The 90,219-nt window shown below is 68.9% G+C and carries 94 protein-coding genes; 38 read left to right on the top strand and 56 right to left on the bottom strand.

Features of this window, described 5'->3' with window-relative positions:
• Nucleotides 1-148: 148 nt before the first annotated feature.
• A complete protein-coding gene (locus U3653_RS31960) occupies nt 149-1,486 on the bottom strand; it encodes a carboxylesterase family protein (RefSeq protein WP_195080653.1) in 1,338 nt (445 codons plus the stop codon).
• A 92-nt stretch (nt 1,487-1,578) separates the two neighbouring features.
• Here U3653_RS31960 and U3653_RS31955 point away from each other — a divergent pair, with 92 nt between their 5' ends.
• From U3653_RS31955 to U3653_RS31945, 3 genes are all read left to right on the top strand, one after another.
• Nucleotides 1,579-2,154: a TetR-like C-terminal domain-containing protein gene (locus tag U3653_RS31955; protein WP_195080654.1), complete on the top strand. Its 576-nt coding sequence runs from the start codon at nt 1,579-1,581 to the stop codon at nt 2,152-2,154.
• A 168-nt stretch (nt 2,155-2,322) separates the two neighbouring features.
• Nucleotides 2,323-3,090 (top strand): DsbA family protein, encoded by a 768-nt coding sequence (locus U3653_RS31950; RefSeq protein WP_195080655.1) that lies wholly within the window; start codon nt 2,323-2,325, stop codon nt 3,088-3,090.
• Nucleotides 3,087-3,653 carry a vitamin K epoxide reductase family protein gene (locus tag U3653_RS31945; protein WP_195080656.1) on the top strand — a complete coding sequence of 189 codons (567 nt, stop codon included), beginning with the start codon at nt 3,087-3,089 and terminating at the stop codon, nt 3,651-3,653. Before U3653_RS31950 ends, U3653_RS31945 begins: the two co-directional genes overlap by 4 nt.
• Nucleotides 3,654-3,659: 6 nt before the next feature.
• On the opposite strand, the gene U3653_RS31940 is transcribed toward U3653_RS31945, so the two are convergent.
• Nucleotides 3,660-4,784 (bottom strand): S1C family serine protease, encoded by a 1,125-nt coding sequence (locus U3653_RS31940; protein WP_195080657.1) that lies wholly within the window; start codon nt 4,782-4,784, stop codon nt 3,660-3,662.
• A gap of 157 nt (nt 4,785-4,941) precedes the next feature.
• Here U3653_RS31940 and U3653_RS31935 point away from each other — a divergent pair, with 157 nt between their 5' ends.
• Together U3653_RS31935 and U3653_RS31930 are read left to right on the top strand one after the other, a co-directional pair.
• On the top strand, nt 4,942-5,994 hold the full coding sequence (locus U3653_RS31935) for an NAD(P)-dependent alcohol dehydrogenase (RefSeq protein ID WP_195080658.1): 1,053 nt from the start codon (nt 4,942-4,944) through the stop codon (nt 5,992-5,994).
• 73 nt (nt 5,995-6,067) lie between these two features.
• Nucleotides 6,068-7,261, top strand: a complete 1,194-nt coding sequence (locus U3653_RS31930; protein ID WP_323124548.1) for an AI-2E family transporter — start codon at nt 6,068-6,070, stop codon at nt 7,259-7,261.
• Between the two features lie 119 nt (nt 7,262-7,380).
• Here the strand turns inward: U3653_RS31930 and U3653_RS31925 are convergent, their stop codons facing one another.
• Complete coding sequence (locus U3653_RS31925) at nt 7,381-8,673, bottom strand: phthiocerol/phthiodiolone dimycocerosyl transferase family protein (protein WP_195080659.1); 1,293 nt, start codon at nt 8,671-8,673, stop codon at nt 7,381-7,383.
• A gap of 119 nt (nt 8,674-8,792) precedes the next feature.
• Between U3653_RS31925 and U3653_RS31920 the strand changes: the two genes are divergently transcribed.
• The gene (locus tag U3653_RS31920; RefSeq protein ID WP_195080660.1) at nt 8,793-9,356 is read left to right on the top strand and encodes a TetR/AcrR family transcriptional regulator; all 564 of its coding nucleotides are present in this window, start codon (nt 8,793-8,795) and stop codon (nt 9,354-9,356) included.
• Between the two features lie 112 nt (nt 9,357-9,468).
• On the top strand, nt 9,469-10,794 hold the full coding sequence (locus U3653_RS31915; RefSeq protein WP_324722495.1) for a tetratricopeptide repeat protein: 1,326 nt from the start codon (nt 9,469-9,471) through the stop codon (nt 10,792-10,794).
• On the opposite strand, the gene U3653_RS31910 is transcribed toward U3653_RS31915, so the two are convergent.
• The 8 genes from U3653_RS31910 to U3653_RS31875 all read right to left on the bottom strand — a co-directional run bounded on the left by U3653_RS31910 (nt 10,784) and on the right by U3653_RS31875 (nt 18,953).
• Nucleotides 10,784-11,350, bottom strand: a complete 567-nt coding sequence (locus tag U3653_RS31910) for a TetR/AcrR family transcriptional regulator (protein WP_195080662.1) — start codon at nt 11,348-11,350, stop codon at nt 10,784-10,786. The genes U3653_RS31915 and U3653_RS31910 overlap by 11 nt on opposite strands.
• Nucleotides 11,350-11,772 carry a VOC family protein gene (locus tag U3653_RS31905; protein ID WP_195080663.1) on the bottom strand — a complete coding sequence of 141 codons (423 nt, stop codon included), beginning with the start codon at nt 11,770-11,772 and terminating at the stop codon, nt 11,350-11,352. Before U3653_RS31905 ends, U3653_RS31910 begins: the two co-directional genes overlap by 1 nt.
• Nucleotides 11,773-11,878: 106 nt before the next feature.
• Nucleotides 11,879-14,185 carry a 5-methyltetrahydropteroyltriglutamate--homocysteine S-methyltransferase gene (metE, locus tag U3653_RS31900; RefSeq protein ID WP_195080664.1) on the bottom strand — a complete coding sequence of 769 codons (2,307 nt, stop codon included), beginning with the start codon at nt 14,183-14,185 and terminating at the stop codon, nt 11,879-11,881.
• A gap of 394 nt (nt 14,186-14,579) precedes the next feature.
• Nucleotides 14,580-15,449, bottom strand: coding sequence for a 3-hydroxybutyryl-CoA dehydrogenase (locus U3653_RS31895; RefSeq protein ID WP_063017438.1), 870 nt, complete (start codon nt 15,447-15,449; stop codon nt 14,580-14,582).
• A 385-nt stretch (nt 15,450-15,834) separates the two neighbouring features.
• Entirely contained in the window at nt 15,835-17,124 is a 1,290-nt protein-coding gene (aceA, locus tag U3653_RS31890; protein ID WP_067797205.1) for an isocitrate lyase, read from the bottom strand.
• 731 nt (nt 17,125-17,855) lie between these two features.
• The gene (locus U3653_RS31885) at nt 17,856-17,987 is read right to left on the bottom strand and encodes a hypothetical protein (RefSeq protein WP_323124547.1); all 132 of its coding nucleotides are present in this window, start codon (nt 17,985-17,987) and stop codon (nt 17,856-17,858) included.
• 313 nt (nt 17,988-18,300) lie between these two features.
• Entirely contained in the window at nt 18,301-18,564 is a 264-nt protein-coding gene (locus U3653_RS31880) for a hypothetical protein (RefSeq protein WP_195080665.1), read from the bottom strand.
• Nucleotides 18,564-18,953, bottom strand: a complete 390-nt coding sequence (locus U3653_RS31875) for a hypothetical protein (RefSeq protein WP_195080666.1) — start codon at nt 18,951-18,953, stop codon at nt 18,564-18,566. Before U3653_RS31875 ends, U3653_RS31880 begins: the two co-directional genes overlap by 1 nt.
• Before the next feature lie 205 nt (nt 18,954-19,158).
• Here U3653_RS31875 and U3653_RS31870 point away from each other — a divergent pair, with 205 nt between their 5' ends.
• Complete coding sequence (locus tag U3653_RS31870; RefSeq protein ID WP_195080667.1) at nt 19,159-20,040, top strand: helix-turn-helix domain-containing protein; 882 nt, start codon at nt 19,159-19,161, stop codon at nt 20,038-20,040.
• Nucleotides 20,037-20,246, top strand: coding sequence for a DUF397 domain-containing protein (locus tag U3653_RS31865; RefSeq protein WP_195080668.1), 210 nt, complete (start codon nt 20,037-20,039; stop codon nt 20,244-20,246). The genes U3653_RS31870 and U3653_RS31865 overlap by 4 nt, the downstream gene beginning before the upstream one ends.
• A gap of 292 nt (nt 20,247-20,538) precedes the next feature.
• On the opposite strand, the gene U3653_RS31860 is transcribed toward U3653_RS31865, so the two are convergent.
• The gene (locus U3653_RS31860; protein WP_195080669.1) at nt 20,539-21,372 is read right to left on the bottom strand and encodes an alpha/beta hydrolase; all 834 of its coding nucleotides are present in this window, start codon (nt 21,370-21,372) and stop codon (nt 20,539-20,541) included.
• 71 nt (nt 21,373-21,443) lie between these two features.
• On the opposite strand from U3653_RS31860, the gene U3653_RS31855 reads away from it, so the two are divergent.
• On the top strand, nt 21,444-21,881 hold the full coding sequence (locus U3653_RS31855; protein ID WP_195080670.1) for a MarR family winged helix-turn-helix transcriptional regulator: 438 nt from the start codon (nt 21,444-21,446) through the stop codon (nt 21,879-21,881).
• Nucleotides 21,882-21,896: 15 nt separating this feature from the next.
• Here the strand turns inward: U3653_RS31855 and U3653_RS31850 are convergent, their stop codons facing one another.
• The 14 genes from U3653_RS31850 to uraD all read right to left on the bottom strand — a co-directional run bounded on the left by U3653_RS31850 (nt 21,897) and on the right by uraD (nt 34,949).
• The gene (locus U3653_RS31850; protein WP_195080671.1) at nt 21,897-22,283 is read right to left on the bottom strand and encodes a DUF6188 family protein; all 387 of its coding nucleotides are present in this window, start codon (nt 22,281-22,283) and stop codon (nt 21,897-21,899) included.
• Nucleotides 22,284-22,285: 2 nt separating this feature from the next.
• A complete protein-coding gene (locus U3653_RS31845) occupies nt 22,286-23,548 on the bottom strand; it encodes a hypothetical protein (protein WP_195080672.1) in 1,263 nt (420 codons plus the stop codon).
• A gap of 111 nt (nt 23,549-23,659) precedes the next feature.
• The gene (locus U3653_RS31840) at nt 23,660-23,839 is read right to left on the bottom strand and encodes a WXG100 family type VII secretion target (protein ID WP_195080673.1); all 180 of its coding nucleotides are present in this window, start codon (nt 23,837-23,839) and stop codon (nt 23,660-23,662) included.
• A gap of 26 nt (nt 23,840-23,865) precedes the next feature.
• The gene (locus tag U3653_RS31835; protein ID WP_323124546.1) at nt 23,866-24,168 is read right to left on the bottom strand and encodes a WXG100 family type VII secretion target; all 303 of its coding nucleotides are present in this window, start codon (nt 24,166-24,168) and stop codon (nt 23,866-23,868) included.
• Between the two features lie 226 nt (nt 24,169-24,394).
• Nucleotides 24,395-25,309, bottom strand: a complete 915-nt coding sequence (gene puuE / locus U3653_RS31830) for an allantoinase PuuE (RefSeq protein WP_195080675.1) — start codon at nt 25,307-25,309, stop codon at nt 24,395-24,397.
• Nucleotides 25,310-25,574: 265 nt separating this feature from the next.
• Complete coding sequence (gene alc / locus U3653_RS31825) at nt 25,575-26,549, bottom strand: allantoicase (protein ID WP_195080676.1); 975 nt, start codon at nt 26,547-26,549, stop codon at nt 25,575-25,577.
• 44 nt (nt 26,550-26,593) lie between these two features.
• Nucleotides 26,594-27,808: a DUF6986 family protein gene (locus U3653_RS31820; RefSeq protein WP_195080677.1), complete on the bottom strand. Its 1,215-nt coding sequence runs from the start codon at nt 27,806-27,808 to the stop codon at nt 26,594-26,596.
• A complete protein-coding gene (locus tag U3653_RS31815) occupies nt 27,805-30,555 on the bottom strand; it encodes a molybdopterin-dependent oxidoreductase (protein WP_195080678.1) in 2,751 nt (916 codons plus the stop codon). The genes U3653_RS31820 and U3653_RS31815 overlap by 4 nt, the downstream gene beginning before the upstream one ends.
• Nucleotides 30,555-31,397 carry an FAD binding domain-containing protein gene (locus tag U3653_RS31810; protein ID WP_195080679.1) on the bottom strand — a complete coding sequence of 281 codons (843 nt, stop codon included), beginning with the start codon at nt 31,395-31,397 and terminating at the stop codon, nt 30,555-30,557. The genes U3653_RS31815 and U3653_RS31810 overlap by 1 nt, the downstream gene beginning before the upstream one ends.
• A 206-nt stretch (nt 31,398-31,603) precedes the next feature.
• Nucleotides 31,604-31,756 (bottom strand): hypothetical protein, encoded by a 153-nt coding sequence (locus U3653_RS31805; protein WP_195080680.1) that lies wholly within the window; start codon nt 31,754-31,756, stop codon nt 31,604-31,606.
• Between the two features lie 121 nt (nt 31,757-31,877).
• Complete coding sequence (locus U3653_RS31800) at nt 31,878-33,239, bottom strand: 8-oxoguanine deaminase (protein WP_195080681.1); 1,362 nt, start codon at nt 33,237-33,239, stop codon at nt 31,878-31,880.
• Nucleotides 33,227-34,132, bottom strand: coding sequence for a factor-independent urate hydroxylase (gene pucL / locus U3653_RS31795; protein WP_195080682.1), 906 nt, complete (start codon nt 34,130-34,132; stop codon nt 33,227-33,229). Before pucL ends, U3653_RS31800 begins: the two co-directional genes overlap by 13 nt.
• Before the next feature lie 2 nt (nt 34,133-34,134).
• Entirely contained in the window at nt 34,135-34,452 is a 318-nt protein-coding gene (uraH, locus tag U3653_RS31790) for a hydroxyisourate hydrolase (RefSeq protein WP_195080683.1), read from the bottom strand.
• Entirely contained in the window at nt 34,449-34,949 is a 501-nt protein-coding gene (gene uraD / locus U3653_RS31785) for a 2-oxo-4-hydroxy-4-carboxy-5-ureidoimidazoline decarboxylase (RefSeq protein WP_195080684.1), read from the bottom strand. The genes uraH and uraD overlap by 4 nt, the downstream gene beginning before the upstream one ends.
• A gap of 136 nt (nt 34,950-35,085) precedes the next feature.
• On the opposite strand from uraD, the gene U3653_RS31780 reads away from it, so the two are divergent.
• Nucleotides 35,086-35,682 carry a nucleotidyltransferase family protein gene (locus tag U3653_RS31780; RefSeq protein WP_195080685.1) on the top strand — a complete coding sequence of 199 codons (597 nt, stop codon included), beginning with the start codon at nt 35,086-35,088 and terminating at the stop codon, nt 35,680-35,682.
• Between the two features lie 13 nt (nt 35,683-35,695).
• The gene (locus U3653_RS31775) at nt 35,696-36,715 is read left to right on the top strand and encodes an XdhC family protein (RefSeq protein ID WP_195080686.1); all 1,020 of its coding nucleotides are present in this window, start codon (nt 35,696-35,698) and stop codon (nt 36,713-36,715) included.
• On the opposite strand, the gene U3653_RS31770 is transcribed toward U3653_RS31775, so the two are convergent.
• The 4 genes from U3653_RS31770 to U3653_RS31755 form a co-directional block, all read right to left on the bottom strand.
• The gene (locus U3653_RS31770; protein WP_195080687.1) at nt 36,716-37,804 is read right to left on the bottom strand and encodes an ABC transporter substrate-binding protein; all 1,089 of its coding nucleotides are present in this window, start codon (nt 37,802-37,804) and stop codon (nt 36,716-36,718) included. It lies immediately after the preceding gene.
• Nucleotides 37,805-37,873: 69 nt separating this feature from the next.
• Complete coding sequence (locus tag U3653_RS31765) at nt 37,874-38,671, bottom strand: ABC transporter permease (RefSeq protein WP_195081023.1); 798 nt, start codon at nt 38,669-38,671, stop codon at nt 37,874-37,876.
• A gap of 34 nt (nt 38,672-38,705) precedes the next feature.
• A complete protein-coding gene (locus tag U3653_RS31760; RefSeq protein ID WP_195080688.1) occupies nt 38,706-39,452 on the bottom strand; it encodes an ABC transporter permease in 747 nt (248 codons plus the stop codon).
• A gap of 115 nt (nt 39,453-39,567) precedes the next feature.
• The gene (locus U3653_RS31755) at nt 39,568-40,371 is read right to left on the bottom strand and encodes an ABC transporter ATP-binding protein (protein WP_195080689.1); all 804 of its coding nucleotides are present in this window, start codon (nt 40,369-40,371) and stop codon (nt 39,568-39,570) included.
• A 110-nt stretch (nt 40,372-40,481) separates the two neighbouring features.
• On the opposite strand from U3653_RS31755, the gene pnuC reads away from it, so the two are divergent.
• Nucleotides 40,482-41,204 carry a nicotinamide riboside transporter PnuC gene (gene pnuC / locus U3653_RS31750; RefSeq protein ID WP_397069635.1) on the top strand — a complete coding sequence of 241 codons (723 nt, stop codon included), beginning with the start codon at nt 40,482-40,484 and terminating at the stop codon, nt 41,202-41,204.
• Between the two features lie 37 nt (nt 41,205-41,241).
• On the opposite strand, the gene U3653_RS31745 is transcribed toward pnuC, so the two are convergent.
• From U3653_RS31745 to U3653_RS31725, 5 genes are all read right to left on the bottom strand, one after another.
• Complete coding sequence (locus U3653_RS31745) at nt 41,242-42,033, bottom strand: DeoR/GlpR family DNA-binding transcription regulator (protein ID WP_195080691.1); 792 nt, start codon at nt 42,031-42,033, stop codon at nt 41,242-41,244.
• A gap of 111 nt (nt 42,034-42,144) precedes the next feature.
• A complete protein-coding gene (locus U3653_RS31740) occupies nt 42,145-42,855 on the bottom strand; it encodes a TetR/AcrR family transcriptional regulator (RefSeq protein ID WP_195080692.1) in 711 nt (236 codons plus the stop codon).
• An 82-nt stretch (nt 42,856-42,937) separates the two neighbouring features.
• Complete coding sequence (locus U3653_RS31735; RefSeq protein ID WP_195080693.1) at nt 42,938-43,822, bottom strand: carbohydrate ABC transporter permease; 885 nt, start codon at nt 43,820-43,822, stop codon at nt 42,938-42,940.
• Nucleotides 43,819-44,700 (bottom strand): carbohydrate ABC transporter permease, encoded by an 882-nt coding sequence (locus U3653_RS31730; protein WP_195080694.1) that lies wholly within the window; start codon nt 44,698-44,700, stop codon nt 43,819-43,821. The genes U3653_RS31735 and U3653_RS31730 overlap by 4 nt, the downstream gene beginning before the upstream one ends.
• A 1-nt stretch (nt 44,701) precedes the next feature.
• Nucleotides 44,702-45,952 carry an extracellular solute-binding protein gene (locus tag U3653_RS31725; protein ID WP_323124545.1) on the bottom strand — a complete coding sequence of 417 codons (1,251 nt, stop codon included), beginning with the start codon at nt 45,950-45,952 and terminating at the stop codon, nt 44,702-44,704.
• Between the two features lie 160 nt (nt 45,953-46,112).
• On the opposite strand from U3653_RS31725, the gene U3653_RS31720 reads away from it, so the two are divergent.
• From U3653_RS31720 to U3653_RS31695, 6 genes are all read left to right on the top strand, one after another.
• Complete coding sequence (locus U3653_RS31720; protein WP_323124544.1) at nt 46,113-47,018, top strand: SIS domain-containing protein; 906 nt, start codon at nt 46,113-46,115, stop codon at nt 47,016-47,018.
• A gap of 626 nt (nt 47,019-47,644) precedes the next feature.
• Nucleotides 47,645-48,595, top strand: a complete 951-nt coding sequence (locus U3653_RS31715) for an ROK family protein (protein ID WP_323124543.1) — start codon at nt 47,645-47,647, stop codon at nt 48,593-48,595.
• Nucleotides 48,596-49,067: 472 nt separating this feature from the next.
• Nucleotides 49,068-50,225 carry an N-acetylglucosamine-6-phosphate deacetylase gene (locus tag U3653_RS31710; RefSeq protein WP_195080696.1) on the top strand — a complete coding sequence of 386 codons (1,158 nt, stop codon included), beginning with the start codon at nt 49,068-49,070 and terminating at the stop codon, nt 50,223-50,225.
• Between the two features lie 8 nt (nt 50,226-50,233).
• Nucleotides 50,234-51,160 (top strand): hexose kinase, encoded by a 927-nt coding sequence (locus tag U3653_RS31705; protein WP_323124542.1) that lies wholly within the window; start codon nt 50,234-50,236, stop codon nt 51,158-51,160.
• Complete coding sequence (locus U3653_RS31700; protein ID WP_195080697.1) at nt 51,151-51,978, top strand: class II fructose-bisphosphate aldolase; 828 nt, start codon at nt 51,151-51,153, stop codon at nt 51,976-51,978. The genes U3653_RS31705 and U3653_RS31700 overlap by 10 nt, the downstream gene beginning before the upstream one ends.
• Nucleotides 51,979-52,328: 350 nt before the next feature.
• The gene (locus U3653_RS31695; protein WP_323124541.1) at nt 52,329-52,946 is read left to right on the top strand and encodes a type IV toxin-antitoxin system AbiEi family antitoxin; all 618 of its coding nucleotides are present in this window, start codon (nt 52,329-52,331) and stop codon (nt 52,944-52,946) included.
• A gap of 239 nt (nt 52,947-53,185) precedes the next feature.
• Here the strand turns inward: U3653_RS31695 and U3653_RS31690 are convergent, their stop codons facing one another.
• Nucleotides 53,186-53,386 (bottom strand): DUF397 domain-containing protein, encoded by a 201-nt coding sequence (locus tag U3653_RS31690; RefSeq protein ID WP_195080698.1) that lies wholly within the window; start codon nt 53,384-53,386, stop codon nt 53,186-53,188.
• 10 nt (nt 53,387-53,396) lie between these two features.
• On the bottom strand, nt 53,397-54,257 hold the full coding sequence (locus U3653_RS31685) for a DUF5753 domain-containing protein (protein ID WP_195080699.1): 861 nt from the start codon (nt 54,255-54,257) through the stop codon (nt 53,397-53,399).
• A gap of 185 nt (nt 54,258-54,442) precedes the next feature.
• Here U3653_RS31685 and U3653_RS31680 point away from each other — a divergent pair, with 185 nt between their 5' ends.
• Together U3653_RS31680 and U3653_RS31675 are read left to right on the top strand one after the other, a co-directional pair.
• Nucleotides 54,443-54,745: a hypothetical protein gene (locus U3653_RS31680; protein WP_195080700.1), complete on the top strand. Its 303-nt coding sequence runs from the start codon at nt 54,443-54,445 to the stop codon at nt 54,743-54,745.
• 43 nt (nt 54,746-54,788) lie between these two features.
• Entirely contained in the window at nt 54,789-55,223 is a 435-nt protein-coding gene (locus tag U3653_RS31675) for a DUF4254 domain-containing protein (RefSeq protein ID WP_195080701.1), read from the top strand.
• Here U3653_RS31675 and U3653_RS31670 read toward each other — a convergent pair whose 3' ends face one another.
• The 6 genes from U3653_RS31670 to U3653_RS31645 form a co-directional block, all read right to left on the bottom strand.
• A complete protein-coding gene (locus U3653_RS31670) occupies nt 55,224-55,508 on the bottom strand; it encodes a DUF3349 domain-containing protein (protein WP_067797124.1) in 285 nt (94 codons plus the stop codon).
• Nucleotides 55,509-55,522: 14 nt separating this feature from the next.
• Nucleotides 55,523-55,858: a DUF3349 domain-containing protein gene (locus U3653_RS31665; RefSeq protein ID WP_195080702.1), complete on the bottom strand. Its 336-nt coding sequence runs from the start codon at nt 55,856-55,858 to the stop codon at nt 55,523-55,525.
• Between the two features lie 12 nt (nt 55,859-55,870).
• Nucleotides 55,871-56,155 carry a hypothetical protein gene (locus U3653_RS31660; protein ID WP_195080703.1) on the bottom strand — a complete coding sequence of 95 codons (285 nt, stop codon included), beginning with the start codon at nt 56,153-56,155 and terminating at the stop codon, nt 55,871-55,873.
• Nucleotides 56,156-56,166: 11 nt separating this feature from the next.
• Complete coding sequence (locus tag U3653_RS31655) at nt 56,167-57,366, bottom strand: inorganic phosphate transporter (protein WP_195080704.1); 1,200 nt, start codon at nt 57,364-57,366, stop codon at nt 56,167-56,169.
• Between the two features lie 90 nt (nt 57,367-57,456).
• Nucleotides 57,457-58,674, bottom strand: coding sequence for a lipase family protein (locus U3653_RS31650; protein ID WP_323124540.1), 1,218 nt, complete (start codon nt 58,672-58,674; stop codon nt 57,457-57,459).
• Between the two features lie 194 nt (nt 58,675-58,868).
• Nucleotides 58,869-60,380, bottom strand: a complete 1,512-nt coding sequence (locus U3653_RS31645) for an ATP-dependent DNA ligase (RefSeq protein WP_195080706.1) — start codon at nt 60,378-60,380, stop codon at nt 58,869-58,871.
• A 93-nt stretch (nt 60,381-60,473) separates the two neighbouring features.
• Here U3653_RS31645 and ramB point away from each other — a divergent pair, with 93 nt between their 5' ends.
• On the top strand, nt 60,474-61,880 hold the full coding sequence (ramB, locus tag U3653_RS31640) for an acetate metabolism transcriptional regulator RamB (protein ID WP_195080707.1): 1,407 nt from the start codon (nt 60,474-60,476) through the stop codon (nt 61,878-61,880).
• A gap of 26 nt (nt 61,881-61,906) precedes the next feature.
• A complete protein-coding gene (locus U3653_RS31635; RefSeq protein WP_195080708.1) occupies nt 61,907-62,179 on the top strand; it encodes a hypothetical protein in 273 nt (90 codons plus the stop codon).
• Between the two features lie 49 nt (nt 62,180-62,228).
• Here the strand turns inward: U3653_RS31635 and U3653_RS31630 are convergent, their stop codons facing one another.
• Complete coding sequence (locus U3653_RS31630) at nt 62,229-63,455, bottom strand: MFS transporter (protein ID WP_195080709.1); 1,227 nt, start codon at nt 63,453-63,455, stop codon at nt 62,229-62,231.
• Nucleotides 63,456-63,529: 74 nt separating this feature from the next.
• On the opposite strand from U3653_RS31630, the gene U3653_RS31625 reads away from it, so the two are divergent.
• On the top strand, nt 63,530-64,381 hold the full coding sequence (locus tag U3653_RS31625; RefSeq protein WP_323124539.1) for a TetR/AcrR family transcriptional regulator: 852 nt from the start codon (nt 63,530-63,532) through the stop codon (nt 64,379-64,381).
• 158 nt (nt 64,382-64,539) lie between these two features.
• On the opposite strand, the gene U3653_RS31620 is transcribed toward U3653_RS31625, so the two are convergent.
• Nucleotides 64,540-66,369: an acyl-CoA dehydrogenase gene (locus U3653_RS31620; protein WP_195080710.1), complete on the bottom strand. Its 1,830-nt coding sequence runs from the start codon at nt 66,367-66,369 to the stop codon at nt 64,540-64,542.
• Nucleotides 66,370-66,791: 422 nt separating this feature from the next.
• On the opposite strand from U3653_RS31620, the gene urtA reads away from it, so the two are divergent.
• The 6 genes from urtA (at nt 66,792) to U3653_RS31590 (ending at nt 72,390) form a co-directional block, all read left to right on the top strand.
• Nucleotides 66,792-68,018 carry an urea ABC transporter substrate-binding protein gene (urtA, locus tag U3653_RS31615; RefSeq protein WP_323124538.1) on the top strand — a complete coding sequence of 409 codons (1,227 nt, stop codon included), beginning with the start codon at nt 66,792-66,794 and terminating at the stop codon, nt 68,016-68,018.
• Between the two features lie 108 nt (nt 68,019-68,126).
• Nucleotides 68,127-69,011 (top strand): urea ABC transporter permease subunit UrtB, encoded by an 885-nt coding sequence (gene urtB / locus U3653_RS31610; RefSeq protein WP_195080712.1) that lies wholly within the window; start codon nt 68,127-68,129, stop codon nt 69,009-69,011.
• Nucleotides 69,008-70,144 (top strand): urea ABC transporter permease subunit UrtC, encoded by a 1,137-nt coding sequence (gene urtC, locus U3653_RS31605; RefSeq protein ID WP_195080713.1) that lies wholly within the window; start codon nt 69,008-69,010, stop codon nt 70,142-70,144. The genes urtB and urtC overlap by 4 nt, the downstream gene beginning before the upstream one ends.
• Complete coding sequence (urtD, locus tag U3653_RS31600) at nt 70,141-70,995, top strand: urea ABC transporter ATP-binding protein UrtD (RefSeq protein ID WP_195045863.1); 855 nt, start codon at nt 70,141-70,143, stop codon at nt 70,993-70,995. Before urtC ends, urtD begins: the two co-directional genes overlap by 4 nt.
• Nucleotides 70,988-71,680 carry an urea ABC transporter ATP-binding subunit UrtE gene (gene urtE, locus U3653_RS31595; protein ID WP_195080714.1) on the top strand — a complete coding sequence of 231 codons (693 nt, stop codon included), beginning with the start codon at nt 70,988-70,990 and terminating at the stop codon, nt 71,678-71,680. Before urtD ends, urtE begins: the two co-directional genes overlap by 8 nt.
• 8 nt (nt 71,681-71,688) lie before the next feature.
• Nucleotides 71,689-72,390 (top strand): GntR family transcriptional regulator, encoded by a 702-nt coding sequence (locus tag U3653_RS31590; RefSeq protein WP_195080715.1) that lies wholly within the window; start codon nt 71,689-71,691, stop codon nt 72,388-72,390.
• Nucleotides 72,391-72,394: 4 nt separating this feature from the next.
• Here the strand turns inward: U3653_RS31590 and U3653_RS31585 are convergent, their stop codons facing one another.
• On the bottom strand, nt 72,395-73,267 hold the full coding sequence (locus tag U3653_RS31585; RefSeq protein ID WP_195080716.1) for an NERD domain-containing protein: 873 nt from the start codon (nt 73,265-73,267) through the stop codon (nt 72,395-72,397).
• A gap of 216 nt (nt 73,268-73,483) precedes the next feature.
• Here U3653_RS31585 and U3653_RS31580 point away from each other — a divergent pair, with 216 nt between their 5' ends.
• Nucleotides 73,484-74,029 (top strand): carboxymuconolactone decarboxylase family protein, encoded by a 546-nt coding sequence (locus U3653_RS31580; protein WP_397069609.1) that lies wholly within the window; start codon nt 73,484-73,486, stop codon nt 74,027-74,029.
• Here U3653_RS31580 and U3653_RS31575 read toward each other — a convergent pair.
• The gene (locus U3653_RS31575; RefSeq protein WP_195080717.1) at nt 74,026-74,802 is read right to left on the bottom strand and encodes a TetR/AcrR family transcriptional regulator C-terminal domain-containing protein; all 777 of its coding nucleotides are present in this window, start codon (nt 74,800-74,802) and stop codon (nt 74,026-74,028) included. The two genes, U3653_RS31580 and U3653_RS31575, sit on opposite strands and share 4 nt — an antisense overlap.
• A 119-nt stretch (nt 74,803-74,921) precedes the next feature.
• Between U3653_RS31575 and U3653_RS31570 the strand changes: the two genes are divergently transcribed.
• Nucleotides 74,922-75,299: a VOC family protein gene (locus tag U3653_RS31570; RefSeq protein WP_195080718.1), complete on the top strand. Its 378-nt coding sequence runs from the start codon at nt 74,922-74,924 to the stop codon at nt 75,297-75,299.
• 137 nt (nt 75,300-75,436) lie between these two features.
• Here the strand turns inward: U3653_RS31570 and U3653_RS31565 are convergent, their stop codons facing one another.
• The gene (locus tag U3653_RS31565; RefSeq protein ID WP_195080719.1) at nt 75,437-76,288 is read right to left on the bottom strand and encodes an SDR family oxidoreductase; all 852 of its coding nucleotides are present in this window, start codon (nt 76,286-76,288) and stop codon (nt 75,437-75,439) included.
• 96 nt (nt 76,289-76,384) lie between these two features.
• Between U3653_RS31565 and U3653_RS31560 the strand changes: the two genes are divergently transcribed.
• Nucleotides 76,385-76,783, top strand: a complete 399-nt coding sequence (locus U3653_RS31560) for a winged helix-turn-helix transcriptional regulator (protein ID WP_195080720.1) — start codon at nt 76,385-76,387, stop codon at nt 76,781-76,783.
• Nucleotides 76,784-76,827: 44 nt separating this feature from the next.
• A complete protein-coding gene (locus tag U3653_RS31555) occupies nt 76,828-77,256 on the top strand; it encodes a PPOX class F420-dependent oxidoreductase (protein ID WP_195080721.1) in 429 nt (142 codons plus the stop codon).
• A gap of 476 nt (nt 77,257-77,732) precedes the next feature.
• On the opposite strand, the gene U3653_RS31550 is transcribed toward U3653_RS31555, so the two are convergent.
• The 3 genes from U3653_RS31550 to U3653_RS31540 form a co-directional block, all read right to left on the bottom strand.
• Complete coding sequence (locus tag U3653_RS31550) at nt 77,733-78,440, bottom strand: polysaccharide deacetylase family protein (RefSeq protein WP_195080722.1); 708 nt, start codon at nt 78,438-78,440, stop codon at nt 77,733-77,735.
• A gap of 125 nt (nt 78,441-78,565) precedes the next feature.
• Nucleotides 78,566-79,969 carry a dihydrolipoyl dehydrogenase gene (lpdA, locus tag U3653_RS31545; protein WP_195080723.1) on the bottom strand — a complete coding sequence of 468 codons (1,404 nt, stop codon included), beginning with the start codon at nt 79,967-79,969 and terminating at the stop codon, nt 78,566-78,568.
• A 177-nt stretch (nt 79,970-80,146) separates the two neighbouring features.
• A complete protein-coding gene (locus U3653_RS31540; protein WP_195080724.1) occupies nt 80,147-81,124 on the bottom strand; it encodes a dipeptidase in 978 nt (325 codons plus the stop codon).
• Between the two features lie 243 nt (nt 81,125-81,367).
• On the opposite strand from U3653_RS31540, the gene U3653_RS31535 reads away from it, so the two are divergent.
• Nucleotides 81,368-81,877, top strand: a complete 510-nt coding sequence (locus U3653_RS31535) for an AMIN-like domain-containing (lipo)protein (protein WP_323124537.1) — start codon at nt 81,368-81,370, stop codon at nt 81,875-81,877.
• Between the two features lie 33 nt (nt 81,878-81,910).
• The gene (locus U3653_RS31530; RefSeq protein ID WP_195080726.1) at nt 81,911-83,968 is read left to right on the top strand and encodes a prolyl oligopeptidase family serine peptidase; all 2,058 of its coding nucleotides are present in this window, start codon (nt 81,911-81,913) and stop codon (nt 83,966-83,968) included.
• 7 nt (nt 83,969-83,975) lie between these two features.
• Here U3653_RS31530 and U3653_RS31525 read toward each other — a convergent pair whose 3' ends face one another.
• From U3653_RS31525 to U3653_RS31510, 4 genes are all read right to left on the bottom strand, one after another.
• The gene (locus U3653_RS31525) at nt 83,976-84,833 is read right to left on the bottom strand and encodes an alpha/beta hydrolase family protein (RefSeq protein ID WP_195080727.1); all 858 of its coding nucleotides are present in this window, start codon (nt 84,831-84,833) and stop codon (nt 83,976-83,978) included.
• 50 nt (nt 84,834-84,883) lie between these two features.
• The gene (locus tag U3653_RS31520; RefSeq protein WP_324722494.1) at nt 84,884-85,516 is read right to left on the bottom strand and encodes a TetR/AcrR family transcriptional regulator; all 633 of its coding nucleotides are present in this window, start codon (nt 85,514-85,516) and stop codon (nt 84,884-84,886) included.
• Nucleotides 85,517-85,823: 307 nt separating this feature from the next.
• Complete coding sequence (locus U3653_RS31515) at nt 85,824-86,648, bottom strand: HAD-IIA family hydrolase (RefSeq protein WP_195080728.1); 825 nt, start codon at nt 86,646-86,648, stop codon at nt 85,824-85,826.
• Between the two features lie 39 nt (nt 86,649-86,687).
• Entirely contained in the window at nt 86,688-87,008 is a 321-nt protein-coding gene (locus U3653_RS31510) for an ArsR/SmtB family transcription factor (protein WP_323124536.1), read from the bottom strand.
• Nucleotides 87,009-87,096: 88 nt separating this feature from the next.
• Between U3653_RS31510 and U3653_RS31505 the strand changes: the two genes are divergently transcribed.
• Nucleotides 87,097-88,233 (top strand): MFS transporter, encoded by a 1,137-nt coding sequence (locus U3653_RS31505; protein ID WP_323124535.1) that lies wholly within the window; start codon nt 87,097-87,099, stop codon nt 88,231-88,233.
• 308 nt (nt 88,234-88,541) lie between these two features.
• Here the strand turns inward: U3653_RS31505 and U3653_RS31500 are convergent, their stop codons facing one another.
• The gene (locus U3653_RS31500; RefSeq protein ID WP_323124534.1) at nt 88,542-88,994 is read right to left on the bottom strand and encodes a MarR family winged helix-turn-helix transcriptional regulator; all 453 of its coding nucleotides are present in this window, start codon (nt 88,992-88,994) and stop codon (nt 88,542-88,544) included.
• 123 nt (nt 88,995-89,117) lie between these two features.
• On the opposite strand from U3653_RS31500, the gene U3653_RS31495 reads away from it, so the two are divergent.
• Nucleotides 89,118-90,116, top strand: a complete 999-nt coding sequence (locus U3653_RS31495; protein WP_195080730.1) for an SMP-30/gluconolactonase/LRE family protein — start codon at nt 89,118-89,120, stop codon at nt 90,114-90,116.
• Nucleotides 90,117-90,219: the final 103 nt, after the last annotated feature.

Genomic DNA, 90,219 nt, shown 5'->3' with positions numbered 1-90,219 from the left:
TGCCCGACCAACGCCGCCGCGTCCATCAACTCCGGATCCGGCCTGCCCTCTCCCTGCACCCAAACATTCTCCTCGAACCGGCCCGCAGGGCCGGGTCGACACCCCGCGTTATTCAGCAGCGTCCTAGCGTCCGGCGGCACGAGCGCGGTCATGGCAAGTGCCGGACGAAACGCGAGCCCGGTCGATGCGGCGTCCAGCCGGTGTCGGCGATCCGGCCGGTGCGCACGAATTCACCCCAGTACCGGCGGGTTCCGGCACCCAGCTCATCGATCTGCGCAGGGGTGAGCGGCGCGAGCATCGGGGCGGCGCGCCAGGTGTCGCCGTCGGCGAACAGCAGCGGCAGATCGATGCAGTGGCAGGCGCCGTAGGGGTTCTCCGGGTGCAGCTGTCCCATTCGATAGCAGTACACGCGCGCCCCGGCGCCGGCCAGTTCATCGGCGAATCGGAACATGCCGTCCTCGAACGCCTTTCGCCCGATCAGCCGCTGTGCCGCCGAGTCCAGCCGGGCTCCGAGCGCCGGTAGTCGCCGGAGCCTGCCGAAGACCGGATGCGGGCCACCGTAGAAGGCGCGCGCCTCTTCTTGCGTGCAACCGAGGAGGACCGGCAGATCGGCGGCGGCGGCGCGCGCCGCTGCTCGCCAGGTGTGCTCGCCGGGCAGCGGTCCCGCGTCGGCCACGGGCAAGAAGGGCGGCGCCGAATTCAGCGCGCCGGGCCCGGCGCAGCGGCGAACGGTGCGTCCTTGCGCGGCGAGCAGTTCGCGCAGGGACGCGGTGCGGGGATCGGCGTCGAGTTCGGCGAGGAACATCGCTCCCACCCGCTCGGCCCTCCGATGGCTGTGGAATCCGATGCCGAAGGGCGCGCTCTGCACGACAGCCCCGGCGAACAGCGACCGTGCCGTCGCGATCCCCAGCAGCGCGACGACCGACTGCCCGCCCGCGGACTGTCCCGCCACGGTGACGCGCCGCGGATCGCCGCCGAATTCGGCGATGTGCGCGCGCACCCACCGCAGCGCCGCGATCTGGTCGAGCAAGCCGAGATTCCCCGCCGACACGCCAGGGGCACGGAGATAACCCAGCACGCCGAGCCGGTAGCTCACCGACACGACGACAACGCCGGTCTCGCCCACGAACCGGACCGCGTCGTACAGGTTCCACTGCCCGCTGCCGGCCAGGTAGGCGCCACCGTGCAACCACACCAGCACCGGACGTCCGCCCGGCTCGGCGGCCACGGGTGCGGTGACGGTGACCGCAAGGCAGTCCTCCGACTGCTCGAGCGGGTCCGCCCGCCCCATCACACTCTCGAGCCGTCCCGGCAGCTGCGGCGCGATCGCGTAGGGGCGCGTCGCGTCGTACACCCCCTCGGGCGGCGCGACCGGCTCGGGCGCACCGAATCGCTCGGCCCGCGCGTAGGGGATGCCACGGAACACCGCGACCTCGCCGCGAGCCTCACCCCGCCAGCGCCCGGAAGGCGCGATCACCTCGTCCATACCACTCTCGCCTTCTATCGCAAGTCGACTTGCGATAGCACACGCTAAGGGCCGCCGCCACATAACGCAAGAGAACTTGCGATAATCGCCCGGTGAGTAAGCCCCCCGCGCAGATCCGCGGCGCGCGTCTGCGCGAAGCCGTGCTGGACGCGACCCTGGCCAGGATCGAGTCGGCGGGCATCGGCGCCGTGCGGGTCGCCGACGTCGCCGCCGACGCGGGCGTGCACGAGACATCGATCTACCGCCGCTGGAAGACGCTGCCCCGCTTGCTGCTGGACGCCTTGCTGTCCCGGGTGGCCGAAGAGATCCCGCTGCCGGACACCGGGTCGTTGCGCGGCGATCTGGAGCGGTTCACGACCGATCTCATCCGATTCGCGCGCACGCCGTCCGGCCGGGCCCTGATCCGCGGCAGCGTGCTCGTCGAATCCGATCCCGGCGTCGAGGCGATCCGGCGCGAATTCTGGGTCCGGCGGCTGGCGTCGTCCGAAGAGATCGTCCGGCGCGCCGTCGCACGCGGCGACGTGGCGGCGACCGTGGATCCCCGGCTGACCATGCTGGCCCTCGGCGGGCTGGTCCACCTGTACGTCACCCAGTTCGACGGCGAGCTGCCGCCGGAGCTGGCACGCGACGCCGTCACGCTCGTGCTCATGGGCATCCTGCCGCGCTGAACGGGGCCGGATCGGGTTCGCGGCGGCAGGACCGGATATTTCGGAATCTCTCAGGTAGGCCGACGATGATGACGGCTGTGGGCCGATCACCCGGGGAGATGGTCGGCGGATCTACGATCGTGGCGGCAGGAAAACCGTCCGGCGAGCGAAAGGCGTGGTGAGCGCACGGTGAGCAAGAACCAGGGTGGGAAGTCGAACCCGCTGCTGGCGGCGGAACGCGCCGACCGCAACCGCAAGATCTTGATCCAGGTGGCCGTCGCCGCCGTGCTCGTCGCGCTGATCGCGGCGATCGGCATCGGCATCGCGGTGAAGAAGAACCGCAAGGACGATCCAGGACCCACCCCGTCCATCGCCGCGACCGCGGGCGCCGTGCCCGCCTCGATCACCGACAACGGCGCCGTCCGCGTCGGCAAGCCGGACGCGAAGGTCACCGTGCGGGTCGTCGCCGATCTGCAGTGCCCCGCCTGCAAGGCGTTCGAGGCGGCGAACGGGCAGGTGCTCGAGGACGCGGTCGCCAGCGGCACCGCGGTCGTCGAATACAACGTGATCGCCTTCCTGGACAAGGCGTCCACCACGCGCTACTCCTCGCGCGCGGCCAACGCCTCCTACTGCGTCGCCGAAGCCGACCCGTCGAAGTACCAGGCCTGGCTGAAGACGATGTACGCCCAGCAGCCCGCGGAGGGCGGCGCCGGCCTGCCCGACGATCAGCTGGTCCAGATCGCCAAGAGCGCCGGCTACACCGACGACGCGGTCGCCCAGTGCATCACCGACCACAAGTACGACAAGTACGTCCAGGCCCGCACCAAGGAAGTGCTGGACAGCGGCATCCAGTCCACCCCGTCGGTGTTCGTGAACGGCAAGAAGGTCGAGTCCAGCCAGCAGATCTTCGGCGCAGGCGGCCTCGCACCCGTGATCAGCGCCGCCGCGGGCCAGTGATCGCCGCGGGGCCCCGGGCCGCGTGGGTCCTGTTGATCGGCGGGCTGGCCGGCTGGCTGGCCGCGGTGGCGTTGACCGTGGAACGGTTCAAGCTGTTCACCGATCCCGGTTACACGCCGTCGTGCAGCATCAACCCGATCCTGTCCTGCGGGTCGGTGATGGTGACCGATCAGGCCTCGATCTTCGGGTTCCCGAACCCGCTGATGGGCATCGTGGGGTTCTCGGTCGTCGTCACACTGGGCGTGCTGTCGGTGGCCGGCGTCGGCTTCCCGCGCTGGGTCTGGGGCGGGATGTGGCTGGGCACCCTGCTCGGCGTCGGGTTCATCTGCTGGCTGATCTTCCAGAGCCTGTACCGGATCAACGCGCTGTGCCCGTACTGCATGGTGGTGTGGGCGATCATCACGCCGCTGCTCGCGGTGAGCACCGACCAGCTGTGGGGGCGCTCGCGCGGTCCGCTCGGCGTGCTCGCCGAGTGGCGCTGGACGATCGTCGCGCTGTTCTTCGCGGTCGTGCTGGTGCTGGTGTTCCTGCGCTTCCAGGACTACTGGCTGTCGCTGGTCTGAGGCCGATCAGTTCGGCGGTCCCTGGACCAGCGCCACCGGCACGGTGCGCGCGCCGCCGGCGCCGGTGATGCCCAATCGGACGGTCTCGTTGGGCTTGCGCCTGTTCAGCGCGGTGCGCAGCGACTGGGCGCTGGTGACGGTGTGGTCGTCGAGCGAGGTGATCACGTCTCCTGCGGCCAGACCGGCGGCAAAGGCGGGCATGCCGTAGATCGCCATGTCCACGCGGGCACCGGTCCCAGCGGGCAGCGCGTTGGAGACGAGCACGCCGAGCGTGGCCGTCGGGCCGATGTGCACGGTGTCGGTGGGGGTTCCCGAGCGAATCTGCTGGACCACTCGCATCGCGGCGTCGATCGGCACCGCGTAGCCGTTCGCCGGATGGTCGGCGGTGCGCGCCCCGTCGCCCGACGCCGCGGCGATCACGCCGACGACCGACGCCTTGTGGTCGACCAGGGCTCCGCCGGACTGTCCCGGCGTGACCGCCGCCGCCACCTCCAGCATCCCGTTGAGCGCCTTGCGCGACAGATCGGCGGCGTTGATCGCCACGATGGCGCTGTCCAGGTCGGTGAGCGGGCCGTGCACCGCGGTGGGCGGCCCGCCGGCGCCGCCCGCGTTGCCGATGGCGAGCACCTCCTCACGCAGCCGCAACGCGCCGGAACTGCCGATGGTCGCGGTCGGCAGCCCGTCGGCCGCCGACAGGTCGAGCAGGGCGATGTCGGCCTCGGCGTCGTAGCCGAGCACCACCGCGTCGTAGGCCTTGCCGTTGCCCACATCGGTCGCGGTCACGGTGTCGGCGCCCTTGACCACGTGATGGCTGGTGAGCACCTCGCCGTCGGCGGTGAGGACGATGCCCGACCCCGCCGCACCCGGCCCGGATCGTTCGGCCGAGGCGTTGATGTTGACCAGCGCGGGCCGCACCGCCGCGGTGACCACTCCCGCGTCGAGCGGCTCGGGCGGAGCGAACACGACCGAGGCCGCCGTCCCGGCCGGGCCGGTCCGATCGCGGGCGGGGAGATCGCCGCGATACCCGAGGAACGCGGCGATCATGATCATGAGCGTGACGACCAGCACGAACACCCGGCCACCGCCCGGCGCGCGGCGCGCCCCGATCCACTGCTGCCGTTCTTCGTCCATGGCTCTCCCGCCTCGGCCGAACCTCCCGAACCCATTGTCGCCGCTGCGCGCGCCGAAGATCATCGAACCGGGCAGCCCGCCGGAAAAACGGCCCGTGAGCGTGTCTTTTTCGTGTCACAGTTGGCAACCGCACCCATGCGGCGGTAGGCATGTCCTCATGAGCACTGCCGCCGCCTACGCCCTGTCCACTCCCGATGGCTCGTTCGAGAAGGTCACGATCCAACGCAGGGACCTGGGCCCGCGCGACGTGCTGATCGACATCAAGTTCGCGGGTATCTGCCATTCCGACATCCACACCGCGCGCGACGAGTGGGGCCGCACCCGCTACCCCTGCGTGCCCGGTCACGAGATCGCGGGCGTGGTCGCCGCGGTCGGATCCGCGGTGACCAAGCATCGGGTCGGCGATCGCGTCGGCGTCGGTTGCATGGTCGATTCCTGCGGCGTCTGCGCGCCGTGCCTGGCCGACGAGGAGCAGTACTGCACCGCGGGCGCGACCATGACCTACAACACCCCGGTCGACCCGGCGGTCGAGCCCGGCGGGCACACGCTCGGCGGTTACTCGACGCAGATCGTGGTGACCGAGAACTTCGTGGTCGCCATCCCCGACGGCATCGGTCTGGACGTCGCGGCGCCGCTGCTGTGCGCGGGCGTCACGCTGTACTCCCCGCTGCGGCACTGGGGCGCGGGGCCGGGCAAGAAGGTCGCCATCATCGGCATGGGCGGGCTCGGCCACGTCGGGGTGAAGCTCGCGGCCGCGATGGGCGCCGAGGTCACCGTGCTGAGCCACTCGCTGAGCAAGCAGGACGACGGCAAGCTCTTCGGCGCGACCGGCTACTACGCCACCAGCGACAAGCAGACCTTCCGCGAGCTGCGCGGCCGGTTCGACCTGATCCTCAACACGGTCTCGGCGAACCTGCCGATCGACGACTACCTGCGCCTGCTGAACCTGGACGGCACCCTGGTGATCCTCGGCCTGCCCGAGCACCCGATGAGCGTCAAGCCGTTCAACCTCGCCGCGTACCGCCGCTCGCTGGCCGGCTCGATGATCGGCGGGATCGCGCAGACCCAGGAGATGCTGAACTTCTGCGCCGAGCACGGCATCGGCGCGGAGATCGAGCTGATCGCCGCCGACGAGATCGACGGCGCCTACGACCGGGTCGTGGCCAGCGACGTGCGCTACCGGTTCGTCATCGACGTCTCCACCATGTGAGCCCGCTCTCCGCACCGGCGCGGCCGCGCGGTGTCTGGCCGCGAACCGCTCCCGGCGTGGGTACCTTGGCCTTGTGCCCGCGGAGGACGAAGACGAGACGCCACAACCGGCCATCGCCGCACCCGGCATGCCGCCGTGGCTGCCACGCGCGTTCCTGCTCGCCGCCGCGACGGTCACCGGGTTGCTGGCCGCCTTTTGGGTGCTCGAGCGGCTGCGGAGCCTGCTGACGATTCTGCTGGTCTCCCTGTTCCTGGCTTTCGCGATCGAACCGGCGGTGAATTCGCTGGCGCGGCGCGGCATGCGGCGCGGCCCCGCGACCGGTTTGGTGTTCCTCGGCCTGACCGCCCTCGTCGTCGCCTTCTTCTGGACGCTCGGTGCGCTGCTGGTGGAGCAGGTCACCACGTTGGTGCAGCACGCGCCCGAATACGCCGACCGGGGCGTGGACTGGATCAACCACACTTTCCACAAGGATCTGTCCAGTACGGACATCCAGAAGTACGCCACCGACTGGAGTTCGACCCTGGAGGGCTATCTCACCGGGTTGGCGGGCAACGTCTGGGGCATCGGCACGGCCGCTCTCGGGGCGCTGTTCCAGGGTCTCGGCATCCTGCTGTTCACCTACTACTTCGCCGCCGACGGGCCCCGGATCCGCACCGCCGTCTGCTCGCTCCTGCCGCCACGGCGGCAGCGGCACGTCCTGCGCGCCTGGGACATCGCGGTGGACAAGACCGGCGGCTACATCTATTCCCGCGGACTGCTCGCGCTCGCCTCGACGCTCGCGCACTACGTCATGCTGCGACTGCTGGACGTGCCGTCGGCGTTCGCCCTCGCGCTGTGGGTCGGCGTGGTCTCCCAGTTCATCCCCACGGTCGGCACCTATCTCGCCGGTGCGCTCCCGGTGATCGTGGGTCTGGTGCACGGGCCGAGCACCGCGCTGTGGATCCTCGGCTTCATCGTGCTCTACCAGCAGTTCGAGAACTATGTGCTGCAACCGCGCATCACCGCCACCACTCTGGACATGCACCCGGCCGTCGCGTTCGGGGCGGTGCTGGCGGGCGCCGCGCTACTCGGCGCGACGGGCGCGCTGCTCGCCATCCCGGTGACCGCGACGGTGCAGGCGTTCTCCGGCGCGTACATCCGCCGCTACGACGTCCCGGCCGACGTGGAGGCCGACATCGATCGCCGGACGGGCTCGCCAAAGCGCCGCAAGAAGTTCGCCAGGCAGTTGACGCTTCGTTTCGCGGGTCGTCACGACCGCTCGGACTGACTCGCGACCGGGTGAGACGACGCATGCCGTGGCGTTCGAATGATCCGGCCGAACCCGGCCGGGCGCTCCCTGCGTGATCCGCTGAAGTCACGAGCTGTCGGTGGTGCGTCGGCGCGTAGCTAGGCGGCGCGGACGGTAGCCAAGGTCCGGATCAGCGCCTGGCGTACTTCGCCCAGCTGCGCCGGGCTGTGGCGCGCGGTGTCGTATTCCACTTGGATGGTCATCCGGTCGCCGATGGTGAACACGGTGAGTTTCGGCGGCATGCCCGCCACCATCGCGAAGACGTCGTTGCGGACGATCCGCAACCGCGGCGGAACCGAAAGGGCCTGCAGGCGGCCGATGTTCGAGATGGCGAAGGTATTCGGCGCCGAGAGCAGTGCGGCGGTCGCCGGGTCGCCGACCTGCTGGGCGGCGAGCATCATCAGCAGTGCCTCCTTGCGCTCGACCGAGGCGCGCATGCCCGACGCCACCGCGTGTGCCAGCGCGATCGGGTCGGCGTCCGCGTCGACGAGCGCGAATGTGCCCACCCCCGACACGCAGTTGAGCACGGTGCTCGCGGGCAGCGGCGGCACGAGATCCGCCCGGACGTCGACCGCGTGGCCGCAGACCATCGGCAGCGCTCCCGCCGACGGCTGCAGCCGGGCTCGGAAGGCGGCGAATGCCGCTCCCGCGACGAGGCTGTTCACCGAGACGCCGTGGACTCGGGCGGCGGCGATCACCGCGGCGGTCTCGATGTCGTCCAATTCGATGCGCTCCAGCGTCAACCGGTTCGGCCGGTGCGCGCCCTCACCGAGATGGGGCAGCTGTCGCGGCGTGAGATCGGCGGTCATCATTTCCGCGCCCGCGCGCATCAGGTCGAGCAGCCCGGCGACCTCCTCGGCGGAGACGATGCGCGCCAGCCTGGTGTCCATCGCCTCGGGCAAGCTCTGATCCGGATTCGCGTGTGGTGCGGGCGCACCCGTCACCTGGGCGGTGTACCGCTCCCACAGTTGCGCGAGCAGCGCGAAAGCGGATCTGCCGTCGGCGATGCCGTGGTGGATGGCCAGCACGATCCGATCGTGCTCGCCGTCGCGCAGGAGATGCGCGTGGAACAGCCCTCCGGTCCAGTCCTGCGGCGTGTTCAGCAAATTCAGGTACTCCGGCTCGCCGCCCTCGGTGATCGTCAAGCGGGGCCGGTAGGAGTCGTCGCGCCGGAAGCATCGCACTCCCCCGGCGTCCACCTGTTCGCTGCGCAGGAGCGGATGCGCGGCCGCCAAGTCGGCGATCACGCGGCGTAGCGCGGACACGTCGAGGTCGCCTCGCACGGTCGAACCGATGAACAGCGGCATGCCGCCCACCGGGATGCTGCCGATTCTGGTGTCGGAGCCGAAGTAGCTGCTTTCGAAGGGGGACAGGGGGCGCTGATCGGTCATCATCTCGTTCCTTCTCGCGGGGATGAGCCCAACATACGCATGTTTCAAACGCTTGTCACATACAAACGTTTGAAACGATCGTCATAAACGTCCGTATGGCCCCTTGCTAAGGTGCTGGGGTGGGAACCCGCGAAGACCTTCTCGCCGCGGCCAAGCGGTGCTTGGCCGAGCGCGGCTACGCGCGCACGACCGTGCGCGAGATAGTCGCCGCCTCCGGCAGCAACCTGGCCGCGATCAACTACCACTTCGGCACCAGGGACAAGCTGCTCAACCAGGCGATGATCGAATCCAGCGCGGAAGCGGTACAGCGGATCGCCGCGGCGTTGCCGCAGGACGACCCCGTGACACCGGCGGCGCGCCTGGAAGTCTTCTGGCGCGAGCTCATCGCTTCGTTCGTCGAGGACCGTCCGCTCTGGTCGGCGAATATCGAAGGTATGGCGCAGGCGCTGCACTCCCCCGAGGTGCGCGCCGAGCTGGCGATCGCGGAGGAAAACGCTCGCGAGCAGCTCTGGCAGCTGTTCGGCCCGACCCGAGGCGCGGCGACCGACCGCGCCGTCGGCGCTGTGCTGCACGCGTTGATCGGTGGTCTCATGGCCCAGTGGCTGGTCGATCCGGAACACGCGCCGTCACCCGACGAGGTGATCGCCGGATTGCGCGCTCTCGCAACCGAACTCGGCGACTGAACCGCCGGTCGTCCCGGCGTATCCCACGCCTCGGGTAGCCATGGGTCGCCCGCCGATGTAGAACTTCTCGGAAAAGGATCGCACCACTCGGTGCCGAGGCTGGATGGGAACAATGCTGAAGCGGCCGCCGGACCTGGCCTTCGACCTCGGCAAGATGCACCGCAGGCGCAACGACGTGGCGGCCGCGCGCGAGGCGTTCCAGATCGCCATCGCCTCCGGCCATCCGAACTGGGCGCCGTTGGCCGCCGCCGAGCTCGGCGGGCTGCTCAGCGCGACGGGTGACAAACCGGCCGCGGAAGGCGCCTACCACGTCGCGGTCGACTCAGGCCATGAGGACGCGGCGCCGCGCGCGGCCTACAACCTCGGCCTGCTGCTGGCCGAGCGCGGCGACACCGCGGCGGCCGAAGCGATGTACGAGCGCGCCGCCGAATCCGGTCATCCCGACGCGGCGCCGCGGGCCTGGATCAATCTCGGTTATTCGCGCGCCAAGCGTGGGGACGCGGACTCGGCGCGCCTGGCTTACCAGCACGCGATCGACGCGGGCCCCGGCGACATCGCGCGGCTCGCCCTGTCCAACCTGGCCTACCTGCTGCGCACCGCCGACGACCTGGACGGCGTCAAAGCCGCCTACCGCACCGTCATCGACGGCTGGCCGGCGGAGCAGTCGCTCATCGTCGCGGGCGACCTGGTCCAGCACCTGAGCGAGGCGGGCGATCTGGCGGGGGCCAGGGAGGTCAGCCGGTCCTTGGCCGAAGCGGACGATCCCGCCGTGGCCGCGCGGGCCAGTTTCGACATCGGGGTGTTCAGCGAGCAGCTCGGCGAGCCGGACGTGGCGCTGGCGGCCTTCCAGCGCGCCCTCGATTCGACGGATGCCGAAGCCCGCGTCCGGACGGCGGCGGCGCTCGCGCCGATCTACCACGAACGCGCGGCGACCGTGCTGCGCGAGACGGACTGGGCCGGGCTGGCGCACGCCCACGGATCGGCGAGCGACGCTCCCGCCATGCTCGCCGACCTGATCAGCGCGGCCGTCGAGGAGCAGGCGCGCGGGATCGTCTTCCTGTACTCCGCCGTGCTGCACCAGGGTTCGATCTACTCCGTCACCGCGCCCGCCGCCGAGGTCGTGCTCGGCGCCCTGCTGCACGAGCGCACCGACGTGACCTACGCCCGCGCCTGGCTGCGCGAGCCGCAACCGCTGCGCCTGGATCTGCTCAACTGGCTGCACGAGGTGATCGCCACCGCGGCATGGCAATCCGCCGCCGAGGACGACGCCGAGCTCACCCCGGCCGACCGCGCCGCCGCCGCGGCCTGCTTGGCGCTGCTGCCGCGCGTGCGTGCCGCCACCGCGGCCGCGCTGGCCATGGCCGAGGCCGCCGCGGTGGCCGACGCCGCCACCGAGGTGCTCGCGACGCTCAGCACGCTGCCCGCCGTCAGCGGCTGATCGCGCGCAGCACGGCCGCGACCGACCGCTCGGCGAGTTCGTCGGTGAGCGGCAGGTGCCCGAACAACGCCCGGTAGTAGATCGGCGCGGCGACCGCGTCCAGCACGAAATCCAGATCGATGTCCGGGTCCACTTCGCCGCGCGCGATGGCCGAGCGCAACGCCGTCGCGGTGGTTTGCCGCCGCGGTTCGAAGACGGTGGCCAGGAAATGGGCGCGCAACCGCTCGTCACCGGACAGGTCGGCGACCAGCGCGGGCAGCACCCGGTGCAGCGACGTATCGCGCAGGGCCGCAACCAGATCTCGCATGGCGCCGGTCAGGTCGGCGCGCAGGTCGCCGGTGTCGGGGGTCGGTCGCACGCCGAGCAGTCCGGCGACCACGTCCACCACCAGGTGCCGCTTCGACGGCCATCTGCGGTAGATCGCCGGTCGGTGCAGGCCCGCCCTCGCCGCGACCCGGCCGATGGACAAGTCCGCGTATCCCACCTCGTCGAGCAGTTCACGCGCGGCGGCGAGCACCGCGGTGTCGATGCGGTCGTCACGGGTTCGCCCCGCCATCAGAACACCGGGCGCGGCATCAGGACAACACGCCAGCCGTCCGGATCGGGAAAGGTCAAGCCTCCGTTGGCGGCCCAGAACGGATTCTCCGCCTCCACCGGTTCGACGCCGAACTCACCGAGCCGCTGTGCGACGTCGTACATGTGCGACTCGCCCGCGAAGTAGAGCACCAGCAGGTTCTCCCGGCTCGGCGCGTCGCCAGGGCTGCCGTGCACATGCGTGGTGAATTCCAGGTGGTACCCGGCTCCTGGCAATCCGACCATCACCCCGTCGTAGCCCGCGTGGTCGTGGAAGCGGTAGAGCTCGCGCAGGCCGAGCCCTTCGACATAGAACCGCACCACCTCGTCGAGCCGGTCGGTCGGGCGGGCGATACGGACCTGAGCGACGCGCAGAGAGTCGGGCCAGCTGTCATCGGTGTCCATAGTTCAACGATACAGTACGGACTGTACTGAAATCGGCACCGAAGAAATGCCGAGGGCCGTCCCCGTTCGATCGAACGAAGACGGCCCTCGGCACCTTCTGATCAGCTCACTCGGCGGACTCCACGCGCCTGCGGACGCGACGCGCCGCCGCGACCATGTTGCGCAGCGACGGCTCCAGCTGCCAGTAGTGCCGGGTCTTCAGGCCGCCGTCCGGATTCGCCCACAACCGCTGCGGCGTCACCGCTTCGGCTGCCGCGGTGAGCAATTCGTCCAGCTCGTCGATATCCGGGATCCGCGCGGACCGGCTCTCGTACACGCCGGGGCCGACGCCGTGGCTGAGTCCGTGACCGGTGGCGCAGTCCTCCTTCAGCGCCCGCAGCACCCAGTCGATCGAGCGCGTCGCGACGATGGCGGTGACATCGGCGTCCAGTTCTTCGATCGCCTCGACCACCTCGGCGCGGCCGGAATACCCGATGTGCGTGTGGATCTGGGTCTCCGCCTGCACCCCGGACGTAGCCAGGCGGAACGCGCCGATCGCCCAGCGCAAGTACTCGGCGCGGCCCTCAGGGCGCAGCGGCAGCATCTCCCGGATCGCGGGCTCGTCGACCTGGATGATCGCGATGCCAGCCTTCTCCAGGTCGACCACCTCGTCGCGGATGGCCAGCGCCACCTGGTCGGCGGTCTCGTGCAGGGGCTGGTCCTGCCGGACGAAGGAGCGGGCGATCATGGTGACCGGCCCGGTGACCATGCCTTTGACCGGCTTGTCGGTGAGCGACTGCGCGTAGGTGATCCAGTCCACCGACATCGGCGCGGGCCGCGACACGTCGCCGTAGATGATCGGCGGCCGCACGCAGCGGGAGCCGTACACCTGCACCCAGCCGAAGTGGGTGGTCGCGAAACCGTCGAGCAGCTCGGCGAAGTACTGGATCATGTCGTTGCGTTCGTGCTCGCCGTGCACCAGCACGTCCAGGCCGATGTCCTCCTGCAACCGGATCGTGGCCTCGATCTCGGCCTCGATCCGCTTGCGGTACTCCTCGTAGGACAACCGGCCCTGACCGAGTTCATAGCGCGCCTGGCGGATGCGGGCGGTCTGCGGGAAGGAGCCGAGCGTGGTGGCGGGCACCGGCGGCAGGTTCAGCTTGCGCTGCTGGGCTTCCCGGCGCACCTCGTAGGGCTCCCGCGAGCGCATGTCCGAGGTGATGGCGTAGACCCGCTGCCGCACGGCGTGCTTCTGCTTGAAGTGCACCTCCGTGGGCCGCTTGCGCCACTTGTCCGAGGGGCCTTCGGTGAGCGCCTTCGCGAGCGAGACCACTTCGCCCACCTTCTGTTTCGCGAACGCGAGGCGGTCGGCGACGTGCCCGTCGAGGTCGTATTCGACCAGCAGGTCGTAGGGCACGTGCAGCAGCGTGGTGCCGGTCGAGACCACCAGATCGGGGCACACCTGCGCCAGCTCGTTGAGGTATTCCAGCGTGACGTAGCGGTCGGCGCGCCAGACGTTGCGTCCGCTGATCACGCCCGCGTACAGGCGCTTGCGGCGGATGCCGGGCACCCGCGCCAGATCCTCCGGGCGCATCCGGTGGCTGGCGAGGTCGAGGCCGATCGCCTCGATGTTCGTGCTCGCGAGGATGGTCAGCGCCTCGCCGAAGTCGCCGTACTGTCCGGTGACCAGGATGCGCGGGCGCAGCGGGGCCTTGCCGAGCCGCTGATAGGCCGACTCGAACGCGGCCAGTTCCGCGGGCGTGCGCTCGCTGGTGAACGCGGGCTCGTCCAGCTGCACGCAGGTGGCGCCGCGCTTGGCGAGGATCTCGAACAGTTCCTCGTAGACCGGCAGCAGCTTGTCCAGCAGGCTCAGCGTGTCGAATCCGCCGGACTCACCGGGGATGTGCCCGGCCTTGGACAGCAGCAGCAGCGACACCGGGCCGATGACCACCGGCCGCAGCTCGATGCCCACCGCCTTCGCGCGGTCGAATTCGTCGAGCAGCGCCTCCGGGTGCAGCGAGAACTCGGTGTCGGCGTCGACTTCCGGCTGGCGGTAGTGATAGTTCGTGCCGAAGAACCGGACCAGCTCCAGCGGCGGCAGGTCCGGCCGGCCGCGGGCCATCAGGAAGTAGAAGTCCAGTGGATGCAGGCCTTCGCGATACGGCTCGAACCGCTTGGGCACCGCGCCGAACAGCAGCGCGTTGTCGAGCACGTGGTCGTAGAAGGAGAAGGTGTTGCCGGGCACCTGGGTCAATCCGGTGGCGGCCAGCTCGTTGAACTGGGTCTCCTGGATCTCCCGGCCGACCGCGAGCAGCTCCTCGCGCTCGAGCGAACCGTGCCAGTAGGCCTCCAGCGCCCGCTTGAGCTCGCGGTGCGGCCCGATCCTGGGATAGCCGAGGATGCTCGACCCGTAGCCGTCGGTCACGTTCACCATGAGCGGGATACCTTCTTTCGATCACCTGCGCGGCCCTTGCCGGGATCGACGGATCGATCCGGCGCTGCGCTCCGGATACCCAGCCGAACCGTCGCCATTGCCCGGCTGTTGCAGCTTATGCCGATTGCCGTCACCGGCTCGGCGACACCGATCTGGTCGGCTCCGCGTCGAGGTCGGACAGCGCCACCGGCTGGGAGCCATCGCCGCGGCGCACCCGCTGGCAGATAGTTGTGCTCGCATTCTCAGCCCCGTCGGGTGCGAGTCTTACGAGCACCGTTCGCGGCCCGTCTCGCGTCCGAGTGTCCGTCACGCATGCGCCGCAAGCGCGAGCGGCGGACGCTCGGACGCGAGACTCCCAGGGGCCGCGAACATGCAGCGCCGCAGGCGCTGCAAATCAAGCACGGTACTGGTAGAAGCCCGCGCCGGTCTTCTTGCCGAGCAGTCCCGCCTCCACCATGCGCATCAGCAGCGGAGGGGCCGAGTACAGCGGCTCTTTGAATTCGCCGTACATGGAGTCGGCGATGGACTTCACGGTGTCCAGGCCGACCAGGTCGGTCAGCGCCAGCGGGCCCATCGGGTGGGCGCAGCCGAGCACCATCGCCTTGTCGACGTCCTCCTTGGTGGCGAAACCGGACTCCACCATGCGGATCGCCGACAGCAGGTACGGCACCAGCAGCGCGTTGACGACGAAACCGGAGCGGTCGGCCGAGCGCACGACCTGCTTGCCGAGCACGTCGCCGGCGAAGGCCTCGGCCCGCGCGGAGACCGACTCGCTGGTCTTGAGCGTGGTGACCAGCTCGACCAGCGGCAGCACCGGGACGGGATTGAAGAAGTGCATGCCGACCACGCGCTCGGGGTTCGCCGTGGCGACCGCGATCTTCATGATCGGGATGGAGGAGGTGTTGGAGGCCAGCACGGCCGAGGGGTCGGTGACGACCTTGTCGAGTTCGGCGAAGATGCTCGTCTTCACCTTCTCGTCCTCGAGCACCGCCTCGACCACCAGCTGGCGGTCGGCGAAGTCGCCGAGGTCGGAGGTGAACCGCAGCCGCCACGCGGCCTGTTCGCGCTCGCGCTCGGTGATCTTGCCGCTGCTCACACCGCGATCGAGGGACCGCAGGATGCGTGCGCGGCCCGCCGCGGCCAGTTCCCGGGTCTGCTCGTACACCAGTACGTCGACGTGCGCCCTGGCACACACCTCCGCGATTCCGGCGCCCATCTGGCCGGCGCCGATGATGCCGACGCGTTGGATCTTTTCGCTGCTCACGTCCCGCTCCTGCTGGGTTGTCTGGCTCTGGGGTGGCTGGTCTGCGAAGGTTTCGCTCCGGTGTGAGCGCGTCCTTCGATGGTCCAAGGTATAGGGATGCCCTCCCCGCCGGGGCTGTTCAGCGGGGAGGGCAGTACACCCCTACCGGAGTAGAGGAATGTCGGTTTTCACGTCGGGAACCTCACTTCCCTCGGCTAGTACCGGTTGTGGGCATCGGTTCGTGAGTTCGGCTGCTTACGCAACCACCCACGCGGGGGGCCATCTAGGGCCGTTGGCGGCCCGTCTCGCGTCCGAGTGTCCGGTGCGCATGCGCCGCAGGCGCGAGCAGCGGACGCTCGGACGCGAGACTCACAAAGGCCGCGAACACGCCGCGCGGAGTCGCGGCTTAATGAAACTGACCCTCTTCGGTCGAGCCCTTCAGCGCGGCCGTCGAGGTGTTCGGGTCGACGGTGGTGGCGATGGTGTCGAAGTAGCCCGCGCCGACCTCACGCTGGTGCTTGATGGCGGTGAAGCCACGCTCGGCGGCGGCCTTGAACTCGCGCTCCTGCAGGTCGACGAAGGCGGTCATGCCCTCGCGGGCGTAGCCGTAGGCCAGGTCGAACATGCCGTAGTTGAGCGAGTGGAAGCCGGCCAGGGTGATGAACTGGAACTTGAAGCCCATCGCGCCGAGCTCACGCTGGAACTTCGCGATGGTCGCGTCGTCCAGGTGGGCCTTCCAGTTGAAGGACGGCGAGCAGTTGTAGGCCAGCAGCTGGTCCGGGAACTCGCCACGGACGGCCTCGGCGAACTTGCGCGCGACCTCGAGGTCCGGCACGCCGGTCTCCATCCAGATCAGGTCGGCGTAGGGGGCGTAGGCCTTGGCACGCGCGATGCAGGGCTCGATGCCGTTCTTCACACCGAAGAAGCCCTCGGGGGTGCGGGTGCCGTCCAGGAACTCACGGTCGCGCTCGTCCACGTCCGAGGTGATCAGGGTGGCGGCCTCGGCGTCGGTGCGGGCGATGATCACCGACGGCACGTCGGCGACGTCGGCGGCCAGACGCGCGGAGGTCAGGGTGCGGATGTGCTGCTGGGTCGGGATCAGCACCTTGCCGCCCAGGTGGCCGCACTTCTTCTCGGAGGCCAGCTGGTCCTCCCAGTGCACACCGGCGGCGCCGGAGGCGATCATGGCCTTCTGCAGCTCGTAGGCGTTCAGCGCGCCACCGAAGCCGGCCTCGGCGTCGGCGACGATGGGGGCCAGCCAGTTCGACACGGAGGTGTCGTTCTCGATCTTGGCGATCTCGTCGGCGCGCAGCAGCGCGTTGTTGATGCGGCGGACCACGGCCGGAACCGAGTTGGCCGGGTACAGCGACTGGTCGGGGTAGGTGTGGCCGGAGAGGTTCGCGTCACCGGCGACCTGCCAACCCGACAGGTAGATGGCCTTCAGACCGGCGCGGACCTGCTGGACGGCCTGGTTGCCGGTGAGGGCGCCGAGGGAGTTGATGTAGTCCTCGTTGTTGACGAGATCCCAAAGGATCTCCGAGCCGCGGCGGGCGAGGGTGTGCTCCTCGACGACGGTGCCCTGGAGCTTCGACACCTGCTCCGCGGTGTAGTTACGGGTGACGCCCTTCCAGCGGGGGTTGGTGTCCCAATCCTTCTGGATTTCCGCGGCGGTCCTCGGGGTGCCGGTGGTCGACATCTGTGACTCCACTTCTTCGTTCGGTGCCGCCGCCCGGTTCGAGCTACGAAACAGCTCGTACTGCTGGAGCGGCGATTTGCAGGCTTGCTAGGCCCTTGGGGTGTACTTCCACACGATGGCACACGAAGAAATAGCCGTCTACCTGTTGTTAGTGTGAATCTAAGCTAGGTTTTCCACCCCCTTTGCTAACCCTGCAAAATTTGCCCTTGAATTGCAGCAGTGCAATCTACCGGCCGGTAGCTCTGACATGGGGTTTTAGCGTAACGCTCGTACTGTTAGCGATCGGCGAGCGGCCCCCTTTACCCCGGCGCTGCCATTCCCAACTGTGAGGACCTTCACAGAACTCCTGTGGTCCATGCCACGCGTCGATCACCGGCTCCGATCACCCGGCCTCCTCGGTTTCCGAACCCCGGAGCGTGCCTGCTCCGCCCGCCCTGCGCGCTCCGCAGCCGCCCGCCACGCCCACTGCCCGGCACCGCCATCCACGCTCCGCAGCAGCCCGCCATGCCCGCCGCCCGGCACCGCCATCCGCGCTCCGCAGCTGCCCGCTACGCCCACCACTCGGCACCCCGCCCTGCGCGCTCCGCAACTATCCGTCATACCCGCTGCTCGGCAGCCGCCCTGCGCGCTCCGCAGCTGCCCGTCATGCCCGCCGCTCAGCACCCGCCATGCGCACCCCGCAGCTGCCCGCCATGCCCGCCGCTCAGCACCCGCCATGCGCCCGAAGGCCGTCAGTCGGATTCCTCGGACCATCCCCATAGCCGGGGTCGGCGCGCGGAGTCCGGCGTGATGCGCCCGGCCGCGATCAATGCCGCGAAGGCGGCGCGCTTGCGGGGGCAGTCGTGGTCGCGATGCAACTGCATCGCGCGATGAGCGTCAGCGAGCGTGAAGGCTTGCCGCGGTCGGCTACACGTCCACGCCTCCGGCCAGGTCACCGGCCGCAAGGAACAACGGGCACGGGCGGGATTACGCGGGCGGTCGGGACGGCGCGGTCGGGCGATCGGCCAGACGCATGCGACACCGACCGCGGCGAACGCGCCACCTCCGACCACGGCGAGAATGCTGTGCACTATTTGCCACATGCCCACGGCCGCTCGCCTTCCGCGACACAGCCGTTGTCCGCGCCCGCCGGAGGCAGCGCCAACTGCGCGAGCCCGTCGAGCACCTGTTGAAAGGTCACCACGTCCGGCGTCCCTCGAGCGCCGGTCCACGCTCGCTGTCGTCGAGCGGGAAAGCGACACCGCGACGATGAGCACGTTCGCGCGGACTGAACTGCTGCGGAACGATCCGGCCGCTCTGCACCAGCGTGCAGTAGGCGACCCACTTCCAGGCGCACTGCTCGATCCGGCAGGCGCGGTGACGCTGCATCTGCCGGTGCGCCAACCCGAGATCAGCGGATGCGCAGACGCGCGGCGGAGCCAGGATCACGTGTCGATCCATCACGCCGCCCCGACTCCGACCCTCGGCGCAGCCTGCGCCGACCGCGCCCAAGTGCACTGTGGGCAAACGGTTTCCAGATCGAACCCCGCCTCACAGACCAACGCGGGCCGGTTGTCCACCTGCTCGAGATCGAAAACAACGAGCACTTCGATCGCGAGCCCGCCCGCGATCGAGAGCACGTACCCGATCGGATCATCGACATCGACCGGTGGACGAACCGTGTAGACGTATTGATAGCCGAGCGTGCGAGCATGCCGCTGCACCGCGTAGGCATGCCGCGGCGCGTCCGCACCGGACACGTCACCGCGAACGAGCCCGATCGCTTTCGGCTCTTCCCCACTCGCGGCCGAGCGGAGACCCGAGCCGACATCCACGACTTGCCTGTTCATCCATAACCCCCAGCATTTTCGTAGCGATACGTCCGACCTGCGGCACCGGCGCGGTTCCCGCGAGCGCCCCAGCCGCCTGGCGCACTGAGTACAGCACGATTCGGCCCGAAAATGGAGTGATAACAATATGATTGGACACAGGAAGATTCATTCCAGATCAACTGGAATGCTTTCATAGCACTGCTAACGAAAGGTGGGGGTTCGCGTGGCAGCCCAGACGACGACTCTTCCGCGCAGACTGCTGGCTCGGCGCCTGCTCGAGCTGCGCGAGAACGCCGGACTCACCAGGGACAAGGCGGCCAAGCTGTCCGAAATGAGTTCACAAACGTTGTGGCGCTTGGAGAACGGCCAGGTCGCCATGGTCAAGAAGATGGTGATCCGAACACTGTGCGACGTGTACGACGCGAATGACGACGACCGGCAAGCGCTGCTCTGGCTGGCGGAAGAGGCACGAAAGACGGGTTGGTGGCAGTCCTACAGCGACGCGATGTTTGCGAACACAGACTTGTTCGTCGTCCTGGAACAGGCTGCCTGCCATGTCACGTCGTTCCAATTGACCTTGCTGCCAGGTTTGGTGCAGACAGCCGACTACCGACGTGCCGTTGCCAAAGCTTTCATCCCAGCGTTGACCGATGACGCAATCGACCGGCACATAGAGTTGCTCACCAAACGACAAGCACGCCTTCAGGAACGGCCTGACCGATTCAGCCTGGACGTGAGACTGAGCGAGGCGACGTTGCGCCACCAGATCGGTGGCACTGCGGTCATGGCAGCCCAGTCCAGTCATTTGGCGGAACTGAGCGGCTTGCCGAACGTATCTATCCGAATCGTTCCACTGAGCGCCGGTACCTACCTCGGACTGGAGGCAGGTTCCTTTGTATTACTGGAGTTTCCCGACCACCCGAACCCGTCATTGACCGAGCCGCCCGTGATTTACGTCGAGGGCTACACTGGGGCCCTGTACCTGGACAAACCCGACGAGATCGATCAGTACCAGACCGCGCGGTCAAGTGTCGAGAGTGCGGCACTGAGCGAGGACGAGTCCCGAGCGCTGCTGGTGGCAATTGCAGAGGAGTACGGAGCGTGAGTGCCGACCTATCGACGGCGAAGTGGTTTAAAAGCAGTCGCAGCGGCACCGGCAAAGACTGCGTCGAGGTCGCACATCTCACCGGAGGCATGGTCGGTGTCCGTGACTCCAAGAACTCCTCCGGGCCAGCGTTGATCTTCACGCCCTCCGATTGGGACGCCTTCACGTCAACCATCACCGATGGTGGGTTCGATTTCGCAGAGTGAGCACGCTTCCCGCTCGCCAACACGCGGCCCGTACCAGGACATGCATTCTCAGGTACGGACCGCTGTCGTATCGACTATTCCGGCTCACGAGTGGCACATGAGCGAGAGCCCTTCTCGCGTTTTGCCGCAGCCTTGTGCCACTCGTGGCGGAAGCTGGTCGATCTGAAGGGCCGGGTTCGGCCCTGGGGGTGGATGGCAGGATGGGCATGGGCATGTTGCACGAGCGCTCCCGAAGGCCCTGTCTGTCAGCGCCATGATGTGACGAGCCGCGCAGGCTCTGTCCCGCCGATAGCTAGTGGTCTGACAGGTTTTCGCCGACTCGCGCGGCCCATCCCGCCGGATGCGTCAGGTTCCCGTTGTGCCCGCCGGGGAATTCCACCACCGGCACGCCGCGCAGTGCCGCCAACTCGTGGGCGGCTTTGTAGTCGAAGACGTGTCGTGGGGTGGTCTCCCCACAGGCCGGGACGATGCGCACCGGGGATTGCCGCAAGGCCGCGACGTCCAGGTGGTCGGCGCGGATCGCGGCGAAGTCGTGTCCGAGGAAGTATTCGAAGTTCGCGGCGCGCTCTGGGCCGAGCGGGGCGGCGGTCACGCCGGGTTCGCGGTCCTGGTTCTGCGGATCTATTCCCAGCGTCCGCACCATCGGGGCGAGCGCCGCCTGCCAGCCGCGCTCGGCGAACACCTGCTCGCAGTGTTCGAGTTCGCCGAGTTGGGTGGCGCGGTCGGCGGCGGCGAGCAGCCACGGCGTGACGGGCTCGTGTGCGATGAGAGTGTGCAGCCGGTTCGGGTGGTCGACCGCGAGATGCAATCCGATGGCCGCACCCATGCTGCACCCGAGTATTGCCACGGGCTCGTCGGTCAACGCCGAGAGCAGGCGGTGGACGTCGTCGGCGTGCGTCGCGACCGAGGCGGGCACCACCGGATCGCGAAGGACACTGCGAGACAGGCCGCGCCGGTCGTAGGTGACGACGGTGAAGCGCCGCTCCAGATGACCGACGAGATCCTCGCTGCGCCGCGCGTCCCCCTCTCCGCTCTGCGCGATCAGCAGCATCGGACCGCTGCCGCGCACTTCGTAATACAGGTCGGCTCCGCGAACCTCGAGCGTCCCGGTGGAAATCGTGTTCATGCAGAGAAGGCTAATCCATCAATTAAGATACATCAATATTGATACATCTGGATTGATGTAAAGTTCCCCTCGTGGACGGAGTCGAACTGTTCCTGCTGGGCCGGGCGTTGATGAAGATCGGCGAGCAGGCGTTGCCGACGGCCGGACTCGGCGGCGGGCACCGCCCGGTGCTCGTGGTGTCAAGCGACATCCTCGAACACCCCGACAGCACCGTGGGGGAAATCGCCGCGCGCACAGGGTTGCCGCAGAGCGCGGTCTCCACCGCGGTGGCACGGCTCAAAGAGGCCGGAGCGATCGTCTCGACGGTCGACCCGCGCGACCGCAGGCGCACCCTGATCCGCGCGGCCGACGAAGCTTCACCGCGAGTCGCCGAAATCCGCGCCGCCCCCGTGGATCAAGCGGTAGCAGCCGCACTACCCGACGACCCAGCCACCGTGCGCGAGGTCCTCGAAGCCATCGCCACCCTCACCCGCCACCTACGCCCCCGCGAACGCCGCGCCGACCTCTGACAGCCACTCCGAGATTCAGTGCGCCTCGCGCGCAGACCAAATGGCCAGTTCCCCGCCCGGCATACAGATCACACGATAGCCGCCCGGCCCGACGACTCCCCATGCCTCGTATTCTTCATCGACAGGAACGTGAATCCTCGCCCCGGATTCGAAAACAACTATCAAACCGGACCCGTCTTCAGCGCTGGAGGATGTCACAGCACCCCCGATCAGCGCGTTCAAATCGGTCGCGATACTGCCGTAGTCCTCGGACGACGCGCTCGACGTCTTCCCGTCCGCGGTGGTGAACTCGATATCGCCCTCGATCTGGAGTTCGAACTCCGAGTTCGGGCCGAATCGAATCGTCAGCGCGTATCCTATAAGAACTTCGGATACGCGCTGACCTACCAATGATATTTCCATTCTTACCATCCTTGGGGCGTCGGAAATGTTCCGTCCGGATTCTTCGGTATGTGGGTCGCAGCCTTGCTTCCAGGTTTTCCGTCGAGTCCGATGGGTTGGCCGTGCTCATTATAGAAGCGAACATATCCGTTCGGGTATTGCGCGGTCGGCTCCGCGTCACGGAACATATTCGCATTCCCCTTGGACCCCGGCTTCTGCCAGACCCACCCCTTTCCGTTGTCCGCTCGCCTGACCTCCCACCCCTCGGGAACGTGATTCGGCCGCTTCGGGGTTCCCGCGCCGATGATCTTTTTGCCGAGCTCCCGGAGTCGTTGCAGGACAGACCGAATGTTGGTAGGGAGTTTTTCGAGAGCCTTCAGTACTTTGAAACCGATGCCGGCGAGGATCGTGCCGACTCGGGAAGCATAGTTCTTCACCTTGAGCGCGATCTTCCCCGCCTTCGCGGCAGCAACCGCCGCAGCACCGAAACCTGCCGTCAAAGCTCCGGCGACGATACTGAAGGCAACACTTGTCGCGATCTCGAGGGCGATCTCCTCGGCGAGTTCCCTGAGGAGATCCTTGAGTTTCTCGCGGAGGCTGTCGATCGCCGCTTTGTGGTCACGGCACGATTGCGCAATCTCCGCATAAAGACCGAGAATACTTTCGGCCGACGACTTCATCTCCCGGATATCTTCGTCGACGTACTCCAAGTCGGGCGCCGTCTCGGTATCAAAATTGCTTGCGAGACTCTCGAGAAGAGCAGGCAGGTTGCCCGCCCCATCAGCGGATGCGAACTTCGACCAGACATCGGCGGCGATTTGCAATTTATCGGGTTCGCCGTCCGGGATCGAGACACCGAAATTCTCCAGTGCGGAAACCGCAAAACCGACATCATCGAAGAGCCCGCTCCCAGGACCGCCGGCGGATGGAGGTGGAACTACACAGGCGGCCCAGGCCGGAGGAAACTGTGTCGGTTCGACTGGCGCCGCGCGGCCGCTTCCTTCCTCATGATCGGCGAGGGCGTAGTTGTAGCCGCAAGCCTGTAACACGTTGGCATAGTTGCCCATCGCCTCGACGAGCGACTGCGTCAAGGTCATCGCCTCGGTGACGGTTTTGTCGTATGAGGTTGCCCAATCCTTAGACGCCCCCACGTTGCCGCCCATAGCGTCTGTAATGCGCAGAGCGGCCATCTGATCGGCGAAAATCTTTTGAAATGAGCAGGCGTAACTGTTGAGGCTGGCACCCGCCAACGCATACACCAGCGGATCCACGACGAGTTCGGACATCGGCGATGGGGCCTTACCCGCGTCCCAGCATTTGGAGATTCGCGGCAATCGCCGCGGTGTATCGGTCGTGGGCAGCTCGAGCGGCCCCTTGCATGGCCTGAATGCCTTCGGCTACCTCGGTGGCACCAGTGACCCACTGGCGGAACGCGTCGGCTTGGGCGTCGGCAGCCAGCCGTTCCAGTTCTGCTGGACCGTATCGATGCGCTGCTGCAGTCCGGCGAGGCTGTCGTTGAGAAACCCGACGAATGCACCCACGCGTGCGGTGATCTGTTCGAGCTCGGACAGCTTCACTCGGAAAGGCTGTGCGTTTTCCACCATCACAGCTCCGGAAGGTCGAGCGAACTGGTCAACGACGCCGTGACCGATGCGCGGGAGGAGTCCTCGTCCGTAACAACCTGGCTGGTCACGCCGAGCAGCTCTGCCATCGCGGCCAACGCGTCCAACACCGTGTCTGCACCTTGCTTGGTTTCGATCCATCCCGCCGAGTACGCGTCCGCAGAGGTACCCTTCCACGACTCGAGCAGAGTGGTGATATCGGAATCCAGGGATCGCAATCCGTTCACCAACGACTCGGCCACCCGCTGCACATACTTACCCGCGTCGGCGACCTCGGCAGGCACCACAGCGAAATCTCGACCAGACCCATCCGGACTCGAAGTCATCGTGCCCCTCCCCTCTTCGAGCAGGTCAACCCCGCATCGACGGTACCGAATTACGAACTGGCTCAGCAAGTACATCGGGACAGACCACAAGACGACAGCGGCCCAGCACGAGTTCCTATCGTCTTCGACATTCGACGGTTCGCTGAAGTGCGTGCAAGCTCGGATGCGCTCGTCGATGCAGGAGTTACCAGTCCTTCATGCCAGGACGGGGTGGTGGGTGGACCGTGCGCCAGTGGCGGGCTATGTCGATGCGGCGGGTTATCCAGACCTGGTCGTAGGACTGGATGTGGTCGAGCAGGCGTTCCAGGGCGGCGGTGCGGGCGGGGCGGCCGATGAGGCGGCAGTGCAGGCCGATGGAGAGCATTTTCGGGGTGTCTTCGGCGCCTTCGCGGTAGAGGACGTCGAAGGCGTCGCGGACGTGCGCGAAGAACTGCTCGCCGGTGGGGAAACCGGCGGGCGAGGCGAAGCGCATGTCGTTGGTGTCCAGCGTGTACGGCACCACCAAGTGGTCGCGGTCGTGCACGCGCACCCAGTAGGGCAGGTCGTCGGCGTAGGAGTCGGAGTCGTAGACGAAGCCGCCGTGCTCCACCACCAACTCCCTGGTGTTCGGCGAGTCGCGGCCGGTGTACCAGCCCAGCGGCGGCGAGCCGGTCAGTTCGGTCAGCACACGCACCGCCTCGGCCATGTGCGCGCGCTCGGTGTCGCGGTCGGTGAGCTGGTAGGACTTCCAGCGCAGCCCGTGGCAGGCGATCTCGTGGCCGAGTTCGCGGAAGGCCGCCACCGCCTCGGGGTTACGTTGCAAAGCGCGGGCGACCGCGAAGATCGTCAGCGGCAGCCCGCGCCGCTCGAAGACGCGCAGCACCCGCCACAACCCGGCGCGTGAGCCGTACTCGTAGAGCGATTCCATGCTCATGTGGCGGTTCGGGAACGCTTCGGCAGGAGTCATCTCCGACAGGAACGTCTCGGAGAACTCGTCACCGTCGAGGACGTTGTTCTCGCCGCCCTCTTCGTAGTTGAGCACGAATTGCACCGCGATCCGCGCCTCCCCCGGCCACTTCGGGTCCGGCGGACGCGGGCCGTAGCCGACGAAATCTCTCATAGCCGCGCCTCACGCACACACGGCTCCGTACGCCCCGCCGATATCGAGCGCCGCACTCGCCGGACAGACGCGACCGCACGCGACACCGTCGTCCACGCGCTCAGACCCCGAGTCGACCGAGAACGCACAGCTGCACGCGCCGCCGATGTGCGCACGGGCGGGCGGCACTTTCGCCGAGAAGCCGCGACCGCACGCGGCACCGACGCGCTCGAACGCCGAGTCGGCCGAAAAGACGCGACCGCATGCCCTGCCGATGCCCCGGCGTTCATGCGCCCAGCTCGCCGTAGAGGCGCAGCCGCGCCAAGCCGCCGTCCGGATAGATGTCCAAGCGCACCTCCTCCACCGACGCGGCCATCGGCGCGATCGGAAACCGGTGCCGAGTGTCGGGTTGCAGTGTGGTGCGCGGTAACAACTCCAACTCGGTGCCGTCGTTGGTGCGACCGGTCAGCCGGGCCGCGCCGGGACTGTTGCCCAGGAAGTACGACGTGTCCAGTTCGGCGAGCCGGATGAGTCCCGGCCCGGCCAGGCGGATGCGCACCCAGTCGTTCCCGTCGTCCCTGCGGCGGGCGGTCTCCCAGCCCTCGCCCATGGACCTGGCCCGGCCGGGATACAGCAACTGGTTCGGTGAGCTGTAGAAGCGATTGGAGCAGTCCAGCACCAGCGCGCCGTTCTCCAGGGCGGCCAGGTCCAGCGGCCCGAGGCCGAACAGGCGCGGATCGGGCCTGCCCTCTCCGTGCACCCGCAACCTGGCCACGCCGCCGTCGGGGTGCATGGTGAGCTTCACATGGGTCCAGCGCTTCTCGTTCTCGACGGTGAACAGGTTGCGGCTGTCGCCCGCCACGGGGGAACGATCGACCAGCATCACCCAATCGTCGCGCGCGGCGATGGTCTCGGCGGGCGGATAGTCCTCGATCTCCAACGCGGACACCGAGACGGCGGGCGGGTAGTTGCCCGTGAACCAGGCCGTGTCCACCACGATCCCGCGGATCACGCCCGGCACGCCCAGCCGCACGATCGCCGTATCGTCGCCGGGCTGCCCGCGATGTCTGCGGGTCTCCCAGCCGTCGTAGATCTGCCCTTTGTGCCCGAAGTCGGAGGGCCGGTGCCGGGCGGGACCCGGATTGATCAAATTCTCCTTCTCCGCGAAGAATTCGTCGTTCGCCCAGATCACCGAGCCGCCCAGCGGCCGGACCGCCAGGTCCGGCAGCAGCGTGAACTCCTCGTCGCCCCGGTCGCGCATCGCGCCTCCTGTGTCGTGCGGGATCGCCCCGTTCGGATGGACGGTCACGGCGCCTCCGGTAGCGGCGCGCGCGCCGCCAAGGCCCGCAGCACCGGCTCGGTGAGTTCCGGCGCGCCCGCGTCCGGGCGGGCGCCGCAGTCGATGCCGCGCAGCACCGTGGCGGCCAGCGCTTCGGCCGTGGCGGGCTCGTCGACGACGTCGCCGCCGCGGCGGGCGAGATAGTCCCGCAGACGCGGCACCGCGACGTCCATCGCCCGGCGGAAGAAGTCGTAGGTGGCCAGCCATCGGGTGACGAGGTGACCCGGATGCATGTCCCAGCCCTGGTAGTACCCGCGCCGCAACGCCCGGACGACCAATCGGTGGTGGTTGCGCAGCGCCGCCTCCGGGTCGGCGTCGGGCACGATCTGGGTGGAACCGTCGCACACCCACACCCCGGTCTGCGCGGCCGCGACTTGCATCACCGCCTTGGCGTGATCGGCGGCCGGGTGGTCGAGCGCCTGATCCGGCGCGGCGACGCCACAGGCGGCGGTGTAGTCGTAGGTACCGAAATGCAATGCGCTGCAACGTCCTTCGGCGACAGCGAGCATGGCGGCCACCGGGGCGGTGCCGTCGGCGGCGATGATCGCCTGCGGGCTCTCGATCTGTAGCTCGAAGCGCAGGCTGCCCTCCGCGATGCCGTACCCGCGTTCCAGCCCGACGCACAGTTGCACCAACGCCGTGACCTGCTGCACCGCGCGAATCTTCGGCACGGTGAACACGAATCCCCCGGGCACGCCGCCCGCGCCCGTCAGCACGAGGTCGAGCGTGCGCAGCGCACGACGGCGTTCACCGCCGCCCAAACCCTTCATCCGGATGCCGCTGCTCGCCGGGCCGCCGGACCGCCGCGCCCAAGCCGCCAGCACCTCGCCCGCCGCCGTGGCCGCGCGGTCCTCCTCGGCGTCGGCGCGCAGACCGTAGCCGTCCTCGAAGTCGATGCGCAGGTCCTGCACCGGATCGGCTTCCAGCCGTTTGCGCACCTCGGGCAGCGAATCGGTGCCGTCGAGCGTGCCGAGCAGATCGCGGTGGCGGTCGAGCAGTTCGACCGCGGCCGCACCCCAGGCTTCGGGAGTCTCCTCGGCGAGGCGGTCGGCGGGGACGTACACGGTGTGGATCGGTTGTGCGCGGCCGTTCGAGCCGGGATACCTGCGGCGCAGCTCGGCGTCGACCCCGTCGAGCAGCGCCTCGATCCGGGCGCGGACGTTCTCCGGCACCTTCGTCATCGTGACTCCCTCTCCCGCAAGGCGGCCCACACCCGGTCCGCGGTCATCGGCAGCCGGTACAGCCGTACGCCGACCGCATCGCGGATCGCGTTGGCCAGCGCGGGCGCGACCGGGTTGTACGGCGATTCGCTCATCGACTTGGCGCCCAGCGGGCCGAGCGCGTCGGACGTCTCGGCGAAGTAGACCTCCGTGCGCGGCACGTCGGCGAACTGCGGTATGTGGTAGTGCCGCAAGGTCTGTGCGCCGATCACCCCGTCCGCGCTGCGCATGTCCTCGTACAGCGCGGTGCCGATGGCCTGCGCCGCGCCGCCCTCTACCTGTCCGCGGCACTGCGCCGGGTTGAGCACCGTGCCGGCGTCGGCCGCCTGGATCGACTGGAGAATGCGCACCGCCCCCGTTTCGGGGTGCACGGCGACGCGGAAGGCGTGCACGTTGAAGCTCACCGACCTGGGGCTGCCGCCGTGCTCGGCGTGCGCGACGAGCTCGCCGCCGGTCAGCAGTTCGGCCGCGGTGAGCACCCGGTCGCCGCAGTGCACGCCGCCGGAGTTCAGCACGCAGTCCCGCTCCGCGACGCCGGCCAGTTCCGCCGCCCTGGCCAGCAGCCGCCCGCGCAAGCCGCACGCCGCCGCGTACACGGCCTTGCCCGCGACCACGATGCCGGTGGAGCCGAACGCGCCGGTGTCGTGGTCGACCAGGTCGGTGTCGCCGTGCCGGATCACGATGCGATCCACCTCGGTCTCCAGCGCGGTGGCGGCGAGCTGGGCGTGCACCGTGGTCGTGCCGTTGCCGAATTCCGCTGTGCCGACCCTGATCTCGTAACGGCCGTCGGGCAGCAGCGCGGCTGTCGCGGTGGATCGGTGACCGCGCGGCGGGACGGTCGCGATCATCGCGGCGGCCATGCCGGTGCCCACCCGCCACCCCGGGCCGGGCGCGCGCACGTCGTTGCCGCGCAGCAGGGCTCGTTCGGCGAGGTCGAGGCACTGGTCCAGGCCGTAGCTGCCGAACATCAGATCGCTCTCGTTCACCGCCGCGCCGACGAACCGGTCGCCGGGTACCACCGCGTTGCGGCGGCGCAGTTCGAAGGGGTCCATGCCGAGCGCGTGCGCGAGTTCGTCCAGAGCCGATTCCACCGCGAAGATCACCTGCCCGAGGCCGTAGCCGCGGAACGCTCCGGAGGGAACGTTGTTGGTGTACACCGCGCGCGCGTCGACCCGCTTGTTGGCACAGCGGTACAGCTCCACCGACTCGCCCACGCCGTGATACATCACCCCGCCGCTGTGATTGCCGTAGGCGCCGGTGTCGGCGAGCACGTCGACGGCCAAGGCGGTCAGCACACCGCGCGCGTCGGCCCCGGCTGTCACCTCGACGCGCATCGGATGACGGCAGGTCGCGGCGACGAACTCGTCGGAGCGCGTGAATTCGTACTGCACCGGCCTGCCGGTGCGCAGCACGGCCAGCGCGATCAGGTCTTCGGCCAGCAGCTCCTGTTTCGCGCCGAATCCGCCGCCCACCCTGGCCGTGAACACCCGCACCTGCGCCGGCGACCGGCCGAACAGGCGGCACAGTTCGTCACGGACCAGGAACGGGACCTGGGTGCTGCACCGGATGACCAGGCGTCCGGCGTCGTCGAGCCAGCCGACCCCGCCGTGCGTCTCCAGATGTACGTGCTGGCCGCGCGGCGAATCCCATACGCCGCGCACGACGTGCGCCGCGGCGGCCAAGCCCGCGGCGACGTCGCCGACCTCGCCGTGCAGCTCGGCTGCCAGGTTGCGGCCGGGATCGGTGATACGGGCGGAGGCCGGTTTGTCGCCGTGCAGTTTCGGCGCGTCGGCGCGCAGCGCGTCCCGCGGATCGAACACCGCGGGCATGACCTCGTAGTCGACCTCCAGCAAACGGCACGCTTCGCGGGCGATCGCGACGCTGTCGGCCACCACCGCGGCCACCCGCTGACCTACGAATCGGACCGTCCGGTCGAGCACGTAGGTGTCGTCGGGGTCGTCGGTGCGCAGCTCGTGCCGTGCGGTGGAGAACGGCATGTCCGGTGCGTCGGCGTGGGTGAGCACCGCGTGCACGCCGGGCAGCGCCTCGGCGGCGGTGGTGCCGATCGAGCGGATCCGCGCATGGGCGTGCGGGCTCCGCAGCACCGCGATGTGCAGCGGGGCGGCCGGCGGCGCGGTGTCGGCCTCGCCCGGTCGCGGCAGGTCGAAGGTGAACGGTTCGCGTCCGGAGACGATGCGCGGCCCGGCCGGGGCCACGACAGCCGCGGCCGGATCGGGGGCGGCGGCGGGATCGTCCGGAGTGAGCTGTTCGCCCAGCGCGGCGCGGATGGCGCGGTAACCCGTGCAGCGGCACAGGTTGCCTTTCATCAACTCGGCGAGTTCGTCGCCCGGCACGCCGACCTGATTTTCGGCGGCACACCCGAGCCCCGCCGCCGTGACCACCATGCCCGCGGTGCAGAACCCGCATTGGAACGCGGCCTCGGCGAGGAACCGGCGTTGCACCGGATGCGGGTGCTCGGGGGTTCCGAGTCCGGCGGCGGTGGTGACCGATCGTCCGGCGGCGCGATAGGCCGGAAAGACGCAGGAGTGCACCGTCATTCCGTCCACCAGCACCGAGCAGGCCCCGCAGTCGCCCGAGTCGCAGCCCTTCTTGACCGCCAGCGCGCCACCGTCCCGCAGCGCGGTGCGCAGGCACTGCCCCGGCCGCGCCTCGATGTCGACGGGCCTGCCGTCCACTTCGAAACGCATCAACCACCCCGCAATTCCGCGGCAACCTCGCGGGCGAGCAATCCCGCGACATGTCCGCGCCACTCCGGTGACCCGTGCGGATCGTCGAACCACAGCGCCGGATCGATCGTGTGCACGGCATCGCGGATCTCGCCATCGGTGGGCGGTGCGGCGAAGTCCAGGACGACGGGCTTGATCGTGGCGGCCGTGATCGTGACAGCGCTGCGGCCGCTGCCTTCCCGCCGCCCCATGACGACGGCGCCGGACCGGCCGAGCGGGGCGAGCGCGATCTTCCGAAAGCTGGTTCGCGCCAGCAGACTCGACCGCGGCACCCGAATCGAGCGCAGCACTTCTTCGCGCCGCAACGCCGTTCGTCCCGGCCCGAGGACGAACTCCCGCAACGGGATTCGCCGATCCGAACCGTCCGCGGCCCACACCAGCGCCGTGGCGTCGAGCGCCGCCAGCGCGCCGAGCACCGCGCCCGCGGGCAGCGCGAGGCAGACGTTGCCCCCGACGGTCGCGGTGCGCCAGATCTTGTGCGAGGCCAGCAGCGCCCGGCAGGCCGGGGCGAACAGCGCGGTCCCCGGCCACGGGTCGCGCAATACCCGGGCCCCCAGCTCACGGCCGGGCGCTGCGCCGGCGAACTCGGCCAAGGTGCAGGTCGCGGCGATGTCCAGTCCCCCGTCCACGATGTCGAACGCGGGCCAGCCGAGGCCGGTGATGTCGACCAAGCGCAGCAGCTGATCCTGCGGCTCAGAGAACAGGAAGGTTCCTCCGGCGAGCACCGCGGTGGAAGCGCCGAGCGAGGCCAGGTCTTCGCGCTCGCGCGCGATCACCACCTCGCGAATCGTGTCCAGGTCCACGTCTCACCTCGTTCCTGCCTCTCGGTCACGGTAGAGCCAGTCGGTTGCCGCCATATTGCGCGCGACGCATGTCGGATTGCGCGGCTGTTACCTCGCCGCGCGGCGGCCACCCGCGAGCGGGAGCCGTCCCGGCCGCACACTGTGGGGCGGTGCCGTTCACGACACCACGGCTCCCGCCTCGGCGGGCCGTCCGAGCCGACACTGCTTCAGTATTGCTCGTCCCGCCTGACCAGGCTCGACACCTCGCCCAGATCAGCGAGGCGAGCGTCGGTGACCCGCCCGGCAACCACACCCTGGACGGTGGCGATGAACGGGAGGTTCGCCCCGTCCGCCCCGCTGCTGATCTCGTAGTCGCCCACGCCGGGGGCCGGAGTGGGAACGCGGACAGATGACGCGGCTTCACCGCCGCCGGGCGTCCCCCGAAACGCCGCTGAGCGCCACTCCGGGCGTTCCGGTCTCGACCCGACCCGCGCGAGTCGCTCAACCTGCCTTCGCCAGCAGCGCCGCCTGCGCGCGCCTCACCTCGGCGGCCACCACGTCCGTGTCCACCGTCCTGACCTCGCCGTCGCGCACCACCTCGCGCCCGTTCACCAGCAACGCCGCCAGCGGTGGTGGCGAGCCGAGCAGCAGGGCGGTCACCGGATCCGCGATCCCGGCGTGCGCGGCGGTGTCCAGCCGCCACAGCGCCAGGTCCGCCAGTTTGCCCACCTCGATCGAGCCGATGTCGGCGGCGCGGCCGAGCACCCGCGCGCCGCCCATGGTGGCCAGTTCCAGGGCGGTGCGCACGGTCATCGCGTGTGGTCCGCCCCGGTTGCGGGCCCACAGCAAGGCGTGGCGCGGTTCCTCGATCATCGACCCGGCCTCGTTGCTCGCCGCCCCGTCGACGCCGAGCCCCACCGGGACGCCCGCGCGGACCAGGTCGGCGACGCGGGCGACGCCCGCGCCCAGCCGCGCGTTCGACGTGGGACAGTGCGCGACGCCGGTGCCGGTCGCCGCCATGACGCCGATCGCGTCGTCGTCCAGGTGGACGGCGTGCGCGTACCAGACGTCGGGGCCGAACCAGTCCATCCGCCGCAGGTACTGCGCGGGCGCGCAGCCGAAAGTCGCCAGGCAGTAGTCCTGCTCATCGATGGTCTCGGCGAGGTGGGTGTGCAGCCGGACCCCGGTGTCGCGGGCCAGCGCCGCCGACTCGCGCAGCAGGTCGGGCGTGACGGAGAACGGCGAGCACGGCGCGAGCGCGATCCGCAGCATGGCGTCCGGCGACGGATCGTGCCAGCGCGCGACGGCCGCCGCGCTCGCGGTGAGGATGTCGTCCAGGCGCTCCACCAAGTGGTCGGGCGGCAGCCCGCCCGCGCTCGCGCCGAGATCCATCGAGCCGCGACAGGGATGGAACCGCAGGCCCACTCGCGCCGCCGCCTCGATCTCGGCGGCGAGCGGGTCACCGCCGTCGCGCGGAAACACGTAGTGGTGATCGGTGCTGGTGGTGCATCCCGTGCGGGCGAGGGCGGCGAGCGCGCCCGTGGCCGCCACCCGCACACCGTCCTCGTCGATACCGGCCCAGACCGGGTAGAGCGTGTTCAGCCATTCGAACAGGGTGTGGTCGGTGGCCAGGCCGCGGGTGATCCATTGGTAGAGGTGCTGGTGGGTGTTCACCAGTCCGGGCGTCAGCAGGCAGCCGCGCCCGTCGATGCGCCGCGCGTCCGGGCCGAGGTCGGGCGGATCGCCCGCCCCGACCGCGTCGATCCGGTTGCCGCGCACGACGACGTGTCCGCGGGCGTATTCGGTCCCCTCGGCGTCGACGGTCGCGACGGCGCAGCCCGCGATGACGGTCACCTGGTCCACGCGGGACCCGCTTCCGGCGCGTCTGCCCGCGCCACGGTGGCATGGATCAGTCCGTAGGGACGGTCGTCGGCGTGATAGACCTCGCCGTGGTTCTCGATGCCGAAGCGGCCGAGGTCGTAGTCGAAGTGATGCTTGTTCGGCGCGGCGAGCCGGATCTCGGCCAGCACCGGGTAGGCGGTGAGCGCGGCCTTGCCCATTTCGAACAGCGTCTGCTGCAGGGCCTTGGAGTGCAGCGTCGCGAAGGTCTCCACCAGCCGCGCCCGCACGCCGGTGTAGACCTCGTCCCAGTCGACGCCCGTGCTGCTCGCGAACCGCCACTCGGCGACCAGCGCGGTGGCCAGCATTCGATCGCTGGTCGGCGCGAGCACGGTGAACTCGTCGGTCAGGAAGCCGGCGAACTCCGAGCCGGTCGACTTGAGGATGGTCAGGTCCTTCACCCCGCCGACGACCCAAGCCTGCCGTTCGGCGCCTTTCCCCGCCACGGTGACCGCCGCCGTGCGCACTTCCGGTCCCTGCCGCACCCAGGTGTGGTCGTGCTCCACACCGCCGACGGTGACGCGCTGCCAGGCGTATTCGTCGACCTCGACGCGCGCGCTGCGCACCGGCTCGATCTCGGTGACGAAATGATCGGCCAGCGCGAGCGCGTAGTCCTCGATGGCCCGCAGCCCGGGACGCTTCGCGAAGGCGTAGGCCGTCTGCTTCTGCGAGTCGGTGGGCAGGACCTTCGCTTGGTCGCCCGCTACGTACGCGTCGGCGAAATCCCCCCGCAGCACCGTGGAGACGTTCACATCGCGGATCTCGTGCCGTGCGCCGCGCCGGTGGATCCGGACGATCCGGTTCTCCGCTTTGCCGTAGCGGTGGTCGGTCAGCACGATGGGCCCGGTCAATTCCATGCTCAGCTCCCTCGATAGGTGGAAAAGGCGAAGGGCGACAACAGCAACGGAACGTGATAGTGCCGTTCCTCGCGCACCGCGAAAGCGATGCTCACCTCGGGATAGAAGGTTTCGACCCCTTGGCCCGCGAAGTAGGCGCCGGTGTCGAACACCAACCGATAGGTCGCGGGTTCGAGCGCTTCGCCCAACGCCCCGATCCGGCCGTCCGCGTCCGTTTCGCCCGAATCGAGCCGATGCGCCTGCCGGTACAACGTCACCGTGACGCCCGCGGCGGGCACACCGCGCATCGCGTCCAGCACATGGGTGCTCAGCGTGCTCACGACCGCTCCAGCAGCGCGTGCAGCCGGATCCGATTGATCTTGCCCAATTCAGTTCGCATTACCCGCCTTTCGGTCTCGGGATCATTGCGCAACCGGGCGGTGAGCAGCGCGAGCAGCTCCTCGCCCGACTTCCCGCTCGCACTCACCAGATAGACGTGCCCGAACCGTTCCTCATACGCGCGATTGCCCTCGGCGAGCGCCGCGCGCACCGCCTCGCCCGCGCCCGCCACCCCGGCCTGCTCCCGCGCGGAGGCACCGGAATGCGGCCGCTCCCCGATCCTGGGGTGTCCCGCCAGCGCGCGGTCCAGCTCCCATTCCGGCAACCCCGCCAGCACCTCGTCCGCAGCGTCGAGCAGCGCCTCGACGCTCCCGTACGGACGGCCCGCGACCAGCGCCCGCGCGAAGTCCGGCGACGAGCAGCACCCGAGCACCGCCCGGTAGGCCGCGTCGTCGGACAGCGCGTCGAACGCTGTGATTCCGCGTCGCTGATCCGTCATCGGACCAGCATCGAATACGACCGGGGCCGCCGCCACCGGAAGCGGAGGGATCGCCTTCGGCGTGTCGCTCACGAAACGCCCTTGACCACCGGTTTCCCCCCGTGCGGCGCAGACCGGCCGGTATTACCTTTTAGGCATGGCCGACCCTGATCGCTCCGCCGTCGCGGCCTGCGCCGGCGTCGTGCTCGCCGCGGGCGCCGGGACCCGCTACGGAAAACCGAAAGCGCTCGCCGAGGGCGGCGCCTGGCTGCGGTCCGCGGTCGCCGCGCTGCGCGACGGCGGCTGCGACCCGGTCATCGTCGTGCTCGGCGCGACCGGCCCGACGCCGCGGATCGTCGATCTGCCGCCGGGCGTGCGGCACGTGTGGGCGGCGGACTGGGCGACCGGCCTGAGCGCGTCGCTGCGGGCGGGCTTGATCGCCGCCGCGAGCACCCCTGCCCGCTATGCCGCGATCATGCCGGTCGACACCCCCGATGTCGGCGCCGACGCGGTCGCCCGAGTGCTCGCCGCCGCCCTCTCGGCCCCCAGCGGACTGGCTCGTGCCGTGTTCCACAACACACCGGGACACCCCGTTGTCATCGCCCACAAGCACTGGAACGCCGTTTGCGGATCGGCCTCAGGAGATTCCGGCGCCCGCACCTATTTGACCGGCAGAAACGATATGGTGTGCGTCACGTGCGACGATTTGGCGACGGGCGTCGATCGTGACTTCCCGGCCACGACCGCACGGTGATCGGAGCTAGCTGATGCGGGACATCGTCGACGACCTGTTGCGGGTGTGGCACTCGGGCCGTACCGGCGGACTCGGCACCATCGTGCGCACCGTGGGCGCCGCGCCCTTACCGGTGGGCTCGGCGATGCTGGTCGACCCGGACGGGGGCGTCTACGGATCGGTCGCCGGGAGCGGGCTGGAGGACATCGCGTACGAGGCCGTGCTCCAAGCGGCGCGTACCGGCCGTCGTGCGATGCACCGTTTCGGCGTGGGCGGCGGCTTGGACGGCGAGGGGATGATGGACGTCTTCACCGAGCCGTTCTCCCGAAGACACTTCCCGGAGTTCCCGGATGTCGCCGCCGAGATCGCGGCGCACCGCAGGGTCACCGTCTTCACGGTGGTGTGGAACTCCGATGCCGACCTGATCGGCCAGCACCTGATCACCGACAAGAAGCACGCCACCGAATTGGTCGCGCTCCCCGATTCCGACGTTTTCGTCAGCTCGTTCGCCCCGCCGCCGCGCCTGATCATCTTCGGCGCCAATTCCTTCGCCGCCGCGCTCACCGTGCAGGCGAAGTTGCTCGGCTACCGGGTGACCATCTGCGACTCCCGCCCCAATTTCGCCACGCCGGAGTCGTTTCCCGGCGCCGAGGTCGTGGTCGACTGGCCGCACCGCTACCTCAACATCCTCTCCGCCGCCGGGGAGATCGACAGCAGCACTGCCATAGTCGTGCTGTCGCACGATCCCACGTTCGAGATTCCGCTGCTCACCGTGGCGCTACGACTACCCGAGCTCGGCTATCTCGGCGCCGTAGGGTCACGCCAGGTACACATCCGGCGCATGGAAGACCTGCGCGCGGGCGGATTCGGCGAGGAGACGCTGTCGCGGCTGCACTCGCCCGCCGGTTTCGACATCGGCGCGCGCACCGCTCCCGAGATGGCCGTCGCGATCGCGGCCGAACTGCTGGCCACCCGCGCCGCGCAGCCGGTGCGGGCGGTCGATCCCTACAGCGGTGAAATCCCGATCACGCCGAAAACCGCTGTAGGACTGTAGCTATTTCAGGGCGGGGTTCTCGGCGTACACCTCGCGCAGTACCGACAGGTCGAACAGTTGCGCGGCCTTGATGTCGATCTTCGCGGCGCGCAGCGCGGCGATGTTCTGCTCGATCAGCGCATCGGTCATCGACAGCAGGCCGCCGGTGGCGGTATCCGCCGAGACCACCAGATCGTTCTGCGCGGCAGCCTCTTTCGTCTGCTCGTCGAGATCGAGCTTCTGGTCCTTGCCGTACACCTCGACCGCGAGCCGGGCCGATTCGGCGGGATTCGCCACCGCGTCCTTCCAGCCTTTGATCTCCGCGGTGAGGAAAGCCTTCAGCTTGTCGCGCTCTTTGTCGATGGTCGATTGGGCGACCGTGAGTGTCTCGGCGACCAGCGGCAGGTTGTAGTCGGCGAACAGGAAATGGGCGGTCTGGAAGCCTTTGGCCGCGAGCGTGATCGGCTCGTTGGTCACGTAACTGACCCAACCGTCGACCTCCCCGTTGGCCAACGGGGTCGGGTCGAATTGCGCGGGTACGACGGTGACATCCCCCGGCTTCATCCCGTTGGCGGTGAGCAGCGCGTTGAAGATCAGCTGGTTGGTGTCCTGCACACCGATCTTGCGGCCCTTCATGTCCGCGGGCGTCTTGATCGGTTTCGCCGCGGCGGACACGATCGCGAACGGGTTCTTCTGATAGGTGGTGGCGACGATCTTGGCGGGCAGGCCCTCCAGGATCGCGGGCGCGGTGGTCTGCGGCGCGGACAGGCCGAGCCACACCTTCCCGGTGTCCAATCCGGCCTCCACCGACGTGCTGGCCGCGCCGCCCGCGATCAGGTCGACCGAACCGAAACCGGCCTCCTTGAAATAGCCCTTCGAGTCGGCGAAGTATTCTCCCGCGAATTCGATGTTCTTCAGCCACGACAACTGAACCGCGACGCGGCCGTATTTCGAGCCGTCCGCGCTGCTACCGCCCGGCGCATCACCGGAACTCCCGCCGCAGGCGGCCAGCGCGCCCGCACCGCCGAGCGCCGCGCCGGCGAACGCGGAGTAACGGAGGAACGAGCGTCGGTTCAGGTGCCCGGACGTGGAGCGGTGCGCGGGTGTCATGGGCCGAATCTAAGTGCAGCGCGTTTCATTTTCTTTACTTCGGCGTTCCGAGCGAGGAATTCGTTTCGGTCAGAGTCGCCCCGCTTCCGGCCCGAACCGGGCGAGCACCAGGTTCTCGACGACGCCGACGATCGCGTAGAGCACCACCGAGACCAGCGTGACGACGACGATCGAAGCCCACAACTTGCTGTACTGGAACGTCGGGATCGCTCGGATCAGGGCAGCGCCCAAACCCGTGCCGCTGCCGAGCCACTCACCGAGCAACGCGCCGATCAGCGCGCCGGGCACCGAGATCCGCGCGGCGGCGAACACCGACGGCAGCGCCGCGGGCACGGCCACCATGCGCAACCCGGTCCAGCGCGACCCGCCGTACGCGGCCACCAGCTCCAGGGCCTGGCGCGGCGCGGCGCGCAATCCCGCCATGATCATGACCAGCGCGGGGAAGAACACGACGATCGCGGCGAGCACCGCTACGCCCGCCAGACCGCGACCGAACACCAGCACGATGATCGGCGTGAGCGCCACCAGCGGCACCGAGCGCAGCAGCATCGCCACCGGCAGGAACGTCTGCTCCACCGCGGCGATCGACACGAACAGCGCGGCCACCACCAGCGCGGCGAGCATGCCCGCGCCGAACCCGATGGCCGCGTCACGCAGCGTGATCTGCAAGTCGTCCAGGATCGCCTGCCGTGCGGTCGCGGCGTTGGGCGCGGTCACCAGGTAGGTCCAAATATCGCCCGGCGTCTTGCCGACCCGCGGGCCGACCTGCGGGAACGCCTTCAGGAAGACGTACCAGATCACCAGCATCAGCAGCAGCGAGGTGCACAGCGGGAATAGGAAGATCCCGATCCGGCGCAGCAGCTTCATCGGGCGGCCCCCGTCATCCAGTCCAGCGCACTCTTCATCGCGCATCCCTGGCGGTCCACGGCACGGCCAGGCGGGCGGCCAGCGCCACCAGCGCGTAACCGAGTCCGGCCAGGCCCGCGGCGGCCAGTGCCATGCCCCAGGTGCGCGGCACGTTGTAGGAGGTCTGCGCGGCGGTCAGCGCCACCCCGATGCCGCTGTCGACGCCGCCGAGGTACTCGCCGATGATCGCGCCGAGCACGGCCGACGGCGCGGCGATCTTCAACGCCGCGAACGTGCTCGGCAGCGCCGAGATCGCTTGCACCCGGTACAGCTGCTGCCAGCGTCCGCCGCCGTAGGCGCGCACCAGTTCCAGGCTGGTCCGGTCGGCCGAGCGCAGCCCGGCGACGGTGCCGACCATGGTCGTGAAGAAGCAGTACATCGCGGCCAGGAAGACCGTCGGGGTGCGTCCGCCGAACACCACCAGAATGATCGGGCCCAGCGCGAGCAACGGGGTGCAATAGCTCAGGATCGCCAATTGAGTGGCCAGCGACTCGATCGGCGGGACGAGCACGATCAGGACGGCCAGCGCGATGGCCAGGCCGTTGCCCCAGACGAAGCCCTGCAACGCGCCGAGCGCGGTGATCCGGAAATTGGGGCCGTACAGGTCCCATCCGTCGGTGTACATGGTGTGCAGCACCTCCCATGGGCTGGGTATGGTGCCGCCAGCGACCTCGAACGACGCGAGAGCCCACCACACCGCGAGCAACCCCAGCACGCCGACCACACCGCCGAAACGCTTCACGCCGTGTCCCCCGTTCGCCGTGCGCAGCGCGCGAACCGATACCACCGGGCCGGGCGGCTCGTCCGCTGCCGGCGCGGTCTGGCCTGGCGCCGGCAGCGTTCCGGTTGATCGGCGTTCACGCGACGCCTCCTTTGCCCGCGGTGCCGAACAGCAGCTCCGACAGATAGTCGTGCAGTTTGTGGAATTCCGGTGTGCGCATCATCTCCGGCAGTCGCGGTCGCGGCAGATCGATGTCGACCAGCTCCAGGATCCGCCCCGGCCGCGGGCTCATCACGGCCACCACGTCGGACAGGAACACCGCCTCCGCGATGCCGTGGGTGACCATCAGCGTCGTCGCGGGCTTCTCGGTCCAGATCCGCAGCAGCTCGAGATTGAGTCGCTGCCTGGTCATGTCGTCGAGCGCGCCGAACGGTTCGTCCAGCAGCAGCACGGTCGGCTCGACCACCAGTGCGCGCGCGATCGAGACGCGCTGGCGCATACCGCCCGACAGCTGCGCGGGCTTGGCCTTCTCGAAGCCATCCAGCCCGACCAGGCGAATCAGCTCTTCGATCTGCCCGTGCTTCGGCGCGATGCCCGCGACCTGCAGCGGCAGCGCGATATTCGACGCCACCGACCGCCACGGCAGCAGCGCCGAATCCTGGAACGCGATGCCGAACGCGTGCCTGCCGCGCAGCTCGGCAGGCGTCGCGCCGTCGATCAGGGCCGTCCCTGCGGTCGGCGTCTCCAGCCCCGCGAGGATGCGCAGCACCGTCGACTTGCCGCAGCCGGACGGTCCCAGCAGCGACAGGAACGCGCCCCGCTCGGTGTGCAGATCGACGCTCGCCAACGCCTGCACGGTCTTCCGCCCGACCCGGAAGGTCTTGGTCAATCCTCTGAGATGAATTCCGGTCCCCCCGGCGGTACCGCTCTCCGTGCTCATGACGGCCACCATAGGAGCACCCCGTTGCACGGACATTGCGAATCGCGTCGCCGGATTGCGCAATCGTTACGGTTCGCACCGCGCATTTCCGATCGCGGCGATCCGATCGGATGAGATGCGCCCCGCCGCGGGTTACACGACAGGTGAACCCGATCCTCACGCTGCTCGACGCCAAGCTGCACATCGCGGGCTCGGAGATCCTCTGGCGCGAGGTGATCGGCAACGGCTTCGGCCTGGCCTCCGCGATCGGCGGCATGCGGCGGCGGGTCTGGGCCTGGCCGGTCGGCATCGCCGGGAACGCCTTGCTGTTCACCGTGTTCGTCGGCGGGGTGTTCCATACGCCGCAGCAGCTGAACATGGCCGGGCAGGCCGGACGCCAGGTGATGTTCATCGCGGTCAGCGTGTACGGCTGGTGGAGCTGGCACCGGCACGCGGCGCGCGGGACCGCCCTCGAACACCGCGGCGTCGATCCGCGCTGGGCGAGCACCCGCGAACGCGTCGTGCTCGTGGCGGCGATGTTCGCGGGCACGGCGGTTTTCGCCCAGCTCTTCGAGTGGCTGGGTTCCTACGGCCCGTGGGCCGAGGCGTGGATCTTCACCGGCTCGGTGCTGGCCACCTACGGCATGGCCAGGGGTCTGGCCGAGTTCTGGTTGATCTGGATCGCGGTCGACCTGGTCGGCATTCCCCTGCTGGTGCGGGCAGGCTACTACCCCTCGGCCACCCTCTACCTCGTCTACGCGGGCTTCGTGGCCTGGGGATACCTGGTCTGGCGACGCGGCATCCGGTCCGCCGCGGAGGTCTCGCCACCGCTGGCGCCGGTCACCGCGAAGTAGATCGGGAAGTCGACATCGCGCCGGGCGGTGTTCCCGGCTAGACCACCTCGACCCGCACGCCCGCCGCCCGGATCGCCTCCACCGCGGCCGGATCGGCGCCGGTATCGGTGACCAGCACCCGCACCTGCTCGATGCCGCAGATGCGGGCCAGCGCGGTGCGTTCGAGCTTGTCCCCGGTGGCCACCACGATCACCCGGCCGGAGCGCCGCACCATCTCGGCGGTCACCCCGGCCTCGTCGAGGTGCCTGCATTGGGCGCCGCCGTCGGCGGAGATCGCGTTCACGCCGAGCACAAGATCGTCGAGCCGCAGTTCGGCCAGCGCCCGTTCGGCCAGCGGGCCGTGCAGTTCGTAGGACTCCCGCCGGGCCACGCCGCCGAGGACGATCGTGCGCACATGCGGCCGCAGCACCATCTCCCCCGCGATGTTCAGCGCGTTGGTGACGATGGTGAGTTGCTCGTCACCGGCCGACCCGAGGTCGGTGCGCCCGGCCAGCGCCCTGGCCACCGCCGTGGTGGTCGTGCCCCCGTTCATCCCGACCACCGCGCACGGATCGACCAGCGACGCGGCGTGTTCGGCGATGCGCTGCTTGGCCTCGCCCGCGCTCTGCCGGTAGCGGGCGGGCAGGTCGTAGGCCACCGAGGTGGCCACAACGCCGCCGTGCGTCCTGGTGGCCAGCTGCTGTTCGGCGAGCGCGGTGAAATCGCGGCGCACCGTCGCGGCCGACACGCCGAGCCGCTCGGCTGCCTCCTCCACCGAGAGCCGCCCGGATTCGGCGAGCAGTTCCAGCAGCCGGTTCCACCGTTGCGGACGGTCCGTCGGTCCGGTCATCGCGCACCGCCCCGGCCGCGCGGGACCCCCACTGTTTCGGTGAACACGCGAACAATAGGAACACACGCACCCGCCGACCGCGGAAATCCGTACCGCCGGTACCGGCACGGTCTAGAACACATCGGCCTCGACGACGGGCCGGTCCGGAAGCGCCGCGGGATCATCACCCCGCGTGCGGGAAAGACCGGAATTCACGAAGTAGGCGATCTCTTCGCAGATCTCGTCCAGACTCACCACCGAATCCGGCGCCGTGCCCTGCACCAATTCCTGGGCGAGCGAGGTCACCGCGCCGATCACGGCCAGCGCGAACAGATCGAAACGGCGCGGACCGGTCTCGCCGCGGCCGACGGCGCGTTCGGCCTCGCTGATCAGCAACGCCGACAGCAGACGGCGCTGCTGCCTGCGCCACTCCTCCACCGCCGCGCTCACGCCGACGACCTCGACATAGAGCACCCGCGCGGTCCTGGCGTCGGCGCACGTGACGCCCAGATACGCGCGGAAACTCGCCACCACGCGGGTGGGCAACGGCTCGTTGCGCGTGGCGGCGAGTGCGGTGAGCGCGCATTCCAGCGCGCGGGAGGTGATGCGATTCGCCAAGGCGATGAGCAGAGCCTCGCGGCTGCCCATGTCCTCGTAGAAGCTGCGCGTGGACACGTTCGCCACCGAGCAGAGGCGCTCGATCGAGGTGGCCGCGTAACCCTGGGTGCCGAATAGTTCGAGGGCGGCGTCGATCAGGCGGGTCTGCCGCTGGGCAACCCGCTGCTCCTTGGACAGCCCGCCGTAGCTGCGACCGTCCTTGGGTCCGTGATCCCGCCGTGTCACCGTTCGATGCTACCGCGCGGCTACCTCGCCGCAGCGCGCCGAACGCCGGCGTCGCGGCAATTGCGCCGCCAGTGCTCGCAGGCTATTTCACGCTGCCCGCGGTCAATCCGGCCACGAGTCGCTTCTCGATGAGAGCGAACAGCAGCACCACCGGAACGATGCCGACGGTGGAGATCGCGAACACGTACTGCCACGCGGTGTCGTACTGGCCGACGAACTTGGTCAGCGCCACCGACAGCGGTTGATTCTCCGGCGTGGTCAGCACGACGAGGCTGGCGGCGAATTCGTTCCAGCACGCCACCGCGACGAAGATCGTCGCGGTGACGATGCCCGGCCAGACCAGCGGCAGGCTCACCCGCAGCAGGATCTGCGCGCGGCCGAGTCCGTCGAGCATCGCGGCTTCCTCGATCTCCACCGGGATCGCGGCGAAGAAGCTGTGCAGGATCCACACCGCGAAGGACAAGTTGAACGCGGCGTTCACCAGGATCATCGCCAGCCAGGTGTCGTTGATGCCGAGCGCGAAGAACTCCCGGATCAACCCGGTCACCAGCACCGTCGGCTGCAACATCTGGGTCACCAGCACCACGCCGAGAAACACCGCGCGCCCTGGAAAGCGGTGCCGCGCCGTGTAGTACCCCGCCGGGATCGCCACGGCCAGCACCAAGAGGGTGGCGCAGACCGCGATGACGATCGTGCTGACCAGATTGAACGGCAGCGGCGTCTCGGGGGTGTCCCACATCGTCGCGTAGTTGTCCGGATGCCAGGACTGCGGCAGATACGTCGGCGGGATGCGCAGGATCTCGGCGCGGCTCTTCAGCGAACCGAGCACCATCACGACGAACGGCAGCAGGAACACCGCGGCGAGCACCGCGCCGACCGCGGTGAGCTCCCAACGGCGTCGCGCTGGCGCCGCCGGAGCGACCGGCGTCACCGTGGTCTGCTCGCGTACCCGCGTCCGCGTCGTCATCGGTCGGTCTCCGCGGCCGGGCGGACCAGTTTCACGTAGATCGCGATGATGACGGCGATCAGCGCGAAGTTCAGCACGCTCATCGCCGCGGCGGTGTCGACCTGCTGGTTCTGCCGGATCAGCTTGAACGTCAGCGTCGTGGTGGTGTCGGCGGAGAACCCGGCGATGCTGCCGGTGATCACCTGCAGGATCGGCAGCGAGTTGAACACGTTGATGATGTTGATGATGGTCGCCACCGCGATCGCCGGACGCAGCTGCGGCAGGGTGAGATGGCGGTAGCGCTGCCACGCGCTCGCCCCGTCGACCCGCCCCGCCTCCTCGATCTCCGCCGGAATGGATTGCAGCCCGGCCAGGATCGTGTAGGTGGTGAACGGCACCGAGACGAACACCGCCACGCCCATCGCGACGAGAAACGCCTGCGTCGGCTGCTTGGTGAAGCCGTAACCGCGGTCGAGCAGGCCGATGTCGACCAGGAACCGATTGGCGATGCCCACGTCCGGATCGAGCAGGTAGTAGAAGATCGTGGTCGTCATCACAACCGATGCCGCCCACGGCACCAGGATCGCCATCCGCACCGCGGTGCGTCCGGGAAAATCCTTGTTCAGGAACTGGGCCAGCGCCGCGGACAGCAGCAGCGTGATCAGCACGACGCCGACCACCCAGACCACCGTGTGGCCCAGCACCGAGCCGAGTTCCGAGATCGCGAACAGGGCACGGTAGTTGGCCAGACCGGCGCTGCCGCGGTCCTGGCCGTAGGCGCTGAGATCCCTGGTGCTGGTCCACACCATGTAGCAGGCCGGAAAGGCGACAACCGCCGCGATCAGGACCAGCGACGGCCCGATCCACGGCAGCGCCGCCGTTATTCCTCTGCGTCGCACCTTATTTCGTGGCTTCCTGGATCCGTTGCAGCACCTGAGCGGGGTCGGCGCCCTGTGCGATGGTGCCCATCTGCTGACGGATGACGCCCTGCGCCACCGCCCATTTCGGGTTGTCGCTCGGGTAGAACCGCGCCACCGGCAGCGTGGCGGCGAATGCCTTGGTCACCGGGTCCTCGGCGAGGGCGGTGGCGGCGCTGTGGGTGATCGGGATGAATCCCTCGTGCTTGACGAAATCCGCGTACACCGCCGCCGAGTAGAAATAGTCGAGGAACTTCTTGATCGATTCGGCCTTGGCGCCGTCCTTCTTGAACGCCATCAGGTGATCGGCCACCCCGAGCGTGACCGGATTCCCGGTCTTGGTCGGCGACGGCGCGGTCGCGTAGCGCAGGCCCGGATTCTTCGCCGCGATCTGGCCGATGGTGGGCGGCAGGGCTTCGACCATGCCGATCTTGCCCTGGATGAAGGCGTTGAGCACGTCCTTGCGGTCGGTGGCGCCCGGATTCGGTTGCGTCGCGCCGGCGTCGATCAGATCACGCATGGCCCGCACCCCTTCGAGGTTCTGCGGGGTGTCCACGGTGATCCGATCGCCGTCGGCCCACGAGCCGCCCGCGCCGAAGGTCCAGATGGAGGTTTCGCCTTGGGCCTCCTCGCTGCCGAGCGGAAGCCCGTACCCGGAGACGCCGCCGCCGAGCGCTTGGATCCTCTTCGCCGCATCGGTCAGTTCGGCCCAGGTCTTCGGCGGCCGGGCGATGCCCGCCTTCTCGAACAGTTCGGTGTTGTAGAACAGGGTGCGGGTGGAGGCGAACAGCGGCAGCGCGTATTGCGTGCCGTTCAGCGAAGCGTTCTGCGCGAAAGCGGGCTGGATGTCGGCCAGGACCGGCGCGGAGACGATGTCGGTGGCCGGGTAGAGCAGGCCGTCGCCCGCGAAGCTGGCATAGGCGTCGATATTGAGCATGTCCGGCGTGGTCGACTGCGATTGCAGCTTGGTGCGCACCACGTCGTTGATCGAGTTCCACGACTCCATCTGCAGATTGACGGTGATGCCAGGATTCTGCTTCTGGAATTCGGCGATGATGCCGTCCCACAGCGCCTTGGTGCCCGTGGCGCCGTCGCTGTAGGCGGGGGCGAGGAAATTGATCGTGGTGGCCGAGTCCGCACCGCTTTTCGAACCGAATCCGCAGGAGGACAGGGTCAGCGCGACGCCGGTGACCATCGCGAGTCCGGCAAGCACGCGGTGGAATGGTCTTTTCACGAGCAGAACCTTTCAGATTTACCCACCGGGCGCCAGCGGAGCCGCCGATGATGGGAGGACGCACCGTCGGTGCGGCTCAATCTAGTCCGAATTGTGATCATATGTGACCGATTTCGTCAGATATTTGACATAAATGATCACTTGGCGTGAAGCTGTCGGAGTGCCTACGTCTGCCGACCACACGCCGCATCTGGCTGCCGAGGTGGCCACCCAGCCGGACGACTGGACGCGCGCCGCGGCCGTCGCCGCGGATCATCGCGCCGTGCTGCCGAAGCCGGGTGAGCGCGTCGCCGTGATCGGCTGCGGCACCTCGTATTTCATGGCTCGTGCCATCGCGGCACTGCGCGAGGGAGCGGGACAGGGGATCACCGACGCGTGGCCCGCCAGCGCGGTCCGCGCTCGCGAATACGACCGCTACCTGGTGATCTGCCGCTCCGGCACGACCACGGAAGTGGTGCGCGCGATGTGCGGCATCCCGGCGCGCATCCCGCGGGCGGTGATCTGCTCCAGTCCCGGCACGCCCGTCCTCGAACTCGGCGACCCCATCCTCATCGACCAGGTCGATGAGCGGTCGGTGGTGCAGACCCGCTTCGCGACGACCACCCTGGCCATTCTCCGCACCCATCTCGGCGATGACCTCACCTCCGTGATCGCCCAGGCCCGCGCGGTGCTCGCCGAGGACCCCGTCGTGTCGCTGGCCGCGGTGCGCCGCGCCGAGCAGATCAGTTTCGTCGGCATGGGATTCGCGGCGGCCATCGCCGACGAGGCGGCGCTCAAGCTGCGCGAATCCTGCCAGTCCTGGACGGAGGCGTATCCGGCGACGGAGTACCGCCACGGCCCGATCGCCATCTCGGCGCCCGGACGAGCGGTCTGGGCGTTCGGGCCGCTGGAGCCGGGCTTCGCCGACGACGTCGCCGCCACCGGCGCCCATCTGGAACATCGCGACATCGACCCGATGGCGGACCTGATCCGGGTGCACCGGCTCTGCCTGCTGCGCTCCGCCGACCTCGGATTGGACCCCGACCACCCGCGCGGCCTGAATCGCTCGGTGGTTCTGAAGTCGTGACCGAGGACGCGCGGTGAGCATGGGCCGGGATCTCGGCCCGCCCTGTTCCGGCGGCTTCCGCTGCCCGGCGATGGTCTCCGCGAAAACTCGCCTGCCGTCGGCGACGGGGCACGTCCGCACGACGGCGACCCGTCGCCGTAGGGGCTCACCCGCATGGCATGTCCGGACGACGGCCATCCCTGGCCACAGCGCCACAAGCACACCGCACGCCCACACGACCCCCACCCCTGGCCGCAACGCCACACGCGCACCGGCACCTATCGAATGCCCGCCGGAATGCGCGCGACGCGGCACGACATCGCCGCAGGCCGAACCGCGCCGTCGTGGAAGCGGCCACGAACTACTGTGCCGAGAATGGGAACCGAACAGTCGGGTGCGTCCGGATCACCCCGCGTGGGCACGGACCGTGCCGGGACGACCGGATGACCACGCGACGAGATACGGCCGGGCGATCCGCCGACATGTCCGCATCACGCCGTGCCGGAACGAATTACGCGCACCCAGACGACCGGACGACCACGCGACAAGAATCAACCCAGCGACCCGCCGACATGCCCGACTCACCCCGTACCGAGACAGACCGCGCACGCCCAGACAACCGGACGACCACGCGGCGACATTCGGCTGTGCAACCCGCGAACGTGTCCGGCGCGGCGGCGCTGCCGGACGACGCGCTCGTGCTCGGCATGGATGTCGGCGGCACCACCATCAAAGGCGAGATCACCGACGCGGCGGGCACGGCGCTGGCCGTGGGGACGGTGGCCACGCCACTCGGTCCAGCGGCCTTCGATGCCATGGGTGAGCTGGGCGAGCGGTTGCTCGCGGAACTAACTGACTCCGATCGCCGCCGAGTGGGTCGCGCGGCAGTCGTACTGCCCGGCATCGTCGATACCGCCAGATCCGTCGCCGTGTTCAGCAGCAATGTCGGCTGGCGAAACGTGCACGTTGGCGACTTTTTCCCCGCGCGCTGGAATCTGCCCACGCTGATCGAGCACGATGTCGCCGTCGCCGGTTGGGCGGAATGGCGGTACGGCGCCGGGCAAGGTCACGAGAACGTGTGCGTCGTCATTCTCGGCACCGGCATCTCGGGCACGCTGTCGGTCGGCGGGAGGTTGGTGCGCAGCGGTTACGGGCAGGTCGGCGAGTACGGGCACGTGCCGGTGCGGCGCGCGGGCGGATTGCCCTGCCCCTGCGGCAACACCGGGTGCGTGGAGACGGTCGCCTCCGGCGCGGCCATCGCGCGGGCCTACACCCGGCGCACCGGACGCGAGATCAGCGGCGCGGCAGAGGTTTTCGCGCTCATGTCCACCGACCCCGACGCGGCTGCCGTGGTGGCCGACGCGGTCGACGCGCTCGCCGACGGCCTGGTCGGCATCGTCCACGCGGCCTGCCCCGAACTGGTCGTCCTCGGCGGCGGACTCGCCGGAGCGGGCGCGGCGCTGACCGACCCGCTGCACCGCGCCCTGTCCGACCGCCTCCGCCTGGTCCCCGCGCCCCGAGTCGTCCTCGGCCACTTCGGCGCACGCGCGGGCCTGACAGGCGCCGCCCTCTTCGCTCGCCACGGGGCGTTGGCATGAGGCCACGCGCATCGAGAGAACCCGCACACACGACAACGGCCTCGCACAGACCGTCGGGGCTGCTTCGGCGCACCCGTGGGCAGGCGCCGCCTTTTCCGCCAGGTGCGGGGGATCGGTACGACGCGCACGCACATCGGGCGCAACCGCTACGCGCGACGATTGCCTCGCATCGGCCGCGAGCGGAAGCGTTCTCGATCACTTGGGCGCACCCGCCCCGCAGACGCCGCCCTTCTCGCCCGGTGTGGAACGTCGGCATGACACCGGGCGCCGAGCCGACGATCCGCCGGCACCTCGTCACGGCGAGCGTGTCGCTGATCGAACCGCGGCACCCGCGGCGCGGTCGCGCATCCGACGCACCACTCCTGGACCGTTGCGGGTGTACCACCGTTCGTCGCTCGGCGAGCCCGGTCGGCAACGGTGGACATCCCTATTCAGCTCATACCGCGCGGGTCACGAGACGAGGGGCATTCACATGACAGCACGCAGCCAGTTGATCCGGGGACGCATCGTCTCGGCGAGCGTCACGGTGGACGACGGCGTGGTGCTGATTTCCGGGGACCGGATCGAGGCGGTGCGATCGTTCGCGCAGTGGCGTGCGACACATCGCGATTTACCTGAGCCGCCATTTTCGGGAACCGTGCTTCCGGGGCTTGTGGACATTCACAATCACGGTGGTTTCGGGCACCGGTTCGATACCGTGCGCGGCGAGGACGCGCGGGCGGCGGCGCAAGGCCACCACATGCGCGGCTCGACCACGGTGGTGGCGAGCGTGGTCACCGGGCCGGCAACGGAGATGGTGGCGCAGACCGCCGCCTTGCGCGAACTCGCCGAGGAAGGCGTGCTCGGCGGTATCCACATCGAGGGGCCGTTCCTGTCCGAGGCGCGCTGCGGGGCCCAGGACCCCCGATACCTGCGCGACCCCGATCTCGGCCTGACCGACCAACTGTTGGCCGCAGGCGGCACGCGCCTGCGCGCGATGACGCTCGCGCCGGAGCGACCCGGCTACGCGGCCGTCGCGCGGCGGCTGGCCGACAGCGGTGTGGTGGTCGCACTCGGCCACAGCGACACCGACTACGCGTCGTTCCGTGATGCCTTGCCGCCCAATGGTGCAGGACGCCTCGTGACGCACTTGGCGAACGGGATGCCGCCGCTGCATCACCGGCGTCCCGGCCCTGTCGCCGCCGCGCTGGTGGCCGCGGCGGCCGGCGACGTGATCGTGGAGTTGATCAACGACGGCGTGCACGTGGAACCGGGCTTCGCCGCGCTGGCGTTCGCGACCGCGCCGGGACGAGTCGCGCTGGTCACCGACGCCATGCAGGCGGCCGGACTCGGTGACGGCGAGTACCAGCTCGGACCGCAGCAGGTGAGCGTCCGCGCCGGGGTGGCGCGCATCGCCGACGGGTCGATCGCGGGGGGCGTCAGCACGCTGCTGGAATGCGTCGCGCGGGCCGTGCGCGACGCCGGCGTCCCGCTGCGCGAGGCGGTGCTGGCGGCCACCTCGGTTCCGGCCGCCGCGCTCGGGCTCGCCGACGTCGGTGACCTGCGGCCCGGGTATCACGCCGACATATTGACAGTCAGTGACAATCTCCACTTGCGCGGGGTGCTCAGACGTGGACAGTGGTTGAGGTGATCCTCACCGTGACAATGAATCCCGCGTACGACATGACCTATCGGGTCGAACGCTTCGAACGCGGGCAGGCCCACCGGGTCCGGTCGGTGGAGCAGCGCATCGGCGGCAAGGGCATCAACGTGACCCGGGTGCTGAATCAGCTCGGCAAATACGCCAGGGCCACCGGGTTCTCCGACCACGCCTTCGCGGCCGCCGCCGAACTGGAGATGCCGGTCGACTTCGTGCACGCGCTGCCCTGGGTGCGCCGCACGGTGGTGATCAGCGAATCCGAGGACGGCACGGCCACCGCGCTGTGGGAGCCCGGCGCGCGGGTCTCCAATCCGCACGCCGCCGAACAGTTGTCGGTGCGGGTGGCGGGCATGCTCCCGGAAATCGCCGGGCTGGTCATCTCCGGGTCGCTGCCGGGCGGCATCGAGCCCTCGCTGCCCGCCGAGATCGCCCGCACCGCCATCGCGGCCGACGTGCCGACCATCTGCGACGTCGACGGCGAGGCGCTGCGCTTGGCCGCCCAGGTGCCAGGGATCGTGCTCATCCCGGACGAGACCGAACTGCAGCGCCTCACCGGCACCCGGCCGACGACCGCCGACGACATCGTCATCGCCGCGAAGCCGCTGATCGACAACGGAGTGCGCGCCGTGATCGCGACTCGCGGTGCCGAAGGGATCGTCGCGGCGACCGCCGACGGCGCGTGGTCGGCGGCGCTCGCCGAACCGCTCGCCGGAAATCCCACCGGCGCGGGCGACGCCGCGGTGGCGGCGGTGATCGCCGCCCTCGCCTCCGCGTCACGCCCGGACTGGCCCGCCGTGCTCGCCGACGTGGTCGCGACCTCGGCGGCCGCCGTGGTCGTCCCGGTGGCCGGTGAGATCGACCGCGGCCTGCGCACCCGCCTCACCCCGACCATCCAGGTACGAGAGCTCGGCACCCCATGCCGCTGACCCCGATACCGGATCTGATCGCCACCGCCCGACCCGGCGGACTCGGCGCGTTCAACGTGATAACCCTCGAGCACGCCGAGGCGATCGCCGCCGCAGCGGAAGCAGCGGAAAGGCCGGTGGTGCTGCAGCTGTCGGAGAACACCGCGCGGCATCACCGTGGCATCGCCCCGCTGGCGCTCGCCTGCCTGCGCATCGCCGCCGACAGCGCCGCCGCGATCGCGGTGCATCTCGACCACGCCACCAGCGCCGAATTGATCCACGCCGCCGTCGATCTCGGCATCCGGTCGGTCATGTACGACGGCTCGGCCCTCGATTACGCCGACAACCTCGCCGCCACCGCCGCGATCACCGCCTGGTGCCATGAGCGCGGCGTGCACATCGAAGCCGAACTCGGCGAAGTGGGCGGCAAAGACGGCGCCCACGCGCCCGGCGCGCGCACCGATCCCGACGAGGCGGTCGAATTCGTGAGCGCTACCGGCGTCGACGCGCTCGCGGTCGCCGTCGGCTCTTCCCACGCCATGCACACCCGCACCGCCGAACTCGACAACGACCTCATCGCCCACTTGGCCGCGAAGGTCCCCGTCCCCTTGGTGCTGCACGGCTCCTCCGGCGTCCCCGACCACGGCCTGCGCGCCGCCGTAGAACACGGCATGACAAAAGTCAACATCGCCACCCGCCTCAACATCCGAATGACCGCCGCCATCCGCGACCGCCTCGCCACCACGCCCCACCTCACCGACCCCCGCGAATACCTCACCCCCGCCCGCACCGCCATCCAGTCGGAAGTCGAGCACTTCCTCCACCTCCTCGCGGGCTGACCCGCCACGAGTGGCACACCATCGAGAGCTCTTCTCGCGTTTCGCCGCAGCCATGTGCCACTCGCGAAACCTGTCGGGGGTGGCGGGGAGGATGGGGATATGGGGGAGATCATGGGGGAGGTTTTTCCGGGGAGTTGGGCGGTAAGGGCGGGGGTGGTGGGTGCTTGGGAGTTGCGGAAGGACTTCGAGCGGATTTTTCCGGATGTTTATGTGCGGAGGGGGGTTCGGCTGGACGCGCGGGGTCGGGCGCAGGCGGTCGGGCATTGGGCCAAGGGGGCCGGGATTCTGGTCGGATTCTCCGCGGCGGCTCTGCACGGGGCGCTGTGGCTGGACGACAGCCCGCTGAAATCGTGCTCCCGACTCGTGCCAGGCCGCCACGGCATGTGCTGGTATACCGGGATGCCATTCCGGCCGACGAAGTGTGCGCCGTTGGCGGGTTCCGTTGCACGACACCGGCGCGGACCGCGTTCGATCTGGCGCGACGCCTCGAGTTCGATGAAGCGGTCGAAGTCGTCGACGCCCTCTGCAACGCGACCCGGCTGACCACCGCGGACATCGAACGGCTGGCCGCTCGGCACCCGCGCGCACGCGGCGCCAAGAGCCTGCGGCGGGCGCTGCCCTACATCGACGGCGGCGCGGAGTCCATCCAGGAAACACGTACGCGCTTGCTGCTGCGCCGAGCCGGACTACCCGCGCCGGAAACCCAGATCCGTGTCCTCGGCCCGGACGGAACGACTTTCGCACGCTTGGACATGGGCTGGCGCAAATGGCGAGTCGCCGTCGAATACGACGGAGCCCACCACTGGGCCGACCGCGACCAGCGCGCCTGGGATATCGACCGCGCCGCCGCCCTCGAATCCCTCGGCTGGACCCTCATCCGAGTAAGCGCCGCCCTCCTGACCCACCGCCCCCACACCATCACCACCCGCGCCCTCGACGCCCTCCGCCGCCACGGCGCCGACATCTGACGAGTGGCACACCATGGAGAACTCTTCTCGCGTTTTGCCGCAGCCATGTGCCACTCGCGGAAAGCGCTCGGCCGGCGGCGCGTGCGAGGGTGGCGCGCCGCCGGCCGAGCGGGGTGGTGGGCAGGGCAGTTGTCCACCGGTGGAGCAGTCGATGGATCGCTTCGCATCGACGGGGACACTCTTCCCGGTGGAGCTGTGTTTCGGGTGTAGTGAAGCTGAGAGTCGGCTGGGAGTACGTGTCAGGCGAGGGCGGTGGTGCGGATCGACGTGGTGAATGCCGCCCACTGGGTCGGCGTGAACGCCAGCATGGGCGATGCGTCCGGCGCACCAGGAAACTTGCTGTCTCGAACCAACACCCGACCGCCGTCGAAACAGACTTCGACGCATGCGGTGCTGTCGTTCGAATGCGATGACTTGAACCAGCTGCGCGCGCGCCCCATGCCGTTCACGCTACAGCGCTGCGAGTCTGCGTTCGATCAACGTTATCGACTCGTTCCGCGGGAGCGCGTGCTCGACCGCGGTGGTGGCGAACATGGTCGCGAGGTGACGCACCGGTTCGGCCTCCTCGGTCACCCCGAGATGGACCAGTGTCTCGGTCCACGCCACATCGGGAAGAAGTGCGTTGTCGAACCCGAGCAGATGGAACGACGCACCGGTGAGCAGTACACCGCCTGGCGCGTCGAAGGGTACGACCCGGATGTCGATCGTGTCGGCATGCGTCTCGGCAACCGATAGCAGGTGGCGCAGTTGCCCTTTCAAGACAGCCGCACCTCCGGTGCGCTGGGTCAGCGCCGCCTCGTTGATGATCGCCGTGACCTGCAGCGGCTCAGAGTCGGTCAGCCGTCTCTGGCGCCGCATGCGAATCTCTACCCAGCGATCGATTTCCACTTGCCGAATCCGTGCCCGGTCGTTGGCGATCACCGCTCGCGCGTAGTCCTCGGTCTGCAAGAGGCCCGGAATCAATATGCTCGTATAACTCCGAACACTCTGCGCCCCGTGCTCCAACCCGTAGAGACGGATCACCTCGTCCGACAGCAAATCCGCGTACTCCGACCACCATCCGCGTCGCTTCGCGATGTCGCGCAGTCGCAACATTTCCACGCGCTCATCCTGGTCGAATTCGAGCAAGCTCATCAGCTTTCGCAGCTTGTCCTCGGCCAGCACGCGTTCCTTCTCCACCTTCGACCAGTACGACAGCGTGAAGCCGAGTTCCTTGGCGATGACGGAGGCGGAGACGTCGAACTCGGTGCGGCGGCGCTTGATCCGGAGCATGAGCTCCCAGCGCGCCACCGTGGGCGAGAGTGGTGCCATCGTCCGATGAGTCCTTCCCGGCTCCGGCTGTTCGTGCAGATGACCGTACCCCCATCCACAGGTGGCCGAGTTTGTCAAATGGACCGGTCAACTTGACCTGTCAGCAGTCCGGCGCCTACTCTTCTTGTGTTGCGCATCACAGCGGGGGCTCTGGGCAGACCCCGCTCCGGCGGGGAGGGGTTCTGATGTCCGTGCATGTCGTCGACCGCACGTGGATCGTGAGTGATCGGACGCCGCATCAAGCGCGGCGGGTCAGTGACGACGCGTGGGTGGTGTCCTATCTGCGGGGGCGGATGGTGAACACCGAGCAGGCGACGGCGGCTATCCAAGCGGCGGAAATGGTTTCGCTGACGGAGGACTTGGTGCGCCCTTTCGGGCTGACCGCCCTGGAGGCAGTCGGCCTCGTCGTCCTCGAATCACCGTGGGACGCCGCGCCTTCGCAGACTCGGTACCGATTGCCGCGTCCGGGCGGGCGGCAGCGGCTATGACGTTCGCGCCCGGCGCGACCATTCGATTCAGGGGGTTGACGCGGTGGAACCACTGCCGACCAAAGAACTCGTCCTACAGGCTTGCCGCACGGCGCCGCGCCGCGCCCACCCGGTCCTGGAGTCCGCGCACCTACTGGCGGGATTACACCAGCGCCGCCTGCGCCGTGAACTCGGTAGCGACATCGATCGGCACCGCGCCCGCCTCGTACTCGCCATCGACCGCTGGGTCGCCACCCAGACCCCACCGCCGCACGGCGGCGCGCACATGCACACCGAGACCGTGGGCATGGTGGTCGACCGGCTCGCCCAGTTCTCCGCCTGCGCGCACGACATCCTCGCCGGCGCGCCGGAATGGGCCGTGCACAACGCCTGGGAACGCCTCGCCGAACTGGCGCTCGGCTATGAGGATCTCGCCTACGAGGTGGTGGCGGGCGTGCGCCGCCTCCCCTATCTCAGCGGCCCGCGCGAGCAGCCGTGATCAGTCCTCGCCCGGCCACGCGTTGGCCTCGACCCGGGCGCGCACCCTGGCCACGTCGGCTTCGGACGGCATGTCATTGGTGATCTTGGTGATCATCACCTGGATGTCGGTCTGATCGATGTCCGCCCCGCCGGAGCCGGCCAGCTCGGCGGCGATCCTGGCCACCTCCTCATCGGACAGGCGGCGGCGCAACAGGGCGAGCAGCGGGATGTAGTCGGCTTCCGGGACACCGTCCGGGTATCCCACCCGCAGCCAGCTGATGATCGCGTGCAGGAAGGGAGGCATCGGCGGCGGCTCGGTCAGTCGGAATCGGCAGGCGGATCGGCCAGCGGCCAGCCGCCCGCGGCCAGGTGGGAGGCGACGCGAGCGACGTCACGCTCGTCCGGCTGCTCCTTGGCGAGCCGGGCGATGGCCTGCTCGATCTCGGTGTGGGTGATCTCGCTGCCCGAGTTCGATGCGACCAGTTCCTCGGCGATCGTGACCACCTCGTAGTCGGTGAGGTGCCGGTGCAGCACGGCGAACAGGGCCACGTAGTCCGACTGCGGCACGCCCTGCGGGTATCCCGCGCGCAGCCAACCCACGACCTTGCCGAGCAGTTTCGGCCGGTCCGGAACTGGTTTCACTGGATCGGTCACGCTGGCTACTCCTCACGCCTGCCCGAACAGATGGATGCCGAATCTGGCCGCGATGAACGCCTTGGCCGTGTACAGGATGCCGCTGACGATCGCCACCACGACCAGCACGAAGCACGCCAGCGCGACCGCGAGAGCGGGATAGTTTCGCCGCACCGTGCCCGTACCGGCGTCGGTCGTCACGGTCATCGACCAGAACCGCACCCCGATCGAGAAGATCATCGGCAGGCCCGCGCCGAGTACCAGCCCGGCCAGGGTGACTTTCCACAGGGCGTTCAGATTGGTGACGAGAGTGTGCACGCCTGGTCCTCCTACACCTGAGCGGATCGGTTCGGGTCCGGTGACGCCGCCGGGTCGCCCGCGGGCGGGTCGGTCCCCTCGCCGGGCCACTCGTTGACGTTGCCGGTGTGCACCGGGTCGCGCCGCGACCGCAGGTACATCAACGCCGACAAGCCGATCAGCAAGGCGAAGACCACGAGCACACCGGCCAGCCCGCCGATGAGGTGGGCGATGGCCCAGCAGATCGCCCCGGCGACCGCGGCGAGCGGCAGGGTGAGCAACCATGCGACCACCATGCGCCCCATCACGGCCCAGCGGACTTCGGCGCCCTTGCCGAGCCCGGTGCCGAGGATGGAACCGGTGGCGGTCTGCGTGGTGGACAGCGGCAACCCGAAATGGGCGGAAGTCAGGATGATCGCGGCCGAGGCGGATTCCGCCGCAAGCCCCTGCGGCGAGTCGATCTCGACCAGGCCCTTGCCCAGCGTCCGGATGATCCGCCAGCCGCCGAGGTAGGTGCCCGCCGCGATGGCGAAGGCGCACGCGGCCATCACCCACAACGGCAGGTCGTCGTCTTTGGTGAGCGTCCCGTGCGCCACGAGGGCGAGGAAGATCACGCCCATCGTCTTCTGCGCGTCGTTCGTGCCGTGCGCCAGCGAGACCAGCGAGGCCGACCCGATCTGACCCCAGCGGAACCCCTCGGTGACCTTGTCCTGTTCGGCGCCGCGGGTGATCCGGTACACCAGCCAGGTGCCGATCGCCGAGACCAGCGCGGCGACGATGGGCGCGAGCACCGCGGGCAGCACGATCTTGGTGAGCACGCCGTCCGACCCGGACGCCCAGATCACCCCGCCCCAGCCGAGCGCGGCCAGCGTCGCACCGATCAGACCGCCGAACAGCGCGTGCGACGAACTCGACGGCAGGCCGAACAGCCAGGTGAGCAGGTTCCACAGGATTCCGCCGACCAGGCCGGCGAACACGATGACGATCAGGTCTTGGCCGCCGACGGCGTCGAGCCGCACGATGCCCTTCGCGACGGTGGCGGCGACGGCCACCGACAGGAACGCGCCGACCAGGTTCAGCACCGCCGAGAGCGCGACAGCCACCCGAGGCCGCAGCGCGCCGGTCGCGATCGAGGTCGCCATCGCGTTGGCGGTGTCGTGGAAGCCGTTGGTGAAATCGAATGCGAGCGCCGTGACGATGACGATCAGGAGAACCAGTAATTCGACGGTCACGCCTCCAGTGTGCTGCACCCCCGGATGGCACAGCCATGCCGGTTACCGGAAGTTCGCGCGACCTGCATGGACTAGTCTGATCAGTCCTGGTCAGCGAGATCGGGTGCAGTGCGCGGCGACCGGCCTTCCCGCGAACCGATCATCGATCCACGAGTTCGCGCCCGGGATGCCGCTGAGCCCGACCGAGAAGTGCTCGCCGAAGTAGACCTGGAAGTCCACCGGCGTCCCGGCGCCGCACCAATCCGCGTAGAGCTTTTCCGCGCCCGCCAGCGGCACCCACGGATCGTGTGTGGCGTGATAGAGGAACACCGGCACCGTCGGCGCGCTCGCACCCAGCCGGTTGGCGGCCAGGATCTCCCTGACCATCGGCAACTCGGTGGGCGCGGCGGCATGGGTCAGGGCTTGGACCGGAATCGGCGCGAAGGCGCCGCCGAACTCCTCCGCGGTCATGCACAGGTCTTTGCCGACCTGGGCCAGTCGCCAGCCGTCGTCGTTCATCAAGGCGAGCAGTTCGGGATACTCCCGCGCCAGTCCGAGGGTCGCGGCCAGGAACACTCCGGACGCGGCGTTGCGCCCGTTCATGGTGGCCAGCAGCAGGTCGAAGTCGGCCGGGACGCCGCCGAACGCCGCCCCCACCAGATTCAACTCGGGCGCGTATCGCGGGGCCAGTTGCGCGGCCCAGCCGCTCGCGATGGCCCCGCCGGAGTATCCGGTGACCACCGTCGGCGCATCCGGGCGCAATCCGAACTCCGTCGTGTGCACCACGGCCCGGATCGAGTCGAGCACCGCGTGCCCGGCCATCAGTCCCGCCGCGTACGCCTGCCGGGGGCCCTGATGGTCGGGCACGAGCACGGCATAGCCCTTGGACAGCGGAATCTGAGCGGCCCACAACTCGACCGTCGGCTCGTTCCTGAGTTTGTAGGACGGTGCGCACCGATGTCCGAGCGAGTCGATCGCGGCATTGAACGACAGCACCGGCCGCGGCCCCGGTCCGGTCCACGGCGCCTGCGGCACGAGCAAGGTCGCGACCACGGGCACCGGCTGGTCCTTCGAATCGGTGGACCGGATCAGCAGTTCGGTCGACCGCAACGGGAACGCGGTGAGGCCCGTGCCCCCGGCACGAGAAGCGAGAATCGTGCCGGGCGGCAAGCTCTCGAAGTCCGGCGGCGGCGTGTAGAACGGATCGTCCAGCGGTGTGGGCAGGATCCCGGAGTACTCGCGCGACGGCGTGAGGAACAGCTCGATCGGATTGGCCAGCGCGGGTGTGCCGACCGCGCTCACCGCCAAAGCGCCCAGCAGCGCCGCCACCAGCCGGGCAAATCGTCCACACAGTGATTTCCGCATCATCCCGCCCGCCCGCCGATTCCATGTCCGGAAGCACGAACCGGCCGGACCACTGCATTGTGGCGGCCATCCGGAACCTTGCGCGCCCATATCTACCGTGGCTCGACGCGGGTGGCACGCGCGACACGCGCCCGGCGCGGGAGCGACCGCGCTTCACATCACGGCAGCAGCGCACGCACGGTGTCGATGGTGTCGGCGTCGGCGGGTTCTTTGTCGGGGCGATACCGCACGACCCGCGCGAAACGCAGCGCGACACCACCGGGGTAGCGGGAACTGACCTGCACGCCGTCCAAGGCGATCTCCACGACGAGTTCCGGCCGCAGATACACGGTGTGCTGATCGCGCGAGCGCTCGTGACGGGGGAATTCCTCGGTCTGCCATCGCAGCAGAGCGTCGGTGAGACCTTTGAAGGTCTTGCCCACCATGACCGGCTCCCCTCCGTCCGGGTCGCGCGCGCCGAGGTGCAGGTTCGACAGATAACCCGTGCGGCGTCCGTAGCCCCATTCGGCGCCCAGCACGATCAGGTCGATGGTGTGCGTCGGCTTGATCTTCTGCCAGGCCCGGCCTCGCCTGCCCGCCGCGTACGGCGCGGTCAACGACTTGACCATGACGCCCTCGTGCCCCGCGGCCAGCGCGGCGTCGAAATATTCCGCCGCCGCTTCGGCATCCGGCCGCAGCAACGCGGGGATGGTGTGCTCGCCCGCCACCTTCGTCAGCGCGGCGCGCCGCTCGGACAGCGGAGCGTCGAGCAGGTCACGCCCGTCCAGGTGCAGGCAGTCGAAGAAGTACGGATGCAGCAGCAACTCCCGGGTGGAGCTCACCTCGGCGAAGCGGCTCATGGTCTCCTGGAACGGGCGCGGCCGTCCTGCGTCGGTGAGCGCCAGTGTCTCCCCGTCCAGCACCACGCTGGCGCAGTCCAGGCCCGCGACCAGTTCGACGAGTTCGGGAACGCTCGCGGTGATCTCGCGCAACGTCCTGGTGAAGATCCGGACCCGGTCGCCGTCCCGGTGCACCTGGATGCGGGCGCCGTCCAGTTTGTGCTCGACGCTCACTTCGCCGTGCGACTCGACCAGCGCCTCGTCCAGCGTCGCACCGGGAGAGGCCAGCATCGGCTGGATCGGGCGGCCGACCTCGAGCCGGAACTCCCCGAGCGCCGCCGCGCCGCCGGACAGCGCCGCGACGGCGGTGACCGGCAACCGCCCCGACAACATGTACGCCCGGCGCACCAGATCGGGCGGCACGTCGGCGGCCACCGCCACGGCTTCGGCGACCACGGCCGCGAGCGCTCCTTGGCGCAGGTCCCCGGTGAGCAGGCGCACCAGGAAGCCCTGCTCGTCCTCCGTCGCCGCGGACCACAGCGCCGCCAGCAACTGCTTGCGCCTGGCCGTCGAACCGGCGCCGGAGGTGACGGCCAGCTCGCTCAGCGCCGCGTCCACCGCCGAGACGGTGAGCGTGGGCGCCGGGGCGGGCGCGTGGTCGAGCGTGATGAGCGTGCGCCATCCCGTGCCGATCCGCCCCTGCGACAGCTCGCCGGACGCCCAGGCGACCACGGGCGCCAGCTCCTCCGGCGCGGCCGCGCTCAGCAGCTCGGCCAGCGTGGCGATCTTCGTCTTGCGCGACCTGGTCGCCCGGACGGTCTCCGAGGCGAGCACGACATCCGAGAACAGCACCTTGCCGACGGTAGCCGCCGGGTACGACACCTGTCTGCAAGGAGTGTTAATCGCTGATTGGCACGGATGCGAAAGCACCCATAAACTGGACGCATGGCCAAGACTTATGTCGGCGCTCGGCTGCGTCAACTGCGGACCGAACGCGGGCTGAGCCAGGTCGCGCTGGCCCAGCAGCTGGAGATCTCGGCGAGTTACCTGAACCAGATCGAGCACGACGTGCGCCCGCTCACCGTCCCGGTGCTGCTGAAGATCAGCGACGTGTTCGGCGTGGACGCCACCTTCTTCTCCGCCCAGGACGACACCCGGCTCATCGCGGAACTGCAAGAGGTCGTGATGGACGAGGAACTGGGCATCGAGGCCGACGCCCAGGAGATCGCCGACATCGTCTCGGCGCACCCGAGCATGGCCCGCGCCCTGGTCAACATGCACAACCGCTACCGCAACACCTCCGCCCAGCTGGCCGCCGCCACCGAAGACCGCTTCGCCGACGGCGCGGGCAGCGGCGCGATCAGCAAGCCGCACGAGGAAGTGCGCGACTACTTCTACCAGCGCCAGAACTACATCCACGAGCTGGACACCGCCGCGGAGGAGCTCACCGCGCGCATCCGTTTCCACGGCGGCGACGTCAACAGCGAGGTCGCCAGGATGCTGCGCGCGCACGACGTGCGGATCACCGAGCGCATCGACCTCGGCGAAGGCGTGCTGCACCGCTACGACCCGCAGACCCGCAATCTGGAGATCGCCCCGCACCTGTCCGGCGGGCAGCGAACGTTCAAACTGGCCGCCGAGCTGGCCTACTTCGAGTGCGGCGAATTGCTGGAAAAGCTCGTCGAGGAAGGCAATTTCGCCTCCGAGGACGCCCGCAAGCTCGCCATGCTGGGGCTGGCCAACTATTTCGCCGCGGCGACGGTGCTGCCGTACACGCATTTCCACGAAGTGGCCGAGGACTTCCGCTACGACATCGAACGACTGTCGGCGTTCTTCACACAGAGCTACGAGACGATCTGCCACCGGCTCTCCACGTTGCAGCGCCCGTCGCTGCGCGGCGTGCCGTTCTCGTTCGTGCGGGTGGACCGGGCGGGCAACATGTCCAAGCGCCAGTCCGCCACCGGTTTCCACTTCTCCTCCAGCGGCGGCACCTGCCCGCTGTGGAACGTGTACGAGACCTTCGCCTACCCGGGCAAGATCATGACCCAGATCGCGCAGATGCCCGACGGCCGCAAATACCTGTGGGTGGCGCGCACGGTCGAACGCCGAGCCACCCGTTTCGGCCAGCCGAGCAAGACCTTCGCCATCGGCCTCGGCTGCGAATTGCGGCACGCCGCCCGCGTGATCTACGCCGACGGCATCGACTTGGACGAAGTGCAGCCGACGCCGATCGGCGCGGGTTGCCGAGTCTGCGAACGCGCCAACTGCCCGCAACGCGCTTTCCCGCCCCTGGGCAAAGTGCTCGACATCAGCGAACATCGCAGTTCCGTGTCCCCTTACGTGCTGAAGTAGCCGCGCGGGTTCCGTAAGTTGTCGCCATGGCAGGACCGCGCTACCCCATGCCCGCCTCGATAGCGCTGATCGCGACGCCGGAGGGCTGGCGCCACAGCGTCCAGGACACGCGAGGTGGAATGCTCTGTGGGCGTCTGGCACATGTCCCCGCCGATGCCGCGCCAGACCAGGCGCGGGCAGCCGCTGTCGCGATGCTGCGAGAAGTGGCTCGGCAGTTCCGCGGCGTGGAGATCGACGTCGCCTGGGACGCCCAGGAACCGCTGACCGGCAGGGTGATCGCGCTACATGACCGATCCTGAAGACACGTCCGGCCGGTCTCGCCACATCGAGACCGGCCGGACGTCAGGGTCAGGCGGCTTGCGCCCTGCGTTGCATGCGGAGACCGACCAGCGTCATCCCCAGCGCTGCGACGAGCAGTAGCGCCAGCGTCCAGGCCAGGGCAGCGAAGCCGTGTGGCGCGGCGGTCGCCGCGACCAGCGGACCGATCGTCGCGCCCACGTAGAAGGAGAACATCGCGACCGACATGGCGGCGGCCCTGGATTCGCCGCCCAGTTCGCCCGCGCTCTGCAACACCGCGGGAGCGATCACGCCCAGTCCGCCGACCAGCACCGCGAGCAGCACGGCGAGCACGGCCGGATGCGTCCCCTCGAAGGTGGCGATCACCATCGCCGCGGCGGCGACCAACGCGCCGAGCACGATCTGGCCGTGCTTGGACAGCCGGGCCAGCGGCACCGCGAGCAGGGGAAGCGCCACCATGACCGGCAGCGCGCCCGCACGCAGCGCGAGCAGTTCACCCGAGCCGCGAACCACTCCGGTCAGCTCGAGGCCGGTGTACACGCCGACCATCACCGCCATGCTCATCGCGCCCGCGATCAGCATCGGCACCAGCGCCCGGATGCGCAACACCGCGGGAATCGCGGCGTAGCTGTGCCGCAGCGGCTTGTCCAGATCCGTGGGCGCGTCGGCCAGCAGCGCGGTCCGCACTACCACGGCCAGCACGGCGAACCCGATCGCGGAGGCGACGAACACGGTGCGCCACGGGAACGCGCCGATCATCCACTGCGACACGATCTGCGCGATCACCGTCGCCGCGAGGAACGACGTGGCCACGGACATGGTGGCGACCGAACGGTGCGCGGGAGCGACGCGGGTGGCCACGTAGGCCATGATCGCGGGCGGGATCGAGCCCACCACCAGCCCCTGCGCCACCCGCAGGCCGACGGCCAGCGGAGCGCTGACCGCCAAACCGGTCAACAGTGTGACCACTGCGGCCACCAGCATGCCGGTGACGAGCACTCGGCGGTGACCATAGCGATCCGACAGCGGCCCGAACAGGACGAAGCCACCGGCGTAACCGAAGGCGAACGCGCTGATGATCCAGGTCATCACGCCGGGACCGACGTGCCAGTCGGCCTGCATTGCGGTGAAAAGCGGGATGGGGACGTACATCTGCCCGGTGGCCAGCAGGGCGGCCAGAACGAAGAAGGGCACGGTGCGCCCGGTGTGGGCACGCGGCGAGACGACTCGGGTGCGCGTCCGGACCGGAGCCGCGGACTGGAGAGTGAGCATTGCCATGGGTTGAAGGTAGGCCCGGACGAACCGAGTTGTCAACCAAATAGTTGGTTTAATGAAATGGTAAAGTGTCCGTCATGACCGCCACGATGAAACGCAGTGACGCGACCAGGCAGGCCCTGCTGCGCGCCGCCCGCGACGAATTCGCGCAGCACGGGCTGGCCGGCGCGCGGGTGGACCGGATCGCGGACGCGGCAGGCGTCAACAAGGAGCGCATCTACGGTCTGTTCGGCAGCAAGGACAAGCTGTTCGACGTCATCCTGATCGACACGCTGCGCGAGTTCATCGACGTGGTGAAGCCGCTGGCCGACACCGAACCCGGCGCGTACGTCGGCAAGCTGTACGACTACCACCGGGACAACCCGCAGCTACTGCGCCTGATGCTCTGGGAGGCGCTGCACCGCGGCGCAGACGCGCACGACATCGACGGCTGGCGCGCCGCGCACTACGTGCGCAAATTCGACCGCGCGCAAGAGCAGTTCGACGTGGACTCCGCCGACGCGGGCCGTCTGCTGCTGGCCCTGTGCGGCCTGGCCAACTGGTCGCTCGCCGTCCCGCAGACCACCAAGCTGCTGCTCGGCGAGGCCGCCGCGGAGGACAGGAACGCCACCAGGGCGTTCCTGATGGATTTCGCCAGGGCCGCCATGCGCCGCGACGCGGCTCCCGGCGAACGGGAAGCACGCCTCCCCGAGGTAGAACTGGTCAAGGACTTGACCGACGAGGACGAGTCGTCAGCAGTCGACCGCGCCGCCCAGCGCCTGCGCGACGCTCAAGCCGCCGCCGACGCCGCCCGCGAAGAACTCGCTACCGCCCTACGCGCCGCGCACGCGGCGGGCGCGAGCGCCAATCAGCTCGCCCGTCAGGTATCCGGCACACTGTCGCGGCCCGTGGTGCTCAAACTCCTGTCCCAGCCCGAGCCCCAGCCTTGACCTACCTCCTACCGAGCATTGATCGCCGTCACCCGCCACGAGCCAGGTGCGCACTTGGTCCCTGATTTCGTATACCAACGTGCCCGGCTCACCGAACCACGTCTTTCGAGCGAAGCGAGACCTAGCATGCGCCGTTCGCAGCGCCGCAGGCGCTGCAATCAGAACGCAGCCTCGTCCAAGTTCATGATGTCGTTGTCCAGCGTGGCGACGATGCCGCGCACCGCGCTCAGCGTCGGCAGCACGTTCTTCGCGAAGAAGCTCGCGACGGCGACCTTTCCCGCGTAGAAAGCACGGTCCTTCTCCGAGGGGCCTGCGGCCAGTGCGGCCGCCGCGATCTCCGCTTGGACCAGCAGCCGCCAGCCGATGAGCAGATCGCCGACCGCGAGCAGGAAACGCACCGAACCCAGGCCGACCTTGTACAACTCGGTGGGCTCCTGCTGCGCGGCCATCAGGAAGCCGGTGAGCGAGGCGGCCATCGCCTGGACGTCTTCCGCGGCCGTGCGCAGCAGCTCGCGCTCGGTGTCGAACCGGCCGGTCCTGGCGTCCAGGAACGCCGCGATCCGCGCGTTGACGTGGCCGAGCGCCACGCCTTGGTCGCGAATGATCTTGCGGAAGAAGAAGTCCTGCGCCTGGATGGCCGTGGTGCCCTCGTACAGCGAGTCGATCTTCGCGTCCCGGATGTACTGCTCGATCGGGTAGTCCTGCAGATAGCCGGAGCCACCCAAGGTTTGCAACGACTCGGTCAGGTACTGGTAGGCCCGCTCCGAGCCGACGCCCTTGACGATCGGCAGCAGCAGATCGTCCACCCGGTGCGCCAGCTCCGCGTCGGCGCCCGAAACGAGCTGCGCCACATCGGCGTTCTGATGGGCGGCGGTGTACAGGTACACCGCGCGCAAACCCTCCGCGTACGCCTTCTGCATGGCCAGCGAGCGACGGACGTCCGGGTGGGCGGTGATGGGCACGCGCGGCGCGGCCTTGTCGGTCATCTGCGTCAGGTCCGCGCCCTGCACCCGCTGCTTGGCGTAGTCCAGCGCGTTGAGGTAGCCGGTCGACAAGGTGCCGGAGGATTTGACGCCGACCATCATGCGCGCGTTCTCGATCACCTGGAACATCTGCGCGATGCCGTTGTGCACCTCGCCGACCAGCCAGCCCTTGGCGGGCCTGCCGTGCCCGCCGAAGGTCAGCTCGCAGGTGGGCGAGGACTTCAGGCCCATCTTGTGCTCCACCCCGGTGACGTACACGCCGTTGCGCTCGCCGAGTTCCAACGTCTCGGGGTCGAACAGGAACTTCGGCACGTAGAACAGCGACAGGCCCTTGGTGCCCGGTCCCGCGCCCTCGGGGCGGGCGAGCACCAGATGGAAGACGTTCTCGGCGGTGTCGCCGACTTCGGCGCCGGAGATGAAGCGCTTGACGCCCTCGATGTGCCAGGAGCCGTCCTCTTGGCGGATCGCCTTGGTGCGGCCCGCGCCGACGTCGGAACCGGCGTCGGGCTCGGTCAGCACCATGGTGCCCTGCCAGCCCTTCTCGAAGCCGGCCGTGGCCCAGCGCCGCTGCTGCTCGGTGCCGACGTTGTACAGCACGGACGCCATCACCGGGCCCATGTTGAAGAACGACGCCGACGGATTGGCGCAGGTGATCATCTCGGCGACCGCCCAGACCAGCGCCGCGGGGGCCGGAGTGCCGCCCATGCCCTCCGGCATGCCGAGCCTGCTCCAGTCCGCGGCCCGCACGGCGGCGACGGTCCTACGCAGCGGCTCCGGAACAGTGATCGAGAAGGTGGTCGCGTCGTAGGCGACCGGATCGCGGTCGGCCGCGGCGAAGGAGTCCGCCACCGGCCCCTCGGCCAGTCGCTGAACCTCGGAGAGGACTTCCCGGACGGTGTCGGAATCGAGGTCGCCGTAGGCTCCGGTATCGAGCAGCTTGTCCAGTTCGAGCACTTCGAACAGGTTGAATTCGATATCCCTCAGGTTCGCCTTGTAGTGGCCCACCTGGTCCTCCTCGACTCGAGTCCGCGGCCCGCCGCCGCGGCATGGGACGGTTCAGACGTCATACGAATCGAAGCGTGCCGTATCGCGGCGACGCTACGCAACCGTAGCCACATCCGCCCCGGCCAGCGGGTTTGCCGGGATCTCACAACTGTTCACCGTCCGTTTACGGAAAAGGTTCACACCGGCGAAACAGACGAAACGGACTTGTCACCGAGAGATATTCCGGCGCAACAACTCCTGTCTACCGTTCGCATCACGAATACAGCCGCTGTATACAGCCCCGTCTACAGCCGTGACCGGGGCGAAGGCGGCGGTGTTCGATGCGGCGCCCTGCCGACGCCGCCGCGACACCTGATGAGGAGAGGGCTCGCCCCATGCCAGATTTCCGTGCCACCCATCGCTCCGGGCGTTTGGTGCGAGCGATGACGGTACCCACCGCGATCGCGCTCGCCGGCCTGTTGCTGACCGCCTGCGGCGCCAAGGACGACGCCTCCACCACCGGCTCCGGCGCCGCGTCCTGCGTCGACACCTCCAAGGACACGATCAAGGTCGGTTCTCTGCACTCCCTGTCCGGCACGATGGCCATCTCCGAGGTCACCGTCGCCAACTCCACCAAGCTCGCCGTCGACCAGATCAACGCCGCGGGCGGCGTGCTGGGCAAGAAGATCGAGCTGGTGCTCGAGGACGGCGCGTCGGACCCGAAGACCTTCGCGGAGAAGGCCGAGAAGCTGATCAGCTCCGACTGCGTCGCCGCGGTATTCGGCGGCTGGACCTCGTCGAGCCGCAAGGCGATGAAGCCGAAGTTCGAGAGCCTGAACTCACTGCTCTACTACCCGGTTCAGTACGAGGGCCTGGAGGACAGCAAGAACATCTTCTACACCGGCGCGACCACCAACCAGCAGATCGTCCCCGCGCTGGACTACCTGAAGCAGAAGGGCATCACCTCCCTCTACCTGGTCGGCAGCGACTACGTCTTCCCGCAGACCGCCAATCGCGAGATCAAGGCGTACGCCGCCGCCAACGGCATCGAGATCAAGGGCGAGGACTACACCCCGCTCGGCTCCACCGATTTCTCCACCATCGTCAACAAGGTCCGCGCCGCGAAGGCGGGCGCGGTGTTCAACACCCTGAACGGTGACTCCAACGTCGCGTTCTTCCGCGAGTACAGCAACGCGGGCCTGAAAGCAGCGGAAATGCCGGTGGTCTCGGTGTCCATCGCCGAAGAGGAAGTGGCGGGCATCGGCGCGCAGCACATCGCCGGGCAGCTCACCGCGTGGAACTACTACCAGACCGTCGACAGCCCGGTGAACCGGAAGTTCGTCGCCGACTACAAGGCCGCCTTCGGCGCCGACAAGCCGACCTCCGACCCGATGGAAGCCGCCTACGCGTCGGTCTACCTGTGGAAGAACACCGTCGAGAAGGCGAAGTCGTTCAAGGTCGAGGACATTCAGGCCGCCGCCGACGGCGTCAGCTTCGACGCACCCGAGGGCCTGGTCACCATCGACGGCTCCAACCACCACATCACCAAGACCGCCCGCATCGGCGAAATCCGCCCCGACGGCCTGATCTACACCGTGTGGGATTCCGGCAAAGCCGTGACGCCGGACCCCTATCTGAAGTCCTACGACTGGGCCAAGGGCCTGAAGTAGTCCGCGGCTGTCCGCGGCCCAGCTCCCAGCGCCCGCCCCGGCGGTCACACGGAGCGTAATGAGGGGGGCCGCGGACAGCATCGGACAATGAACACAGGAGCTTTCCCCATGGATGTTGTGATCGGACAGCTCTTCACCGGGCTGAGTCTGGGATCCATTCTCTTGCTCGCCGCGCTCGGTCTGTCGCTGACCTTCGGTCAGATGGGCGTGATCAACATGGCGCACGGTGAGTTCATCATGGCCGGCTGTTACACCACTTACGTTGTGCAGAAGGTTATTTCGTCGGCAGGCGTCTCGCTCGTCGTGTCGCTGCTGATCGGTTTCCTCGTCGGCGGCCTGCTCGGCGCCGCGCTGGAGATGGGCCTGATCCGCTGGATGTACGACCGGCCGCTGGACACCCTGCTGGTCACCTTCGGCGTCGGGCTGGTGCTGCAACAGCTGGCCCGCGACATCTTCGGCGCACCGGCCAAGAACGTGATCGCGCCGGAGTGGCTCAGCGGCGGCGTCACGATCCTCGGTGCGGTGGTGCCGAAGACGCGCATCTTCATCCTCGTGCTGGCCGTCGTCGCGGTGACCGCGCTGGCGGCGGTGCTCAAGGCGACGCCGCTGGGCCGCCGCATCCGCGCGGTGGTGCAGAATCGCGGCCTGGCCGAAACCTCTGGCGTCTCGAGCCGTTTCACCGACATCAGCACGTTCTTCATCGGCTCCGGGCTGGCGGGCGTGGCCGGCGTCGCGCTGACGCTGATCGGCTCGACCAGCCCCACCATCGGCCAGAGCTATCTGATCGACGCGTTCCTCGTGGTGGTCATCGGCGGGCTCGGCCAGATCAAGGGCACGGTGATCGCCGCGTTCGCGCTCGGGCTGCTCAATTCCTACATCGAGTACTCGACCACCGCGTCCATCGCGAAGGTCATCGTCTTCGTCGTCATCGTGATCTTCCTGCAGGTCCGCCCGCAGGGCCTGTTCACCGTCCGGACAAGGAGCCTGGCATGACCACGCTGGTACCACGGTGGCGCGTACGCTCCTCGTTCGGCGCGCCGGCCGGATTCGCCGTCGCCGCCGTCCTGTTGTTCGCGGTCGCGCCCGCCGTGCTCAGCGACTTCCGGCTCAACCTGCTGGCGAAGTTCCTGTGCTTCGCGATCGTCGCGGTCGGCATCGGATTGGCCTGGGGGCGAGGCGGAATGCTCACTCTGGGCCAAGGCGTCTTCTTCGGCGTCGGCGCCTACATCATGGCCATGCATCTGCAGATGGCCGACGCCGCCAGGCTCGGCAACGACGTGCCGGAATTCATGGAGATCGCGGGCATTCGCGAGTTGCCGTCGTTCTGGAAGCCGTTCGCGTCGGCTCCGGTGGCGCTGCTGGGCATCCTCGTGCTGCCCGCACTGATCGCCGCCGCGCTGGGTTACGGCGTGTTCAAGCGCCGGGTGAAGGGCGCCTACTTCGCCATCCTCAGCCAGGCGCTCGCCGCCGCGCTGGCCATCCTGCTCACGGGTCAGCAGAGCATCGGCGGGTTCACCGGTCTGTCGGATTTCCGCGCGTTCTTCGGGTTCAAGCTGTCGGATCCGGTCAACCGGCGCATGCTGTTCTTCTTCGCCGCGGCCGCGCTGCTGCTGGTGGTCGCGCTGGTGCGGCAGTTGATGCACAGCCGCTACGGGGAATTGCTCGTGGCGGTTCGCGATCAAGAGGAGCGGGTGCGCTTCCTCGGTTACGACCCGGCGAACGTCAAGATCGTCGCCTACGTGGTCGCCGCGTTCTTCGCCGGCATCGCCGGGGCGCTGTTCACCCCGATCGTCGGCATCATCTCCCCCGCCGATATCGGCGTCGTCCCGTCCATCGCGTTCCTCATCGGTGTCGCGATCGGCGGCCGGACCACCCTGCTCGGGCCGGTGCTCGGCGCGATCGGCGTGGCGTGGGCGCAGACAGCGCTGTCGGAGGAGTTCCCGTCGGGGTGGACATATCTGCAAGGCGTGCTGTTCATCGTGGTGGTCGGTTTCGTCCCGGCGGGACTCGCCGGACTGTGGCCGATGCTGAAGGGCCTGCTGGACAACAGGCGTCGCGCGACCCCACCCGCGCCGGTGGCCGAGACGCTGCCGGAACCCGCGACGGAGAAGGTGGAATCGCGATGACCGAGACGACCCACGAACCGAAGCTCGGCGGCAACGCCGGAATGTCCAGCGAGTACCTGGAGATCCGCGGCCTCTCGGTGAGCTTCGACGGTTTCAAGGCGGTCACCGATGTGGATCTGACGGTGTTGCAAGGCGATCTGCGCTTCCTCATCGGACCCAACGGCGCCGGCAAGACGACGCTCATCGACGCGATCACCGGCTTGGTCCCGGCGACCGGGTCGGCGCAGAAGACCGGCGTGGAACTGCTCGGCCAGAAGGTACACCGGATCGCAAGGCTCGGCGTCGGAAGAACGTTCCAGACCGCGAGCGTGTTCGAGCAGTTGACCGTGCTGCAGAACCTCGACATCGCCGCGGGCGCGGGCCGTTCGGCGCTCACCATGCTGCGCCGCCGCAAATCCGTGCTGCCCGCGATCGAGGACGCGCTGGAGACGACCGGCCTGGCCGACCTGCGCGACAAACCCGCCGGGGTACTCGCACACGGGCAGAAGCAATGGCTCGAAATCGGCATGCTGCTGGTGCAGAACGCGTCGGTGCTGCTGCTGGACGAACCGGTGGCCGGGATGAGCGCCGAGGAGCGGGAGGAGACCGGGAACCTGTTGCGCCGCATCGGCGGCGACCGGGTGGTCGTGGTGGTCGAGCACGACATGGATTTCATGCGTGCCTTCGCCACCTCCGTCACGGTCCTCGCCGGGGGCCGCGTGCTCAGCGAGGGAACCGTCGAACAGGTGCAGGCGGACCCGAAGGTCCAGGAGGTCTACCTCGGCACCGCCGCTGCCGTCGGGACCGAACTGGAGGACGCGTCGATCGCGCCGGGTCCGGAATCCGCCCAGAAGGAGGCCAGCGATGCTTGAACTCACCGATATCCACTCCGGCTACGGCCGCACCGAGGTGATCCACGGTGTCTCGGTGACCGTCCCCGACGACAGCGTGGTCGCCGTCATGGGCCACAACGGCGCGGGAAAGACCACGCTGCTGCGCACCGCCGTCGGGCTGATCGGCGCGAAGTCGGGCCGGATCGAGTTCGACGGGCAGACCATCACCAAACTGTCGCCGTCGCGCCGGGTCCGCCGCGGAATCGCGTACGTGCCGCAAGGCCAGCAGAGTTTCCCGCAACTGACCACCGCGGAGAATCTGCAAGTGGTCGCCGACGGCCGCAAACGCGGCAAAGCGCTGATCGATGAATCGCTCGACCTGTTTCCCGCGCTGCGCGAACTGCTCACCCGCAAGGCGGGCCTGCTGTCGGGTGGCCAGCGCCAGCAACTCGCCATCGCGCGGGCGCTGATCACCGAGCCCAAGCTGCTCATCCTGGATGAGCCGACCGAGGGCATCCAGCCGTCGGTGGTCGCCGAGATCGAACGCACCATCATCGATCTCACCCGGCGCGGCGGGCTGAGCGTGCTGCTGGTCGAACAGCACATCGGCTTCGCGTTGCAGGCGGCGCAGCGCTACTACGTGCTGCGATCGGGCCGGGTGACCTCGACGGGCGCGGGTGGCGCCGGCGCCGAGCGCGAGGTCCGCTCGGCGATGGCGATCTGAGCGCCGCCGTGCCCCGCGACAGGGGCCGGATTCCGTTGCGCGAGCAGGTGTACGACTCGCTGCGCCGGGATCTGGCCACCGGAGCCATCGTGCCCACCGAACGGCTCGGCGAAGAACGCCTCGCCGAGGCGTACGGAGTCTCGCGCACCCCGGTGCGCGAGGCGCTGGCCCGATTGCAGGCCGACGGCCTGGTCGAGCGGCTCGCCGACGGCCTCTACCCGTATCGGCCCCGGCTCGACGAACTCGATCACCTCTACGAGCTGCGGCTCGTGCTGGAGGCCAGGGGCATGCAACGGGTGACCGTCCCCGGCGAGCAGCCCGCGCACGATCTGGCACTCGTGCGGGCGGAACTCGACACCTGGCGCGCACTGCGCGACCACCCGCCCGAACCCGGGCCCGCGCTGGTGGCCGCCGACGAACGGTTCCACACCACCCTGCTCGCGGCCGCGGGCAACGCAGCGCTCGCCGACGCGCTCACCGCCGTGCACATCCGGGTGCGTCCGGTGCGCACGCTGGACATGCCGACCCCGGAACGCATCGCCACGATGACCGCCGAGCACATCGCCATCGCCGAACAGCTGGTCTCCGGCGCGGTGGACGCGGCGCTGGCGACGCTCACCGCCCATATCGACACCTCGCGCACGCACGTGCTGGCCCGCGCGCAGCACGCCATGCGCCTGACCAAACTCGGCCGCGCCGTGCGGGATTGACCGGTCAGCAGCTCTGCTGGAACGGGAAGCACTGGGTGGGCCGGTAGGCGGGCGGCGACGGCGTGGGACTCGTCGTGCCGGTCGCCGGGATCGGCTGCGCGGAGTCGTGCGCCAACGCGGTGGCGATCACCCCGAGCACGAACAGCACCCCCACCACGGCGATCACGATGACGGACCACCCCGCGTAGGCCTGGCTCTTCGTCGCGGGCCCCGGCGTGGGCGCGACTCGCGGCGCCGGTGTGCGGGGAATGGTCGTGACCGGCTCCGGCGCGTTCTCCTCGAAACCCGCCTCGAGCAGTTCCGCGCGGGACGGGGCGAGTTCCGCCAGACCGAGCGCGCCGCACGCGCCGATCACCCGGTCCGCGGTCCAGTCGCGCGGTCCCGCGGAGAACCCTTCCAGATAGATGCGCAGTTCGGTCGCGTCGGTGACGTTCCCGACCACCACGTCCAGCCCCGGACGCAGGTTCGTGCGCGCCGGGCGCACCACCGCGCCGCGGAACGGGACGAGCACGACCGCGCCGCTGATGTGCCCCGGATCTTGCAGTGCCCGCTGAAGCATGTGCTTGACCGCGTAGATGCCGTGTTCCACCCGTTCGGCGGGGCTTCCGTTCTCCGGGTCGTCCAGTTCCACCGGCGCGTCGCTGATCTTCCACGGTCCTTCGGCCGGGGTGCTGAGGATGCCGCTCTGCCTGCGCTGGAAACCGTGCACCTCCAGCACGGTCAGCCCGCGCGGGGTCCACACCACCGCGTCGACACGCCGGTTGTCCGCCTCGAGATCGATCACGGCCAGACCCGTCGTCGGATACGACCGCAGGCACGCGACGAATTCCCGCTCAGCACCGGACAGCTCCGCTCCCGGCCTGATCCTCACCAGCATCTTTTCCCCTGCCGACCTGTTGTCCACACCTGACGCCGCGGAAAACGCGCTGCGGCCGCGGCGACCCGCACCGGTACTGATGATGACGGGGTACCCCGCCGAAAACCACTGGAAAGCAAAAGAATGGTGGCGCGCCGGACGGGATACTGCCAAGTAGGCTCTCATCTCGGTCGGCACCGACGCCGGCCGCACGACCACGCGGAGGTGGCAACCGGCATGGTTTCAGCGCTGCAACCACGCATCTCGCCCGGACGGCTCCGGGAACTCGGTGCGCTCAATTGGGTTGTCTGGCAGGTACTCTCCCGCGCCGCGGGGACGCACGACGCCCATTTGTTCAGCACGCTCGGGCGTACCAAGGGTCTGTTCCGCGGCTGGCTGCACTACTCGGGCAAGCTCATGCCCGGCGGGCGGCTGCCCCGGCACGAGTCCGAGCTGGTCATCATCCGGGTCGCGCATCTGCGCGGCTGCGAATACGAAATGGACCATCACATCCGGCTCGGCCGCCGCGCGGGGGTGACGAGCGAAATCCTGGAGCGGCTGCGCACCGGCCCTGATGCGCCGGGGTGGTCGGACAAACACCGGGCGCTGCTGGCGGCCGTGGACCAGTTGGTCGAGACCCGCGATCTCGACGACGACACCTGGGCCGAACTGGCGAAGCACTACGACGAGCGCAGCCTGATCGAGATCGTGCTGCTGATCAACCAGTACGACGGGCTGGCCACCACCATCACCGCCCTGCGGATCCAGCGCGACCGCCTCTAGGCGGACGGGCCCTCGATGCGGCGCGCGAGTCCGTCGAGCACCAGCGTCAGCCCGAACTCGTAGGCGTGGTCGGCGCTGTAGGCGGCGTCGTGCGCCTGGCCAGCGGCCGTGCCGACGCGCGCGGCGAGCGGGTATCGCCGCGCGTCGAAGACCTGCGCCAGAACCGGCGCGGCGCGCTCCCACCATTGCTCGTCGGACATGGCGCTGTCGGCCGCCGCCCGCGCGCTGTCGATGGCGATGCGGGCGACGGAGGTGACGAAGCCGAGCACGAAGGTCAGGGCGGCGTCCATCGCGACGTCGTCGAGACCGAGGTCAGCGAAGGCTTCGAGTTCGTGGTCGTATTTGGCGGCGAGGCCGGGCCCCAGCGGCGGACGGGTGGTCGGCAGATACGCCACCCACGGATGACGAGCCAGCATGGCGCGATTCTCGGCGGCGATCAGGGCCACCCGCTCGCGCCATGGCAGACCCGTGAGGTCGGCCCGCTCCATCCGCGCGTAGACCGCGTCCAGCATCAGGTCGATCAGCTCGGACTTGCCCGGCACATACGTGTAGGTGGCCATCGGGGTCAGGCCGAGCCGGTTGGCGACCGCGCGCATCGTGACCGCTGCCAGCCCCTCCGCGTCGGCGATCTCGATCGCGGCGGCGACGACCGCCTCGACGCTGCTGCGCTGTTTCGGCCCACGGCCCGTGCCCGGCTCGGACCGCACCCGCCAGAGCAATTCCAGCGTGCGCACCGGGTCGCCCGCACCGCTGCGCTCCTTGGGCTGTCCCATCGCCACCTCCTCGAACCACCGATCGTATCGATGTGACCCAGCTCATGATGCGGCCCGCCCTTAAATGCTCTACAAAGTACAATGTACATAGTACAGAGTTTTGCTGTCGAGGAGGGCCCATGAACATCACCGCTTCCGCCATCTCGCTCAACGTCCCCGACCCGGCCGCCTCGGCGCGGTTCCTCATCGAGCACCTCGGCTTCGAGGAGAAGATGTCGGCCGACGGGTTCGTCTCGCTCGACCGCGGCGACGCCGGACTGAACGTCATCTACCTGCGCACGGGGCTGGCGAGCTTCAAACCGAAGAGCGCGGCGGGCAGCGCGGGCGAGGGCCTGCTCGTCGTCTTCGTCGTCGACGACATCGACGCGGAGTACAGCCGGCTGCGAGCCGAGGGCGTGCCGATCGTGACGCCCATCGAAACCGAGGAGTGGGGCGAGCGGTACTTCCAGATGAGCGACCCGAACGGGATCATCATCCAACTGGTGCAATGGGTGTGAGTCGCGGGTGATCGCAGCGGCTCGGCGCTGCGGATTCACGGGCCGGGTGTAGCGGCGAGGAGCCACCACACCCGGCCTTCGCGATGCCGCGTCGGAGTCGACGCCATCACCGCGGGGGGGTGACGGCGAACGCCCGATCAGGCGAGTGCCGCGCGGAAGACGTCGACCGCCGGGGTCGCCGGGCGGCCGAGCAGGCGCGCCAGGTCGCCGGAGCGCACGTCGAGGACGCCCTGCGCGATACCGGCGTCGGCGTCGGCGAGCGCCTCGGCCATCTGGGCGGGCAGTCCCGCCGCGACCAATCCGGCCGCGTAATCGGCCTGCGAAAGGTTCTCGTAGCGCACCGGCTTGCCCGATGCCTCCGAGATCGCCTCGGCCAGTTCGGCATAGGTGAGCCGCTCGTCGCCGCCCAGTTCGTACACCCGGCCCGCGTGGCCGTCGGTGGTGAGCACTCTGGCGGCGGCTTCGGCGTAGTCGGCCCGCGCCGCGCCCGCCACGCGGCCTTCACCCGCCGCGCCGTGCAGCACACCCGACTCCACCGCGTGCGCCAGACCGCCCACGTAGTTCTCCCAGTACCACCCGTTGCGCAGGAGAGTGTGCGGCACAGTCGATTCGGCGAGCACCGCTTCGGTCCCCGCGTGCTCCTGCGCGAGGATGAGCGGATTGCCGGTCGCGGCGGGAATGCTGGTGTAGGCCAGCAATTCCACCCCGGCTCGCTCCGCCGCGCGGATGACGTTGGCGTGCTGCTCGACTCGCGCGCCGAACTCGTTGCCGGACACCAGCAGCACTCGATCGACACCGGCGAGCGCCCGGTTCAGCGCGTCCGCGTCACCGTAGTCGGCCTGCCGGACGTCGACGCCGCGCTCGGCAAGGTCGGCCACCTTCGCCGGGTCGCGCACGATCGCCACGACCGGTGTCGATCCCACCTTCAACAGCGACTCCACAACGAGTCGGCCCAGCTGCCCGCTGGCTCCGGTCACCGCGACGGTCATGACTACCTCCAAAGTTCGGCATGTTCGCAAGTACTAACTATTCGTAAGCACTATGCATTCTGGAACCACTTTGGTCAAGGTGGGTACTATCGAGGCATGTCCAGCCAGCGCATTGCCTCGGCGGACGCCGACGATCCCACGCTGGAAGCCGACGTCTTCGCCCGGAACTGCACCTCGCGACCGGTCCTACAGAATGTCGCCAGCCGCTGGGGTACCCTGGCGCTGGTCGCGCTGCGTGAGGGGCCGTACCGGTTCAGCGCCTTGCGGCGGCGGGTAGACGGCGTGAGCGAACGCATGTTGTCGCAGACCTTGCAAGCACTGGAACGCGACGGAATGGTGCACCGGGAGGTGCAGGAGACCATTCCGCCCCGGGTCGAATACACCCTCACCGACCTGGGCGTAGAGGTCGCCGACCGTCTGGAGGCGCTCATCCGGGTGCTGGAGACCAACATGCCGAGGGTGCGCGAGGCGCAGGCGGCCTACCACCGCGACTGACCGGCCCGCGGGAAGAGAGCGACGCGGCCCCGGGTTACACGGGCATGGAACTCGCCGCCGCAGTCGATTTCGCCCGCGACCACCGCAGGTCCGTGCTCACCACGATCCGCCGCAACGGACGCCCGCAACTGTCCAACGTCCTGCACGTCGTCGGCGCCGACGGCCGCATCCGCATCTCCATCACCGCCGACCGGGCGAAATATCACAATCTCGTCCGGGACCCGTGGGCGGCGCTGCACGTCACCCGCGAAGACTTCTTCGCCTATGCCGTGCTCGAAGGCACGGTGGAACTCACCCCCGTCGCCGCCGCGCCCGACGACCCCACCGTCGACGCGCTCGTCGACTACTACCGCACCGCCACCGGCGAACATCCCGACTGGGACGAGTACCGCAACGCGATGGTCACCGACCGCCGCGCTTTGGTGCTGTTCACGCCGACCCATGCCTACGGCATGCTCCCAGCTGCCGGTTGACCGAGCGGATTCCGCCACGAACACCGCTCCTGAGTCCGTCGGCGCCTGCGATCACCCTGGAATCGGCCCATCTGCCGCGCACGAAACAGAAGTCGAAGCCACATCGGCAGCCTGTCGCGCCGGCGGCCGGTCCGGGAGCGACTGACCAACCACGCGCCTACCGAGCAGGCCGCGTTCGAGCCCCGGACAAGATACTGCGCGGCCGCGTCTTCACCGCACCGTCGACCGGCACCACAGCGCCCATGCAGCCGATGCTCGCGCTGCTGGTCGACATCCGGCACAATCCCCCAGCCCGCGTCGTGTACGGCGATTCGGACGCCATATCGCGTCCACCGCGTGCAGGCTGATGCTCGCAGCCGACCCCGACTTCGCCGCACCGGCCGTCGCCCGGCGCCGCGGTCGACTTTCGCTGCGTGGAATCGCGCCGTTGCTCAGCCCACCGCGCACCGCGCACGACCGTCCGTCGGGCCGGTCGGTCAGCGCGACATCAAATCCGACACCGTGACGAATTGGTATCCCGCCGCACGCAATTCGGCGACGATGCGCGGGATGGCGGCGATCGAAGGCTCGGCGTTGCCGTGCATGACGTGCAGCAGAACGATCGACCCGGGGCGCACCTTGCCGAGCGTCTCGGCGACGATGTCGTCCGCGGTGACGTCCGCCCGGCCGGAGTCGGGCTCGACGTCCCAGGTCACCGTGACGCGGTCGTGCTCGGCGAGGTAGTGCGGCAGCACCCACAACTTCTTGCCATAGGGCGGACGGAAGGTGATCGGGCCCGCGTAACCCGTCTTCATGATCTCGGCGTCCGTGCGCTCCACTTCGTCGCGCACCGTGCCGGGCGTGACGAAGACCATCCGGCGATGTGAATAGGTGTGGTTGCCGATCTCGTGGCCCGCCGCGGCGATGGCTCGCCCGTACTCCGGGTGTTCGGCGAGATCACGTCCGTTCAGGTAGAAGGTGGCCGGAACCTGCGCGTCGGCGAGCACTTTCAGCACCTCGGGCGCGCGATCGGACGGGCCGTCGTCCAAGGTCAGCGCGACCACCCGCGCGTCGGTGTCCACCCGGCTGACCACGTGACCGGCCAACTGGAAGGTGCGCGCCTTCATCAGGTAGAAGGTGCCCGTCCCCAGCAGCACCACCACGACGAGCACGGGCACACTTCCGATCAGCCACCTGCGAAACATGCACGCTGTATAGCAGAACGCTCGCGCCGATGCCGATCGCCGACGACCCTACCGGCGCGGAAACCCTTGCCCTACAGCCGAAAGGGCGTGCGATCACCGACCGCACGCCCCTTCTCCGCGAAGGATCAGAAGTTGATCATGTGGCCGGCCAGGCCGTGGAAGGCTTCCTGGAGGGCCTCGCTGAGCGTCGGGTGCGTGTGCACGTTGCGGGTCAGCTCGTTGACCGTCAGGTCCCACTTCTGCGCGAGGGTCAGCTCGGGCAGCAGTTCGGAGACGTCGGGGCCGATGAGGTGCCCGCCGATCAGCTCGCCGTACTTGGCGTCGGCGATCAGCTTGACGAAACCGGTCGGGTCGCCGAGGCCGTGCGCCTTGCCGTTGGCGGTGAACGGGAAGGTCGCGACCTTCACGTCGTAGCCCTCGTCCCGGGCCTGCTGCTCGGTCAGGCCGAAGCTGGCGACCTGCGGCTGGCAGAAGGTGGCGCGCGGCATCATGCGGTAGTCGCCGAGGGGAACGGTCTCCGCTCCCGCGATGGTCTCGGCCGCGACCACGCCCTGCGCCTCCGCGACGTGCGCGAGCTGCAGCTTGCCGGTGACGTCGCCGATCGCGTAGATGTGCGGCACGTTGGTGCGCATGTAGTCGTCGATCCCGATCGCGCCGCGATCGGTGACCTGCACGCCGGTGGTCTCCAAGCCGTAGCCGTCGACGCGCGGGGCGAAGCCGACGGCCTGCAGCACCTTGTCCACGGTGACGGTCTCGATCGAGCCGGACTTGTTGTCCTTGATCGAGACGGTGACCTTGGCGCCGTCGTCTTCGATGGACTGCACGGCCGCACCGGTGGTGATGGTGATGCCGAGCTTCTTGTACTGCTTGGTGATCTCCTTGGAGACGTCCGCGTCCTCGTTCGGCAGCGCGCGGTCGAGGAACTCCACGATCCGCACATCGACGCCGTAGTTCTTCAGGACGTAGCCGAACTCCATGCCGATCGCGCCCGCGCCGACGATGAGGATCGAGCCGGGCAGCTCGCGGGTGAGGATCTGCTCCTCGTAGGTGACCACGTTGGCGCTGAGCTGGGTGCCGGGCAGTAGCTTGGTGACGGTACCCGCCGCGATGATCGCGTTGTCGAAGGTGATCGACTCGGCGCCGCCCTTGGTGAGCTCGACCGAGAGCGAGTTCGGGCCGGTGAAGGTGCCCTTTCCGTCGAACTCGTCGATCTTGTTCTTCTTCATCAGGAAGTGGACGCCCTTGACCCGGCCGTCGGCGACCTTGCGGCTGCGGTCGAAGGCGACTCCGAAGTCGAAGTTCACCTCACCGGAGATGCCGAAGGTCTTCGCCTCCTTGGTGAAGATGTGGGCGAGCTCGGCGTTGCGCAGCAGCGCCTTGGACGGGATGCAGCCGACGTTGAGGCACACACCACCCCAGTATTTCTGCTCGACGATCGCTGTTCGCAGGCCGAGTTGAGCGGCGCGGATCGCGGCGACGTATCCGCCGGGACCAGCACCGAGAACGACGACATCGTAGTGGGAAGTCACGCCCCGAGCCTAACTCCGCACCGGGAACTTCACCCACCCATCCCCCACCCAGGTGAGGCGTGGCCCACACCCACCCGCGAACTCCTCGCGAGCCGGACCTCCGCCGCTGTGCGCGAGCGGCGCACGGCTGCGGCGAAACGCGAGTAGACGCCGCGGTGATGTGCCACTCGCGGAAGGTCAGGCGGTGCGCCAGACCTGGGCGGCGACGCGGCGGAAGTTGCCGCCGAAGATCGCGGCTCGGTCGGAGGGGGTGAAGCCGCGGTCGGTGAGGGCCTCTTCGAGGGTGGGGACGTCGGAGGGGCCGATGAGGTCTTCGGGCGGGGTCCATTGGAGTGGACCCCACTGCGTGTAGGCCTCGGAGAAGGCGTCGGGGTTTTGCTGGAGTTCGGCGTTGAAGTCGTCGGCGTCGAAGGAGTAGTCCGAGCCGATGCCGATGTGCTCGATGCCGACCAATTCGGCGCCGTACTCGATGTGGCGGGCCATCGCCGCGACGCGCTCGGCGCGCTCGTGCGGCGCGTTGCGGCCGAGGAAGATGCCGACGCCGTTGACGCCGATGACGCCGCCGGTGGCGGCGCAGGCCCGCGCTTGGTCGTCGGTGATGTTGCGCGGGTGGTCCCAGAGCGCGGCGAAATTCGCGTGGCTGTAGATCATCGGGACGACGCTCAACTCGGCCAGCTCCAGGCCGGTGCGCCGGGAACAGTGCGAACCGTCGGCGAACATGCCGGCTTCGTTGAGCGCGTGGACCAGATCGCGTCCGTAACCGGTGAGCCCGGTGTCCTCGGTGTCCAGGCAGCCGCAGCCCGCGGCGTTGGCGTGGTTGTAGGTGGGCAGCAGCGACCGCACGCCGAGGCCGTAGAACCGCGCGACGTTGTCCAGATCGCCACCGAGCGGCCCGGCGTCCTCCAGATCGAAGGCCAGCGCGATCGTGTCGGCGGCGCCGACGTCCGCCACGGTCTCGACCAGACGGAACCGGCCGTCGGCCAGGGCATCTCGGCGGAATCGCTCCAGCAGTGCGATCGAGTCGGCGGTCGACTGCCGGGAGTAGCCGACGTTCACCGACAGATACGATCCGGCCGGGTAGCGCGCGAGATCGCCGATGCGCGCGGCGGGCGACAGCGGCAGGCAGCAGTGCTGCTCCCAGAGAAAGGGTGGCAACCTCGAACCTCCTGGTCGGATAGGCCTCGCCAGCAGCGATCCTACTGTTCACGGCGAATGCGCGGCGCGACCCAGCGAACGGCGAGCCGCCTCGTGTCCGAGTTGTCGCGAGAGCCAACGTTTTTCGTCCTCACCGCCGGTAACGAGGCACCGACCTGGACCGATGCAGGTAATACATCAATCCCTCCTGTGCCAGAAGGCGGTGCGGCCATGCGTCGCTTGCTTCTCCTGTTCGTTTCCGCTGTGACCCTTGCCGGTCTGTTCATCGCCCCCGCGCCCGCGTCCGCCGCCCCTGGATGCGCCTCCGGCTGGGGTTCGATACCCAAGGTGAGTCGCGCCAGGACGCTCGCGCCGCTGACCGGGGTCCGCGCCGGGCGGCACGACTGCTTCGACCGCCTGGTGCTCGACATCGTCGGGCCGGTGACCGGCTATCACGTCGGCTATGTCGAGCGCGTGGTCATGGACGGCTCCGGCGCACCCGTCCCGCTGCGCGGCGAGGCGTTCCTGAGCATCGCCGTCTACGCCCCCGCCTACGACGACGGGTTCAACCCCACCTACACCCCCGCGAACCGGGCCGAACTCGCCGACGTGCGGGACTACCGCACCTTCCGCCAGGTGGCCTGGGCCGGTTCCTTCGAAGGCCAGACCACCCTCGGTTTGGGCACGCGCGCGCGATTGCCGTTCCAGGTCTCCACCCTCGGGGGACCCGGCGGCGGATCGCGCGTCGTGATCGACGTAGCACACTCCTGGTGACCCCGCGCCGCACGGCTCGGCCACAATGTGGGGATGAGCGGTGTTGAGCGGAACGTGACCGATCCCTACCTCTGGCTGGAAGAAGTGACCAGTGAGCGCGCTCTGGACTGGGCTCGCGCGCACAACACGGTCGTGCACGCCCGGTTCGCCGACTCCGATCGCTTCCGTGACCTGGAGCGCCGCATTCTCGACATGCTCGACACCGACACCAAGATCGCCTACCCCGCCCGCCGGGGGCCCTGGCTCTACAACTTCTGGCGGGACGCCGAGCACCCGCGCGGTCTGTGGCGGCGCACCACCTTCGCCGAGTACGCCGAGGAAGCGCCGGACTGGGACGTGCTGATCGACTTGGACGCGGTGGCCGCCGATGAGGACGAGAACTGGGTGTGGGGCGGGGCGACGGTGCTGCGCCCGGAACAGTCGCGCGCGCTGATCAGCCTGTCGCGCGGCGGTGCGGACGCGAAGGTGGTCCGGGAGTTCGACCTGGAGCGCAGGGTGTTCCTCGATCCGGCCGACGGCGGGTTCTTCCTGCCCGAGGCGAAGTCGGAGATCCGCTGGATCGACATCGACTCGGTGTACGTCGGCACCGACTTCGGCCCCGGCTCGATGACCGATTCGGGGTATCCGCGGATCGCGAAGCGCTGGCGTCGCGGTACCCCGCTGGCGGAGGCGACCACTGTTTTCGAGGGCGAGAGCGGCGATGTCGCGGTCTCGGCTGGCTACGACCGCACGCCGGGCTACGAACGGCACTACGTCGGCCGCGCCACCGATTTCTTCAACGAAGAGGTCTACCTGCTCGAGGACGACGGCGCCCTGCGGCACCTGGACATTCCCAGCGACGCCAGCGAGTCCTGGTACAAGGACTGGCTGCTGGTGCGCCTGAAGTCGCCGTGGGAGGTCGGCGGCGCGAGTTACCCCGCCGGCGCGCTGCTGGCCACCGACTTCGAGAAGTTCCTCTCCGGCGCACGGGAGTTCGAGGTTCTCTTCACCCCGGACGCGCGCACCTCGCTGCACGGCTACGGCTGGACCGAGAACCACCTGTTGCTGATCACGCTGGAGGACGTGCAGACCAAGCTCCACGTGCTGACGCCCGCCCGGGAGGGCTGGCGCCGCGAGCCGCTGGCCGACACCCCGCCGATGGCCACCACCAGCGTGCTGAATCTCGACCCGCTGGAAAGCGGTGACGAGTTCATGCTCAACACCAGCGGCTTCACCACCCCGGCGACGCTGCTGACCAGCTCGGTCGGCGGGCGCACCGAGCGACTCAAGCAGGAACCCGGCTTCTTCGACGCCGACGGGGTGGAGACCGAGCAGTTCTTCGCCACGTCCGACGACGGCACGCGGGTGCCGTATTTCGTGATCCGCCATCGCGACCGGAAGGGCGTGCCCGGGCCGACGGTGATGTCCGGCTACGGCGGTTTCGAGATCTCGCGGACCCCCGCCTACAGCGGCGCTTCGGGCATGGGCTGGCTGGAGCGCGGCGGCACCTGGGTGATGACGAACATCCGCGGCGGCGGCGAGTACGGGCCGCAGTGGCACACCTCGGTGCAGAAAGCCAACCGGCACAAGGTGTACGAGGACTTCTCCTCGATCGCGAAAGACCTCGTCGCGCGCGGCATCACCACCGCCGACCAGCTCGGCGCGGTGGGCGGGAGCAACGGCGGACTGCTGATGGGCGTGATGCTGACCCGCTACCCGGAACTGTTCGGCGCGATCGTCTGCCAGGTGCCGCTGCTGGACATGAAGCGCTACCACCTGCTGCTCGCCGGCGCTTCGTGGATGGCGGAGTACGGCGACCCCGACAAGCCGGAGGAATGGGAGTACATCGGCAAGTACTCGCCCTACCAGAACGCGCGCGCCGACCGCGCCTACCCTCCGATCCTGCTCACCACCTCGACCAGGGACGACCGCGTGCACCCCGGCCATGCCAGGAAGATGGCCGCGCTGCTGGAGGAACAGGGGCACGAGTTCTGGTACCACGAGAACATCGAAGGCGGCCACGGCGGCGCCGCCGACAACAAGCAATCGGCCTTCCAGGCGGCGCTGATCTACGAGTTCTTCACCCAGATGCTGATCGAACGACGCGCCTGAGCGGCGCTCAGCGGTCGCGCAACCACTTCTCGATCTGGTCGACGGTGCTGGTGTACTGCCGGATCCAGCCGTTGTGGCCCAGCGGCTCCGGCTGCCGCCAGCGCGTCACCTCCGCGTTGGGCAGCTTCTCCAGCAGGTGTTCGGCCGAGCTGGGCGGGGTGAGGTCGTCGCCGGTCATCGTGATGGACAGCACCGGGAGCTTCAGCCGCGCGATGCGCTCCTCGTAGTCGATGTCCGCGCCGACCGGGACGAACCGGCCGGTGCGCGCCAGCCGGGCCCAGTCGGAGATCAGCACCTTGGACTGGCGGCCGAAACCCATGGACACCCGGTCGCCGGGCCAGAAGCCGGCCAGGTTCGCCGTCAGCGAGATCGCCGCGGTGCCCACCAGCATGCCCGGACCCGAAAGTCCCCGGTAACCACGGTAATACGGGGTGCCCGAGGCGACCAGGATCAGCCCGCCGAGCCTGCCGCGGACGCGCGCGGCGTACATGACGCCGAGCTGTCCGCCCATGCTGTGCCCGAGCAGGTACGGCGTGCTGTCCGGGAACTGCTCGCGAACCACCTCGAAGATCGCCGGGAAATCCACCGAGACCAGCTCGTGGTAGCCGAAAGTGCTGGCGGCGCTGGGTTTCGGCCTGCTGTCGCCGTTGCCGCGCAGCTCGCCGATCGCCACGTCGAACCCGCGTGCGGCCAAGCCGGAGGCGAACAGTTCGTAGTAGCCCCCGGGAACGCCGAGTCCGGGCACGATCACCAGCACCGGTCGTGGCGCGTCCGGAGTGACCGCGTGCCGGTGCGGACCCCCGGCGGGGATCAAGCGCACCGGAACCGTGGTGCCGTCCGGCATCTGAATCGGAACTGTCTGCATCCCCGGCACGTTACCGCGCTGGTCGCGCCCGGTCGCGCAAGCCGGCGACGCTACGCGCGGACCGCGCCGATGATCACCCTGCTGAGCACCCGGATCACGTCGTCGAGCGGTGGGCGCGGGTCCGCGCCGCTCCAGGAGTCGACCACGTAGTTGACGCCGCCGATGATGGCGAGCATCCGCATCTCGTAGTCGCCCGCGGGTATCTCGCCGTGCAGGGCGGCGTCTTCGGCGGCGCCAGCCAGCAGCGAACCCCACTCCCGGCGCACCGCGAGACGGAACTTCTCCACCTTCGGGCCCGCGCCGACCACCTCCACCAGGGCGACGCGCGCCTTGCGCGGATCGGAACCGATGGATTCGACGTAGGCGCGAACGGCGGCGTCGATGACGTCCAGCGATTTCGCACCGGACTTGGCGTCCAACGCCTTCTTCACGGCGTCCCGCGACTCCCGGTCGATCTGCTCGTACAGCTCTAGGAGCAGGGACTCGCGACCGGTGAACTCCTCGTAGAACTGCCGCGAGGAGAGTCCGGCGTCCTTGCAGATGGCGCCGACCGAACTGTTGGCGTAGCCGTCCCGCGCGAAGACCGTCAGGCCTGACTCCAGAAAACGCGCACGCCGCTGACGTTGCCGGTCCTCCACGGGTTGCCCGGCATACATTCGACCCGTATTCGCATCCTGTGACATTGGGCCAGACAATACAGAAGGGCCCGAACTCATCGTCACGGATCGGGCCCTTCGTTACAACCCTCGGCCGACCTCGAGTTAGCCGAAAGTTGGCTGAGCAGTTGCTACCTCATCAAATGGTCGCCGGGCCGAAACCCGGCGACCATAGTAGCTTGTGCGCAAGCACGCCTATCCACGGATCGAGCATTCGGCAACTCCGATCTGGCCGTAGGAGATTTCTTGTCACTGGCTATTTGCCGGAACAGACCATACCTAGCAGCGGCGCGGTTGCGGGCAATTTTAGAGGGAATCTGTAGAATTTTTTGTTTCATTCCGATTCGTCGGTTACGGCGGATTCGCCCGCTCCCGCCGAACCGGCCAGCAATTCCGGCAGATCGGCCACGGAATCGATGACGTGATCGGGCGCGCGTTCCGCCGACGCGAGCACTTCGGGCCGGAATTTTCCGGTGCGCACCAAGACGCCGGTCAGCCCGGCGTCCTGTGCCGCAAGCACATCCGAGTACAGATCGTCACCGATCATCACGACCTGCGCCGGGTCGAGCCGCATCAGCGCCGCCGCGGTCCGGAAACCAGGCGCCGCGGGCTTGCCGACCACCTCGATGCGGGCGTTGCCCGCCGCCTCCAAACCGGGCAGGTACGCACCGGTGTCGATACGCAACCCGTCCGCGGTCGCCCAGGTCGAACCGCTGTGCATGGCGACGACCGGCACGCCGTCCAGCATCAGTTCCACCACCCGGCTCAGCGCCGCGTGCGTGAATTCCGCTCCCGCGCCGCCGAGCACGACCACGTCCGGACGTCGCTCGTCGAGCCGGAGACCGGCGAGGTCGGCCTCGATGTCGCCGTGGTTGAGCACCCAGACGGCGGCGCCGGGGTATCGCTCGCGCACGAACTCCGCGGTGAGCCTTGCGGCGGTGACGATCTCGGCGGGATCGACCTCGATATCGGTGTCCCGCAGGCGTTTCGCGATCTCGGCGCAGGTTCGCGAGGTGGTGTTGGTCAGAAATGCCCTACGCAGCCCGCTCTCCCGGATCCGGCGCACCGCCGCGGCGGCGCCGGCGATCTCCCGCCAGGAGGTCACCAGGACGCCGTCGATGTCGTAGAGCACGCCTCGGATCCGACCGCGGTCAGGCATGGCTTCAGCGTACGGCCGACTCGCGGGCGGGGCACCCGCTCAGCGCCGCGCGCCGTTGATGACCGCGTCCAGCAGGCCGGGGAAGCGTTGATTCAGATCCTCCCGCCGCAACTGGACCAGTCGGTTGCGGCCGGAGACGAAGGTCGTCGTGATGCCCGCGTCCCGCAGGACCTTCCAGTGGTGCGAGGCGGTGGCCGCCGTGATCTCCACGTCGAACTCGCGGACGTTGCAGCTCAACGGTTCTCGTTCGCCGGCGAGCGCGCGGACCAGTTCCAGCCGCACCGGGTCGGCGAGAGCGCTCAGCACACGGACCAAATCGATGTCGGCGGTACTCGGCTGTGGCAGCGCGCGCATCTCCATTCTCCGATCGTTTGACAACAATCGAAGAGTACCGCACCCTCATCCTATGATGCTTCGACAACCATCGAATGATCTATACCGATCGCTGTTGCCGCTCGCCGTGGGCACTTTCGTGCTCGGCACCGACGGCTTCGTACTCAGCGGGCTGCTTCCGCTGATCGCCGCCGACCTGCACGTCACCGTGTCCACCGCCGGGCAGCTGACCACGATGTTCGCCTGGACCTACGCCATCGCCGCACCGCTGATCGCCGCGGCGACCGGCTCCTGGGATCGCCGCGTGCTGCTCGGCGGCGGCGCCGCGCTCTTCGTGATCGGCATGATCGGGCAGGCCGCCGGGGAGAGTTTCGCGGTCATGGCCACGGCGCGCGTCGTGGCGGCCATCGGGGCGGCGGCCTTCCAGGCCAACGCGTTCGCCGTCGCGGGCGTCGTCGCCGATGACGCCCACCGGGGACGGGCGCTGTCGATCGTGACCGCGGGCATCACGCTGTCCAGCGTCGCGGGCGTGCCGATCGGCATCTTCGCCGAACGCTGGATCGGCTGGCGTGGCGTGCTGTGGGGCATCGCGGTCGGCGGAGCCGTCGCGGCGCTGCTGGTCTTGCTGCTGCCGCGGGTGACGCTGCCGAGCACGGGACTGCGCGCCCGGATCGGCGTGCTGACCCGGCCGCCGGTGCTGCGGGTGCTGATCGTGACGACGATCCAGATCACCGCCGTCTACACCACCACCGTCTACCTGCCCGTCGTGGTCGCGGCATCGGTGCCGCAGAGCATGCTCGCCTGGCTGTTGCTGGCCATGGGCGTCGGCCAGGTGATCGGGAACGCGCAGGCCGGGCGCGCGGTCGACCGCTACGGCCCACAGCGCACGCTGACCGTGGGCCTGGCGGGCGCGCTGATCGGCCTTGCGCTGCTCGGCGTGGCCATCCATGCCGCGTGGGCGGTGTTCGTGATGCTCGCCCTGACCGGATTGTTCGGTTCTGCGGTCCTGGTTCCGCAGCAGTATCGCCTGTTCGGCATCGCCCATGACGCGCCGACGGTCGCCCTCGGCCTGAACGGATCGGCCATCTACCTCGGCGCGGGAATCGGGTCGATCATCGGCGGCACCGTGCTGGATTCCTCCGGCAGCCAGTGGCTCCCGTGGACCTCGGCGCTCATCGCCACGCCGGCCCTGGCTCTCGCGCTCCAGAAAGCTCCGTCCGCCACCAAGGCTTCGGCTCCGGCTCCGGCATGACCCATCCGCCGGCGGCGCGGCATCGGGTCCCGCCGCTGGCGGCCTCTCCCGCTCCGGCCCATACGGCGGAATCCGGGAATCTATTACGAGGGCGCGCACCGCCTTCAGCGCTCACAAACGCGGCGTCGCTGCGCATCCGGGGCTGCGCCTCGTCATCGCAACGGATACGGGAGAGAACGGGCGCGAATCAGTGAAGTCATCGATCCGGACTGGCGAAATGGCGGCACTGATCGCGACCGCGTCCCGGTGACGAACCCGTCGCAGGATCGGCGGGGCACTTCGATACACGGTGCCCCCGCTTCCGGCGGCTAAGCGGCAGGGCCGGGGCGGATCGAGTCCAATCGGTCGGCGCAGCGGGTCAGCAAGTCCTGCAAGGCGGCTCGCTCGGCGTCGGTGAATTCCTCGGCCAGGGCGCGTTCGACGCGCACGGCGCGGGCGTCCGCGTCGCGCATCACCGCCTCGCCCTTGTCGGTCAACGTGGTCTCCAGGACGTTCTTGTGCCACGGGTGCGGGGTGCGCTCGATGAGCCCGCGGTCCTGCAGATTGCTCAGCACGGTGTTCATCGACGGCGGGGTGACGCCGCAGAGCCGGGCCAGGGCCGCGGCCGAGATACCGGGGTTCTCGGCGAGGAACAGCAGCGCGGCGTACTGGGGCACGGTGACGCCCGCCGGCTTCAACGCGGCGTTCTTGGCCGTGTTGAGGGACTGCTCGGCACGTTTCACATACGAGCCGATCCGTTCGGCGGCGGGCATCGACGTCATAACCGCATGGTATCCGCACGTCCTCTTGTTTGACCCTTGACTGATATTAGAGTTCTAACTTAAATTCGTGCCAGTTGCTCAATGCGGGCACATTCTCATGCACGGACTCTAAGAGGTAACCCCATGCCCCACCGCCTGTCCCTCCGCCTGCTGTCGAGCCTGGCCGCAGGCTCCGCCTGTCTCACGCTCGCCGCCTGCGGCACGAGCGATGCGCCGAGCGCCGCAGTTCACACCGCCTACGAGTTGCCGGGCGACCGGGCCTACCCCGAAGGCATCGCGGTGGACGCGCGGACGGGAGACAGTTACGTCGGCTCCTACACCACCGGCGCCGTCTATCGCGCGACGCCGAACGCGCACCGAGCCGAGGTGTTCCTGCCCGAAGGCGCCAACAACCACAAGACCGCCAACGGCTTGAAAGTCGATGCCGCCGGACGGCTGTGGGTGACCGACTCGACCACCGGCGTCGCGGTCTACGACATCGCGACCCGTTTCCTGCTCGCGGACCTCACCGTGCCCGGTGGCGACCCCCGCTTCGTGAACGATCTCGCCATCACCCCCGACGGCACGGCGTATCTGACCGACAGCACACGGGCTGTCGTCTATCGCGTGACGCCCGATCAACTGGCCGCCGCCAGAGCACAAGGCGGCCGCGCCGAACTGACCCCGCAGTTCGACCTGCACTCCGTGCTGCCGCCGATCGAACCGGGCGGCTTCAGCCTCAACGGCATCGTCGCCGACCCGGCGGGCCGCTACCTGCTGACGGTCGACATGCCCCGTGGCGACCTGTACCGCATCGCGTTGACTCCGGACCAGAACCCGATCCGCAAAGTGGCCTTGCGCGGCGGCGATCTGCGTCAGGGCGACGGACTGGAACTGCGCGACAACACCCTGTGGGCCGCGCACAACACGACGAACACCATCAGCCGCTGGACCCTCACCGACGACGGCGCAACGGCGACGCTCGCGCAGCAGCGCACCGACGAGAATCTCGCCATCCCCACCACCCTGGCCCGCGCCGGTGACCGAACCCTGATCGTCTCCTCCCAGTTCGACAAGGGCGGTCCGATGGCGCCCGGCACACCGAAGACGCCGTTCACCGTCGTCACGCTGGACGGAATCTGACGCCGGAACGCCGGAAGCCGGCCCACCTCGCGGTGGACCGGCTTCCGGTTCCAAATGTGTTGCGCGGTGGCGGGACTCAGAAGTCCATGCCGCCCATGCCACC

The sequence above is a fragment of the Nocardia implantans genome (genome assembly GCF_035544775.1).
GTDB classification, from domain to species: domain Bacteria; phylum Actinomycetota; class Actinomycetes; order Mycobacteriales; family Mycobacteriaceae; genus Nocardia; species Nocardia implantans.
Note: the sequence above shows the minus strand (reverse complement) of the source record. Positions and strands in the feature narration are given on the sequence as shown.

Excerpts from the sequence above, each read along its gene's own strand:
- U3653_RS31960 (WP_195080653.1), bottom strand. The coding sequence starts at position 1,486 with ATGGACGAGGTGATCGCGCCTTCCGGGCGCTGGCGGGGTGAGGCTCGC.
- U3653_RS31940 (WP_195080657.1), bottom strand. The coding sequence starts at position 4,784 with ATGGACGAAGAACGGCAGCAGTGGATCGGGGCGCGCCGCGCGCCGGGC.
- U3653_RS31935 (WP_195080658.1), top strand. The coding sequence starts at position 4,942 with ATGAGCACTGCCGCCGCCTACGCCCTGTCCACTCCCGATGGCTCGTTC.
- U3653_RS31925 (WP_195080659.1), bottom strand. The coding sequence starts at position 8,673 with ATGACCGATCAGCGCCCCCTGTCCCCCTTCGAAAGCAGCTACTTCGGC.
- U3653_RS31915 (WP_324722495.1), top strand. The coding sequence starts at position 9,469 with ATGCTGAAGCGGCCGCCGGACCTGGCCTTCGACCTCGGCAAGATGCAC.
- U3653_RS31910 (WP_195080662.1), bottom strand. The coding sequence starts at position 11,350 with ATGGCGGGGCGAACCCGTGACGACCGCATCGACACCGCGGTGCTCGCC.
- U3653_RS31905 (WP_195080663.1), bottom strand. The coding sequence starts at position 11,772 with ATGGACACCGATGACAGCTGGCCCGACTCTCTGCGCGTCGCTCAGGTC.
- metE (WP_195080664.1), bottom strand. The coding sequence starts at position 14,185 with ATGGTGAACGTGACCGACGGCTACGGGTCGAGCATCCTCGGCTATCCC.
- aceA (WP_067797205.1), bottom strand. The coding sequence starts at position 17,124 with ATGTCGACCACCGGCACCCCGAGGACCGCCGCGGAAATCCAGAAGGAT.
- U3653_RS31885 (WP_323124547.1), bottom strand. The coding sequence starts at position 17,987 with ATGCAGTTGCATCGCGACCACGACTGCCCCCGCAAGCGCGCCGCCTTC.
- U3653_RS31880 (WP_195080665.1), bottom strand. The coding sequence starts at position 18,564 with ATGGATCGACACGTGATCCTGGCTCCGCCGCGCGTCTGCGCATCCGCT.
- U3653_RS31875 (WP_195080666.1), bottom strand. The coding sequence starts at position 18,953 with ATGAACAGGCAAGTCGTGGATGTCGGCTCGGGTCTCCGCTCGGCCGCG.
- U3653_RS31860 (WP_195080669.1), bottom strand. The coding sequence starts at position 21,372 with ATGAACACGATTTCCACCGGGACGCTCGAGGTTCGCGGAGCCGACCTG.
- U3653_RS31850 (WP_195080671.1), bottom strand. The coding sequence starts at position 22,283 with ATGGAAATATCATTGGTAGGTCAGCGCGTATCCGAAGTTCTTATAGGA.
- U3653_RS31845 (WP_195080672.1), bottom strand. The coding sequence starts at position 23,548 with ATGTCCGAACTCGTCGTGGATCCGCTGGTGTATGCGTTGGCGGGTGCC.
- puuE (WP_195080675.1), bottom strand. The coding sequence starts at position 25,309 with ATGAGAGATTTCGTCGGCTACGGCCCGCGTCCGCCGGACCCGAAGTGG.
- alc (WP_195080676.1), bottom strand. The coding sequence starts at position 26,549 with ATGCGCGACCGGGGCGACGAGGAGTTCACGCTGCTGCCGGACCTGGCG.
- U3653_RS31820 (WP_195080677.1), bottom strand. The coding sequence starts at position 27,808 with ATGACGAAGGTGCCGGAGAACGTCCGCGCCCGGATCGAGGCGCTGCTC.
- U3653_RS31815 (WP_195080678.1), bottom strand. The coding sequence starts at position 30,555 with ATGCGTTTCGAAGTGGACGGCAGGCCCGTCGACATCGAGGCGCGGCCG.
- pucL (WP_195080682.1), bottom strand. The coding sequence starts at position 34,132 with ATGGAATTGACCGGGCCCATCGTGCTGACCGACCACCGCTACGGCAAA.
- uraD (WP_195080684.1), bottom strand. The coding sequence starts at position 34,949 with ATGACGGATCAGCGACGCGGAATCACAGCGTTCGACGCGCTGTCCGAC.
- U3653_RS31780 (WP_195080685.1), top strand. The coding sequence starts at position 35,086 with ATGGCCGACCCTGATCGCTCCGCCGTCGCGGCCTGCGCCGGCGTCGTG.
- U3653_RS31775 (WP_195080686.1), top strand. The coding sequence starts at position 35,696 with ATGCGGGACATCGTCGACGACCTGTTGCGGGTGTGGCACTCGGGCCGT.
- U3653_RS31770 (WP_195080687.1), bottom strand. The coding sequence starts at position 37,804 with ATGACACCCGCGCACCGCTCCACGTCCGGGCACCTGAACCGACGCTCG.
- U3653_RS31765 (WP_195081023.1), bottom strand. The coding sequence starts at position 38,671 with ATGAAGCTGCTGCGCCGGATCGGGATCTTCCTATTCCCGCTGTGCACC.
- U3653_RS31755 (WP_195080689.1), bottom strand. The coding sequence starts at position 40,371 with ATGAGCACGGAGAGCGGTACCGCCGGGGGGACCGGAATTCATCTCAGA.
- pnuC (WP_397069635.1), top strand. The coding sequence starts at position 40,482 with ATGAGATGCGCCCCGCCGCGGGTTACACGACAGGTGAACCCGATCCTC.
- U3653_RS31745 (WP_195080691.1), bottom strand. The coding sequence starts at position 42,033 with ATGACCGGACCGACGGACCGTCCGCAACGGTGGAACCGGCTGCTGGAA.
- U3653_RS31735 (WP_195080693.1), bottom strand. The coding sequence starts at position 43,822 with ATGACGACGCGGACGCGGGTACGCGAGCAGACCACGGTGACGCCGGTC.
- U3653_RS31710 (WP_195080696.1), top strand. The coding sequence starts at position 49,068 with ATGACAGCACGCAGCCAGTTGATCCGGGGACGCATCGTCTCGGCGAGC.
- U3653_RS31700 (WP_195080697.1), top strand. The coding sequence starts at position 51,151 with ATGCCGCTGACCCCGATACCGGATCTGATCGCCACCGCCCGACCCGGC.
- U3653_RS31690 (WP_195080698.1), bottom strand. The coding sequence starts at position 53,386 with ATGGGGCGCGCGCGCAGCTGGTTCAAGTCATCGCATTCGAACGACAGC.
- U3653_RS31685 (WP_195080699.1), bottom strand. The coding sequence starts at position 54,257 with ATGGCACCACTCTCGCCCACGGTGGCGCGCTGGGAGCTCATGCTCCGG.
- U3653_RS31680 (WP_195080700.1), top strand. The coding sequence starts at position 54,443 with ATGTCCGTGCATGTCGTCGACCGCACGTGGATCGTGAGTGATCGGACG.
- U3653_RS31670 (WP_067797124.1), bottom strand. The coding sequence starts at position 55,508 with ATGCCTCCCTTCCTGCACGCGATCATCAGCTGGCTGCGGGTGGGATAC.
- ramB (WP_195080707.1), top strand. The coding sequence starts at position 60,474 with ATGGCCAAGACTTATGTCGGCGCTCGGCTGCGTCAACTGCGGACCGAA.
- U3653_RS31635 (WP_195080708.1), top strand. The coding sequence starts at position 61,907 with ATGGCAGGACCGCGCTACCCCATGCCCGCCTCGATAGCGCTGATCGCG.
- U3653_RS31630 (WP_195080709.1), bottom strand. The coding sequence starts at position 63,455 with ATGGCAATGCTCACTCTCCAGTCCGCGGCTCCGGTCCGGACGCGCACC.
- U3653_RS31625 (WP_323124539.1), top strand. The coding sequence starts at position 63,530 with ATGACCGCCACGATGAAACGCAGTGACGCGACCAGGCAGGCCCTGCTG.
- urtA (WP_323124538.1), top strand. The coding sequence starts at position 66,792 with ATGACGGTACCCACCGCGATCGCGCTCGCCGGCCTGTTGCTGACCGCC.
- urtB (WP_195080712.1), top strand. The coding sequence starts at position 68,127 with ATGGATGTTGTGATCGGACAGCTCTTCACCGGGCTGAGTCTGGGATCC.
- urtC (WP_195080713.1), top strand. The coding sequence starts at position 69,008 with ATGACCACGCTGGTACCACGGTGGCGCGTACGCTCCTCGTTCGGCGCG.
- urtD (WP_195045863.1), top strand. The coding sequence starts at position 70,141 with ATGACCGAGACGACCCACGAACCGAAGCTCGGCGGCAACGCCGGAATG.
- urtE (WP_195080714.1), top strand. The coding sequence starts at position 70,988 with ATGCTTGAACTCACCGATATCCACTCCGGCTACGGCCGCACCGAGGTG.
- U3653_RS31585 (WP_195080716.1), bottom strand. The coding sequence starts at position 73,267 with ATGCTGGTGAGGATCAGGCCGGGAGCGGAGCTGTCCGGTGCTGAGCGG.
- U3653_RS31580 (WP_397069609.1), top strand. The coding sequence starts at position 73,484 with ATGGTTTCAGCGCTGCAACCACGCATCTCGCCCGGACGGCTCCGGGAA.
- U3653_RS31575 (WP_195080717.1), bottom strand. The coding sequence starts at position 74,802 with ATGGGACAGCCCAAGGAGCGCAGCGGTGCGGGCGACCCGGTGCGCACG.
- U3653_RS31570 (WP_195080718.1), top strand. The coding sequence starts at position 74,922 with ATGAACATCACCGCTTCCGCCATCTCGCTCAACGTCCCCGACCCGGCC.
- U3653_RS31565 (WP_195080719.1), bottom strand. The coding sequence starts at position 76,288 with ATGACCGTCGCGGTGACCGGAGCCAGCGGGCAGCTGGGCCGACTCGTT.
- U3653_RS31560 (WP_195080720.1), top strand. The coding sequence starts at position 76,385 with ATGTCCAGCCAGCGCATTGCCTCGGCGGACGCCGACGATCCCACGCTG.
- U3653_RS31555 (WP_195080721.1), top strand. The coding sequence starts at position 76,828 with ATGGAACTCGCCGCCGCAGTCGATTTCGCCCGCGACCACCGCAGGTCC.
- U3653_RS31550 (WP_195080722.1), bottom strand. The coding sequence starts at position 78,440 with ATGTTTCGCAGGTGGCTGATCGGAAGTGTGCCCGTGCTCGTCGTGGTG.
- U3653_RS31530 (WP_195080726.1), top strand. The coding sequence starts at position 81,911 with ATGAGCGGTGTTGAGCGGAACGTGACCGATCCCTACCTCTGGCTGGAA.
- U3653_RS31525 (WP_195080727.1), bottom strand. The coding sequence starts at position 84,833 with ATGCAGACAGTTCCGATTCAGATGCCGGACGGCACCACGGTTCCGGTG.
- U3653_RS31520 (WP_324722494.1), bottom strand. The coding sequence starts at position 85,516 with ATGTCACAGGATGCGAATACGGGTCGAATGTATGCCGGGCAACCCGTG.
- U3653_RS31515 (WP_195080728.1), bottom strand. The coding sequence starts at position 86,648 with ATGCCTGACCGCGGTCGGATCCGAGGCGTGCTCTACGACATCGACGGC.
- U3653_RS31510 (WP_323124536.1), bottom strand. The coding sequence starts at position 87,008 with ATGGAGATGCGCGCGCTGCCACAGCCGAGTACCGCCGACATCGATTTG.
- U3653_RS31500 (WP_323124534.1), bottom strand. The coding sequence starts at position 88,994 with ATGACGTCGATGCCCGCCGCCGAACGGATCGGCTCGTATGTGAAACGT.
- U3653_RS31495 (WP_195080730.1), top strand. The coding sequence starts at position 89,118 with ATGCCCCACCGCCTGTCCCTCCGCCTGCTGTCGAGCCTGGCCGCAGGC.